Annotated in this window: 100 protein-coding genes, 4 tRNA genes and 1 pseudogene (2 of these 105 running past the window's edge); 35 read left to right on the top strand and 70 right to left on the bottom strand. The window is 66.1% G+C overall.

The window, feature by feature from the left end; genetic code table 11:
• The 6 genes from G154_RS10605 to G154_RS26410 all read left to right on the top strand — a co-directional run.
• A protein-coding gene (locus G154_RS10605; protein WP_019513987.1) for an endonuclease/exonuclease/phosphatase family protein crosses the window boundary here: on the top strand, positions 1 to 297 show its end. The gene continues 639 nt to the left of window position 1, outside the view; 297 of the gene's 936 nt are visible here — the last part of the coding sequence; its start codon lies beyond the left edge, outside the window; its stop codon occupies positions 295 to 297.
• Between the two features lie 564 nt (positions 298 to 861).
• Positions 862 to 1,272, top strand: a complete 411-nt coding sequence (locus G154_RS10600; RefSeq protein ID WP_036479476.1) for a hypothetical protein — start codon at positions 862 to 864, stop codon at positions 1,270 to 1,272.
• A gap of 122 nt (positions 1,273 to 1,394) precedes the next feature.
• Positions 1,395 to 3,203 carry a DUF4012 domain-containing protein gene (locus tag G154_RS10595; RefSeq protein ID WP_110806953.1) on the top strand — a complete coding sequence of 603 codons (1,809 nt, stop codon included), beginning with the start codon at positions 1,395 to 1,397 and terminating at the stop codon, positions 3,201 to 3,203.
• A 79-nt stretch (positions 3,204 to 3,282) separates the two neighbouring features.
• Positions 3,283 to 4,785, top strand: a complete 1,503-nt coding sequence (locus tag G154_RS10590; protein WP_023985314.1) for a polysaccharide biosynthesis tyrosine autokinase — start codon at positions 3,283 to 3,285, stop codon at positions 4,783 to 4,785.
• Positions 4,786 to 4,968: 183 nt separating this feature from the next.
• Complete coding sequence (locus tag G154_RS26415; protein WP_131701293.1) at positions 4,969 to 6,414, top strand: hypothetical protein; 1,446 nt, start codon at positions 4,969 to 4,971, stop codon at positions 6,412 to 6,414.
• 243 nt (positions 6,415 to 6,657) lie between these two features.
• A complete protein-coding gene (locus tag G154_RS26410; protein ID WP_131701292.1) occupies positions 6,658 to 7,311 on the top strand; it encodes a hypothetical protein in 654 nt (217 codons plus the stop codon).
• 84 nt (positions 7,312 to 7,395) lie between these two features.
• Here the strand turns inward: G154_RS26410 and G154_RS27385 are convergent, their stop codons facing one another.
• The 6 genes from G154_RS27385 to G154_RS10560 form a co-directional block, all read right to left on the bottom strand.
• A complete protein-coding gene (locus G154_RS27385; RefSeq protein ID WP_081649979.1) occupies positions 7,396 to 8,154 on the bottom strand; it encodes a glycosyltransferase family 2 protein in 759 nt (252 codons plus the stop codon).
• On the bottom strand, positions 8,151 to 9,257 hold the full coding sequence (locus G154_RS10580) for a hypothetical protein (RefSeq protein ID WP_131701291.1): 1,107 nt from the start codon (positions 9,255 to 9,257) through the stop codon (positions 8,151 to 8,153). Before G154_RS10580 ends, G154_RS27385 begins: the two co-directional genes overlap by 4 nt.
• A 251-nt stretch (positions 9,258 to 9,508) precedes the next feature.
• The gene (locus tag G154_RS25520; protein WP_081649978.1) at positions 9,509 to 11,776 is read right to left on the bottom strand and encodes a lipopolysaccharide biosynthesis protein; all 2,268 of its coding nucleotides are present in this window, start codon (positions 11,774 to 11,776) and stop codon (positions 9,509 to 9,511) included.
• A gap of 6 nt (positions 11,777 to 11,782) precedes the next feature.
• The gene (locus G154_RS10570; RefSeq protein WP_019513980.1) at positions 11,783 to 12,748 is read right to left on the bottom strand and encodes a glycosyltransferase family 2 protein; all 966 of its coding nucleotides are present in this window, start codon (positions 12,746 to 12,748) and stop codon (positions 11,783 to 11,785) included.
• Between the two features lie 182 nt (positions 12,749 to 12,930).
• Positions 12,931 to 13,881: a glycosyltransferase gene (locus G154_RS25970; protein ID WP_157884740.1), complete on the bottom strand. Its 951-nt coding sequence runs from the start codon at positions 13,879 to 13,881 to the stop codon at positions 12,931 to 12,933.
• A 293-nt stretch (positions 13,882 to 14,174) separates the two neighbouring features.
• Complete coding sequence (locus G154_RS10560) at positions 14,175 to 15,533, bottom strand: sugar transferase (protein ID WP_234713034.1); 1,359 nt, start codon at positions 15,531 to 15,533, stop codon at positions 14,175 to 14,177.
• Between the two features lie 1,086 nt (positions 15,534 to 16,619).
• Here G154_RS10560 and G154_RS25965 point away from each other — a divergent pair.
• Positions 16,620 to 17,120, top strand: a complete 501-nt coding sequence (locus tag G154_RS25965; RefSeq protein WP_312035661.1) for a hypothetical protein — start codon at positions 16,620 to 16,622, stop codon at positions 17,118 to 17,120.
• Positions 17,120 to 18,145 (top strand): endonuclease/exonuclease/phosphatase family protein, encoded by a 1,026-nt coding sequence (locus G154_RS10555; RefSeq protein WP_051154378.1) that lies wholly within the window; start codon positions 17,120 to 17,122, stop codon positions 18,143 to 18,145. The genes G154_RS25965 and G154_RS10555 overlap by 1 nt, the downstream gene beginning before the upstream one ends.
• Before the next feature lie 23 nt (positions 18,146 to 18,168).
• Here the strand turns inward: G154_RS10555 and G154_RS10550 are convergent, their stop codons facing one another.
• From G154_RS10550 to G154_RS10470, 17 genes are all read right to left on the bottom strand, one after another.
• A complete protein-coding gene (locus tag G154_RS10550) occupies positions 18,169 to 19,602 on the bottom strand; it encodes a bifunctional dTDP-4-dehydrorhamnose 3,5-epimerase family protein/NAD(P)-dependent oxidoreductase (RefSeq protein WP_019513975.1) in 1,434 nt (477 codons plus the stop codon).
• 11 nt (positions 19,603 to 19,613) lie between these two features.
• Positions 19,614 to 20,609: a dTDP-glucose 4,6-dehydratase gene (gene rfbB, locus G154_RS10545; protein ID WP_019513974.1), complete on the bottom strand. Its 996-nt coding sequence runs from the start codon at positions 20,607 to 20,609 to the stop codon at positions 19,614 to 19,616.
• 2 nt (positions 20,610 to 20,611) lie between these two features.
• A complete protein-coding gene (gene rfbA, locus G154_RS10540; RefSeq protein ID WP_019513973.1) occupies positions 20,612 to 21,481 on the bottom strand; it encodes a glucose-1-phosphate thymidylyltransferase RfbA in 870 nt (289 codons plus the stop codon).
• Between the two features lie 328 nt (positions 21,482 to 21,809).
• On the bottom strand, positions 21,810 to 22,526 hold the full coding sequence (gene rplA, locus G154_RS10535; protein ID WP_019513972.1) for a 50S ribosomal protein L1: 717 nt from the start codon (positions 22,524 to 22,526) through the stop codon (positions 21,810 to 21,812).
• A gap of 70 nt (positions 22,527 to 22,596) precedes the next feature.
• On the bottom strand, positions 22,597 to 23,025 hold the full coding sequence (gene rplK / locus G154_RS10530) for a 50S ribosomal protein L11 (protein WP_019513971.1): 429 nt from the start codon (positions 23,023 to 23,025) through the stop codon (positions 22,597 to 22,599).
• A gap of 51 nt (positions 23,026 to 23,076) precedes the next feature.
• Positions 23,077 to 23,742 carry a transcription termination/antitermination protein NusG gene (gene nusG, locus G154_RS10525; protein WP_237742505.1) on the bottom strand — a complete coding sequence of 222 codons (666 nt, stop codon included), beginning with the start codon at positions 23,740 to 23,742 and terminating at the stop codon, positions 23,077 to 23,079.
• A 125-nt stretch (positions 23,743 to 23,867) separates the two neighbouring features.
• Positions 23,868 to 24,326, bottom strand: coding sequence for a preprotein translocase subunit SecE (secE, locus tag G154_RS10520; RefSeq protein ID WP_019513969.1), 459 nt, complete (start codon positions 24,324 to 24,326; stop codon positions 23,868 to 23,870).
• Positions 24,327 to 24,395: 69 nt separating this feature from the next.
• Positions 24,396 to 24,468: transfer RNA gene (locus G154_RS10515), tRNA-Trp, on the bottom strand.
• A 143-nt stretch (positions 24,469 to 24,611) separates the two neighbouring features.
• Complete coding sequence (gene hadC, locus G154_RS10510) at positions 24,612 to 25,118, bottom strand: (3R)-hydroxyacyl-ACP dehydratase subunit HadC (protein WP_019513968.1); 507 nt, start codon at positions 25,116 to 25,118, stop codon at positions 24,612 to 24,614.
• Positions 25,119 to 25,121: 3 nt separating this feature from the next.
• Positions 25,122 to 25,550, bottom strand: coding sequence for a (3R)-hydroxyacyl-ACP dehydratase subunit HadB (gene hadB, locus G154_RS10505; RefSeq protein ID WP_019513967.1), 429 nt, complete (start codon positions 25,548 to 25,550; stop codon positions 25,122 to 25,124).
• The gene (hadA, locus tag G154_RS10500; RefSeq protein ID WP_019513966.1) at positions 25,537 to 26,013 is read right to left on the bottom strand and encodes a (3R)-hydroxyacyl-ACP dehydratase subunit HadA; all 477 of its coding nucleotides are present in this window, start codon (positions 26,011 to 26,013) and stop codon (positions 25,537 to 25,539) included. Before hadA ends, hadB begins: the two co-directional genes overlap by 14 nt.
• 9 nt (positions 26,014 to 26,022) lie before the next feature.
• On the bottom strand, positions 26,023 to 26,190 hold the full coding sequence (gene rpmG / locus G154_RS10495) for a 50S ribosomal protein L33 (RefSeq protein WP_023985310.1): 168 nt from the start codon (positions 26,188 to 26,190) through the stop codon (positions 26,023 to 26,025).
• Between the two features lie 27 nt (positions 26,191 to 26,217).
• Positions 26,218 to 26,291, bottom strand: a tRNA-Met gene (locus G154_RS10490).
• 40 nt (positions 26,292 to 26,331) lie between these two features.
• Positions 26,332 to 26,404 (bottom strand) — tRNA-Thr (locus G154_RS10485).
• 244 nt (positions 26,405 to 26,648) lie between these two features.
• Positions 26,649 to 27,494 carry a hypothetical protein gene (locus G154_RS10480; protein WP_019513964.1) on the bottom strand — a complete coding sequence of 282 codons (846 nt, stop codon included), beginning with the start codon at positions 27,492 to 27,494 and terminating at the stop codon, positions 26,649 to 26,651.
• Between the two features lie 198 nt (positions 27,495 to 27,692).
• Positions 27,693 to 28,829 carry a globin domain-containing protein gene (locus tag G154_RS10475; RefSeq protein WP_019513963.1) on the bottom strand — a complete coding sequence of 379 codons (1,137 nt, stop codon included), beginning with the start codon at positions 28,827 to 28,829 and terminating at the stop codon, positions 27,693 to 27,695.
• Entirely contained in the window at positions 28,826 to 29,281 is a 456-nt protein-coding gene (locus tag G154_RS10470) for an Rrf2 family transcriptional regulator (protein WP_019513962.1), read from the bottom strand. Before G154_RS10470 ends, G154_RS10475 begins: the two co-directional genes overlap by 4 nt.
• Before the next feature lie 129 nt (positions 29,282 to 29,410).
• Here G154_RS10470 and G154_RS10465 point away from each other — a divergent pair, with 129 nt between their 5' ends.
• The 5 genes from G154_RS10465 to G154_RS10445 all read left to right on the top strand — a co-directional run bounded on the left by G154_RS10465 (position 29,411) and on the right by G154_RS10445 (position 34,162).
• The gene (locus tag G154_RS10465) at positions 29,411 to 30,130 is read left to right on the top strand and encodes an MBL fold metallo-hydrolase (RefSeq protein ID WP_019513961.1); all 720 of its coding nucleotides are present in this window, start codon (positions 29,411 to 29,413) and stop codon (positions 30,128 to 30,130) included.
• 99 nt (positions 30,131 to 30,229) lie between these two features.
• Positions 30,230 to 31,420: a DUF4352 domain-containing protein gene (locus G154_RS27095; RefSeq protein ID WP_019513960.1), complete on the top strand. Its 1,191-nt coding sequence runs from the start codon at positions 30,230 to 30,232 to the stop codon at positions 31,418 to 31,420.
• Between the two features lie 196 nt (positions 31,421 to 31,616).
• On the top strand, positions 31,617 to 32,483 hold the full coding sequence (locus tag G154_RS10455) for a DUF2235 domain-containing protein (RefSeq protein WP_019513959.1): 867 nt from the start codon (positions 31,617 to 31,619) through the stop codon (positions 32,481 to 32,483).
• A gap of 84 nt (positions 32,484 to 32,567) precedes the next feature.
• A complete protein-coding gene (locus G154_RS10450) occupies positions 32,568 to 33,437 on the top strand; it encodes a hypothetical protein (protein WP_019513958.1) in 870 nt (289 codons plus the stop codon).
• 11 nt (positions 33,438 to 33,448) lie between these two features.
• Positions 33,449 to 34,162, top strand: a complete 714-nt coding sequence (locus tag G154_RS10445; RefSeq protein ID WP_019513957.1) for a crotonase/enoyl-CoA hydratase family protein — start codon at positions 33,449 to 33,451, stop codon at positions 34,160 to 34,162.
• On the opposite strand, the gene G154_RS10440 is transcribed toward G154_RS10445, so the two are convergent.
• A complete protein-coding gene (locus G154_RS10440) occupies positions 34,159 to 35,565 on the bottom strand; it encodes a PLP-dependent aminotransferase family protein (RefSeq protein ID WP_019513956.1) in 1,407 nt (468 codons plus the stop codon). The genes G154_RS10445 and G154_RS10440 overlap by 4 nt on opposite strands.
• Between G154_RS10440 and G154_RS10435 the strand changes: the two genes are divergently transcribed.
• Positions 35,540 to 36,520 (top strand): DMT family transporter, encoded by a 981-nt coding sequence (locus G154_RS10435; protein WP_312035657.1) that lies wholly within the window; start codon positions 35,540 to 35,542, stop codon positions 36,518 to 36,520. The genes G154_RS10440 and G154_RS10435 overlap by 26 nt on opposite strands.
• On the opposite strand, the gene G154_RS10430 is transcribed toward G154_RS10435, so the two are convergent.
• Positions 36,498 to 36,815, bottom strand: a complete 318-nt coding sequence (locus G154_RS10430) for a hypothetical protein (RefSeq protein WP_165589061.1) — start codon at positions 36,813 to 36,815, stop codon at positions 36,498 to 36,500. The genes G154_RS10435 and G154_RS10430 overlap by 23 nt on opposite strands.
• Positions 36,816 to 36,947: 132 nt before the next feature.
• Here G154_RS10430 and recC point away from each other — a divergent pair, with 132 nt between their 5' ends.
• From recC to recD, 3 genes are read left to right on the top strand one after another with little or no spacing between them, the layout of a single operon-like run.
• The gene (recC, locus tag G154_RS10425) at positions 36,948 to 40,124 is read left to right on the top strand and encodes an exodeoxyribonuclease V subunit gamma (protein WP_019513953.1); all 3,177 of its coding nucleotides are present in this window, start codon (positions 36,948 to 36,950) and stop codon (positions 40,122 to 40,124) included.
• Complete coding sequence (gene recB / locus G154_RS10420) at positions 40,121 to 43,360, top strand: exodeoxyribonuclease V subunit beta (protein WP_019513952.1); 3,240 nt, start codon at positions 40,121 to 40,123, stop codon at positions 43,358 to 43,360. Before recC ends, recB begins: the two co-directional genes overlap by 4 nt.
• The gene (recD, locus tag G154_RS10415) at positions 43,357 to 44,967 is read left to right on the top strand and encodes an exodeoxyribonuclease V subunit alpha (RefSeq protein ID WP_019513951.1); all 1,611 of its coding nucleotides are present in this window, start codon (positions 43,357 to 43,359) and stop codon (positions 44,965 to 44,967) included. Before recB ends, recD begins: the two co-directional genes overlap by 4 nt.
• A 6-nt stretch (positions 44,968 to 44,973) precedes the next feature.
• Here the strand turns inward: recD and G154_RS26795 are convergent, their stop codons facing one another.
• The 5 genes from G154_RS26795 to G154_RS10395 form a co-directional block, all read right to left on the bottom strand.
• Positions 44,974 to 45,123, bottom strand: coding sequence for a hypothetical protein (locus G154_RS26795; protein WP_019513950.1), 150 nt, complete (start codon positions 45,121 to 45,123; stop codon positions 44,974 to 44,976).
• Between the two features lie 303 nt (positions 45,124 to 45,426).
• On the bottom strand, positions 45,427 to 46,902 hold the full coding sequence (locus G154_RS10410; RefSeq protein ID WP_023985307.1) for a glycoside hydrolase family 130 protein: 1,476 nt from the start codon (positions 46,900 to 46,902) through the stop codon (positions 45,427 to 45,429).
• Positions 46,899 to 47,912: a hypothetical protein gene (locus G154_RS10405; protein ID WP_019513948.1), complete on the bottom strand. Its 1,014-nt coding sequence runs from the start codon at positions 47,910 to 47,912 to the stop codon at positions 46,899 to 46,901. The genes G154_RS10410 and G154_RS10405 overlap by 4 nt, the downstream gene beginning before the upstream one ends.
• Positions 47,903 to 49,051 (bottom strand): glycosyltransferase, encoded by a 1,149-nt coding sequence (locus G154_RS10400; RefSeq protein WP_237742504.1) that lies wholly within the window; start codon positions 49,049 to 49,051, stop codon positions 47,903 to 47,905. Before G154_RS10400 ends, G154_RS10405 begins: the two co-directional genes overlap by 10 nt.
• A gap of 180 nt (positions 49,052 to 49,231) precedes the next feature.
• Positions 49,232 to 49,987, bottom strand: coding sequence for a GAF and ANTAR domain-containing protein (locus G154_RS10395; protein WP_031601330.1), 756 nt, complete (start codon positions 49,985 to 49,987; stop codon positions 49,232 to 49,234).
• A gap of 291 nt (positions 49,988 to 50,278) precedes the next feature.
• Between G154_RS10395 and G154_RS26405 the strand changes: the two genes are divergently transcribed.
• Positions 50,279 to 50,452: a hypothetical protein gene (locus tag G154_RS26405; RefSeq protein ID WP_155944845.1), complete on the top strand. Its 174-nt coding sequence runs from the start codon at positions 50,279 to 50,281 to the stop codon at positions 50,450 to 50,452.
• A 33-nt stretch (positions 50,453 to 50,485) separates the two neighbouring features.
• Here the strand turns inward: G154_RS26405 and G154_RS10385 are convergent, their stop codons facing one another.
• A complete protein-coding gene (locus G154_RS10385) occupies positions 50,486 to 51,610 on the bottom strand; it encodes an acyl-CoA desaturase (protein ID WP_019513944.1) in 1,125 nt (374 codons plus the stop codon).
• 123 nt (positions 51,611 to 51,733) lie between these two features.
• On the opposite strand from G154_RS10385, the gene G154_RS10380 reads away from it, so the two are divergent.
• Positions 51,734 to 52,582, top strand: coding sequence for an NYN domain-containing protein (locus tag G154_RS10380; protein ID WP_019513943.1), 849 nt, complete (start codon positions 51,734 to 51,736; stop codon positions 52,580 to 52,582).
• 3 nt (positions 52,583 to 52,585) lie between these two features.
• On the opposite strand, the gene G154_RS10375 is transcribed toward G154_RS10380, so the two are convergent.
• The 3 genes from G154_RS10375 to G154_RS10365 all read right to left on the bottom strand — a co-directional run bounded on the left by G154_RS10375 (position 52,586) and on the right by G154_RS10365 (position 56,341).
• Positions 52,586 to 52,777 (bottom strand): hypothetical protein, encoded by a 192-nt coding sequence (locus tag G154_RS10375; RefSeq protein WP_019513942.1) that lies wholly within the window; start codon positions 52,775 to 52,777, stop codon positions 52,586 to 52,588.
• A 286-nt stretch (positions 52,778 to 53,063) separates the two neighbouring features.
• Positions 53,064 to 54,821 carry a bifunctional serine/threonine-protein kinase/transporter substrate-binding domain-containing protein gene (locus G154_RS10370; protein ID WP_019513940.1) on the bottom strand — a complete coding sequence of 586 codons (1,758 nt, stop codon included), beginning with the start codon at positions 54,819 to 54,821 and terminating at the stop codon, positions 53,064 to 53,066.
• A 98-nt stretch (positions 54,822 to 54,919) separates the two neighbouring features.
• The gene (locus G154_RS10365) at positions 54,920 to 56,341 is read right to left on the bottom strand and encodes a DUF4407 domain-containing protein (RefSeq protein ID WP_019513939.1); all 1,422 of its coding nucleotides are present in this window, start codon (positions 56,339 to 56,341) and stop codon (positions 54,920 to 54,922) included.
• Between the two features lie 139 nt (positions 56,342 to 56,480).
• On the opposite strand from G154_RS10365, the gene G154_RS10360 reads away from it, so the two are divergent.
• The 4 genes from G154_RS10360 (at position 56,481) to G154_RS10345 (ending at position 62,512) form a co-directional block, all read left to right on the top strand.
• Complete coding sequence (locus G154_RS10360) at positions 56,481 to 58,844, top strand: lysylphosphatidylglycerol synthase transmembrane domain-containing protein (RefSeq protein WP_019513938.1); 2,364 nt, start codon at positions 56,481 to 56,483, stop codon at positions 58,842 to 58,844.
• Between the two features lie 71 nt (positions 58,845 to 58,915).
• A complete protein-coding gene (locus tag G154_RS10355) occupies positions 58,916 to 59,389 on the top strand; it encodes a TspO/MBR family protein (RefSeq protein WP_019513937.1) in 474 nt (157 codons plus the stop codon).
• 1 nt (position 59,390) lies between these two features.
• Complete coding sequence (locus G154_RS10350; RefSeq protein ID WP_019513936.1) at positions 59,391 to 60,506, top strand: diguanylate cyclase; 1,116 nt, start codon at positions 59,391 to 59,393, stop codon at positions 60,504 to 60,506.
• A 38-nt stretch (positions 60,507 to 60,544) separates the two neighbouring features.
• Positions 60,545 to 62,512, top strand: coding sequence for an acyltransferase family protein (locus tag G154_RS10345; protein WP_019513935.1), 1,968 nt, complete (start codon positions 60,545 to 60,547; stop codon positions 62,510 to 62,512).
• Positions 62,513 to 62,521: 9 nt separating this feature from the next.
• On the opposite strand, the gene G154_RS10340 is transcribed toward G154_RS10345, so the two are convergent.
• Positions 62,522 to 62,899, bottom strand: a complete 378-nt coding sequence (locus G154_RS10340) for an RNA polymerase-binding protein RbpA (protein WP_019513934.1) — start codon at positions 62,897 to 62,899, stop codon at positions 62,522 to 62,524.
• Positions 62,900 to 63,257: 358 nt separating this feature from the next.
• Here G154_RS10340 and G154_RS10335 point away from each other — a divergent pair, with 358 nt between their 5' ends.
• On the top strand, positions 63,258 to 64,025 hold the full coding sequence (locus G154_RS10335) for a cutinase family protein (RefSeq protein ID WP_019513933.1): 768 nt from the start codon (positions 63,258 to 63,260) through the stop codon (positions 64,023 to 64,025).
• Between the two features lie 53 nt (positions 64,026 to 64,078).
• Here G154_RS10335 and G154_RS10330 read toward each other — a convergent pair whose 3' ends face one another.
• The gene (locus G154_RS10330) at positions 64,079 to 65,419 is read right to left on the bottom strand and encodes a PE-PPE domain-containing protein (protein ID WP_131701290.1); all 1,341 of its coding nucleotides are present in this window, start codon (positions 65,417 to 65,419) and stop codon (positions 64,079 to 64,081) included.
• Positions 65,420 to 65,919: 500 nt separating this feature from the next.
• Positions 65,920 to 66,002 (bottom strand) — tRNA-Tyr (locus G154_RS10325).
• Between the two features lie 71 nt (positions 66,003 to 66,073).
• Here G154_RS10325 and G154_RS10320 point away from each other — a divergent pair.
• Together G154_RS10320 and G154_RS10315 are read left to right on the top strand one after the other, a co-directional pair.
• The gene (locus G154_RS10320) at positions 66,074 to 66,565 is read left to right on the top strand and encodes a YajQ family cyclic di-GMP-binding protein (RefSeq protein ID WP_019513931.1); all 492 of its coding nucleotides are present in this window, start codon (positions 66,074 to 66,076) and stop codon (positions 66,563 to 66,565) included.
• Between the two features lie 66 nt (positions 66,566 to 66,631).
• Positions 66,632 to 67,657: an NAD(P)H-dependent glycerol-3-phosphate dehydrogenase gene (locus tag G154_RS10315; protein WP_019513930.1), complete on the top strand. Its 1,026-nt coding sequence runs from the start codon at positions 66,632 to 66,634 to the stop codon at positions 67,655 to 67,657.
• A 78-nt stretch (positions 67,658 to 67,735) separates the two neighbouring features.
• Here G154_RS10315 and G154_RS10310 read toward each other — a convergent pair whose 3' ends face one another.
• Positions 67,736 to 68,275, bottom strand: a complete 540-nt coding sequence (locus G154_RS10310; RefSeq protein ID WP_019513929.1) for a hypothetical protein — start codon at positions 68,273 to 68,275, stop codon at positions 67,736 to 67,738.
• A 117-nt stretch (positions 68,276 to 68,392) separates the two neighbouring features.
• On the opposite strand from G154_RS10310, the gene G154_RS10305 reads away from it, so the two are divergent.
• Entirely contained in the window at positions 68,393 to 69,253 is an 861-nt protein-coding gene (locus G154_RS10305) for a type IV toxin-antitoxin system AbiEi family antitoxin domain-containing protein (RefSeq protein WP_019513928.1), read from the top strand.
• A 41-nt stretch (positions 69,254 to 69,294) separates the two neighbouring features.
• On the opposite strand, the gene htpX is transcribed toward G154_RS10305, so the two are convergent.
• Together htpX and grcC1 are read right to left on the bottom strand one after the other, a co-directional pair.
• On the bottom strand, positions 69,295 to 70,161 hold the full coding sequence (htpX, locus tag G154_RS10300; RefSeq protein WP_019513927.1) for a zinc metalloprotease HtpX: 867 nt from the start codon (positions 70,159 to 70,161) through the stop codon (positions 69,295 to 69,297).
• 66 nt (positions 70,162 to 70,227) lie between these two features.
• Positions 70,228 to 71,235, bottom strand: coding sequence for a nonaprenyl/(2E,6E)-farnesyl/geranylgeranyl diphosphat synthase (gene grcC1 / locus G154_RS10295; protein ID WP_023985302.1), 1,008 nt, complete (start codon positions 71,233 to 71,235; stop codon positions 70,228 to 70,230).
• 20 nt (positions 71,236 to 71,255) lie between these two features.
• Here grcC1 and menJ point away from each other — a divergent pair, with 20 nt between their 5' ends.
• Complete coding sequence (gene menJ, locus G154_RS10290; RefSeq protein ID WP_031601327.1) at positions 71,256 to 72,476, top strand: menaquinone reductase; 1,221 nt, start codon at positions 71,256 to 71,258, stop codon at positions 72,474 to 72,476.
• On the opposite strand, the gene G154_RS10285 is transcribed toward menJ, so the two are convergent.
• The 4 genes from G154_RS10285 to G154_RS10270 all read right to left on the bottom strand — a co-directional run bounded on the left by G154_RS10285 (position 72,469) and on the right by G154_RS10270 (position 75,830).
• Positions 72,469 to 73,686: a TetR/AcrR family transcriptional regulator gene (locus tag G154_RS10285; protein ID WP_023985301.1), complete on the bottom strand. Its 1,218-nt coding sequence runs from the start codon at positions 73,684 to 73,686 to the stop codon at positions 72,469 to 72,471. The two genes, menJ and G154_RS10285, sit on opposite strands and share 8 nt — an antisense overlap.
• 150 nt (positions 73,687 to 73,836) lie before the next feature.
• Positions 73,837 to 74,118 carry a pyrimidine/purine nucleoside phosphorylase gene (locus tag G154_RS10280; protein ID WP_019513923.1) on the bottom strand — a complete coding sequence of 94 codons (282 nt, stop codon included), beginning with the start codon at positions 74,116 to 74,118 and terminating at the stop codon, positions 73,837 to 73,839.
• Positions 74,119 to 74,154: 36 nt separating this feature from the next.
• Positions 74,155 to 75,033, bottom strand: coding sequence for a dihydrodipicolinate synthase family protein (locus G154_RS10275; protein WP_019513922.1), 879 nt, complete (start codon positions 75,031 to 75,033; stop codon positions 74,155 to 74,157).
• 11 nt (positions 75,034 to 75,044) lie between these two features.
• Positions 75,045 to 75,830 carry an aldolase gene (locus G154_RS10270; RefSeq protein ID WP_019513921.1) on the bottom strand — a complete coding sequence of 262 codons (786 nt, stop codon included), beginning with the start codon at positions 75,828 to 75,830 and terminating at the stop codon, positions 75,045 to 75,047.
• Positions 75,831 to 75,911: 81 nt separating this feature from the next.
• On the opposite strand from G154_RS10270, the gene G154_RS10265 reads away from it, so the two are divergent.
• Both G154_RS10265 and G154_RS10260 read left to right on the top strand, forming a co-directional pair.
• Complete coding sequence (locus G154_RS10265) at positions 75,912 to 76,439, top strand: helix-turn-helix domain-containing protein (protein WP_023985299.1); 528 nt, start codon at positions 75,912 to 75,914, stop codon at positions 76,437 to 76,439.
• Between the two features lie 87 nt (positions 76,440 to 76,526).
• The gene (locus G154_RS10260; RefSeq protein WP_019513919.1) at positions 76,527 to 77,387 is read left to right on the top strand and encodes a lysophospholipid acyltransferase family protein; all 861 of its coding nucleotides are present in this window, start codon (positions 76,527 to 76,529) and stop codon (positions 77,385 to 77,387) included.
• A gap of 4 nt (positions 77,388 to 77,391) precedes the next feature.
• Here G154_RS10260 and G154_RS10255 read toward each other — a convergent pair whose 3' ends face one another.
• From G154_RS10255 to G154_RS10245, 3 genes are all read right to left on the bottom strand, one after another.
• The gene (locus G154_RS10255) at positions 77,392 to 78,135 is read right to left on the bottom strand and encodes an SDR family oxidoreductase (protein ID WP_019513918.1); all 744 of its coding nucleotides are present in this window, start codon (positions 78,133 to 78,135) and stop codon (positions 77,392 to 77,394) included.
• A gap of 76 nt (positions 78,136 to 78,211) precedes the next feature.
• Complete coding sequence (locus tag G154_RS10250; RefSeq protein WP_019513917.1) at positions 78,212 to 79,168, bottom strand: GTP-binding protein; 957 nt, start codon at positions 79,166 to 79,168, stop codon at positions 78,212 to 78,214.
• 1 nt (position 79,169) lies between these two features.
• The gene (locus G154_RS10245; RefSeq protein ID WP_019513916.1) at positions 79,170 to 79,856 is read right to left on the bottom strand and encodes a demethylmenaquinone methyltransferase; all 687 of its coding nucleotides are present in this window, start codon (positions 79,854 to 79,856) and stop codon (positions 79,170 to 79,172) included.
• A 160-nt stretch (positions 79,857 to 80,016) separates the two neighbouring features.
• Between G154_RS10245 and G154_RS10240 the strand changes: the two genes are divergently transcribed.
• Positions 80,017 to 80,841: an SDR family oxidoreductase gene (locus G154_RS10240; protein WP_019513915.1), complete on the top strand. Its 825-nt coding sequence runs from the start codon at positions 80,017 to 80,019 to the stop codon at positions 80,839 to 80,841.
• Between the two features lie 13 nt (positions 80,842 to 80,854).
• Here G154_RS10240 and G154_RS26790 read toward each other — a convergent pair whose 3' ends face one another.
• Positions 80,855 to 81,889 carry a sensor domain-containing protein gene (locus G154_RS26790; protein ID WP_019513914.1) on the bottom strand — a complete coding sequence of 345 codons (1,035 nt, stop codon included), beginning with the start codon at positions 81,887 to 81,889 and terminating at the stop codon, positions 80,855 to 80,857.
• 275 nt (positions 81,890 to 82,164) lie between these two features.
• On the opposite strand from G154_RS26790, the gene G154_RS10230 reads away from it, so the two are divergent.
• Both G154_RS10230 and G154_RS10225 read left to right on the top strand, forming a co-directional pair.
• Positions 82,165 to 83,319 (top strand): DUF4878 domain-containing protein, encoded by a 1,155-nt coding sequence (locus tag G154_RS10230; RefSeq protein ID WP_019513913.1) that lies wholly within the window; start codon positions 82,165 to 82,167, stop codon positions 83,317 to 83,319.
• Between the two features lie 37 nt (positions 83,320 to 83,356).
• The gene (locus tag G154_RS10225) at positions 83,357 to 84,358 is read left to right on the top strand and encodes a hypothetical protein (RefSeq protein ID WP_019513912.1); all 1,002 of its coding nucleotides are present in this window, start codon (positions 83,357 to 83,359) and stop codon (positions 84,356 to 84,358) included.
• An 8-nt stretch (positions 84,359 to 84,366) separates the two neighbouring features.
• On the opposite strand, the gene G154_RS10220 is transcribed toward G154_RS10225, so the two are convergent.
• The 15 genes and pseudogenes from G154_RS10220 to G154_RS10150 form a co-directional block, all read right to left on the bottom strand.
• Positions 84,367 to 85,368, bottom strand: a complete 1,002-nt coding sequence (locus G154_RS10220) for a sensor domain-containing protein (protein WP_019513911.1) — start codon at positions 85,366 to 85,368, stop codon at positions 84,367 to 84,369.
• Positions 85,369 to 85,382: 14 nt separating this feature from the next.
• Positions 85,383 to 86,396, bottom strand: coding sequence for a sensor domain-containing protein (locus G154_RS25515; RefSeq protein WP_051154377.1), 1,014 nt, complete (start codon positions 86,394 to 86,396; stop codon positions 85,383 to 85,385).
• Positions 86,397 to 86,398: 2 nt separating this feature from the next.
• Entirely contained in the window at positions 86,399 to 87,421 is a 1,023-nt protein-coding gene (locus tag G154_RS26785; RefSeq protein ID WP_019513909.1) for a sensor domain-containing protein, read from the bottom strand.
• Positions 87,422 to 87,461: 40 nt separating this feature from the next.
• On the bottom strand, positions 87,462 to 88,616 hold the full coding sequence (locus G154_RS10205) for a hypothetical protein (protein ID WP_019513908.1): 1,155 nt from the start codon (positions 88,614 to 88,616) through the stop codon (positions 87,462 to 87,464).
• Positions 88,613 to 89,542 (bottom strand): hypothetical protein, encoded by a 930-nt coding sequence (locus G154_RS10200; RefSeq protein ID WP_023985298.1) that lies wholly within the window; start codon positions 89,540 to 89,542, stop codon positions 88,613 to 88,615. Before G154_RS10200 ends, G154_RS10205 begins: the two co-directional genes overlap by 4 nt.
• A complete protein-coding gene (locus G154_RS10195) occupies positions 89,542 to 92,064 on the bottom strand; it encodes a hypothetical protein (RefSeq protein ID WP_019513906.1) in 2,523 nt (840 codons plus the stop codon). The genes G154_RS10200 and G154_RS10195 overlap by 1 nt, the downstream gene beginning before the upstream one ends.
• Positions 92,061 to 94,118: a hypothetical protein gene (locus G154_RS10190; RefSeq protein ID WP_019513905.1), complete on the bottom strand. Its 2,058-nt coding sequence runs from the start codon at positions 94,116 to 94,118 to the stop codon at positions 92,061 to 92,063. The genes G154_RS10195 and G154_RS10190 overlap by 4 nt, the downstream gene beginning before the upstream one ends.
• Before the next feature lie 2 nt (positions 94,119 to 94,120).
• A complete protein-coding gene (locus tag G154_RS10185; RefSeq protein WP_023985297.1) occupies positions 94,121 to 96,781 on the bottom strand; it encodes a hypothetical protein in 2,661 nt (886 codons plus the stop codon).
• 14 nt (positions 96,782 to 96,795) lie between these two features.
• Positions 96,796 to 100,344 carry a tubulin-like doman-containing protein gene (locus tag G154_RS10180; protein WP_019513903.1) on the bottom strand — a complete coding sequence of 1,183 codons (3,549 nt, stop codon included), beginning with the start codon at positions 100,342 to 100,344 and terminating at the stop codon, positions 96,796 to 96,798.
• A gap of 8 nt (positions 100,345 to 100,352) precedes the next feature.
• Positions 100,353 to 103,214, bottom strand: a complete 2,862-nt coding sequence (locus G154_RS10175) for a hypothetical protein (protein ID WP_019513902.1) — start codon at positions 103,212 to 103,214, stop codon at positions 100,353 to 100,355.
• 23 nt (positions 103,215 to 103,237) lie between these two features.
• Entirely contained in the window at positions 103,238 to 103,816 is a 579-nt protein-coding gene (locus tag G154_RS25510; RefSeq protein WP_023985295.1) for a hypothetical protein, read from the bottom strand.
• A 36-nt stretch (positions 103,817 to 103,852) separates the two neighbouring features.
• Positions 103,853 to 104,545, bottom strand: coding sequence for a DUF4190 domain-containing protein (locus G154_RS26390; RefSeq protein WP_019513901.1), 693 nt, complete (start codon positions 104,543 to 104,545; stop codon positions 103,853 to 103,855).
• A 406-nt stretch (positions 104,546 to 104,951) separates the two neighbouring features.
• Positions 104,952 to 105,128 (bottom strand): annotated as a pseudogene (locus tag G154_RS27380) (DUF4190 domain-containing protein); the annotation flags it as partial.
• 194 nt (positions 105,129 to 105,322) lie between these two features.
• Positions 105,323 to 105,460: a hypothetical protein gene (locus tag G154_RS26780; RefSeq protein WP_019513899.1), complete on the bottom strand. Its 138-nt coding sequence runs from the start codon at positions 105,458 to 105,460 to the stop codon at positions 105,323 to 105,325.
• Positions 105,461 to 105,668: 208 nt separating this feature from the next.
• On the bottom strand, positions 105,669 to 106,796 hold the full coding sequence (locus tag G154_RS10150) for a glycosyltransferase family 1 protein (protein ID WP_023985294.1): 1,128 nt from the start codon (positions 106,794 to 106,796) through the stop codon (positions 105,669 to 105,671).
• Between the two features lie 96 nt (positions 106,797 to 106,892).
• On the opposite strand from G154_RS10150, the gene G154_RS10145 reads away from it, so the two are divergent.
• Complete coding sequence (locus G154_RS10145) at positions 106,893 to 107,555, top strand: thioredoxin domain-containing protein (protein WP_031601324.1); 663 nt, start codon at positions 106,893 to 106,895, stop codon at positions 107,553 to 107,555.
• Here the strand turns inward: G154_RS10145 and G154_RS10140 are convergent.
• From G154_RS10140 to G154_RS10120, 5 genes are read right to left on the bottom strand one after another with little or no spacing between them, the layout of a single operon-like run.
• Complete coding sequence (locus G154_RS10140) at positions 107,513 to 108,049, bottom strand: DUF3592 domain-containing protein (protein WP_045546430.1); 537 nt, start codon at positions 108,047 to 108,049, stop codon at positions 107,513 to 107,515. The two genes, G154_RS10145 and G154_RS10140, sit on opposite strands and share 43 nt — an antisense overlap.
• A gap of 35 nt (positions 108,050 to 108,084) precedes the next feature.
• Positions 108,085 to 109,743, bottom strand: coding sequence for a 2-succinyl-5-enolpyruvyl-6-hydroxy-3-cyclohexene-1-carboxylic-acid synthase (menD, locus tag G154_RS10135; protein ID WP_019513895.1), 1,659 nt, complete (start codon positions 109,741 to 109,743; stop codon positions 108,085 to 108,087).
• 9 nt (positions 109,744 to 109,752) lie between these two features.
• Positions 109,753 to 110,541: an alpha/beta fold hydrolase gene (locus tag G154_RS10130; protein ID WP_019513894.1), complete on the bottom strand. Its 789-nt coding sequence runs from the start codon at positions 110,539 to 110,541 to the stop codon at positions 109,753 to 109,755.
• 10 nt (positions 110,542 to 110,551) lie between these two features.
• Entirely contained in the window at positions 110,552 to 111,265 is a 714-nt protein-coding gene (locus G154_RS10125; protein ID WP_019513893.1) for a DJ-1/PfpI family protein, read from the bottom strand.
• Positions 111,266 to 111,274: 9 nt separating this feature from the next.
• The gene (locus G154_RS10120; RefSeq protein ID WP_019513892.1) at positions 111,275 to 112,237 is read right to left on the bottom strand and encodes a GlxA family transcriptional regulator; all 963 of its coding nucleotides are present in this window, start codon (positions 112,235 to 112,237) and stop codon (positions 111,275 to 111,277) included.
• Positions 112,238 to 112,327: 90 nt separating this feature from the next.
• Between G154_RS10120 and G154_RS10115 the strand changes: the two genes are divergently transcribed.
• The gene (locus G154_RS10115; RefSeq protein ID WP_019513891.1) at positions 112,328 to 112,666 is read left to right on the top strand and encodes a type II toxin-antitoxin system HicB family antitoxin; all 339 of its coding nucleotides are present in this window, start codon (positions 112,328 to 112,330) and stop codon (positions 112,664 to 112,666) included.
• Between the two features lie 43 nt (positions 112,667 to 112,709).
• Here G154_RS10115 and G154_RS10110 read toward each other — a convergent pair whose 3' ends face one another.
• Together G154_RS10110 and G154_RS10105 are read right to left on the bottom strand one after the other, a co-directional pair.
• Positions 112,710 to 113,705, bottom strand: a complete 996-nt coding sequence (locus G154_RS10110) for an o-succinylbenzoate synthase (RefSeq protein ID WP_045546370.1) — start codon at positions 113,703 to 113,705, stop codon at positions 112,710 to 112,712.
• A 36-nt stretch (positions 113,706 to 113,741) separates the two neighbouring features.
• Positions 113,742 to 115,343, bottom strand: the 3' portion of a protein-coding gene (locus G154_RS10105; RefSeq protein WP_019513889.1) for an amidohydrolase. The gene runs 21 nt beyond the window's last position; 1,602 of the gene's 1,623 nt are visible here — the last part of the coding sequence; its start codon lies off the right edge, out of view; the stop codon is at positions 113,742 to 113,744.

Genomic DNA, 115,343 nt, shown 5'->3' with positions numbered 1-115,343 from the left:
ACGTTGCGCGAGCTGCCGGCGACCGGACCGGTGATCGCCGGGGGCGATCTCAACGCCACCCCCGATGTCGTGGAGTTCCGTCGCCTATTGGGTAGTGGCGGTTACCGCAGCGGTGCCGCCCAGGCCGGCGCCGGGCGGATACGTACCTATCCCAACCATCTACGCCGTTACGGCATCCCACCGATGTTGGCGCTCGACCATGTGCTGACCCGCAAGGCGACCGTGACTGCGATTCGGGCGGTCGCCGTGGCGGGTTCGGACCACCGCGCGGTGGCCGCAACCGTGGTCGTGGACTGAGATCTCGGCCGAATCACGCCGCGGCATCGGCACGCTTACGGGGGCCCGTCGGCACGGTCGGCCGCAACAATTGGGGTTCTGAGCGAACGGCCGGGGGCCTCCGCGGCCGAACGGCGTGTCCCGGCCTTTAATGAACAGCAACGTCAATATCCAGACGGCCCCGCTACCACTCGACGACAAGCTGCAGAAACGGCTACTGCGGACCCAAATTTCGGTCCGACAGCGATCACGGCACCGCGAGTCCCCGTACTGGACAAATCAGCTGACCTGCTGCCGCAACACGACGTGTGGTTGCAATCACAGCTAACTCGAAGGCCACCGTACGCGTGCTCCCGGCTGGCAAACTTTTCGAGGGGGAATATTCGACTCGGATCGAACTCGCCGGACGGCCACCGGCGACGGTTGCGTATGCAATTTTTGCCGCCGATCGGTTACATCCGCATGAACCCTGTAAACAGTTGCCAGCCGCGACAATGTAGCGGTGCAACCTGCGAAAACGTGTTGACAGGACGTTCCCAGTCTGACATGCTTTCCGCAACTCAAAGGCCCATCCAAGGGGGAGAAATGTCAGCAGTTTCACGCAAGGTGAGCATGGGCCTGGCGGCCGGCGCACTCGCTGCCGCAGCAACGCTCACACCGGTCACGGTCGCACATGCCGCGCCCTCGCCGCCCAGTGTGATCCGTCGGCCTGCTCCGGCGTGCGTTCCGGCCGCGGCTGCATTGCCCACCCCGGAGCAGGCCATCCGCGGAATCTTCCAGAACAACCTCTGGTGGTTCGGTACCGCCAACCCCACTCCCCCGCCGAGCTCGCCGGTCTTCACCTTCCAGCCGCTGAGCCTGGTGCCCGGATTCCTCCAGCCGCTCTACGGCTGGTTCACCCAGAACCTCAACCTTGAGGCCTGCGTCTTCGGCGCATCGCTGCGGGTGGGGCCCTACGGCACCACGACCTTCTCCGTCGGGCGTGGTTGCGCCTGACTTTGAGCTCTGCCCAGAAGCTGGTCTCATCGGCGCGGATCCACTCAGTGGGTCCGCGCCGATCTATGTAGAAAGCGCGCTGAGTGCCCAAGGTTGACTCCGTCGATGGTGACGACAATGAAATGTCAGGGAAAGAACACCGCGGAAGGCTTGGGGACGCGCGCTCCCAGCTGAGACGACACCGCCGAGCCGTCATCATCGGCGGACTGGTGGCCTTCGCCATCGTGGTCGCTTTCGCGGGATGGCTGGCCAAGAGCGGGCTGGACGCCAAGTCTGCACTGGAGCAGGCCCGCAGCAATGCTCAGCAAGCCAAAGACGCGCTGCAGCAGGGCGATTCCGAGGCGGCATCCCGTTTCGTCGACCATGCCCAGTACCACGCGCAGGCCGCCAGCGACGCGACGCATTCCCTGCCCTGGACGGTCACCTCGGCCATCCCGTGGGTGGGTAGCCCGTTCCGCACCGGCCAGCAGATCTCCGATGTGGTTCTGGGCCTGGCCAACGACGTACTCAAGCCCGCGGCACAGGCCGGCACGGCGCTGTCGCCCGATCGCCTGGTGGACGGTAGCCGGGTGGACGTCGCGCTGCTGCGCTCGGAGGAGCCGAATCTGACCTCCCTGGCGGAGGCGGCAACCCGGCTGAACAGCGAGGCGCAGGCCATTTCGGATCCCCGATATGTGTCGACGTTGTCGGACGCACGCACACAGTTGCAGGAGCAGACGGCTCAGATCACCGGGCTTCTGGAGAACACGGCGCTGGCCTCACGGCTGGTCCCACCGATGATGGGAGCGGACGGCCCGCGTTCCTATTTCATGGCCTTTCAGACCAACGCCGAGGCGCGCGGCACCGGCGGGCTGTTGGGCGGCTTCGGGGTTCTGCGATTCGACAATGGTGTTGCCACCGTCGACACGCTCGGCGCCAACACCGCGCTGGACAAACCTTTCACACCCATCGACCTGGGTGCCGAGTTCAACCAAAACTACGGATACGCCAACCCTTTCAGCGACTTCCGCAACAGCAATTTGAGCCCACACTTCCCGTACGCGGCCCAGATCTGGAAATCGATGTGGGCGCAGCAGACCGGCATGAACGTGGACGGGGTCATCGCCCTCGATCCGTTCGCACTCAGTTACATCCTCGGCGCGGTGGGACCGGTGACCATGCCTGACGGTGAACAGGTGACCAAAGACAACGTCGTCGAGTTGACCGAGTCGACCGCCTACGCTCGTTTTCCCACCGACCAGGCGGCGCGAAAGCAGTATCTTCAGGACATTGCCAGTGAAGTTGTCAAAAAGGTGACAAGCGCCAGCGGTTCACCCAGAGTGCTACTTGAAGCGCTCGGGAAAGCTGCCAACGAAGGCCGCATTGCGGTGTGGAGTGCGGTTCCCGCCGAACAGGAATTGCTGGAGCAGACTCCTCTGGCACATATCGTCCCGGACGATGACGCACCGTACGCCGCAGTGGTGTTGAACAATCTCGGCGGAAACAAGATGGACTACTACTTGGAACGCGAGATCGAGTACGTCGCCGACAGGTGTGACGGAGACACCCGAAACTCCACCGTGACGATTCGACTGAAGAACGCTGCACCATCAGGTCCCCTTCCTGATTACGTCGCAAGCGCCGGCGGGTTGAACCCCGACTTGCCTGTCAAATTGCCCAATGGGTCAATGGCTACCTCCGTAAAGCTATTAGCCACCAATGGCGCAAAATTGCAGAGCGGACTAGCCAACGGCGAACGCACCCAGGTATTCGTGGGCACCGAACGCGGCCACCCCACCTTTGAAGTGCAGGTGCTGATACCGCCTGGCCAATCCGGTGAGCTCACTTTTCGACTGTCAGAGCCGACCGTCGCCGGCACGCCGAGAGTTCCGATTCAGCCCCTAGTCGACGGGGTGGCGCCCGTAGTATCGGTTCCCGAATGCTCGAAGTAGGTCCACATCGCGTGCTCCCAGTCATTGATATGCAGGGAACTGCACGCCCCCTTAGGGACACAGCAGTGGAGGGAAGCCGTTGAACCTTCAGGATGTCATCAAACTACTGCGAACTCGATGGCTAACCGTGTGTGTGGCAACTGGCATCGGTCTGATGGGGGCAGTCGTCTACACGCTGCTCACCACGCCCCTATATCAGGCGTCGACAAGGCTGTTCGTATCCACAACTGGCGGTGAGACTCTCGCTGAGAGTTATCAGGGCAATAGAGTCTCGCAAGACCGCGTTGCGTCATACGCCGAGCTACTCATGGGTCGATCACTTGCTCAGCGAACCATTGACAAACTTGGCCTCCCGATGAGCGCCGAAGAGCTACAGGCGCATGTCAAAGCGACTGCCAAACTCAATACCGTGCTTATTAACGTGGACGTTCTCGATGAGTCGCCGGTTGAAGCGCGTGATATTGCGAACGCCTTGTCAGACGAATTTGTAAACTTGGTGCGGGAGCTCGAGACACCGGAGGACGGAACCAGCCCGAGTTCACGGGTCGTCGTAGAGCAGCGTGCTTCGATACCCGATGACCCGGTAGTTCCGAAGACTTCACGCAACATCCTTCTTGGCCTTCTCGCAGGCTTAGCAGCGGGAATCGGACTGGCCATATTGCGCGATGTACTAGACAACACCGTGAAGGATCGGCAAGCTCTCGACGCAGTCACGGGCACTGGCCTAGTCGGCAGCATCCCGATGGACAAAGAACGCAAGGACAAGCCTGCTATCGCTTTCGATACGGATAACTCTCTGATTGCGGAGGCTTTCAGAAAGATCCGTACTAATCTGCACTTTTTGGCGGTCGATAACCCGCCTCGCGTCATCCTCATCACGAGTTCAGTACCAAGCGAGGGTAAATCGACAACCGCGATCAACATTGCACTCGCCTTGGCCGAAGCCGATCACAACGTGGTGCTGGTAGACGGCGATATGCGCCGACCGACACTACATAAGTATCTGAACCTGATCGGCCAGGTTGGCTTCAGCACAATTTTAAGTGGACGGGCGACGCTTTCTGAGTCACTTCAAAAGTCGCAGTTTCCCGGCCTGACGGTTCTGACATCGGGGGAAATCCCGCCTAACCCAAGCGAACTTCTCGGGTCCCAGGCCGCCAAAAGTCTGCTTTCCGAGCTCCGCTCACAATTCGACTATGTAATCGTTGACACGACTCCCCTCCTCGCCGTCACAGACGCAGCCATCTTGGCGGCCGAGGCTGACGGGGTACTTGTCATCGCTAGGTACGGGCGGACTAAGCGTGATCAGCTTGCGCACGCGGTGGAAAGCCTCCGTGACGTCGGCGCAACCGTGTTGGGCGCAGTGTTCACACTCACGCCATCTCGCGGCGGATCGTACTACCACTATGACTACAAAGAGGGGTCCAGCCCGCGCGGGTTCAAAGGGCGCAGGCGCGCAACGAAGAAGTCCACTCCCTCCGCGCCGCCTGCAGGAACCAAGCGTTCGACTCAGTCGATGGTGGCACCTTCAACCTCCTCCAGCGACCTCCTGCGATCAGACAGGACCGGGAATCCTGATTGAGCATTGGGTGGATTGCTCAGCACGGCCCATCCGACATGGCACTTGGTGCAACACGTCTATCCCAGACGTGAGCCATTGCGGTCACTGGGTCTTTGGGCTTCAGCCACGGTGACCACAAGCCATGAGTTGCAACTCAACCTGAAATTCTAAAAGATCATGATCCGCACACGCTGGAGATAGCTAGTGACAGTCGATGGCCAGGAAGGCCGCGCCCTCGACGTACCAACCATGTCTCGACGCATGCTTCTCAAAGCATCCGGGGCGGGTGCGCTGCTTTTGGCTACAGCTCCGCCCGTTTCAGCATGCGATTCTGCGAGCGGCAGCGGACCCGTCCTCCTCAATGGTCGACGACTAGATGCGTCACTGACCCTCAAGGCAGCAGAGATCGCAAACCTCTGCGCGGGCGAGAACCTTGCCTTTCTTCAATCCAAATACGATACGAAGTCCGAGCTGATCACCGATTTTGGACCGTTCGATGAATGGCACATTCGCAAACCGTGCACGATAGCGTTCGGTATAGCGGCTCTGATCAAACTGGACGTGTATGACGAATCCACCGCCGGGGTCCCGCGGTCCAACGCGGTAACTCAGGTCACGCGTCTCATCAAGTCCTTGACGGCCAAACACGTATCGCAGCACCCAGACGGATGGGGTGGACGGCCCGGACCGTGGTCGTATGACGCGTCGCACAACGATTGGCAAGGTGCACTGTGGTGCCATTTTGTGTCTCACGGCGCTTGGCTTGTTTGGAAAGAGTTCTCGGCGGCTGAGCGGGCGTCCATTGTGAAAATGGTTGTGTACGAAGCCGATCGATTCCTCACTTTCACTGTTCCGTACTGGCGCGATCGCACGGGGAACACACACTACGAAGGGGACACAAAGGCGGAGGAGTCCGCGTGGAATGCGTCCATGCTCGCTACGGCCCTGATAATGCTTCCTGACCATCAGCACGCAGCAGGTTGGATGGCCAAGTTCGTGGAGCTTTCAACGTCTGTCGGCTCCGTTCCGGCTGATACAGCTAGTGCAGACAGAATCCACGGAGAAATAGTAGGCGAAATCGTCAGTGGTTCAAATCTGACGGGTGACGGCATCGTTGTCAATCATGGGTACCCGAATCCACGCTATTCCGCAGCACTAGCCCAGAACTGGTTGAACGGAGTCCTATTCGCACACGAAGATTATCCAATTCCGGCCTGCACACTTCGCCAAGGCGATCTTATATATCGCGCGATGGCAGATTTCAAATTCGCCGCACCCCCGTGGCAATCACCCGGAGGCAGCTATTACGTGACTGACTCGCCGAGAATTTACTATCCTGCGAATCCTGAAAACTACGGACAGCAGATGGCGCCGTTCGCGGCTATGGATTCGCTCGCCCATATCCTACGTCTCGACACAACGTCCTCGGTGCCTGCAGCCACATGGGCGGGCCTGCATGTGGAAGAGTTCCATCGCCAGACGTCATCTTCAATTACGTTTCGATCGGAATGGGCGCTTTACCATGCAGTCTGGTTACTGCTAGCTGCATTTTCGCGACCCGAAGTCATGAAAGTAACGACAGCCTCCATCACATCTTTATCGGAAGCACTCAGATCAAGAAGTTGCAACGGAACCGCAGGGCAGGGTTAACCCCTACCCTGAACAATCGGACAACGCTTTGGTAGCCGAGATTTATATCTGAAAGCCATCCCGCCAATTGAATCGTGTGCTGAGGCTGTTCACGGCCGCGACTCTTTTAAACATGATGTACCATAATGGTTTAGACAACAGCGAGGGTCGGATCTTCTTGCCCCTGCAAAAATTCTGTCGGGAATGACAGCCCTTCCAAGAAGTGGAGAGCGGGCAGTGACGAAATCGGGTTCGCATCGGTCCATGCTCAGCAAAATCAAGCTGCGACTTCGACAAAGGCTGGCTGGGCCCATTCCGTTCAAAAACTCCGCCGAGTACTGGGAGAACCGCTACCGCGAGGGTGGCAACTCGGGCGCTGGATCTTACAACCGCTTAGCCGAGTTCAAGGCAGAAGTAGTCAACGATTTTGTAAAGAGAAATAATGTGCGTAGCGTCGTCGAGCTCGGAGTCGGCGACGGTGCCCAGCTTCGCCTCGCAGACTACCCGCTGTATACGGGTTTTGACGTTTCGAAATCGGTGGTTGCCAAAACGCGCGCACTCTTCGCTCAAGATTCGTCTGTCCGAATCTTGCATATCTCTGAACTAACCGATCGGACGAAGGCCGATTTGTCTTTGTCTCTTGATGTCATCTACCATCTGGTAGAAGATAATGTGTTCGATCTCTACATGGAGCAATTGTTCGATATATCCACCAAGTTCGTTATCATTTACGCGAGTAACAGCGATTCAGAATGGCCAGATCCGCATGTGAGGCATCGCAAGTTCACGCGCTGGGTTGAACAACGACGTCCTGACTATAAACTAATTGATACAATCAAAAACCGTTATCCGCATTCCGACATTGATCCCGACAATACTAGTTTTTCAGATTTTTATATTTTCGCGAAGTCGATTTAGCAACACGCTGCGGCGTATTTCACCATCGCCGTCCAGAGCAGATTCTCACGCAACAGATGAAACCAATCCGGAATAATGGGTTGATCAAATTCTTCTCAGGCTGAACGTTCGGAGCCTCGCCGCGATCCAGAATTTGGCAAACCAGAGCGGTCTGCGCGAGAGTACCCGTCGGTGTTTTTTGGTGATTAGCTTCAGAGCTGCATACAACTTTCGCTCCGATCCGGCTGTGATGCTGTCGCTCTGTATATATTGTGTCACAAGCACTTCGGGCACGTGAATAAAAGTGGCTTTGTCGATGAGGCTCAACCATAGATCCCAATCCTGGAGACGCTGAAGTCTCACATCGAAACTATTTGATCTGAGCAAGGTGCTGTCGACAAGGCAGGATTGCGTCGAAATGCAGTTCGCCCTTAGTAGCTGTGCTCGCACATTGTCAATTTTCTCGGGAAAGTCAATTCTTGACTTACCTGATGCGTCTATCGTCGTCATCGAACAGAACGCTATTACCCCAGGCTTCGTGTGACACTCTAAAAGGGTCGCAATGAATCGTGGATTCCATTCGTCATCGCTATCCTGAAACGCCAACAGCGAGCCTGATGCGTAAGCGATCCCACGATTGCGGGCTGACGGTGCACCACCCCGTGCTTGCCTCAGAAGAACTATCCGTGGATCCTGTCGCGAGAGGCGAATTACCATTTCTGAGCTACCGTCGTCCGATCCGTCATCTACCACAATAACTTCGTGCACAGGGACCGTCTGGTTGAGAACACTGGCAATCGCCCTCCCAAGTACATGCACTCTGTTGTATGTCGGTATCACGACACTTACTCTGGGATTACTCATCCAGTCGCCTTCTGCACAGTGCTCGATTTCAAGGAATTAACGTGGCGGCTTGATTCTGCGATCTGCGCTTCGTAGGCTGCTGCCAGTGGCATGGCTAGAAGTGGAATGAAAATAAAAGCTTGCGGACCGATCGTAAAGGCCCGGAGCGGATCTTCGATAACTGACAGCCCGGTTACGGTAAGCAAGAATATCAACGGCAGACGATCAACTTCGAATAACTTCGAAGCAGCACGAAGATAGAAGATCCAGAGGATCGCCACTGCTACGAGTGCAGCCATCCCTCCAATCGTTACAATGGTTACAAACACGTTGTGTCCAGTTCCGGCGATGGCTCCGACTGCGTATGTAACGGGACTCGCTTCACGAAAGATCATCGCACCGCCGCCGAACAGCATCGTCGTGACGTCGTCGAACGCAAAACGTAGTGCGCATTGCCAAATCCAAGCACGGTTCGTGAAGGCAGTCGGATCAGTGAATACGAAGGGCACTACGACCACCAGGAACCCAGCGAGTACCGTGGCCAATCTACCGATGGTCAGCGCTTGACGCATCCGCGAACCGGACATGACTAGTACGGCAATAACAACGACACTAATAAGGATGGATGTCCGGGCAGATGTCCAAACTAGTGCTGCTAGAACAAACGCGACGCTAGTCCACCGCCAATACCGGCTCTTGATTGTCACCATGAGGATCGGAATGCCAAGTGCCAGTGCAAGTCCAAGTTGATTCGAAGTCGGAAACAGGCCGTTAAGAAGGAGCCCACCAAACAGCGCCTTCTCATTGGCGACCATGCGGGTCGGATCAGATAGAAATAAGCCCGACTGTGAGGCCCCGAGTACCAAACTTGATAGCGCAGTAACGATAATCAGCACCCGCAATGTGCGGTATACAACGCGGGAACTGTTCCAATTCAACGCAAATGCGATCGCCACCACGGGGTACAGCAAAAGCTCATTATTACGCCCTCCCTGGACCACATAGGCACCCGATAACGCAGCCCACGGAGCAAGCAGGACAAGTATCGGCCCGAGGTAGTTGCGCCGGGCCGAGGCGAGGCCGCTCAAGATTAGCGCGACCGACAGTGCTCCGATGCAGCCCACGATGACTTTGTAGACCGTGGCAGCGGGCGCCGACCGTACCGCGCTCTGCCCAAAGACCACATTTTGTCGTCCGATGTATAGAAGGTCGAGAAGTTGAGGGACCCAAGCCCAGGCCCACAGTGCCACCACCAGCGCACAAACCGACGCTTGAATTATTGGAGCTGGTTGCAAAGCGGCGGGGACTGCACCGGGCTGTCCACCCGCGGATCGGTTGCTCTGCCGCTGCACTGAGACGGAGCTTTGTAGCGCGCTCATTTTGACGCCTCCTCGTCGGCAGTTACAGGGCCGTATGCGATCTGATCTATCTGTCGTAGTCCGTAAAGAGCAGCGATCGCCGCATCATTGGCTCCCGCAAGGTTGATCGCCATCAGCGCGTTTTCCTGGGTTCCGGGGGTGATCCAGAACCCTCTGGGCACATTGGCTATCTGACGCACGGAGATCCGATTTGTCAGCGCGACCCAGTGCAGCCACACATCGTCGGCACTTGGACAGAACGAGCGAAACTTCAGCCCCGCATCGCGGAGCGCAACGACCATGGCCGGTGGATACAGCACTCCGGACACCCCGGTCGCGAATACTGAAGGATGCGCGCAGGTTGTTCGTACCGAAGTCCACTTCGAGTATGCCCGAATAGAGTTTCGTTCGGTCTCGATACGATGCGCTCGGTGGCACACGATCTCCCCGGGGCTCACTCGAGAGGCCTCCACCAGCCGGGCTAACCACCACCTCGGGTACACGATGTCGTCGTCTGCAGTTGCAAACGACTTCGCCTCGGCACCTCGACTGGATATGTACGGAAAGTACTTCGTGTGAGGGCCTAGATTCTGAGTCAGTTCTACTTCGAGACCGCGCTGCTGCTGGCGACGAACGTTGGGCGGCAAGTCCGAAAACCATGATGGGTCATCGATCCACAGAATGATTCGGGATGGCTTGCATGTGCCACGTCCTATCGACTCGATAGTCCGGTTGACTCGGCCGATCCGGCGCCCATAACTAGTGAGTGTCACTACGGGAGCGTCCATTTCGCCGATAAGTGGCGATGTGGCCCATCTACTCCGCATCGACATGACAGCTGAGGCGATCGGTGAGGTGAGGGTGAAGAGTCGGCGCCGAATCTTGTATGGCACATCTTCGGCACCACCCCGTAAATCGGTGAAGATGTTGTAGCGATAGAGGCCTTGGCTGATCTTGCCCAATATAGGAAACAACCTTGAGGCGGTTCGGAACAAGGACAGCACATCGGTCGTGCGGATCGCGTAGAACTGCAGGAACGGCGTCTTCGTGAGTCGGCACCAGATAGCTATACAGACGTTTGACGATACGAGATTTCCAATCAGCGTGGCGTATGCCGCGCCGACGGCCCCCCACCTAGGTGCGAGAAGCACAAGGGCGGCAATGGCGGTCACCGCCGCGATTGCTAGCGACAAGCTACGCATGCCTGGTCGGCCGATTGCGGCAAGGCCGGCGCCTGCGAGGGAACCGGGCGTACCTACTGTCACCGCCAGAAGCAACAGCGCGGTTACGACGACAGCTCCCTCAAACTGGTCACCGAAGACAGTCGGAATCGCGTACGGCGCCGCTAGCGTGAATGCGCCAGCGATCAGTCCAGTCGCCAGAAAGGACAGCCGCGCCGACGCGACCACTCGCGCGTAGTCGAGTTCTGCGGACTGATCGGTAAAAGTTACATCCCGAATTGCAGAGTTCACGATCAGCGGCACCTCGCTGATTGCGACAGCGACCGCATACACACCGAGTGCAGTGGGGCCGGCTAAAGGAATCAGCAACACCTGATCGATGCGCATCAACACAATGCCGGCGAGCGACCCAACCCAGACTCGCAGCGCGTAGCTGCCTGCGGATCGGATTGGAACCGGTTCACGTACAAGTCGCTTGGCATGTACAGATCTTGGAAAGAGGTAGGCGAGGCCGCCCGCAAGTGGACCAAAGACGATAAGTGCAACAGCTTCAGTTGCGCCGAGGCTGCCTATAGCGAATAAGGCGATCGATCCGAACAAGCGAACCGCGCTACCGATTACGCGTTCCGCTGCGACGTGTAGCCATAATCCGCTGCCTGCCGCGAAGCCGCGCACCAGGCCGAGCAAGAGTGCGGGAACTATTGATAGGGCAGCGAACTGAATCAATCTCGCTGCGGACTCGCTACCCCCACCGAGCCATAACGAAAGCTCTCTCACTAGAAGCCACGCGAGAAAGCCCGACACGACCGACACCGCCACGAACGTCCACACTTGTCGTGGCGTGCGAAAAGCTCTCCGAGCAACGAAATGCGTAACTGTCTCCGGAAGTCCGATGGCCATTACTGCGACTGCAAGAATGGCCACGGACTGCGCGGCCGCGACGTCGCCGCGTGCATCTACACCTAAACTTCGAGCCAGAATCGGGGCTGTCACAAGTGCGGCAGCAGGCGGGAAGGCGCTGCCGACGATGGTTATAAATACCGATCGCGAGAAGGTTCTCGTACGGCCACGCGCAGGAGTTGCGGAGTTTCTGAGTGGAGACACTTCGGCTCAGATTCTCATCAACTGATAGATCCTGCGGTCCACTGTTTCCTTCAATATTCTGTGGCGAAGGCACACGAAGACCCGGCGCAACTTACTACTTCCGCCCAATGCTGCGAAGGCCGATAGTTGGCGGCGGGACTGTTCCGGAAATCGGGAGCCGTGGGCTGCCAATAGCAGTACGGCTTGCGCTATCGACGCTTTGGCGTCACTCCGGTCACCATGGACCAACTTCGCCCAGGCGAAAGCAATCCCCGTACGGTGAACACTGCCTGCTGCGTTTCGTGCGTGCTGCCGATAGAGCACCAACTGGTCTGGCACGAACGCGAGAGCACCAAGCCCCGCGGCGAGAAGTGACAACCACCAGTCATGCATTCGCGCGTCCTCGAGATCTCCACGGAAGCGTCGAAACTCACGAACCAGAGCCTGATTCACGAGCATCGAGCAGCCCGGTATCGCGTTCTCTACAAGAAGGGATCCGAACGAGATCCTATCTGGACGAGCGTTCGTCTGACGAAAGAACGACGGGGCCTGCAGCCGAAGATCCTCATCCACGACACGCAGGTCAGAAAACACAGCGCACGGCGCGCCGGGATCTAGCTGCCGTTCGAGCTTCGCACAGGCTGCGACCAACTCCTCGAGTTTGGTCTCCATCCACACGTCGTCTTGATCGCAGAATGCGACATAAGGAACTGACGGTGCCTCACGTAGAAGTCTGAAGAAATTGCCCTTGGCGGAGCGCGGGCCCGAACCTTTCAAGATCGCAACACGGTCCGCATGTCGCACCCTAAAGTCCTCTAGCAACTGAGGCGTCGCATCTGTCGACCCGTCGTCGCTTATCAGCATGCTCCAGCTGGTGTACGTCTGTCTTTCGACAGACGTCAGTTGCTCTGGCAGATACCGATCACCGTTAAACGTAGCCAGCAGGATCAGTACCTGCGGGCGCTGATCGTCCTCGTTCTGGGCATCGCTCAAGTGTTCACCGCCAATGCCAATCGAGAGATGGCACGCACCAAAGGTTCACAATCGACGAACAAGCTGAACGGCACAGCGTGACTATCCACTGGCCCAACGCCGAACCGAGTGCGGTATTGGTCGCCGGCAGGCCTCGACTCGACGTACCTGCTCGCAGCCGCATGCGTCTCCACCGTGAGAAATCAAACCGAGTCCACCCGACGACCGGTTGCAATTACGGGAGACGAATCTACCGGTGTGCGGATACCGTCCACAATCCCGCGCACAAAAGCTCGAAGCTTCGACATTCTGTCGCCTTCGAAGAGGAGGGTCAACGCAATCACCTGGGGAATTTGCGCTATGCCTTCATTTGATAGACCGATTACCCGCCAATACTTTTTCGAATAAAGTACTCGATTCCTGGCCTTGTAATAGCAGCGCATAGACGTATGGTTGAACGAATAGAATCGCTCCAAATACCATCGCCCGTCCAGCGACTTTCGTGGGGTAACGAGCCACGTTCGCCGAGCCTCGCCGTGTTCATGAACAAGATAGGTTCCGTTTACCCTGACGATAGGGTATCCGGCTTGCAGTAAGCGCATATTGAAGTCGTAATCGACGAGATCGATGAAGAACTTCTCGTCAAATGAGCCCACCTCATCAAAGACACGGGTATTCACCAACGCTCCAGAAGTTATTGCACCTTTGCTTGCAGCTCTCCGAAATAGCTGAAACGGCGGCAGATCCAACTTAAGGTATTCATCGAGCTTCATCTTGTTGCGATCGATGATGTATGGGGTTACAAGAGGTCTGGACTGATCTGCATTCGCCCGCAACTTCTCTACCATATCCGCTGCGCAAACGCTGTCCTGATCCAGCGTGAGCACCCATGAGCATCCGTGAGCAGAGGCCGTATCCACGATTCCATTCAATGCGGCTGCTATACCGATGTTCCGCGGCGACCGGATCACATCCGCATTGCCAAATTCCCGAGCGACATCGCACACATCATCGACGTTTGCAGACGCATTGTCGAAGATAATGATCTTTTCAACTTGAACGCTGACGGCCTGTACATTCTCACGCAACCGTTCGATATCGGGGTTGAATGTCACGATACCTGCGAGGACGGTCTCATCCTTTGGCGGTTCCACCTCTATTGAAATCCTTTCGTCTCCCGAGCCGGAAAAGCTTCGCGCTCAATCTGGCCACAACGGAGTCCAGTCGCACACACAGACGGACCAACATGACACATAGACGAAAAGCGGACTGCGTTTCTAAGATGCCTCTCGCCTCGGTTAAGGCCAGACAGGCAGCCTTCTCTCAAGATCAGCGGCACGTTATCGGAGCCTGCGAAGCAATGTCGATGGCAAATGCCGATGAAAGTCCGTCGGGTGACAGCTGTTGTGCGTAGCTCTATTGAGACTCCAAACGCCGCTGAATCGCATTATCTTTCACGGTAGAGGACCACCGCTCGGAACGTTCGAATGATGATCTTTATATCCAACCAGAGGGACCAATTTTCGATGTAGAAGTTGTCATATCGGCAACGGTCGGCGATCGACGTGTCACCCTTCAGACCGCTGACCTGCGCGAAGCCGGTGAGTCCGACCTGAACTCGATGGCGGTGCGCGTAGCGATCGAACTGCGTGGAGAACTGCTCGACGAAGTGCGGCCGCTCAGGACGGGGACCCACAACAGTCATGTCGCCCCGCATTATGTTCCATAGCTGCGGCAGTTCGTCAATCGAGGTGCGTCGCAGAAATTTACCTACCCTGCCGACTCTGGTATCGGACGCGACATTCCATTGTGTCTGTGCCTCGACCTCATTGGCGGGCCGCATCGATCTGAACTTCAAAAGCTGAAACTGTCGCCCGTCGCGACCCACTCTGGTCTGCCGAAACAGTACCCCGGGCCCACCCTCCAGCCGAACAGCAGCGGCGGCCAAGATAAGGACGGGCGAGAGCAGAAGGAGCGCCGCCCCGGAAGAGAGGATATCGAACGCGCGCTTCACGATACGCGCTGGTCCTCGCAGATTCGGATTGCGAATCCGCATGATCGGGATAGAGCCGATATGGTCGGCGGTTCCTGTCAACGTATGAAAATGGTGGAGGCGAGGTACAACAAGCAACTCCGCTGTTAGTCCCACCTTCGACCGCACCGCTTCGATCAAAGCACGCTCATCGAAGTCACCGTCGGCGACAAGAATGGTGTCAGCTCCGCTGGTGATCATCGCGATGTCCAAATCGTCGAGGCGACCCATACGTGGGATCACCCCGGCCGCCGGCGAGTCGGCACAATCATCGACGTATCCAACAGGCGCGAGGCCGTAGTCACGGTGCTCGGACAGTGTGCGCGCCAGTTCAGCCGCAGTCGGACCGCCGCCAATGAGAACCGTTGGGTGTCGCACAATTCCAGAACGCCTCGCGAATGCGACCAGGCGAGTAGTAACGACACGTCCTACAACGACGAGAGCTACAGCTTGACAAGCGGTTTCGAGAAAGATCAGCACCTGCGGCTTGGCGTGGAGATGCAATACCACGGTCGCAACAGCCGCCACTGTTGCAAGCAGTCGAGTGACGATCGTCGGGAGTTCATCCAGGACGCTGAGATGAAGAGGTGCAACATATCTTGCTCCGCCTGAAAGCAGAAGAGTGCCCAGTACTGCCATCGTAAGAACCGTCAGCGGCTGGGGCGGACGCCACATCAGTGGAGCGATCAGCATCAGGAAATCGACGACCGGTACCACCATCCACGCACGAACACGCTGGAAGTAGCGCCGCTGCGGCCGTTCAGTCTCACTCAAGAGACTGTTGTTCGAAGCGCAAACGCTGCTCGCTACGGGGAGAGGTCCTGCCACGAGTTGGTTTGCGACAGCCTCAGCGCGACTAATAGTGATATCCGATGCCAAGACGGTCGTCTTCGGCGAGCCTTGCGGCGCCTTCTTGTCACGATGCCGAGCGGCCCTCGAGGGATCTACTACGGTCATGCCCCCACACCTGTCAGACTTGCCGCGTATTTTACGACGTCGTCAGTGGGCAAATAGCGTTCAATCTGCCCGATTGAGCGCCATCTCGTGTCGCGCCTGGACCGAGTGGCCCGAATACCTTCGTCGCACATCACGCCGACGACCCCCTGTCGCTGCCTGTCACGTATTTGCCGATCCCCCGCAAGCGGCTTGAGACTACCGCAGTTTGCACCTCACTGTGCATCGACGCCATCGACACCGGCCAAATATCCATTGAGCAGGATGTTAGTGCTGATTGGAGGTCTTGCACAGCCACTTTCCGGATTTTTCCAGGAGTTAACGCAAGGAAAGTCGCCGATGGCGCCCTTTGTGAGCTGAACCGCAGATCAGAGGCAGTTTTCGGCATTGCTCATCCTTCTACAAGTTCCCGGAGGTTGCACAAGCCTCAATATGGCACTTGCGTACGACAAGCCACCTCTTCAATATTTGCTAGAGCAACGAGTCGATCCGGTCGGCGCCCGGCCGAGCTTCAGGACGATTGTCAGTTGCGTAAATTGGGTTACCCGCGAAAACAAGGAGCAGGAGCCCGCAAGTCTGGTACTCAGCAAATTTTTCGTTCACGCACACCCGGCGTGAAAGCCGGGTTGACACGCTGCCTCATGACACTGCATTCACAAGGCAGGACAGGCGCGCGAAAGTTCCGCAGCAAGTACGTTGAGGAGCTATTCACCCCGACAAGCGCGACACCACGCGGAACGAGCCGATGATTTGCCACTTTTGCGCGATCGTGCGCGTTCCAGACAGCGGTGGCGCGTAGGCGTGTCCACCCCCGATACTGAGGTGCGATCTCGTCCGAGATCGGAAGTCCGCGAGCGCACTTCGCCGCCACCGCCCTCAAGGAGCACTACCCTGCACATCCTCTTCGTGTGTACTGGCAATATCTGCCGGTCACCTACCGCGGAGCGCCTAATTAGCGCCCAAGCAATGAAGACCGGCGTGACCGGTCTCCGTGCGTCTAGCGCGGGTACCCGTGCGGTCATCGGACACCCCATTCAAAGGGATGCCGAGCGCGTGCTCATGACACTCGGTGGCGACCCCGCGCACTTTGCTGCTACACAGCTCACCGGTAAAATTGCAACTAGAGCGGACCTTATTCTGACCATGACCAGAACCCATAGGAATGCCGTACTCGAGGTAGCTCCACAGCGTCTCCAACGGACCTTCACCCTGCTCGAAGCAGCACGGTTGGTTACCGAGCAAAATGCACGCACCATTGCAGACCTCGCTAATCTTCGGCCGCATCTCGATGCTAACGACAATGTTGATATCGCCGACCCCATCGGCCACAGTCCAGAAGTGTTCGCCGCCATCGGAAACCAGATCGCCGCGGCGCTGCCACCGATACTAGAACTTTGCCGCCTTTAATGGCTTTGCGAGCCAGAGACCGCCGACGCGGACCGGCATGGTCTCGACCGGGATCGCTGACCACTGCTTTCGCCGTGCTGGCGCTCGCCTACGCCGTTACCGCGGTGCTCATCAGACCACTGCCTCTGTCGAACCTGCCGGCACTCCTTGCGGTGGTCAGCCTCCCCTATGTACCACTGGGAGTTCTGGCCGCAGTGCTGCTGTTGCTGCTGCGCCGCCGCGCACTTCTTGCTCTGGCGGCATCTGCCATCCTGGCCGTCACCCTCGCCGTGCAGCTTCCGTGGTACTTCGGCGGACACACAGCCGACACCGACCAGGATTTGTCCATTCGCGTACTGTCGTCGAACCTGCGCTACGGACAGGCCGATCCGGCCTTCTTCGTCGAATTGGCCAATACCAGTGCAGATGTCATCACGGTCGCGGAATTGACAGCCGAAGCCGTCGAGCGATTCAACCAGGCCGGTCTTGGCCGGACTTTTCCGTACTCGTCGCTGATTCCGCGGCCAGGGGCGGGCGGGATCGGACTGTGGAGCCGGTACCCGATCACGGGGCTGCCCGACACACAGCGCGAAGGCAACTTGGTGGCCGCACGCCTGCGTGTACCGGGCGTGAGTGTCGAGCCCACTCTCGTCAGCGTCCACCTGATGTCTCCCATCGCGGGCGACGAGAACACCTTCGCCGACTGGAATCGCAAGATCACCGCCGCCAGGTCCGAGTTCGCCGCTTACGCCGAGGCCGCGGGTCCGGCCGCGGTCATCATCGCCGGCGACTTCAACAGCACCGTGGACATGCGTCAGTTCCGCGATCTGCTCGACGTCGGATACCAGGAGGCGGTCCGCCAGACCGGCGCCGGCTTCGGCCCGACGTACTCTCCGCACGCGCGCATCCCGCCCCTGATCACGATCGACCATGTGCTGACCCGCAACTCCACGGCGATGTCCATCCACACCGTCGACATGCCCGGTTCCGACCACCGGGCGCTCTTGGCCACCGTCGCGTTGCCGGTGAACCCAGACAACCCCTGACACCGCGGGCGCCCTCCCGGCCGCTATCTGGGCGCCATACCGTTCTGGAGTCCCTGCACGTACTCCGCCAGTCTCTTCCGGACATCCTGGGCCACGTAGCCCTGGCTCTCGATCGCGGTGAGATCGAGCACGCTGTTACGCGGTCGCGGCGCCACCGGCGCATTCGACGATGCGAAATAAATGTCGGTGCTGACCGCACCAACCCGTGCAGGATCGTGCCCAGCCATCTCGAAAACCTGCCGAGCAATGTCTGCCCATGTCATTGCCGGCCCGGCGCCGGTCACGTTGTAGGTCCCGAAGGGCGCCTTGTTGTCCACGAGATGACGAATCGCGCGGGCGATCTCATCGGTGAACGTCAGGCGTCCATGCTGGTCATCTACCACCGATGGGTCGATGCCGCGTTCTGCCAGCGACATCATGGTGCGGACGAAGTTGTTCCCGTCGCCGATCACCCACGACGTCCGCACCACGTAGTGCTGCGGGACGGTCGCCACCAGCTGATCGCCCGCTGCTTTGGTCTGTCCGTACACGCCGAGCGGACAGATCGGGTCATCTTCGCGGTAGGCCCGCTCACATTCCCCATCGAACACGTAATCACTCGATATGTGCACCAGCGTGATCCGATGCTCGGCCGCTACTGCTGCAAGCTGACGTACACCGGTGACGTTGGCGGCCCACGCCGCCGCTCGCCCCTCCGTTGTCTCCGCCGCATCCACCGCCGTGAAGGCGGCGGCGTTGATGATCGTGTCGAACTCGCTCCACGTGCGTGCTGTCTCGATATCGGTTACGCCGAGGTCGATCTCGGAGCGCTCGGCGAACTCGACGTGACGGGCACCCGCGTAAGCCCCGCGGAGCGCTCGACCCACCTGACCAGCTGCTCCCAGCACGAGTGTCTTTCGCGGAGTCACCGGACGGACGTCGCTGAGGGCCGGATGGTTGCGGTCCTTCTCGGACAATTCGGCGTTCGCCAATGGGATCGGCCACGCGATCGCCAACGTGGGATCAGCGAGATGGACAGCCGCGTATCGGGCATCTGGACGCCAGTGAGCGTTGACCAGGTAGATGTACGCGGTTCCGTCTTCGAGCGTTTGAAAGGCGTTGCCCACCCCGCGCGGGACGTACACCGCTCGCGAGGGGTCGATCTCGGCGGTGTGCACGGCACCGAAGGTAGGTCCCTCACGCAGGTCCACCCAGGCACCGAAGATCCGGCCGGTGGCCACCGATATCAACTTGTCCCAGGGTTCGGCATGAATACCGCGGGTGGTGCCAGCGGCCTCGTTGAAGGACACATTGTTCTGCACCGGGCCGAAATCCGGCAGCCCGGCTGCCACCATTTTCCCGCGCTGCCAGTTCTCCTTGAACCAGCCGCGATTATCGCCGTGTACCGGCAGGTCCCAGACGATCAAACCTGGGATCTGAGTGGTCTTGGCGCACAGTTCTTTTCCGTACTTCGCCACAGCTACAGGCCCTACTGTCCGAGGGTCGCGTAGAACGACTCGGTACCGTCTTTCGCGGCTTCCCACCACAATTTGTTGTCGCGGTACCACTCGATCGTGGCGGCCAGTCCAAGCTCGAAATCGCCGTAGCGTGGCGTCCATCCGAGCTCTTGGCGTAGCTTCGTCGAATCGATGGCGTAGCGCAGGTCGTGGCCCGCCCGATCGGTGACATGGTCGTAAGCATCGGTGGGCTGGCCCATCAGGGACAGGACGAGTTCGACAACGTCCTTGTTCGTCCGCTCACCGTCGGCACCGACCAGGTAGGTCTCGCCGATGCGACCGCGCTCCAGGATCGTCAGGACCGCCGACGAGTGGTCATCGGCGTGGATCCAATCTCGTACGTTCTGACCCGCGCCGTACAGCTTCGGACGTCTTCCGCTGAGGACGTTGGTGATCTGGCGTGGAATGAACTTCTCCACATGCTGATACGGGCCGTAGTTGTTGGAACAGTTCGAAATGGTCGCCGCGACACCGAAGGACCGCACCCAGGCCCGTACCAGCAGATCACTGCCGGCCTTCGTCGAGGAGTACGGCGAGGACGGGTTGTACGCCGTGTGTTCGGTGAACCTGGCCGGGTCATCCAACTCAAGGTCGCCGTACACCTCGTCGGTGGAGATGTGATGGAACCGCGTCCCATGCTTGCGCGCGGCCTCCAGCAGCGTGAACGTGCCCACCAGGTTGGTGTGCAGGAACGGGCCCGGATCATGCAGGGAGTTGTCGTTGTGTGACTCGGCGGCGTAGTGCACGACGGCATCTACTGCGCCCATCAGCTGGTCGACAAGAACCTCATCCGCGATATCCCCGTGGACGAATTCCATTCGTCCGCCCGGCAATTCGGCCAGTGATGCGCGATTCCCCGCATAGGTGAGCTTGTCCAGGACCGTGACGTTGTAGTCGGTGTTGGCGATGACGTATCGGACGAAGTTGGAACCGATGAACCCCGCGCCGCCGGTGACGAGTAGTCGCACGACTATCGACCCCTGCTCAACAACTCCAAGAGGTACTGCCCGTACCCCGACTTGACCAGCTTCTCAGCGCGCACCCTTAGATCATCGTCGGACAAATAGCCTTGTCGCCAGCCGACTTCCTCCGGGGATCCGATCTTGAGGCCGGTACGCCGCTCCATGGTGCGGACGAAGTCGGCAGCATCGGTCATCGCGTCGAAAGTGCCTGTGTCCAGCCACGCTGTCCCACGCGGCAGCACCTCGGCGCACAGCCGGCCTGCCTTCAGATAGGCGAGATTCACGTCCGTTATCTCGTACTCACCGCGGTCGCTCGGCGTCAAACCCCCTGCGATATCAACGACTTCGTTGTCATAGAAATAGAGACCAGTCACCGCATAATTGCTTTTTGGGTGTGCCGGCTTCTCCTCCAGTGACACCGCCAATCCGTTCCCGTCGAATTCGATCACACCGAAAGCCCCGGGGTCGGAAACCCAGTACGCAAAGATCGCTGCGCCGTCGATATCCGAGAAGCGCGACAGTTGGGCACCCAGACCGGGGCCGTAGAGCAGGTTGTCACCCAGCACCAACGCCACCTTCTCGCTGCCGATGAAATCGGCTCCGATGGTGAAGGCCTGGGCTAGCCCATCCGGCGAGGGTTGCTGCGCATAGCTGATGGAAACTCCGAACTGAGAGCCATCGCCCAGCAGGCGATGGAACTGGTCGGCGTCATGGGGGGTAGTGATCACCAGGATGTCTCGGATGCCCGCCAACATCAACGTCGTGAGCGGGTAGTACACCATGGGTTTGTCGTAGACCGGGACCAGCTGCTTGGAGACCCCAACCGTGATCGGGTGCAGGCGGGTGCCGGATCCACCGGCCAGAATGATTCCCCTCACGGGCACATGGTGACACAGTCAGGCGGAATCCACCGGGAAGTGCTTACCTGTTCAACGTCCTACCCTGCGCACCCAACCCAGGAACGCGCCCAGCACCCCCGGGCGCCGGAAACCGGTGCACTCCCCCGGCGGGCACATCGCGCACTCGGCGCCGGGACGATAGTGCTCGTGCGCGGCACGCTCGTGCCCACACCGACAGATTCCGCCAGTCACCGGGCCGATCCTAAGCGCTAGAGCACCGATGCCCGGTCACCGCCGTCATCCGACGCGCAGCAAAATGCCCCCGCACCGAAGTGCGGGGGCATTCAGCTCAACTGGGGAAGCGGGCTCAGGCCTGCTCGTCCGCGGTGAAGTTGCGGGTGACCGCGGGATCCACGGGGATGCCGGGGCCGGTCGTGGTCGAGACGGTGACCTTCTTCAGGTAGCGACCCTTCGACGACGACGGCTTGGCACGCAGCACCTCGTCGAGGGCGGCGCCGTAGTTCTCGGCCAGCTTTTCGGCGTCGAACGACGCCTTGCCGATCACGAAGTGCAGGTTGGCCTGCTTGTCGACGCGGAAGTTGATCTTGCCGCCCTTGATGTCGGTGACGGCCTTGGCCACATCGGCAGTCACGGTGCCCGTCTTCGGGTTCGGCATCAGGCCACGGGGGCCCAGCACGCGGGCGATACGCCCGACCTTGGCCATCTGGTCAGGGGTCGCGATGGCCGCGTCGAAGTCCAGGAAACCGCCCTGGATCTTCTCGATCAGGTCATCGCTGCCGACGATATCGGCGCCGGCAGCGGTAGCCTGCTCGGCCTTCTCACCCACGGCGAACACCGCGACGCGCGCGGTCTTACCGGTCCCGTGCGGCAGGTTGACGGTGCCGCGCACCATCTGGTCTGCCTTGCGCGGATCGACGCCCAGCCGGATGGCCACCTCGACGGTCGCGTCCTGCTTCTTCGACGACGTGTCCTTGGCCAGGCGGGCCGCCTGCAACGGGGTGTAGAGATTGTCGCGGTCCACCTTCTCGGCGGCCTCGCGATAGGCCTTACTGCTCTTGCTCATTGATGTCTCCAGTTCAGAGGGTGTGGTTGCCGGGCCGAAGCGGGCCCTCCCACGAAATGCTTGGTACTAGTTACTCGACGGTGATGCCCATGGAGCGGGCGGTGCCTGCGATGATCTTCGCCGCGGCGTCGATGTCGTTGGCGTTGAGGTCTTCCTTCTTGGTCTCGGCGATCTCGCGCACCTGATCCCAGGTCACCTTGGCGACCTTGGTGGTGTGCGGGGTGCCGGAGCCCTTCTGCACGCCTGCAGCCTTGAGCAGCAGCTTGGCAGCGGGCGGGGTCTTCAGGGCGAACGTGAAGGTGCGGTCCTCGTAGACGGTGATCTCCACGGGGATGACGTTCCCGCGCTGCGACTCGGTCGCGGCGTTGTACGCCTTGCAGAACTCCATGATGTTGACGCCGTGCTGACCGAGCGCCGGACCCACCGGCGGAGCAGGGTTGGCCTGCCCGGCCTGGATCTGGAGCTTGATCAGCCCGGAAACCTTCTTCTTCGGGGCCATGCTCTGGTTTTTCCTTCTCTCTTGGGCCCAGCCGATATCCGGGCCCGAAAACTAAATCTTGGCGACCTGGGTGAACGTCAGCTCGACCGGCGTCTCGCGGCCGAAGATCGACACCAGCACCTTGAGCTTCTGCTGCTCGGCGTTGACCTCGCTGATCGAGGCCGGCAGCGTCGCGAACGGGCCGTCCATCACGGTCACCGACTCGCCGACCTCGAAGTCGACCAGAATCTCCGGACGCTCCAGCGTCGCCTCGCTCGATGCGGCGGCAGCGGCCTTGGTGGAGGCCGGCTTCTTGGCCGCGGCAGGCGGCAGCAGGAACTTCACCACGTCATCGAGCGTCAGCGGCGACGGCTTGGACGTCGCACCCACGAAGCCGGTGACGCCGGGGGTGTTACGCACCGCGCTCCACGACTCGTCGGTCAGGTCCATCCGGACCAGGATGTAACCGGGCAGCACCTTGCGATTGACCTGCTTGCGCTGGCCGTTCTTGATCTCGGTGACCTCTTCGGTGGGCACCTCGACCTGGAAGATGTAGTCACCGACGTCGAGGTTTTGCACGCGGGTCTCGAGGTTGGCCTTCACCTTGTTCTCGTAACCGGCGTACGAGTGGATGACGTACCAGTTGCCGGGACGCGTCCGCAGATCCTTCTTCAGGGCGGTCGCCGGATCCTCGTCCTCGGCAGCAGCCTCGGCCGCGGGAGCCTCGGTCTCGGTGATCTCCTCGGCAGCTGCCGCTTCATCGATCACGTCGACGATGGCTTCACCCTCGGGGGTGTCGGCGTCGAAATTTTCGTCGCCGTCGAAGCTAGTCACGCTTGTCAGTCCTCTCTCAAACTTCCGGGTCAGCCGAAGATGATTCCCACGAGCCGCACGAGCCCGAGATCAGCCAATCCGATCAGCGTCACCATGAACGCCAGGAACACCAGGACCACTGTCGTGTAGGTGACCATCTGTTTACGGTTCGGCCAGATGACCTTCCGCAGTTCGGTGATGACCTGCTTCAGGTAGTTCCAGACGAAGACGAACGGGTTGACCCGCGAGCCTTCTTTCTTCGCAGCCTTGGGCGCCTTGGTGCGCTTGGCCGCCTTCTCGTCCGAGTCGGTGCCTGCGTCACTCGCGTCGACGGTCTCCGTGTCGGCAGTGGTGTCGGCATCGTCATCGATAACACCGACGGCCGCGCGACGCGTCCGCTTTCCGGTCGGGCGCAGCGGTCGGGCTGCTGCGGCGGGCTGGCCGGCCGTCTCGCCGCCCTCGGGCGCCTCGTCTGCCGAAGGCCCCAGTGCCGGCTTGTCGTCGCTCACCGCATGCCTTTCGTCTGGTTACGTGTGGTCACCTTCTAAGTGTCCACACTTGTCGAGTATTCAGTTGAGCAGGGGCGACAGGACTTGAACCTGCAACCTGCGGTTTTGGAGACCGCTGCTCTGCCAATTGAGCTACGCCCCTCTGTTCAGGGCCTCACACAGTTGCGCGCTCTCCGATCGGCCGATTGACGAACCGACGGACAGCGCGCTGTAGTGGGAAAACCCCGAGGACCGAGTGTACATCGGTCCAAGTACTACTTACTAATCCCCTCGTCCATGCGCGCTCTACCCGGCCGCGGTCCGCAGCACCTGACCGGACTCACGGTCGTAGCGCACCGACACCGAGTTGTCGCCCTCGTGACCCATCAACGTGGTGTGCGCCTCCATGACCACGACGCCGTTCTCGTCGCGAAGGATATTGCGCGTCACGACGATATCGGCATTGAACCGATTCTCGACGGACATGATCTCCAGCTCGGCGTTCAGGTGATCGCCCACCCGGATCGGCTGGTGGTACACGAACCGCTGGTCGACCTGGATGATCTGCATGGTCTCCATGCCGACGTCGACGTTGCGGAAGAAGTCCTGCTGCACCAGGTTGGCCAGGATCGAGACGAACGTCGGGCCTGCGACGATGCTGTCGTGACCCAACTCCGCGGCCGCCTCTTCGTGCAGCGATGCCGGATGCTCCGACTTCACGGCCTTGGCGAACATCTTGACCTGCTCGCGACCCACGATGAAGACCTCGGGGTACTTGTAGACGATCCCGCGGATGTCTGCTTTGAGCGCCATGAATCAGGCCAACTTCGCGGTGGCGATGGCGCGGCCGAAGATCTTCTTCCCGCCGGTCGTCGCGGACAGCGCGATGGTCACGGACTTGGCATCGGCGTCCACCGACTTCACCCGGCCGTTGAACACCAGCTCGGCGCCGACACCGTCATTGGGGACGGGGACCACCGCGGTGAACCGGACGTTGTACTCGGTGACCGCGGCCGGGTCGCCCACCCATTCGGTGACGTAGCCGCCCCCGAGGCCCATGGTCAGCATGCCGTGGGCAATGGCGGTGTCCAGACCGACCTGCTTGGCGATCTCGTCGTCCCAGTGGATCGGGTTCAGGTCGCCGGACACGCCGGCGTAGTTGACCAGATCCTGACGGGTCAGCGGAATCACCTTCTCCGGAAGGGTGTCTCCCACGCTGACCGAACTGAATTCACGCAGTGCCATCTGAAAAGCCCTCTTCTCCGTCGCCCGAACGCCCCGCAAGGGTCGTCAAGGCCTCCTGGACAACCTCACCCTTGTCGTTGGTGATGATGTTCTTGGTGACGATGATGTCGGTGCCGTGCGCCTGACGCACCGAATCGACGTACACATCGCAGTGCAGCCGGTCTCCTGCGCGGATCGGCCGGACAAATGTGAACGCCTGGTCCACCTGAACGATCTGGGCGTCGTGGATACCGATGTTGGCGTGCTCGAAGAACGCGATCTGGGCGGTGTACCCGAAGGTGCTGATGAAGGTCAGCGGCGCCGGCAGGGCCGAGTGGCCCAGCTCGGCGGCGACAGCTTCGTCCTGGAAGTACGCGGCGTCGTTCTTGACCGCTACGGCGTACTCGCGCACCTTTTCGCGCCCAACCTCATACGCGTCGGGATAGCGATAGTGCATCCCGACGATATCGGTCGACAGAGCCACGACGAACGGTCAGCGGGACTCTTTGTGCGGCTGGTGGTGACCGCAGTTCGGGCAGAACTTCTTGATCTCCAGCCGATCGGGGTCGTTCCGACGGTTCTTCTTGGTGATGTAGTTACGGTGCTTGCACACCTCGCAGGCCAAAGTGATCTTCGGCCGTACGTCGGTACTCGACGCCACGTCTCTTGCCTCTCGTTGTTCTGCCTGTAGCGGTGGGGAGGCTCGATCTCCCGACCTCACGATTATGAGTCGTGCGCTCTAACCAGCTGAGCTACACCGCCCCGATCGACGCAGGCGGAGCTCCGCCAGGCGCGTCCACCGAGCCCCCTAACGGAATCGAACCGTTGACCTTTTCCTTACCATGGAAACGCTCTGCCGACTGAGCTAAGGGGGCCTTGCACTACCTCTGGCCGTAGGGCCTTAAAGAGGGTACATTCTCGCCGTTCCCGCTACCAAAACGGCTGGTCTGAGGCCGGTTTTCTGCTGTTCACGAGGGTCCGGCCGCGCGCTTCGTACCTGGTTTCAGCCGCGAACGATGCCTGGGCCTTTCGGCTGAAACCAGGTAGGCGATCCGGCCTTGTGCGCTACCTGTGCTCAGTTTCGCGGCGCAGTCGGGCCATCTCGCTGAAACCAAGCACTCAGGCCGCCCGCCATCCGCGCCCGTACAACGCCGCAGCGACACGTCCGACCACATCGGCCAGGCTGTCCTCGGCGATCACTCGGATCACCACCCACCCACGAGCCTCCAGCGCCCGGTTGACCTTCTGATCCCTGACGTAGGTCGCCCGATCGGTCTGGTGATGACGGCCGTCGTACTGGACGGCGACCCGCAGGTGCTCCCAGCCCATGTCGACCCTTGCCACGATCCGCCCCTGGCCGTCGACGACCGGGATTTGAGTCCGATCGGGTGGCATGCCCGCATCGGTCAGCGCGAGGCGCAGCCGTGTCTCCTGCGGCGATTCCGCACCGGCGTCCACCAGTGCCAGAGCCGTCTTGAGCCGACGGATGTCGGTGGCGCGTGGATGGCGCACGAGCAGCGGCGCGACATCGTCGACGGTCACCCCGCCGGCCGTCAGCAGCGCGTCGATCCGGGCGACGGCGTCGTTGCGCGGCAGATGCCTACCGAGATCGAAGATCGTCCGGGCCGCGGTGGTGACACTGACGTCGGCAATCGTCATCACCTCACAGGCCGGCAACGACTCGTTGCGGACGATCAGACCATTCGGCGGATGGGTGTTGCGCCACAACAACTCGATGGGGACGTCATCGTCGACCCATCTCGCGTGATGGAGCGCCGACGCCGCGACGCCCGCGATGACACCCCGGCGCCCCGACCACAGGAAGGCGGCGCGGGCCCGGTCCCGGACCGACGGTTCGGGCGGACCGTAGATGTTCGGCAGGATGCGGCGATACCGCGTGCGCAGCTGGTGGCGCGTCACCCGGCCGGCAGCCAATGCCTCGCTGCCGATGAAGACCCCGCCCATGCCCCGATGCTGGCACCGCGAACAACGCGACAACACCCCCGATGCCGAGGGCTGTGGATAAGCGACCTGGCTTCAGTCTGACGCGGGCTACTGGTCGAGCCGCTGCGCTCAGGTAGGAATTTCGACGCCAACGCATACCTGGGTTCAGTCTGATCGGCCCATCCGGTGATCAGACTGAACCCACGTCGACCCGGACTACTACGACAGCAGCCAGTCGTTCGGGCTGAACAGCTCGCTGTGCACCCGGGTGACCCCGCGCGCCAGCAGCTGATCACGTACCGCGCGGACGAAACCGTCGTTACCGCACAGGTAGACCTCGGCGTCCTCGGGCAGCTGCACACCGTCCAGTGACATCAGGTCCTCGTACCAGAGCTGCAGCGTGGCGTTGGGCAGCGCGTCGACCAACTCGCGCTGGCGTTCCCGCAGCGGGTGGGTCTGGGCACTGCGATCGGCGTGCAACACCTGCACGTGGGCATCGGCGGGCAGCGCCTCCAGGATGCCGATCATCGGGGTGATGCCGATCCCGGCGGAGATGAGCACCAGCGGCACACCGGGTGTGGGCGCGGGCAGGTCGCCGAAGGGCACCGTCACATCCAGCAGATCGCCGACGCGCAGGTTGTCGCGGATCCACTCCGACACCTCACCGGCGGGCTTGACCGCGAAGGTCAGCTGCCCGTCGCCCGGCTTGTTCACCAGGCTGTACTGACGCAGCTGGCGAGCCCCGTCGGGCAGTGTCACGCCGACCGAAACATATTGTCCGGCGCCGAAATCCAGATCGGAGGCGACGCTGACCAGCACCGCGCCCGAGGGGTCGTCGACTCGGGCGGTCACCTGGGCGCGTCGGTAGACGTCGCCGGCGGGCACCCCGGCCTGCTCGTACAGGCCGCGCTCCATGTCGATCAGGGTGTTCGCCATGATCCAGTAGACGCGGTCCCAGGCCTCGGCCACTTCGGCGGTGACGGTCTCGGCGCCCAGTACCTCCACGATCGCGGCGAACAGGTGCTCGTGCACGATCGGGTACTGATCGGCCGTCACGCCCAGCGACGCGTGCTTGTGCCCGATCCGCGAGAGCAGCTCGGCGGGATGCGGCAGGTTCGGATCGACCAGATGGGTCGCAAACGTCGCGATCGACGCGGCCAGCGCCCGCTGCTGTGCGCCCTGGGCCTGATTACCCCGGTTGAACAGGTTGCGCAGCAGCGCCGGGTGTGCGGCGAAGAGCCGCTTGTAGAAGGAGGTGGTGATGGCGTCGATATGGGCGCCCACCAATGGCAGCGTGGCCTTGATCATCTCGGCATGCGCGGGCTGCAGTTCCTCGGGTGCAACGACGACGGTCATGGGGTGTTCCTTCCTGCAATTTCCAACGGGAGTGTCACGACCGGCAACAGGCCGCTGCCGGTCAGGTCTTCGAGGGTGTGGTTGTCCAGTTCGCGGTAGAAGGCCTCTTTGGCCTCGGCCAGCACCCGGCGCAATCGGCAGCCGGCGATCAGCGGACACGGCCGGTCCCCGGCGCAGTCGATCACCTCGGCATCGCCTTCCAGGCGGCGAACCAGCCAGCCCAGTGACACCGTGCGCCCGTCCTCGGTGAGCGAAAGCCCGCCCACGCGACCACGTTTGGCGTTGACCATGCCGAGGTCGACCAGCCGGGCGACGGCTTTGGCGACGTGATGCTCGGAGGCGTCGGCGCCGGTGGCGATCGAGCGGGTGGTGATACGGCGTTCGGCGGCGTCCCCCGCGGCCAGCAGCATCATCGTGCGCAGACCCAGGTCGGTGAACCGGGTGAGTTGCATGGCGCTGACGCTACAAATCCTGCATCAGAAATACCAGATAACGGGGCAGTGGCTTTAAACACGCGCTGACGTGCGGTTTTTAGACCTGCGGTTTCGAACGTTCCCGTGCCTACCCATAAGGTGTTGCGCATGGCTTCCGACGCTGATCGCCTGTACTTCCGCCAGCTGTTGTCGGGTCGCGACTTCGCGGCCGGCGACCCGATAGCCCAACAGATGCGCAACTTCGCCTATCTGATCGGTGACCGTGAGACCGGTGACGCCGTCCTGGTGGATCCGGCGTACTCGGCGGGCGAGCTGGTCGACGCTCTGGAGGCCGACGGCATGCGACTGTCCGGCGTGCTGGTCAGCCACCACCACCCCGACCACGTCGGCGGCACCATGATGGGCTTCACGCTGGCCGGCGTCGCCGAGCTGCTGGAGCGGGTCAGCGTCCCGGTACACGTCAACTCCCTTGAGGCCGAATGGGTTTCCAACGTCACCGGCATCGCGATGAGCGAGCTGACCGGCCACCAGCACGGCGACAAGGTCAGCGTGGGCGGTATCGACATCGAACTGCTGCACACCCCCGGACACACGCCGGGCAGCCAGTGTTTCCTGCTCGACGGCCGACTGGTCGCCGGCGACACCCTGTTCCTGGAGGGCTGCGGGCGCACCGACTTCCCCGGCGGCAACGTCGACGATATGTTCGCAAGCCTGCAGAAGCTGTCGACGCTGTCCGGCGATCCGACCGTGTTCCCCGGCCACTGGTATTCCGCCGAGCCGAGCGCCCCTCTGTCGGACGTGAAGCGCTCCAACTACGTCTACCGCGCCAGCAATCTGGACCAGTGGCGCATGCTGATGGGCGGCTGACCAGGTCCGCTGACCGGCGATAATTTCGCGACCGTTTGCTGGCTGGACTATTGTGCGAGGTCACAGCGCTCCCGGGCGCGCGTTAGGGAGGAACCCCGCATGACGACACCGCCGACCGCGGCCGGCTGGTACCCGGATCCCGACGGTTCCGGAGGTCAACGTTACTGGGACGGCACGGAGTGGACCGCCCAGCGCCCCGAGGGACCCGAGTTCACCGAAGAGACGTCGGCCTGGCCCGCCGAGCTGCCGCCATGGCCCGAAGACGTGATGGCGATGCCGTCCTGGGAGGACGCCGGCAAGGGTGAGCCGCCCGTCATCGCCGCCGATCCGGAACCCGACGCCGAGCCCGAGACCGCTGAGCCCGAGACCGCTGAGACCGAGACCGCTGAGCCCGCCGCCGAGTCCGGGCCGGCGGACACCGATGAGCAGGACCGCCCGGCCGCCGCAGAGCACCCGGCAGAACCCGAAGCAGAGCCGGTCTCCGACGCACCAGCCGAGGTGACGGAGCCCGTCGAGCCGCCGAGCGAGCCGCCAGCCGACCACTGGCCACAGCCGGACCTCACCATTCCGACCGTGACGCCCACGACTCCCGCGTTCGACCAGAACACCGCGGTGGTGCCGACCCTGCCGCCACCGCCCGCGGAGCCGGCCCAGCCGTTGGCCTTCGGGGGCGTCGGCGATATTGCGGCCAAACCCGCGCCCAAGAGCCCGCTCAAGGCCTACCTGCTGGGCGTCGCGGCATTGCTGATCGTGTTGGTCGGCGTGCTCGTCTGGGCCTTCGCGTTCGCCGATCCGGGCTCCGGATCCCCCGCCGCCACCGGTACGAATGGGACCGTGGTGACCGATGGGGCCACTGCGCCCGCAGTTCCCACGACGGATTCCGACGACGCCAGTGCCGCACCCGCCCCGGCCGAAGGGTCGGTCGTCGACGGTGACGTGACGATCACGCAGAACGGGGTCGACACCGTCCCGACGGTCTCTGCGGTCGACAACGAATTCCTCACCAAGACGGCAACCGGAAAGTTCGTCCTGGTCAAGCTGACGTTCCTCAACAACGGCCAGTCCCCCGCGACGTTCCTGTCCGACCAGCAGGTATTGACCGCGGGTGGGCAGCCGTACTCGCCCGATACCGAGGCGACCTTCTACCTCAACGGGATCTCGGCGGTGCTGTATCCGGGCGAGCCGGTACAGGTGACCGTCGCCTACGACATCCCCGCCGACAGCAACCCGGAGTTCATCCAGGTCTCCGGTGACCTAGGCAGCGCCGGCGGACGGATTGCGTTGAACTGACCGAAATAGCTCGGTCGACTGCCGGCCGTGCGTTTTCCGGCCATCTTCCGACGAATTCCGTCGCATATGGTGGTTTAGACACCGAAATTCGTCGACAGAGCTATCGCCATGGGCGAGATTCCGCCTTGGTTGCGTCCCGCGAGCTTGGCAGAATGATTCGCCAGGATTCGAATCAAGTGCATACCGGGGGGTTGCCGTGACGAATATCGTGCTGTGCTTCGACCAAGCGGGGGAAACCAACGCCGCGGCGGTGTTCCGCCGCGTCGATCCCGCCGACCAGATCAGCTGGCACCGGCACACCAGCCGACGCGCCGAGCAGGCCCGCCAGGCGGTGGCGGCGGCATACGACTTCCTCACCGAACACTGGCATCCCGGCGACCCGGTCTACGTCTTCGGGGCCGGCAGCGGCGCGGCATGCGCACAGGCTTTGGCGCGGCTGCTGGGCACCATCGGCGTACTCGACGGCGAGCTGCGCGACTACATGTTGTCGACCTACGCCCTGCCCCGCACCGAACGCTCGGCACAGGAATGGCACCGAGTCACCGAGGTGGCCGCCGGGCTGGCCGACCACGACGATATCGCGGTGCCGGTGCGCTTCCTCGGGTTGTGGGACAGCGCACCCATCCGTGGGGCGGGCGGGCCGATGGCCGTCGTCGAGGGCCGCCACGCCCTTGCCATCGACGGTGGACCGTCATTGCAACGCGTCGACGGCGTGGACGAGGTGTGGTTCCGCGGAACCCACCGGGACATCGTCGACGGCGCCCTGACCCTGGAGTGGATGCTCGACGGGGCCGCACGGGCCGGTCTGCGACTGGACACCGCCCCGTCGGCGCACGCCGAGGCCGAGAGTTCGGCGCTGACGCTGGCGCTGCGCAGGCTCCCCGAGGCCGCCGCGGTGCATGCCAGCGTGCAGATGCACCTGCACAACCACCCGCGGTACTGGCGACGCCTGCCCGCTCGGGTCCAATGGCACGATCTCGACTGGCTCGACCGTGGCGAGCGCCTGCTGGCCGCCGAACGCACCGCACCGACACCGACCATGGCGCTGGCCACCGCCTCCTAGAACGCGTCCTAGCAACGCCACGCACCGCATCGTGTGCGATCATCAGCGAAGTTCTCTATTCGCTTTCGATGACACGAGGTCACGGTGGACTGGTTCGAAGATCGGTGGGTCGACCTTTCCGGCCTCGGCTCGACGGGATGGTTGGCGATCGCGGCGTGGACAGGGTTGGCCCTCGCGCTCGCGGCGCTGATCTTCACCGCCCGCACATTGAAGCGAAACCGCCAGCTCAGAAGCGATGAAATACGCCCGCACGTGTCCGTGTTCATCCAACCTCACCCGACCGACTGGCATGTCATCGAGCTGGTGGTGCGTAACTTCGGGCAGACCGCGGCGCAGGACATCCGACTCGAGTTCGCCACCCCGCTGACCGTCGGGCGTTACGAGGACGGCTATCCCGACCGGTTGCCCGAGATCGCCGAATTGGCACTACCCAGCGAACTCTCCCTGTTGGCGCCCGGGCAGGAGTGGCGAACGGTGTGGGACTCGGCGATCAGCCGCGCAGAATTCGGCGAACAGATCGGCTCCCGGTTCGAAGGCACCGTCCGATACCGGGCCGACACCCGCAACTTCGAATCCGCCGTCGTCCTGGACTGGGCGACACTGCAACCGGTGCAGCGCCTCGAACTGCTCACCACCCACGACCTGGCCAAGCGGGAGAAGCAGAAGCTGGAGCTGCTGCGCAGCGTGCTCACCTACTTCCACTACGCGTCCAAGGAGACCCGGCCCGAGGTGTACCGGGCGGAGATCGAGCGGATGAACCAGGCGGTGCGCGAGACCCAGGACCGCTGGCGCACCCGGCAGAGCGACGAAACCACCCAACTCGACTTCCCGTGGAACAACGGCTCCTCCAACAACCGCGGCTCATCGAACAACGGCGGCCCGACCGCACAGCAGCAGCCCACCGGGCGGCATCACTCCAGCCCCGCCATCGGAATTCGCGAGCACGCTCCGTAACATCCGGACCTATGACCGCCACCTATGCCGTGCACGAAGCCGTCGCCACCATCACCCTGGACGACGGCAAGGTCAATGCGCTCTCACCGGCGATGCAGGCCGCCATCAACACCGCGTTCGATCAGGCGGCCGCCGATGTCGCCGCCGGAACCGTCAAGGCCGTGGTGCTGGCGGGTAACGGGCGGGTGTTCAGCGCCGGTTTCGAACTCAGCGTTTTCGCCTCCGGCGATGCCGACGCCGGGTACGGCATGCTGCGCGGCGGATTCGAACTGGCGTTGCGGGTGCTGACCTTCCCGGCCCCGGTGGTGATGGCCTCGACCGGGCCCGCGATCGCCATGGGATCGTTCCTGATGCTGACCGGCGACCACCGGGTCGGATCGGTGAAGTCGCGCTTCCAGGCCAACGAGGTGGCCATCGGCATGGTCATCCCCCAGGCCGCCCTGGAGATCATGCGGATGCGGCTGACTCCGCCGGCCTATTCGCGGGCGGTATCGGTGGCCGCGGTGTTCGCCGGCGACGCGGCGATCGACGCCGGCTGGGCCGACGAGATCGTCGAGCACGAGGCCGTGCTGGGTCGCGCCCAGGAGATCGGCGCCGAGTACGCCGCCACCCTGAACCTGAAGGCCCACCTGGCCAGCAAGGTCAAGGCCCGCCAGATCGGGATCGACGCGATCCAGGCCGGTATCGACGGGCTGGCCGAGGAGTACAAGAAGTCGGTCAGCTAGCGCTGCGCGGCCAGTGATTCGGCGAGGATGACGGCGGCGTCGTCGTAGGCCGCCGGGTCCGGGCCCGCGAAGTTCAGGCGCAGGTAGCGCCCGGTCGGCTCGGCCGGAAACCATTGGTCCCCACCGGCGATGACCAGACCTCGCGATTCGGTGTCTTTGACGAACCGATCGAGGTCGACCCCGTCGGGCAGTCGCACCCAGAGGTTCAGCCCGCCGGGCGGTACCGCCGAGATCGTCGCGTCGGGGACGTGGGTGGTGACCGCGTCGACGAGCAGATCACGTCGGGCGCGCAGCATCTTGCGCAGCGCGCGGCGGTGCGTCTGCCACCCCGGCTGGGTGACGATATCGAAGGCGGCCGCCTGCAGCAGCCCACTGACATACATCGATTGCGCTTGTAGCTCGCCGAGCAGGCGGGTGTGCAGCGGGCCACGCGCGATGACCGCGGCAACCCGGATGCCCGGCGAGATGCTCTTGGTCAGGGACCGTAGGTAGACCACGTGGCCGCTGTCATCTCGGGCCGCCAACGCGGTCGCGTCGGTGTCGATCCCGAAATCGTGCGCCCAGTCATCCTCGATAAGGAAGGCGCGGTGCCGTCGGACGATTTCCAGAACATCCGATCCGGTCGACGGATTCCACTGTGCACCAGTCGGATTCGCGTAGTTCGGTTGCGCATAGAAAGCACGGGCCCCGGTCTCGGCGAAGGCCCGTTCCAAGGCATCCAGATCGGGGCCCTGCGGCCCGGCGGGGACCGGAACCAATGTCACGCCGACCTGCCGCGCGGCGATGATCGCACCCCAGTAGGTCGGTGACTCGATCAGCAGTGCGCCGCCTGGCCCGGCGATGCTGCGGAACAGCGCGCCGAGTCCGAGCTGGCTGCCGGGAAGCACGATCACGTCGCGCATGGCCGGGGCGGTGAGATGGGCGGGCGTCTGCGACGCGAGCTCGGCGGCGAACCAGGTGCGCAGACTCGCCATGCCTTCGGGTTCGGGTCGCCCCAGGGCCGCGTCGCTGCGCGCTGCCCGCGTGAGCGCCGTGCGGACGAGCCGTTCGGGCAACAGCTCGCGATCGGGGTATCCCGAGTGCAGCGCGATCGCGCCGGCGCGAGCCGAACGCAGTGCCGCCGGTGTCTGGGCGGCGGTGGTACCCGATCGCAGAACGCCGGTCTGCCACGAGTAATCGCGCGGTCCGACGGATCGGGCCGCGCTGACGAAAGCGCCGACGCCCGGTCGGGTCTCGACGAGCCCACGTGCGGCCAGCGATCGCAGTGCCGACTGGACGGTGACCGGGCTAGCCCCGTACCGGGCGGTCAGCTGCCGCGTCGACGGCAGACGCTCACCTGGGGAAGCCGAGGCCACCCACCGTTGGAGTTCCCGCTCGATGCGCGCACTGCTACTGTCGACCATGAAGGATCAGAGTAGCGCTACTGCGCCTCGCCCCTCCCCGCTATCGCACTCGCGTACGGGACTCGCCTGGGGATGTGCCGGTGTCCTGGCGTTCTCGTTGACCGTCCCGCTGACCCGCATCGCGGTCGCGGCGGGCCACCTGTCGGCGCTTTTCGTCGGTAGCGCACGTGCGGTCGTCGCCGCCGCGATCGCGGCGCTGGCATTGCTGGTCACCCGCTCGCACCGGCCCACCGGAGGCCAGTGGATCAGCGTCGGCATCGTCGCGGCGGGCGCCGTGCTGGGTTTTCCCGTCCTGACGTCATTCGCGCTCACACAGACCCACGCGAGCCATGGCGCGGTCGTCATCGCACTGCTGCCCGCGACCACGGCCGTCGTCTCCGTGCTGCGCACCGGGGAACGCCCGGCCGTGACGTTCTGGTGCGCCGCCGTAGCCGGGGCAATCGCCGCCGTCGCCTTCGCGGCCGTGCATGCGGGCGGCGTGGGACGTCTGCAACCGGCCGACGGGCTGCTGTTCGCGGCCGTGCTGGTCTGTGCCATCGCCTATGCCGAGGGCGGCGTGCTGGCCAGGAGCCTCGGCGCGTGGCAGACGATCTCATGGGCGCTGGTGGCCGCCGCCCCGATCATGGCGGCCCTCGCGTCGTACGCGATGGTGTCGCAACCGCCCGCGGGCACGCTGACCGAGTGGGCGAGCTTTGCCTACCTGTGCGTGGTGAGCATGTTCCTCGGCTTCGTCGCCTGGTACCGCGGCCTCGCGATCGGTCCGCTGGCACAGGTCAGCCAGATCCAACTGGCACAGCCGATCCTGAGCATCGGGTGGGCCGCGTTACTGCTGCACGAGCCCATCACCGCGGCCACGGTCATCGGCGGCACCGCGGTCATCGCATGCGCGCTGCTGGCGGTCCGCTCCCGGGTGCGCCGGCCCGCCCTACCTACTAGCAGTCGCCGCGCTTGTTGACCGCGATCGCGGTCCACGTCTTGGCGCTGAGGGTCTTGCCTGCCGCCGGCTGCTGCTTGCAGACATCCCACATGCTCGGAGCCCGGATGGTCCAGCTCTCCACGTAAGCGTTGATGACCTCCAGCTGCGGACCGCCGGCATCCTTGACCGTCGTGTCGTACAGCGTCTGCGCATCGGCCAGGCTCAGCCCCCGCAAGTTGGGCATCGTCCATGCCGTCGCAGCCGAAGCTGTCGGGGCGCCCGCCACCGACAGCGCAAGGACCGCAGCTCCGCTGACTGCAAGTGTCCTGATCAACGCCAACTCCCTCTGTCGTCGTGCCGTGGCACGCGTCGTCGTCCCCGGCAGCCTAGACCGACCGCGCGGGTGTTTTCCCGACCTTCACCTGTCATGTCCTGCTTTGTGCCCAGCCCGTTACGCTTGGCGGCGATGGCCTTGCACCTGCACCGTGCCGAGCGCACCGATGTGCTCGCCGATGGCCTGGCAGCGATGCTCGCCGAGCCGATGGCCGATCCGTTCGCCACCGAACTGGTGCTGGTGCCCGCCAAGGGTGTCGAGCGCTGGCTCGGTCAGCGGCTGGCCAATCGGCTCGGGGTGTGCGCGGGCATCGAGTTCCGCAATCCACGCTCCCTGCTGGCCGAACTGACCGGCATCGACGCAGGCGATCCGTGGGCCCCCGATGCCATGGTGTGGCCGCTGCTGGCGGTGATCGACGACTGCCTGGACGAGCCCTGGTGTAGGACGCTGGCCAACCACCTCGGCCATTTCGCCGACGGCGAGGAACGCGAGCTGCGGCTGGGCCGCCGCTACGCGGTCGCGCGTCGGCTGGCCGGGTTGTTCTCCTCTTACGCACGCCAACGCCCCGGCCTGTTGATCGACTGGGGTGACATGCCCGCCGATCTGGCCTGGCAGCGCCCACTGTGGGAGCGGCTGATCGCGCGCATCGACGCCGACCCGCCGCATATCGCACACTGCGACGCGGTCGAGAAGTTGCGCACCGCGCCGAGCGCGCTGCCGCCGCGATTGTCGCTCTTCGGGCACACCCGCATCCCGGCCACCGAGATCGAATTACTGCAGGCGGTCTCCGCGCAGCACGACCTGCACCTGTGGCTGCCCCATCCCAGCGACCCGTTGTGGCGGGCATTGGCCGGCCGGCGAGGCAGCATCCCGCGCCGCGAGGACACCGACCATCGCACCGTCGGACATCCGCTGCTGGCCACCCTCGGCCGTGACCTCCGTGAGCTGCAACGCGGCCTGCCCGTCCCGGACACCGACGAATACCTGCCCGCGACAAGCTATCCCGACACCATGTTGGGCTGGCTGCAGTCCGATATCGCCGCCGACGCGGTGCGCCCGGCGGGCCGGCGGCACGTGCGCGCGGACCGCTCCGTCCAGGTCCACGCCTGCCACGGCGCGGCCCGCCAGGTCGACGTCCTGCGTGAGGTCCTGCTGGGTCTGCTCGCCGACGACCCCACCCTGGAGCCACGCGACATCCTGGTGATGTGCCCGGACATCGAGACCTACGCCCCGCTGATCACCGCCGGATTCGGCCTCGGTGACGTCGTGCACGACGCGCACCCGGCCCACCGGTTGCGCGTCCGCCTCGCCGACCGCGCGCTGGTGCAGACCAACCCGCTACTGAGCGTGGCCGGTCAACTTCTCACGCTCGCCGGTGGACGCGCCCAGGCCAGCGAGGTGCTGAACCTCGCCGGTGCGGCACCGGTGCGGATGCGCTTCGGTTTCACCGATGACGATCTGGACACCATCACCGCCTGGGTGCGGGAGGCGAACATCCGCTGGGGTTTCGACCAGCACCACCGCCGGCCCTACGGGGTCGAATACCTGCACAACACATGGCGATTCGGGCTGGATCGCATTCTGGCCGGTGTCGCGATGTCGGATGACTCGCACGCCTGGCTGGGCACCACACTGCCGTTGGACGATGTCAGCAGCAACCGGGTCGAGCTCGCCGGGCGATTCGCCGACTTCGTCGAACGGCTCACCGACGCGGTGCGCGCCATGACGGGCAGCCGGCCGTTGGACGCTTGGCTGCAGACCCTCACCGAGGCGATCGAATCCCTGGCCCTCACCGAGGAGGACTGGCCGGCGGCCCAGGTGCACCGCGAGTTCGCCGGTATCGCGGAGAACGCGGCAGGTTCCACGGTTGCATTGCGGCTCAGTGATATTCGAGCGCTCCTCGACCGCAACCTGGCCGGCCGCCCCACCCGCGCAAACTTCCGGACGGGCACGCTCACGGTGTGCACCATGGTGCCGATGCGTTCGGTTCCGCATCGGGTGGTGTGCCTGGTCGGACTCGACGACGGCGTGTTCCCCCGCCGGGGCGTCGTCGACGGTGACGACATCCTGGCCCGCGACCCGCACACCGGCGAACGCGACACCCGCTCCGAAGACCGACAGCTCCTGCTGGACGCGATAGGCGCGGCCACCGAGACCCTGGTGATCACCTACACCGGCGCCAACGAGTACACCGGGCAGCCCCGCCCGCCCGCGGTTCCGATCGCCGAACTGCTCGACGCCGTGCGCGGCACCGCCGAATCGGCCGAGCACCCCGACACCGCGGTGCCCCGCCACCCCTTGCAGCCCTTCGATATCGAGAACGTCCGGCCGGGCCGCCTGATCCCGGACCGGCCGTTCAGCTTCGATCGCACGGTCCTCGACACCGCCGAGGCGATGGCCGGCCGGCGCAGCGCGCAGCCGAGTTTCGTGTCCGGTCCACTGCCCGACACGGCCACCGGCGACGTGTCGCTGGCCGATCTGATCGCCTTCTTCAAGAATCCGGTGAAGGGGTTCTTCCGCGCCCTGGACTACACGCTGCCCTGGGATGTCGACGGCGTCTCCGATGTCATGCCGGTCGAGATCGACGCCCTTGCGGAGTGGACGGTCGGTGACCGCATGCTGGGCGACATCATGCGCGGTATGACACCCCAGGATGCCCAGCAGGCCGAATGGCGCCGGGGCACACTGCCGCCCGGCAAGCTCGGCTGGCGGCGCGCCATCGCACTACGCGATCAGGCCGCCTTGCTGGCCGCCGAGGCGCTGCGCTACCGCGGCGGCGACGGTCAGGCCTTCGACGTCGACATCGACCTGGGGACGGGCCGACGCCTCACCGGCACGGTACCGCTGGTCTTCGGCGACCGCCTGGTCAGCGTCACCTACTCCAAGCTCGGCGGGCAACACCTGCTGGCGGCCTGGATTCCGTTGCTGGCCTTGACCGCTGCGCGCGGCGCACACTGGTCGGCGGTCTGCATCGGACGCCCACCGCGCGGCGTGCAACCCCGGGTCACGGGTTTGGGCGCACCGCAGGACGCCACGGATCTGCTGCGCGATCTGGTGTCGATGTACGACGAGGGCCGGCGTCGCCCGCTCCCGCTGCCCATCAAGACCAGCCATGCCTGGGCCGAGGCCCGCCACGTCGGCGATGATCCGCACCAGCCCGCCTCCTACCGGTGGCGCAACGAGCGCGACGACCCGGCCATCGAACGGGTCTGGGGCCGCGATGCGGCGCTGGAGGATCTCGACGGTTTGCCCGAGTACGCAGCCCGGCTGTGGCCACCGCTGCTGGATGCCGAGGAGGCGGCGCGGTGAAGACTTTCGACCTGACCGGGCCGCTGCCTGCGCCGGGCAGCACCACGGTGCTGGAGGCCAGTGCGGGTACCGGAAAGACGTTCGCGCTCGCCGGTCTGGTCACCAGGATGGTCGCCGAGGATCGGGCCGGGTTGGACCAGATGCTGCTGATCACCTTCGGCCGCGCCGCCAGCCAGGAACTGCGCGAACGGGTACGCGGCCAGATCGTCGAAGCCATCGCGGCGTTCGAGGATCCGGGCCTGGCCACCAATGATCTGCTGCGGCATCTGATCGCCGACGATCGCCACGCCCGGCATCAGCGACTGCGCGATGCCCTCGCCGGTTTCGACGCGGCGACCATCGCGACCACCCACCAGTTCTGCAGCATCGTGCTGAGATCGCTCGGCGTGGCCGGCGACAGCGACAGCGGTCTGACCCTGGTGGAGAACCTCGACGAGCTGGTGTCCGAGATCGTCGACGATCACTACCTGGCCCGGTTCGGCCAGGACGGCGACCACCCCGCGCTGACCTATCGCGACGCCCGGCAACTGGCCAAACAGGTGGTCCGCAACCCCGCCGCGGAACTGCGGCCGTCCGATCCCGATCCCGATTCCGGCACCGCCGTCGCGCTGGCGTTCGCCAGGGACGTGTTGGCCGAGTTGGAGATCCGTAAGCGGCGCAACGGAATTCTGGGTTACGACGATCTGTTGACCCGGTTGGCCGATGCGCTGGACGACCCGGATTCCGCGGCCAGGGTGCAGATGCCGCAGCGCTGGCCGGTGGTGATGGTCGACGAGTTCCAGGACACCGACCCGGTGCAGTGGCAGGTCCTGGAGCGGGCCTTCGCCGGGCAGTCCACCCTGGTGCTCATCGGCGACCCGAAGCAGGCCATCTACGGTTTCCGCGGCGGCGATATCGACACCTACCTGCGTGCCGCGCAGACCGCGGGCGACAAGCAGACCCTGGGCACCAACTGGCGCAGCGATGCCGATCTGGTCGAGCGGTTGCAGGTGGTGCTCAGCGGCGCCCAGCTCGGCGGTCCCGAGATCGTCGTGCACGATGTCGAGGCCCACCACCGGGGCACCCGGCTGGCCGGCGCCCCGCGCGACGACCCGTTCCGGTTGCGGGTGGTCTCACGCACCGGGAGCGGTACCCGCACCATCTCGATGGACCGGTTGCGCACCCATATCGGTGACGATCTGGCCGCCGATATCGGTGCGTTGTTGAACAGCGGGGCCACCTTCGACGGGCGGCGGCTGCAGGCGCGCGATATCGCGGTGATCGTCGAAACCCATCGGGACGCGCGGGCCTGTGATGCGGCGCTGGCCAAGGCCGGGATCCCGGCGGTCTACACCGGGGACTCGAACGTGTTCGCCTCCCGCGCCGCACACGATTGGCTGTGCCTGCTGGAGGCGTTCGACCAACCGCACCGCTCCGGGTTGGTGCGGGCCGCGGCGGCGACGCTGTTCTTCCGCGAGACCGCCGAAACCCTTGCCGCCGGCGGCGATACGTTGACCGATCGGGTGGCCGAGGAGTTGCGCAGCTGGGCCGGGCACGCCCGCGAGCGCGGGGTCGCCGCGGTGTTCGAGGCGGCCCAGCTGGCCGGGATGGGCACGCAGGTGTTGTCCTGGCAGGGTGGCGAGCGGTTGATGACCGACCTGGCGCATGTGACGCAGCTGCTGCAGGAGACTGCACACCGGGAGGGTTACGGCCTTCCCGCGCTACGGGATTGGTTGCGCACCCAGACCGGTGAGGACGGCGGGGCCACCGAACGCAACCGGCGCCTGGACAGTGATGCCGCGGCGGTGCAGATCATGACGGTGTGGGTGTCCAAGGGGTTGCAATACCCGGTGGTTTATCTGCCGTTTGCCTTCAATCGCTATGCACCCGAACCGAACCCGGTGCTCTACCACGACGGGGAGATCCGCTGCCTGCATGTCGGCGAGGCCGGTCCTGACGTCCTGCGCGCGGGCAAGGCCGAGGTCGCAGCCAACGACAGCCGGCTGACCTATGTGGCGATGACGCGCGCCTGCTCCCAGGTGGTGGCCTGGTGGGCGCCGTCATGGGATGAACGCAACGGCGGGCTCTCCCGGTTGCTGCGCGGACGCCGGCCCGGGCAGGCGCAGGTGCCTGCCGTGTGCTCGCCGGACCGGCTCTCCGATGCCGATGCCAGGGCGAGGTTGCAGGAGTGGGCCGATGCCGGTGGACCCGTGTTGGAGGATTCGGTGATCGAAGCCGTCCCGCCGCCCGCTCGGGTCGACGCACCGGGCGACCTCGACATCCGGCGTTTTCACCGACCCATCGACCTGTCGTGGCGACGCACGTCCTACTCGGGTCTGTTGCGTGCTGCCGAGGAGGCGCCGGTATCCAGCGAGCCCGAGATCGCCGAACTCGACGACGAGGTGGCCGATATGGCCCTGGTGGCGCCGGCCACCGGCGCGGACGTCCCGTCCCCGATGGCGCAGCTGCCCGTCGGCGCGGCATTCGGATCGCTGGTGCACGCCGTCCTGGAGACCGCCGACCCGCACGCAGGTGACCTGGCGGCCGAGTTGCTCGGCCATATCGAACGCCACAGCCCGCAGTGGCCGGTGACGGTGCCCGCTGCCGACCTGGCGGCGGCGCTGGTCCCGCTGCACGATACCGATCTGGGTCCGCTGGCCCCCGGTGTCACGCTGCGTCAGATCGGATTGGCGGATCGGCTGCGCGAGTTGGACTTCGAGATTCCGCTGGCCGGGGGTGACGGCACCGTCGGCGGGTTCGCGCGGCTGACCGACCTGGCCGCGCTGCTGGCCACGTATCTGCCCGCGGGTGATCCGATGCGTCGCTACGTCGACCGGCTGTCCTCGGGATCGCTGGGTGCCCAGCCGTTGCACGGGTATCTGTCCGGGTCCATCGACGCGGTGCTGCGTATCGACGGGCGTTATCTTGTGGTGGATTACAAGACGAACTGGCTAGGCGTGGGCGACGAGCAGCTGACCGCGGCCGACTACGGGCCCGAGCGCCTTGCCGAGGCGATGCTTCATTCGGATTATCCGCTGCAGGCCCTGCTGTACAGCGTTGTGCTGCACCGCTACCTGTCCTGGCGGCTACCGGGTTACGACCCCGATACCCACCTGGGCGGCGTGCTGTATCTGTTCGTGCGCGGCATGTGCGGACCGCACACCCCGGTGACCGACGGCAACCCGGCCGGTGTGTTCAGCTGGAAACCGCCCGCGACGCTCGTCGTCGCCATCGCCGAGTTGCTGAGGGGACCGTGACCATCGAATTCGAGGCCGCGGATATACATGTGGCACAACGGCTGACCGCCCTGGCCGGGGAGACCTCGGCCGAGGTGATGCTGGCGGTACGACTGGCGGTGCGTGCGCTGCGCGGCGGCTCGGTATGCGTGGATCTGCGAGCCGCCGCCGCGGAAGCCGGCCTGGTGGCCGAGGAGTGGTTGGCCGCCGTCGCGGCCAGCCCGTTGGCCGCGGACCCGCCCGTGTTGCGGCTGCTCGGGGACCTGCTCTACCTCGATAGGTACTGGCTGGAGGAGGAACAGGTCTGCGCCGATGTGCTGGCGCTGGTGTCCACCCGGCCGGCCGGTGAGCTTCCGGATGTGTTGCGGCTGTTCCCCGACGCGTGGGCCGAGCAGCGCGCCGCGGCCCAGCGGGCGCTGACCCAGGGGCTGACGGTCCTGACCGGTGGGCCGGGCACCGGCAAGACCACCACGGTGGCCAGGCTGTTGGCGCTGCTGGCCGAACAGGCCGCGTTGGCCGGTCGGCCTGCCCCGCGGATCGCGTTGGCCGCGCCGACCGGCAAGGCGGCGGCCCGGTTACAAGAGGCGGTCGCCGAACAGATCGGGCACCTCGACCCGCAGGATCGCACCCGCCTGCAGGGACTGACGGCGACCACCCTGCACCGGCTGCTCGGCGCCCGGCCCGACACCTCGTCGCGGTTTCGCCATCACCGCGGAAACCGGTTGCCGCACGACGTGATCGTGGTCGATGAGACGTCGATGGTGTCGCTGACCATGATGGCCCGGCTGTTGGAGGCGGTGCGGCCACAGACCAGGCTGCTGCTCGTCGGCGATCCCGATCAGCTGGCCTCGGTGGAGGCCGGCGCGGTGCTGGCCGATCTGGTCGACGGCTTGGGCACCGACCGAGTGGCCGCGCTGAGCACCTCACACCGGTTCGGGGCGCAGATCGGGACGCTGGCCGACGCGGTGCGCACCGGGGACGCCGATGCCGCGCTGGACGTGCTGACTGCCGGCGGAGATCATATCGAGTGGTCGATATCGGCCGATGGGCTGCAGGATGTGCTGTCAGCGCAGGCGCTTCGGCTCCGCGAGGCGTGTGTCCTGGGAGATATCGACACCGCCCAGGCCACCCTGGAAGAGCATCGGCTGCTGTGCGCGCACCGGCACGGGCCGGTGGGGGTGACGCACTGGAACCGGCAGGTGCAGCGCTGGTTGACCGAGGCGACCGGTGATCCATTGTGGTCGACGTGGTACGCCGGGCGGCCGATCCTGGTGACCGCCAACGACTATGGGCTCAAGCTCTACAACGGGGACACCGGGGTGACGGTGGCCTCGCCCGCCGGGCTGCGGGTGGCCGTCGGTGGCCAGACGTTCAAGCCGGGGAGGCTGTCCGAGGCGGAGACCATGTACGCCATGACGATTCACAAGGCCCAGGGCAGCCAGGCCGACGAGGTGACGGTACTGCTCCCCGCCGAGGATTCGCGACTGTTGACCAGGGAGTTGTTCTACACCGCGGTCACCCGGGCCAGGCACCGGGTGCGGGTGGTGGGCTCGGAAGCCGAGGTGCGCGCAGCGATCTCCCGCCAGGCCATCCGGGCGACGGGCCTGGGGCTGCGGTTGCGCCGGTAGGCGGTCTCAGACGGTCCGCGCAGCGAAGGCTGCGCTGGAGATGATGCCGATGGCCAGTGCCGCGGTGCCGTAGCCAAGGATGGCGGCGGCCACGACAGCGCCGACAGCGCCGGCACCGAGCAGAACCATGATGACTGCCAGGAGAACACCACTCATGTCGACCTCTTTCTTATGACTGCAATCACAATGTAGTCCACCTGGTGTGTTGAATCACAGTCATTCGGGTATCGATTCGGGGGTAGCTGATCCGTACGCGCACACCGAAACTGGCAGGTGCCGACACGATCCCGTGCGAGATTTTCCTTAGCTCGTCGTAACACCATCGCTCAGCTGGCCTAGTAAGGCGACCTAACTTTTACACCCGAGCTGATGGTGCTTCGCCCAGACGAACCGAGAGATGACGCAGCTTTCGGCTTGCCCATCGGATACACCCGATCGGCGGACACCACGGCACCGTCGTCAGCCGACAAGCGCCGCCAACAGCCGCGGCAGCGGGACGGAGGCGAACCCAATCGCGGCATCACCGATCCCGTATGGCAGCACCAGGGTGTCCGCATGTAGCAGAGCTCCGCACGAGTACACGACGTTCGGCACATAGCCGTCCTGCTCGCCGATCCCCGGGCTCAACAGTGGCGACCGCAGCCGGCCGATCATCTGCGTGGGGTCCTCCAGCCGCAGCAAAATCGCACCGATCCGGTAAGTGCGCATGGGCCCGACACCGTGTGTGAGCACCAGCCACCCCGCCGAGGTCTCCAACGGAGGGCCACAGTTTCCCAGCTGCAGAATCTCCCAGGGCTCCGACGGTCGTTGCAGGGGCGTCGCCGTCGTCCACACCGAGAGATCGTCGCTGACCGCGACGGAGTTCGACTCCCGGTCCGATCTCGACAGCGCGACGAACCGGCCCGCGATCCGACGCGGGAAGAGTGCCATGCCCTTGTTGGCGGCCGCGTCACCGACCATCGGTGTCGAAACAAAGGACCGGAAGTCCGTCGTGGTCAACAATTGCTGGCTGATCCGCGCACCATCGTAAGCGGTGTAACTGGCGTGATAGGCCACCGATCCGTCGTCCTCGACGAAGCGAACGAATCGCGCGTCCTCCATGCCGACTGATTCGGCGTCGGTGGCCGGCCACAGCACCCGTTCGGAAAGCTCTGTGGCGGAGGCGAACTCGACGGCGTATGCCCTGTCAGCTATCGCGCGCATCGACGCGATGGTCTCGTCCGAGTGGGCGCGTGTCGCTCGGTGTCGGTGTAACCGTTCCAACTGCTCATCGAGCGCGGCTCGGGTGAACCGCGCGTCGAGACCCTGTAGGACGTAGTCGGTCGCCTCATCGACGTGCCCGTCATGGAGTTCGCTTCTGAACAAGGCCGCCTCGAGCATTGTGGGCATCACCGTGCCGGATGTCGCTACCTGAGCTGTGTCGTCGACGGTCACCTCACCCATGCCGTCGATGAAGCCGGTGCGGAAGCCGACGGACGAGCGGTGCCCCTCGCCGATGCCGCGCACACTCATGACGAAGCGCAGGCAACCCGCGGGCACTTCCGACTGGTCGGGGTGCGCAACCATGCTCGGGTTACAGAGTGCGGCACCCTCGATGCTGATCTCGTTGGTGAAAGTCGCTCCCATCAACAGCATTCGATCCTCACTGAGCTCAATCCCCGGATCGAGTCGGTCGGCGAGTTCATGGGCATGCCGACCGAAGGTGACGATGAGATCGCGATGACGGCCGTCGAAGCGCGCCAACACGTCGTCGAGAGTGGCCCGAACCTGCGCGTCGTCCAGTGCCAGGATCCGCTCCAACACATTCCCGGCCCGGGAGTCATGGTCCTCGAACCCCTCGCGGCCCGGTATGAACAGTCTGGTGATCACTCGTGACGGATCCGCTGCCAACCGTTGCGTGCCTTTGGACGCCACGACGTGCTCCGCTGCGGTCACCGAGAGACACCGGCACGCCGGCGCGCCTGCTGAAAGGTCGACAACAACGCCAGGGTCGACTCCGCACCCTGATTGAGGTTCACGGCGTCAGCGTGCAGGCCGTCATATCCTCCACCGGTCTGGGGATCCCACATCAACAGACCGGCGTCATTGTCCCCCTGGAACCATGCGGCAGCCGCCCGCAGCGTATCCGGCCAGATCGCCCCGGCATCAAGTTCGGCGGCACGAACGCAGGCATCCGCCAGTGCGGACACCTCGATCGGCTGCTGGTCGAACCCGGGCCGCAGCTCACCCCGTGACCAACCGTGTGCGGGGGTGGGTGACAGATGCCCGCCGCAGGTCTCACGTTCGATCAGCCAACCCAGCATGTCCAGGCCGCGCCGACGAAGACCGCCGTCGCCGAGGACATCGCCGGCGGCGATCATCGCCTCCGCCAGCACCGCGTTCGCATAACTCAAGCGTGGCTCCGGCCAGGGCCAGCACGGGTCACCGGTCGGCGCCGGCAAACCAACGACATAATCTTCGATCAACGCTCTGGCAGCGGCATTTCCGGGTTCCACACTGAGCAACTCGGCCGCACCCAATACCGCGAAGGCCATCGCCCGGGGCCACGCCGAACGACCGTGCGCGGCGCGTTCGAACTGAACCGTCGACCGGCGACGGATCGATGCGTCGGAACTGTGAGCGGCCGCCACCCCGAGGCCCCACAGGCAGCGACCCCAGCTGTCCTTCTCCGCAAACGTATCGGTCCAACGGCCCTTGTGGTCCATACGATTACGGCAACCTCCTGTTACGGACACCGCACCGTCGAGGAATCGCAGCGCGTGCGCGGACAGATCCCTGGTGGCGTCCCCGCCCTCCGGCGCACGGCTGGTGACCACGAGGACTCGTGCCATGTCGTCCGTGCAATAGCCGTGCTCGCGCCGGGGTATCGGACCGCAGCAGTGCTCGAAGGTGCCGTGGTGATCGGAGATCGCCAGTAGATGATCGAAGCGAGGTATCAGATCCACCGCGCGTGACCGATCTTTCGAGCCAGAATTTGATGTGCCACATCTTTATACGCCGCCGAGATCACTGACCACGCCATGCCGGGTGCCATCCGACGAGCCTCGGCCGACATCGCCCCCGCCGCCCTCGGGTCGCTCAGAACAGTTCTCAGCGCCGCCGTCATCGCTGCTGGGTCGTCGTGCTCGACCACGATGCCTGCGCCGCTGCGCAGCAGTTCGACAGCGTGCGGGAACGCTGTCGCCACGATCGGTCGACCACAGGCGATGGCATCGACCAGCACCCCGGAGGTGACCTGTTCGGTGGAGTCATAGGGCAACACCACCACCGCCGAGGACTGCGCCAATGCTGTCAGCGACGCCACATCGCGATAACTGGCGTCGAAGGACACCGATCTCGCCACCCCCAGACGTTCGGCCTGCGCAGCACGCGCCTGCCGGTATGCCTCACCTTCGGCGGCGAGCACCTTCGGATGTGTTCGGCCCGCGATCAGATAGCGCGGATTGCTCGGGAGTTGCTGCAACGAAGCCATCGCATCGATGACGCGCTCGACCCCCTTGCCAGGTCCGAGCAGACCCCAGGTCAGCAACGTCGGTTGCTGGGCCCGCTTGATGTGAGTGGTTCGTGGCAGCCGCACTCCGTGCGGGATGGTGGTGATCTTGCGCCGTTCGACATCGAAGTGCGTCCGCAACCGAATCGCGGCGGCATCGGACATCACGACAACTTTGTCAGCCATTGCCACAACCGATTCGAGTACTGCGCGCTGGTTTCGAGTGGGTGTGGACGGCACTGTGTGGGCAACCACGATGGCAGGCACGGTCAATGCACCGAGAATGTCCAGCACCTCATCACCATCGGGGCCCCCGAAGATGCCGTACTCGTGTTGGATCAACGCGATATCGGCCTCACTGAGCATTTCCGCACACGCCGCAACCGAAGCCACCGACCCGTTGACCAACTCACCCACCACTCGGCCCGCGTCGTGCCGGGAGCCATCGGCGACACGGACGACGTGGACATCAGAACCGCTGGCCGACAATCCATCGGCCAGCGCAGCACTGAAATTCGCCAGGCCGCACGGTGTCGGTGGGTACGTGCTGAGAATGCTGAAACTTGGGGCTGGCGGTCCGGCCGGTTCGAGCACCGAAGCAAATGACAGCGGGGAATGGGGAAAAGCGTTCACGTCGATCCAGACAGTTCGAAGCGCGATATGTCCGGCGCAAGCGATTGCTCGGTGACGTCGACGGCGGACAGTCGACTCATCCCGGACTGGCTGGGTTCCCAACTACTCCCACGCTACACCCCCACCGCCCTGACGACCGGCTCAATGGCGGTTCCGGACCCGACGCACGGCTTCTTCGACTACTCGCTCGGCGACATCGGACAGTTTGCGTTGTTCCGACTGGCTCAGATCTCGCAGTTGATCGAATGCCTCGCCCGCAGTCCTGCCGGTTCGCGATCGGATGATGCCGATGGCCTGGTCGATGATCGGCCTGGTCGACAACGCGGCACGCAGCTGACCGGCCAGTGCACGGGCATCCGACAGAACGCGGGCGTTGTGCACGGCGACTGCGGCCGGGGCACTGAACAACTTCGCGATACCGGCAGCGGAATCGTCGAAAACACCTTTACCCCTGGCATAAACGCATAGCGCACCGACCATCCGATCGGACACGGTCAACGGCATGGCCAGGGCGCTGTGCACACCTGCCCGCCCTGCGCGCGGACCGAAATGCGGCCATAACCGTTCTCCGCCCAGTGAATTCGACCAGACCGAGCGCCGACCGTCCATCGCGGTGACTCCCGGCCCTTCCCACAGGGTCCGGTACTGCAGGGCATCGAGCTCGGCGACGAACGACGCGCTGGATGCTGACGCCACGACCCTGGCATCCGGGGGGCCGACCATGGCCAAGCCGGCACCCTCGGCTCCCGGTACCGCGCGCACTGCCGCCGCCGATACTTCCGAGAGCACCTGCTGCAGACTGAGCGTGTCCGCCACCAGACCCGCCAAGCGGACCAAACCGGCCTGCAGATCCGCAGTCGCGGCATCGTCGTCATCGCCCACGCGAAGGCCCGTCATCACCGACGCCCCCGCTGGATGTCGCGTGCACCAGCCGGTCGGGGTGTCTGTCGACCTCGCGTCGACCCTGCGCGACCCCCGAGGCGTGTAGCGTGGGCAGCACTGGAGTAACGCACGCAGCGATTGCTCGCCGCGTCGCCACCACGCGGTCGCGTCAGAATTTCCGATACCAAGATCGGTTGTACGTGCACATCTGTGCTCCAGAATCCGGCGAATGTCGAGATCATCTCGATCTCATGGCCGTCACACCGAACACTCCGCCGTTCCGGCGGTACCGAAAGGAACTCCAGCATGAGCATCCGTGAATCCATCGCACGAACGATCAAGAGTGTGTCCGCCGCTTCAAAGACCGGAGTCGGCCGCCTGACCGGTGATCGCCGCCTTCGGGACGAAGGCCACATCGAAAAGGGAAAGGACACCGTCGAGCGGACAGCGGACAGGGTTACCGAGCATTTCAAGGTGTGATTCGCTGATACCGTTGCACTGCAGGCATATTCATCACCGCGTGTGTGCACGGACATCGTCGGAACCGGATGGTCGGAACACGGCCCGGAAACCGCCGTCCGGGAGTGCGAGGCGCAAGGTGGTGCGAACCGTTTGCAGGTACTGCCGGGGTAGCGACCCGGTGACATAGTCCAGGTCGTACTTCTCACACAGCGCACGGACCCTGTGACTGATCTGCTCGTATCGGTTGCTCGGCAAATCAGGAAACAGGTGATGCTCGATCTGGTAGCACAGATTTCCACTTGAGAAGGCAAGCAATGGGCCCGCCGTGAAGTCGGCGGCTCCGAGCATCTGGCGCAGATACCACTGCCCTCTGCTCTCGTCGTCCAGCGACTCCGGTGTGAACTGCTGGACGCCGTCCGGGAAGTGCCCGCAGAAGATCACCACATAGGCCCACAGATTCCGTAGCAGGTTGGCGGTGATGTTGGCGGCCAGTGTCCGCCGCCAGCGGTGCAGGCTCAGTCCGGGCCACACCAGGTAGTCCTTGGTGATCTGACGTCCAGCCTTGGTCAGCATCGTCCGCGTGACTGCCTGCCTGTCGACCTCGGAGAGGGCACGGTCTCGCTCGGCATGCAGGCCATGCCGAGCGATACCCCACTCGAAGACGACTGCCAACAACAAGTTCCGCAACGGCTGGAACAGGTGCTCACGCTTCCAAGGCTGGTCCCGGGTCACCCGAAGCACACCGAAACCCAGATCGTCGTCCACGCCGAGCACGTTGCTGAAGACGTGGTGGCGGTAATTGTGCGAGTAACGCCACTGCCGGGACGAACCGGCCATGTCCCATTCCCACGTGGTCGAGTGGACCTCGGGATCGTTCATCCAATCCCATTGGCCGTGCCCCACGTTGTGCCCGATCTCCATGTTTTCAACGGATTTGGCATATGCCAGTGAGACTGTCCCGACCAGCCAGCCGACCCTGGATCGACTGGCTGCGATCACCAATCGCGACGCGATATCCAGTGTGCGCTGAAACCTGATGACCCGATAGATGTACGCGGCGTCGCGTGCACCCAGGGACTCCTCGATGTCCTGGCGAATCAGATCCAGCTCGGATCCGATGGCCTCGATGTCCTCATTCGTCAAGTTCGCGTATGCCGCAATATCGGAAACTGCCATGTCGATCCCGGTCCGTCGTTGGTACGGCGGCAGGGTCGGGGCCACCTCGTGAGCGTTGGTCTCAGCCTATGCCCCACGGCAGGTCTGTGCCATGCCGACATCCGGATGGGTCAGACTGGAGTCATGACCGAAACCGCCGCAACCCGTGTCGCGGTCTACCTCGACTTCGACAACATCGTGATTTCCAGGTACGACCAAGTCAATGGGCGCAACTCATTCCAGCGGGACAAAGCAAAGGGGCTCACCGATGACGCCTTGGCGCGCGCGACGGTCGATGTCGGCGCGATTCTTGATTTCGCATCGTCCTTCGGCACGCTCGTCCTCACCAGGGCGTATGCCGACTGGTCGGCAGACGTCAATGCCGGCTACCGTGAGCAGCTGGTCGGACGCGCGGTCGACCTGGTGCAATTGTTCCCCGCAGCCGCCTACGGCAAGAACGGTGCCGACATCCGATTGGCCGTCGACGCCGTCGAGGACATGTTCCGGCTTCCCGACCTGACCCATGTCGTCATCGTCGCCGGCGACTCGGACTACATCGCGCTGGCCCAGCGCTGTAAACGTCTGGGCCGCTATGTCGTCGGTATCGGTGTCGCCGGGTCGTCGAGCAAGGCACTGGCCTCGGCCTGCGATGAGTTCGTCGTCTACGACGCACTGCCCGGGGTGCCGGTTTTCGAGCCCAGCGACCAACCCAAGAAAGCGACCCGACGCACCAAGCGATCCGACGAGCCCGATCCCCAGCTGTTGGCATCTGCACTGCTCACTCGCGCGCTGCATATCGGCACGGAGAAGGATGACGTCGAATGGCTGCACAACTCGGCGGTCAAAGCGCAGATGAAACGGATGGACCCGTCTTTCAACGAAAAGTCGTTGGGCTTCAAGTCCTTCAGCGATTTCCTCCGCTCGCGCACCGACCTGGTCGAACTGGACGAGAGCTCGACGACGAGGTTGGTGCGGCTGCGCCAGGCCGACTGACGATCAGCGCGCCAGGTGGCCACCCTCGGAGTCCCATCGCGATTCGGCCGCCGAGGAGTCGCTGCGTGATCGATCGACACCGGCGGCATCGGTGTCGAGGGCTCTGGCCGTAGCTGTCCGCGGGCTGGTGTGCGCCGACAACGGACCCGTGTCTGCGTGATCACCGATAGCGCGCGGTTCGGAGATGTGCGTCATGTGCGTTCTTCCCTGCGGCCGACGCGAAAATCGCGAAAGCGCAACCAAACTCACTCGGCCACATTCCCAGTCAACGCTGATCGCCCGTGCTTGTCAACGTGTATGGTCGAGAAAGCGGGACCATCCAGGCCCTCTCGTCAGAAGGGCCATCATGGCCGACAAGTCTCCACGTCAGAGCATGACCAAAAAGTCTGGCAAATCGCTCAAGGAGAAACGCGCAGCCAAGCGTGCCGGTGCCGCCACCCACACGACCGAGGATGTGCTGCACCCCAAGAAGCGGTGAGTTTCAGCGCGCCGCCCCGTTGATCACCGGATCGGTGATCATGCCGCGCTCCACACCCCACATGGTCGCGATGGTCCGGTACTCACCGGTCCCGATCAGATGCGTGACGGCCTGTAGCAGCGGCCGGGCCAGTTCCGATCCCTTGGCCACCGGCCACCCGTAGGGGGCGGAGTCGAACACCTCGCCGGCCGGCACCAAGGCGCCGCCGCTGAGTTTGATGGCGAAACCCGTGACCGGCGAATCCGCGCTCATCGCATCGATGTCACCGGCGATCAGCGCTGCGGTCACATCGTCCTGCCTGCCGAAGACCACCTTCTCGATCGGGGCCAGCCCGGCGGCCACACATTCGTCGCTCTTGGCCGGGATCTCGACCGTCTCCTGAATTACGCTGTGGGCCACTCCCACTCGCAACCCGCATGCGGCGGTCGGATCCACCGACGATCCCGCCCGCTGCGCCCACAACGTGCCCGCCTGGAAATAGGTGACGAAATCGACCAGCTTCTGCCGGGCCACCGTGTCGGTCACCGAGGACATCCCGACATCGACCGCTCCGGCCTGCACCGCGGGGATGATGTCGTCGAACTCGCTCTCGCGGTACTCGGTGGTCAGACCCATCGTCCGCGCGACGGCATCCAGCAGATCCACGTCGAACCCGACGATCTCACCGTCGGAATTGGTGAATTCATTTGGCGCATATGGCACATTCACACCGACAACCAGGGTGCCTGCGGCCCGCACGTCGGCGGGAACCGCGGCGGCGATCGCGGGCACCGCGCCCTCGGGCCACTGTCCGGCGTCACGGGTTTCCTGCCACTTCCACACCCCGACCACACCGGCACCGACGAGCACCAGCACCCCGGCCAGCACCAGCGCCCGGCGCGGAGGCCGGCGCGACTGCGGTGCCCGCCGCCGGGCCGTGTGTCGACCCGATCCGGTGATACGCACCGGTGCCCGCAGCGCACGCGTCGCCGCGGCCGCCAGCTCGGCACCGGTCTGATACCGCTTCTCCGGTTTCTTGGCCATGCCCGTGGCGATCACCTCGTCGAACGGGGCCAGCCGGGGATTCGTTTCCGACGGTTTCGGCGTGGGCGACACCATGTGCCCGGCGATCTGCTGCTCCAGGCTGTCGGCCGGATACGGCCTGGCACCGGTGAGACATTCGTAGAGCACACAGGTCAGCGCGTAGGTGTCCGCGCGGGCGTCGGCATACCCGCCGTCGAACCGTTCGGGCGCCATGTAGGCCAGCGTCCCCAACGTGCTGCCTGCCGTCGTCATACCGGTCTCCCCCGCGGTGCGGGCCAGACCGAAATCGATGAGGTAGGCGAAATTCGCCTTGGTCAACAGGATGTTGGACGGCTTGATATCGCGGTGGATCAGACCCTGCTGATGGGCGGCATCCAACGCCGAGGCGATCTGTTCGACCACCTGTACCGCGAACGTCGGATCCAACGGCTTGCCGGTCTCGGACAACAGCTCTCCGAGCGTGCGTCCCTCGATCAGGCGCATGTCCAGGTACAGCCGGCCGTCGATCTCACCGAAACCGTGGATCGGCACCACATGCGGATCGTTGACGCCGGCGGCGGCCTGCGATTCGCGGCGGAACCGTTGCTGGAACACCTTGTCCTGGGCCATCTGCGGCGGCAGCACCTTCAACGCCACCACGCGATCGGTCTTGGTGTCGTAGGCCCGGTACACCTCGCCCATACCGCCCCGGCCGATCAGCCCCCGCAGCTGATAGTGGCCGAACGGCGTCGAGTCCACCTGTTTTCCTCTCGGCGCAGGCCTGCGGGCCTCGTGCTGTCGATCGAAGTTACATCACAGGTGGCAAAAATGTCATGACGAGACGTCATGACGTGACGTTATCCGGGCGGCAGTTGCCGCGGACCCGCATCCGAGGTCAGCTCCGCAGGCCCGTCGGATTCGCCGAGAATCAGCGTGCGCCGTGACTCGATGTGCGGCCCGTTCGCATCCACCCATTCCCGGTCCGAAGTGACCTGGCGCGGCTGCTCGGCATCCTCGGGATCGGCGTCCGACTCGACGGTCACCCGATGCGTGCGCCGCAGCGTGAAGTGGAACTCCTCGGTCTCGGTGAACACCTGGCGCAGCGGCTTGCCCACCGTCCGCGCGACGTTCCTGGAAACGTTGTCGACAGCCCCGGCCACGATCGGCGGGACGAACGGCATGATCAGCCGCGCCGCGGCGTTGGTGACCTCACCGATGACGGGCATCCCGCGCTGCGGCTCGAGCTCGGCGGAGCGCTGTACCGGCGCGGGCAGCTCGGCGTGGTCCACTCGCTCGGCCACCACCACCTCGGGCACCTCAGGCACCTCGGGCTCGACCCCGCACGCCTGCGCCACCCGGCGGCGCTGCCGCTCGGCGTCGATCTCGTTCTGCGCCGCGATCGCCATCCGCGCGCTGTTCAGCTCCTGCTCGGCCCACATCTGATCAACCTGGGCGCGCACCTGCGCCCGATTCACCGCGATCGCCGTGTCGGCCGCCGTATCGGCCTCGACCGCCGACGTGCCACGCCACCGCTTCAGCCACAGCGGCAACACCGTCAGCAGCACGAAGAAGGCGACCACCAGCAGCCGCAAGATCAAGGAACCCGGATGGTCGAGGACATAGGTGTTCATCGCCTGCCAGCGCACGCCGAGCCCACCGGTCAGGGTGTCCTGGCGCGCCTGCGCCAGCGCCTGCTCCCTGATGCGCACCTCATCGTCCAACACCGGCGCGCGGCCATCCCGGTCGGCGACCGCGGCGTCGAGGCGGCGCTGGGCGTCGTCGAGGAACGCGTCGGCGGTGCGGGCTTCCGGACCGCTACCCGGCACCCCCGTGATACGGATCTGCGGGCAGGCCGCGGACGGATTGACCTCGCAGCGAGCCACGATCAGCGCCTCGTCGCGATTGCGGTTGGCCTGGGCAACGGCGTCGTCCAGACCGGTCCGCTCGGCACGCGCCTGATCCAGTGCCGCCGTTGCCGTGGCCGCAGCCGGGGAATCCCGCGCGGTCAGCACCTCGTCGATCTGTCCGCTGAACACCGCCACCGCCGCGAGCTCACCGAGCAGCAGACCCGCCGCCACAGCGACCGCCATCCGAGCCCCGAAAGCCGTGACCGCGCCCTGTGTCACAGCCCACACCACGGCCCAGAACACGGCGCCGAACATCACAGCCGCCGCGATCACCGCGGTCGGCGGCCAGGTCGTCGAACCGGCCAGCGCCAGCCCGCTCACCAGCGCGGCCACCGCGCCGATCAGCGGCTCGCCGATTTTCTCGCCACGCATAGAGGCCCCCACAGTCTCTTTCTCGGTGCTGTGCGCCAGGCGGAAAAGCCACGCCGGCTGCGAATGACCGGAATTCTCTCACAACGCGGTGCGTCCCGCCTCGCGCACCGATCCGCCCGCCCCGGTTACGTTTGTCCCCGTGCGAGTCGACGGTCGGGACATCAGCGTCACCGGCAGCTTGCTGCAACCGCTCACCCGGCGCACCAACGAGATCCTGCGGGTGGTGCTGTCGGCGGTGTTCCTTGCCGTCGTCATCACCAGCTCACTGATCACCCGTAACGACTGGGTGGCCCTGGAACGGTCCATCTCCGAGATCATCGGCGTGCTGACCCCTACCCAATCCAACCTGGTCTATCTGGCCTACGGGGTGGCCATCCTGGCGCTGCCGTTCGTCATCCTGGTGCAGCTGATCATCGGCAGGCACTGGCGGCTGCTGGCCGCCTACGGCGCCGCGGGCCTGATCGCCGTGCTGGCCCTGTCGATCACCGGCCGCGGAATCGCGGCGCCGCAGTGGCATTTCGACCTCGGCGACCGGCTCGACACCCAGCTCTCGCAGTTCCTCGACGATCCGCGCTGGGTCGCATTGCTGGCCGCGGTGCTGACGGTGTCCGGGCCATGGCTGTCCCGCCGGCTGCGCCGGTACTGGTGGGCGCTGCTGCTGGCCTTCGTGCCGATCCACCTGTTCGTCAGCGCCGTCGTGCCCGCCCGCACCCTGCTCGGGCTGGCCGTCGGCTGGTTCGTCGGCGCCTTGGTGGTCTGGGTGGTGGGCACTCCCGCGCTGGAGGTCCCGCTCGACGGCGCCGTGCGCGCGCTGGCCCGCCGCGGTTTCGTCGTATCCGCCCTGGCCGTCATCCGGGCGCCCAGCGAGGGCGCGCTGGTGCTGGCGGCCACCGGTCCCGACAGCACCGCCGTGGTCGAGCTGTACGGACCCAACCAGCGCAGCGGCGGTGCGCTGAGCCAGCTGTGGCGAAAGTTCCGGCTGCGCAGCGACGAAACCGCCCCGCTGCACGCCTCGATGCGGCGCACCATCGAACACCGCGCGCTGATGGCCATCGCGATCGACACCCTTGGTCGGTCCAACATCTCCTCGGTATCGGTCGGCGCGCTCGACCGCGGCTGGACGCTGTACGCCCGCAAACCCGCGCGCGGTGTCCCGCTGAGCGCCGAGGCCGCGCCCGTGACCGCCGTGTGGGAAGCGCTGCGGGTGCTCCACGACAACCAGATCTCGCACGGCGATCTGTGCTGCGGCGAGATCACCGTGCACGACGGACTGGTGCAGTTCGGCGGGTTCGTCAACGCCGAATACGGCGCCACCGACTCCCAGCTGCAATCCGATATCGCCCAGCTGCTGGTGACCACCTCGGCGATGTACGACCCGGAGTCCGCGGTCGCCGCGGCCATCGAAACCCTCGGCCGCGACACCGTGCTGACCGCGTCGCGCCGGCTCACCAAGACCGCCGTGCCCGCCCGCATCCGGGATTCGGTGGATGACCCCAAGGCCGTCATCGAGGCGGCGCGTGCACAGGTCCAGCACCAGACCGGGGCCGACAAGATCCGCACCGAGACCATCACCCGGTTCACCCGCATCCAGCTCATCCAGCTGGTGCTGCTGGTGGCACTGGTCTACGTGGCCTACCCCTTCATCAGCACGGTGCCCGCGTTCTTCGACGAGCTCGGCAACGCCAACTGGTGGTGGGCACTGGTCGGGCTCGGGGTGTCGGCGCTGCGCTATCTGGGTGCGGCCGGCGCGTTGTGGGCGTGCGCCGACGGGCTGGTGTCCTACCGCCACCTGGCCATCATGCAGGTGGCCAACACCTTCGCCGCCACCACGACGCCCGCCGGTGTCGGCGGTCTGGCACTGAGCACCCGGGTGCTGCAGAAGGGCGGACTGTCCACCATGCGCGCCACCGCGGCGGTCGCGCTGCAACAGAGCGTGCAGGTGCTGGTGCACGTGGTGCTGCTGGTCCTTTTCACCACCATCGCCGGGGCGTCGGCGAACCTCTCGCATTTCGTGCCGAGCGCGACCGTGCTCTATCTGGTCGCCGGTGTCGCCCTCGGGCTGGTCGGGGTGTTCCTGTCGGTGCCCAAGCTGCGGGGCTGGTTGGCCTCGTCGCTGGCGCCCAAGGTGCAGGAGGTCAAGACCGATCTCTGGGAGCTGTCCAAGGAACCCAAACGCCTCGCCCTGATCGTGCTGGGCGCCGCGGGGACCACGCTGGGGTCGGCGCTGGCGCTGTGGGCCAGCATCGAGGCCTTCGGTGGTGACACCTCGTTCGTCACGGTGACCGTCGTGACGATGATCGGCGGCACGCTCGCCTCCGCCGCCCCCACCCCCGGCGGTGTCGGCGCGGTGGAAGCCGCCCTCATCGGTGGTCTGGCCGCCTTCGGTGTCCCGGCCGCCGTCGCGGTGCCCGCGGTCCTGCTCTACCGGGTGCTGACGTGCTGGCTGCCGGTGTTCGTGGGCTGGCCGGTGATGCGCTGGCTGACCCGAAAGGACATGATCTGACGGTTTCACCCGCTCGCCGGGTGGATACTGGACAGGGACACGCACGTACCCCCACAAGCCTGGAGCGTCCCTTGCAGATTCGCACGCTTGCACCGACCGCACTCGCCGTCGCCGCCACGGCGGTGGTGGGCAGCCTGGCCAGCAAACCGGCCGTCGAATCCGATTGGTACGCAAAGCTTAAGAAGCCGCCCTACCAGCCGCCCGGAGCGGCCTTCCCGGTCGCGTGGACCTCGCTCTATACCGATATCGCCGTGGTCTCGTCCCAGACGCTCGACGAAGCGCCGCCCGAGGTGCGCCGCGGATACATCCGGGCCCTGGTGCTGAACCTGATCCTCAACGGCGGCTGGTCCTGGTTGTTCTTCAACCGGCGCAAGCTGGGCGCATCGGCGATCGCCGCCGGGGCCCTTGCCGTCAGCAGCGCCGACCTGACCCGCCGTGCCGTGGCCGTCCGGGGCGCCAAGGCCGCGTCGCTGGGCCTCTATCCGCTGTGGTGCACCTTCGCCACCGCCTTATCCACCCATATCTGGGTGCTCAACCGAAGCTGACTTGCCGCGCCGTTCCACGGTCTGGCGCCTCGCCGGTGCGCCGCACTACTCCGATCAGTTCCGGCTGTGGTGGAACGACGACGTCGACCACCACTTCCTGCTGAACTTCCTGCGGGCACGCGGCTTCCTGACATCGCTGCGCGTGGTCATCGCCGTGGTCGGAGCGCTCATGGCTGTGGCGATGTTCGCGTTGCTGGCGACCGATATCGCAGAGCCGGCAGGCCCGATGCGGATTCTGGTCACCGCGATCACCGTCTTCGCCGTGGCATGGCCGTTCTACTGGCTGTTCGGACCGTGGCCGAACCCGCGGATGTCGATCGCGTTGTTCCTGTTCATCGACCTCGCGATCGCAGTCGCGGGATTCGCCCACCGCGACCCGCTCGCCGGCCTGACCGCGACGCCTGTCTTCGCGGTAACCGGCATCTACATCCTGTTCTTCCACGGCGCCCGCGCCATGGTTGCGCATCTGCTGATCGTCGTCGTGGCGATTGCCGCGCTGGCGGCTCGGCTGGCGGTCTCGGACTATCCCGACGCGATGCCCCTGACCGTCGGCAAGACCGCGGTGGCCGTGCTGGTGACGGTGTTCATCCTGCCGTTCGCTCAGTTCGCGTTCTGGCTGATCCGCAACAGCTCGGTGGAATCGCTCATCGACCCGCTGACCACGCTGGCCAATCGACGCGGGCTGCTCACCCACATGTCCCGACTGGTCGGCACTGGCGCAGATCTGGGCACGCTGTGCGTGTTCGTCATCGACATCGACAAGTTCAAGAACGTCAACGACCGGCACGGCCACGCCGTCGGCGACGACATCCTGGTGCAGACCGCCGAACAGGTGCGCCGGGTGCTCGGCCCATCCGCGCTGGCCGCCCGCACCGGCGGCGAGGAGTTCGTCGTCGTCGACGCCATGCCCGCCGAGCGGGCGGTCGAGGTCGGCTCGCAACTACGGGCGGCGATCGGTGCGGTGGGCCCGCCCGGGGTGACGGTGAGCATCGGCGCGGCGTGCGGTCCGGTCCAGGGCATCGAGTGCTTCCAAGGGCTGCTGCAGAACGCCGATAACGCGATGTACCGAGCCAAGCGTGACGGCGGCGACCGGGTGTCCATCGCCGACCCCACGTAGCCATCTCCTCGACTTGGCCCCGTTATGCTCGGGGCGCCTTGCAGACGACACAGCCCACCCCCATTCCCGTTGCACCCGTCGGGCGGCATGTCCGCCACGACCTCGACGCGCTGACGGTCATCGCGGTGACCCTGGTCGTCATCGGGCACCTGTGGCTGGGCCGGGTGTCCGGCGGCGTGGACGTCCTGCTGGTGCTGGTGGGTTACTTCTTCGGCTCGCGCATCCTCGGCTGCCAGGGATCGGTGTGGGTCGAGGCGTGGCGCTGGACCCGCCGGCTGGTCCCCGCACTGGTGCTGATGCTGGCCGTCTCGGCCGTCCTCACGGTGCTGGTGCAGCCGCAGACCCGCTGGGAGTCCTTCGCCGAGCAGACGCTGCCCAGCCTGGGCTTCTATCAGAACTGGCTGCTGGCCACGACCGCGGGCGACTACTTCCAGGCCGGCCAGACCGTCACCCCGCTGCAGCACCTGTGGGCGCTGTCGGTGGCGGGCCAGGTGATGCTGGCGCTGGTCGCGGCGGCCTGGTTGATCCGCCGGCGCGGACCGCTGCTCGCTGTCGTCGCGTTGGCCGCCGCCGCGTCCCTGGCGTGGGCGGTGGTGCAGACTGCCAGTGACCAGACCGTCGCCTACTACAGCACGCTGACCCGCGCCTGGGAGCTGCTCGCCGGGGTGCTCGCCGCGGCAGTTGTCGGGCGGTGGACCTGGCCGTCGTGGCTGCGGCAGGCGGCCGTGGCGATCGGTGTCGTCGCGATCATCGTGTCCGGGGTGCTGGTCGACGGCGTCGTCGACTACCCCGGACCGTGGGCGCTGGTGCCGGTGTCGGCGACGGTGCTCGTGGTCATCAGCGGACCGTCGGGCCCGTCATCGGTCGGCGTCATCACCTGCTCCTACGCCATGTACCTGTGGCACTGGCCGATGCTGATCTTCTGGTTGGCCCACACCAACGACGACACCGTCGGCATCGGTGAGGCGGCCGCGATCCTGGGTGCTGCGGCGCTGGCCTCGTGGCTGACCTGGCTGTCGGTGCGGGCCGGGACGAGCGCCTGGCGCACGGTGCTCGCCGGTGCCACCACCGCGGTTCTGGTGGTCGCCCTCGCCGCCGCCGCGGTGGGCTGGCGTGAGCACGTCGAACAGATCCGGGCCAGCGGCACCGAGCTCGCGACGCTCCCGCTGCGCGACTACCCCGGCGCACTGGCCCTCGGCGACGGTCGGCGAGTGGCCAAGCTGCCGATGCGCCCGACCGGGCTGGAAGCTCCCGATGACGTTCCGCCGTCCACCCTCGACCAATGCCTCGCCGACTTCGGCGGCGAGGAGGTGGTCAGTTGTGTCTACGGTGACCCGAAAGCCACCCGCACCATCGCGCTGGCCGGCGGCTCGCATTCCGAGCATTGGCTGACCGCGCTGCATGCACTGGGCCGACAGCACGGTTTCAAGGTGACCACCTATCTGAAGATGGGGTGCCCGCTGACCACGGCCGAGGTCCCGATCATCGCCGGGCCCTTCACGCCGTACCCGTCGTGCCGCACCTGGTCGGACAACGCGCTTGCCCAGATCGTGGCGGAGCGTCCCGATTACGTGTTCTTCACCACCACCCGGCCGATCCTCGACGGGGACGGCGACTACGTGCCGGACTACTACCTGGGTGTGTGGGACGAGCTGTCCGACAACGGTATCGGCATGCTGGGTATCCGGGACACCCCGTGGATGCTGCGCGACGGTCGGTTCTTCTCCCCCGTCGACTGCCTGGCCTCCGGTGAGGACGCCGACACCTGCGGGGTGCCGCGCACCGAGGCGCTCGCCGACCGTAATCCGACGCTGGATCATGCCCAGGACTACCCGCTGTTGCAGGTGCTGGACCTCTCCGATGTGGTGTGCCGACCGGACATCTGCCGGGCCGCGGAGGGCAATGTGCTGATCTACCACGACGCGCATCACCTCTCGGCGACCTACGTCCGCACCATGGCCGACGAGCTGGGCCGACAATTGGCCGCCGCGACCGGCTGGTGGTGAGCGCGCGGATCAGTCACGGTCGGCGGGACGCGAATGCGCCCGCGGGCCGTCGCCGCCGCGTCGGCGCGCACCGATGATGGCCAACCGCTCGGCCAACAGTTCGTCGAGTTCCTCGATGGTTCGACGCTCGCGCAGCATGTCCCACGGAGTGCGAACATGCTTGCCCTTCTTCGGTTCCTCGGCTACTCCGTTGAGCAGGCTTCCCTCCATGCCGTTGCGGCACTGCCAGCGGCCGGGTGCCTCAGCGCCGTCGGCGAAGGGTACGTCGAATTCGGCGCCGTCCGCGGTGCGGTAGCGGGCGATCTGCCGCGGCTGTGGCGGGATGTTGCGGTCGGTCTCGTAGCTGATGGTCCCGAGCCGGCTGCCCTTCAACCGATGGTGCGCCATCGTCACACATCGCTGACGCGTCGGAGGGGTGCGGAAAAAGTGGGGTACACGGCGGGCTCTCTTCGCGAGGCGTGGTGAAGCTTAGGAGTGAACCGCAACGCCCCTTGGCGCTTGCTCGCCTTCATGCCCGCGTGAACGGAGGTCCACCTCGACCGTACTCCGACACAGAGGCCGGGGCGTCGAAGTCGCCATTTCGCCCAGCATCCAACCCCGGCAGCCGGCGCGCTGATTCCGCGCGCTCAGGTGAGATGGATCACTTGACAGCCGTGGAATCCTGCCCGCCGTTCGAGGCTTGTAGCAGGTAACTGCCACCACTACTCGCAGCGATGGCACATCGGATTCCAGAACGGGGAAACTCATGAGCACATCGCCACAGACCTGGGCGGCGCGGGCCGCACGCTCGGCGCTGTTCGCCGCCCTGGCCGTCTTCGCCGTCGTGGCGGGACTGTTCGCTGGTCCCGCCGCCACCGCGAAGGCCGCCGCCGACTCCTGCGCGGATGTCGCAGTGGTGTTCGCACGAGGCACCTTCGAGGCCCCCGGCGTCGGCGCGACCGGTCAGGCGTTCGTCGACGCGTTGAACGCGCGGCTGCCCGGCCAGTCGGTCAGCGTGTACGGCGTCAACTACCCGGCATCGCTGGACTTCGGTCGGGCCGTCGACGGTATCGCCGACGCCACCAACCACATTCAGCAGATCGCCGCCGACTGCCCCGACACCAAGATCGTGCTGGGCGGGTACTCGCAGGGCGCCGCGGTGGCGGGCTACAGCACCAGCAGCAGCGTGCCCGCCGGGTACACCCTGCCCGCCGGACTGGCCGGGCCGATGCCCGCCGATATCGCCTCGCATGTGTCCGCGGTCGTGCTGTTCGGGACCCCCGACAACTGGTTCCTGAGCCTGGCCGATCGCAGCGCTCCCCCGATCGCCATCGGCGACCTGTACGCCGGGAAGAGCCTGCAGCTGTGCGCCGCCGGCGATCCGGTCTGCTTCCCCGGCGGGTGGGACCGCGCCGCACACAGCTCCTACAAGAGCAACGGAATGGCAAACCAGGCAGCCGATTTCGTGGTAGGACGCCTCGGCGCCGCAGCCCCGTCGGCGACCATGGTGCAGGCGGCCGCGCAGGTCGGCTGATCCCGAGACCATGGAGGCCCCCTCCGGCGAGGGGGCCTCCATGGTGTTGGTGGCTACTCGGGATCGGCGCCGTCGTCGTCTCGGGAGGTCGGCGCCGCGGTATCGGCGGGCTCGGACGGCTCGGGACCCGGATCGGTTTCGGCGACCTCGGGCCCGGGCTCGGGAGTCGTCGACGCGTCCGGATCATCGACAGAATCGGTGAATTCCGCACGCTCGAATGTGCGTTCTTCGGAATCTGATTCGTCGTCATCGGACGCTACGGCCAGGGCCTGCTGTTGGGGTTTCGAGGTGATGCCGTTGAGCTCGGCGTCCCGATCCTCCATCGCGTCGATGATCTCCGTAGTCGTGTCCGGCGCGGTGACCACGGGCGGCGCGCTCGGCGGTTCCGGCGTCGGCGCCGTCCCGGCAAGAATCTCGCCCGCCCGTGCGAAGCCGGCAGCGATGTTCTGCAGGTGGGCGAAAGCCTGCTGCGGCGAGGGCAGGAACTGGATTCGGCCGGTCTCGTACATGCCGGTGCTCTCCACCATCGGCTGCAGGATCGCCTGCAGGGCGTCGATGAACTGGGTCGGCACACCGAGCAGCTTGAGCGGCATCAGCAGCGGCATCACCGGGCTGTGCACCCGCACCGTGACGACGTTTCCGTCGACGGTGACCACGTTCTCGGGATCCTCGAAGTCGAAATCCTGGAGCCGGGAGTGCTCGAAGACGAACCCGGCGGCCAGTTGGATCCAGCTCATCGGGTTGAACAGATACCGCGGGAAGTACGCGATGGGGTCGTATTCGCGGTTGACGCGCAGATAGGTTCCGTCGGGCAAGGCGATGGCGCCACCCAACACATCGGACCCGAAGGTGGGCTCGTCGGGGCCATAGCGGGCGAAGATGCCGGTGCCCGGGCTGTTGGAGTCGCCGTAGAAGACGCCGAACACGCTCGACATGTCATAACCGGTGGCGGCCAGCCGGTTCAGCGCCTCGGCGGCGACACGGCCACCGAACGATCCGGTGTTGATGGCGCTGACGGTGGTCGCCGGGTCACGGGCCGCCAGCAGTTCGGTGAGCCAGGTTGCCCCGGCGTCGACGGATGCGGCGGTGACGCTGCCGGGATAGCGGACCGGGTCGTTGAGGACGGTGACGTCCTGGATGCGGCGCCAGACGCCGCCGTCCTGGGTGTCCAGGGCGCCGGCCGGGAACTGCACACCGGCGCCGGGCACGGCGAACAGCGCCAGCGCGGCCAGCTCGACGGCATCGGCGGACAACATGCGGTGCTGCTGGACCACCGGTATCGCGGGGGCGGCCGGCACGGTGTGGTCGACGACTCCGCCGGCGAGCAGGAGGGCCACCGCGGGTACCGCGACGGCGACACGACGGCACCTACTGATTCGACGGTGCTTGTTCACCCCGGACTCCTTCACAGCAGATCCCCCGTCGGCGCACCACCAGTTGCTGAAACTGCACCCACAGGTGCGTCTTTCGCGGCGACACCGATCCCCTACGGCGGATAGTAGGCCCCCAGCGCACATCCGCGCAGCCCGTGTTCGCGGCACGAAATTTGCTGAAATCGCGTGTTCACGTTCGCCACCGGGACTGCGCGCTTCGCGGACGTCAGCGCACCGAGCGGTAGCTCGGCCGCGGGCGGCGGGCAGTTGTCGGCAACACGCCGTCGGCTCCGTCGGCCCAGGATCACGCCCGGTCGCGACGCCGCCAGCGACCCGGGGCGCCACGCCACTCGGTCTGTTCATGCGTTACCCACCGCGCTGTATCGCCGCCGGCGGTGCAGCCGCTGTGAGGTTGCTGAAATCGACCACGCATCGTGACAGGCGTCCAGAGATTCAGCCGATCGACGGACGGCTGCCCCCACAAACACGTCAGGCCCCCTAGAAAGGGGGCCTGATCAGTGTGGCAGGTACAGGATTCGAACCTGTGTAGGCGTTAGCCGACGGATTTACAGTCCGCTCCCATTGGCCGCTCGGGCAACCTGCCGGATTTGGTGCGAGTAGCAGACTACAACGAGGATGTACTGAAGACGAAAACGGCACCATGAGGAGGGTCCAATGGCGGATTCAAGCTTCGACGTCGTCAGCAAGGCTGATCGCCAGGAGGTCGACAACGCGCTCAACCAGGCGGCCAAGGAGTTGGCCACCCGGTTCGACTTCCGCGGCACGGACACGACCATCGAGTGGCAGGGCGAGGAGGGCATCATCTTGACCTCCTCCACCGAGGAGCGCGTGAAGGCCGCGGTCGACGTGTTCAAGGAGAAGCTGGTCCGCCGCGACATCTCGATGAAGGCCTTCGATGCGGGCGACCCGCAGCCCTCGGGAAAGACCTACAAGGTCATCGGCAGCATCAAGCAGGGCATCGACAGCGAGAACGCCAAGAAGATCACCAAGCTGATCCGCGACGAGGGCCCCAAGGGCGTCAAGGCCCAGATCCAGGGCGAAGAGATCCGGGTCAGCTCGAAGAAGCGGGACGATCTGCAGGCCGTGCAGGCGCTGCTGCGCGGGGCCGACCTTCCGGTGGCGCTGCAGTTCGTCAACTACCGGTAGCGCTTCGGCCCCCGGGAGTTGGGCAAGTCGGGCTCACCGGCACCGTCGCGGCAATACCCTGACCGGATGGCACCTGCACAACGCGAACCGAACGTCGTCGTCCTCGGCGGCGGCTCCTGGGGAACCACCGTCGCCTCCATCTGCGCTCGGCGCGGACCCACTCTGCAATGGGTGCGCTCCGAGGAGACCGCCAAGGACATCAACGAGAATCACCGCAACTCGCGGTACCTGGGCGACGAGTGCGTGCTGCCGGACGGACTGCAGGCGACCACCGACTTCTCCGAGGCCGCCCAGCGCGCCGACGTCATCGTGATGGGCGTGCCCTCGCACGGCTTCCGCGGTGTGCTCATCGAGCTGGCGCGCGAGCTACGCCCGTGGGTGCCGGTGGTGTCGTTGGTGAAAGGCCTTGAGCAGGGCACCAACATGCGGATGAGCCAGATCGTCGACGAGGTGCTGCCCGGGCATCCGGCGGGAATCCTGGCCGGGCCCAACATCGCCCGCGAGGTCGCCGAGGGTTATGCCGCCGCGGCCGTGCTGGCGATGCCCGATCAGCACCTGGCCGCGAACCTGGCCGGGTTGTTCCGGACCCGGCGCTTCCGCACCTACACGACCGATGATGTCGTCGGCGTCGAGATGGCGGGCGCGCTCAAGAACGTCTACGCCATCGCCGTCGGCATGGGCTACTCGCTGGGCATCGGGGAGAACACCCGCGCCATGGTGATGGCCCGCGCGGTCTCCGAGATGTCCAAGCTGGGCGTCGCGATGGGCGGACACCGGGACACCTTCGGCGGGCTGGCCGGGATGGGCGATCTGATCGTCACCTGCACCTCGCTACGCAGCCGCAATCGGCATGTGGGTGAGCAGCTGGGGTCGGGGAAGACCGTCGAGGAGATCATCGCGTCGATGAATCAGGTCGCCGAGGGCGTCAAGGCCGCCTCGGTCATCATGGAGTTCGCCGAGAAGTACGACCTGAGCATGCCGATCGCCCGCGAGGTCGACGGTGTCATCAATCACGGGCACACGGTCGAGGACGCGTATCGCGGACTGATGGTGGAGAACCCTGGCCACGAGGTGCACGGCTCCGGGTTCTGAGCGCACCAGCCCAGGAGCTACCTCAGTTCAGTGTCGAGACGTCTCGCACCGAATGGCTGAAACCGGGTAGGAGCCGGGTCAGTTGAAGTAGGGGTTGCGTCCCTCGGGCCGGTCCAGCAGCGGATTGGTCGGGTTGACGATCCAGCTGCCGCCCGGGCTGATCACGAATCCGGACTGGTCGAACGAGTTCTGGCATGTGACCATCGCACCATCGGTGCCGCAGGTGACGTGCTGGAAGCTGATGCGCGAGTTCGCGGGCAACGGCAGCGCCGGCTTGTCGCCGACATAGACCGGGTTGGCCGCGACGGCGAATCCCGGGGCGCCGATCTGCGCGCCGGTGACGACGTTGGCGCCGCCCGGGGCACCAGGAAAGGGTGGTCCGCTACAGCCGTAGCTGCCATTGGCCCGGCTCATGACGCAGGTGATGCCCGCGCCGGCGGTGAAGGCGTACATGCTGCCGTCGTTGACCGCGTACTCCGAGGGCTTCACGAACGCGTAGCCGCCGATATCGGGCGCCGGTGGCGGGGGCGGCGGCGGAGGGGGTTCGGCTCCCGCGATGGCGGGGGCACCCAGCGCAGCCATGGCTGCCACGGCACACAGCACACCTCGGGTACGCATGCGCCACACCCTATCCCCTCGTGCGATTTCGGTGAGGATTCAGGCGCTTACCGCACGGATCCTCACCGAAATCGCAAAGAGTGGAACCGGACAAGGCGACGCTGCGTCGAATCAAGCATGCTGAACGACCACCTGCGTTGCAATGACGGCGTCATCACGCTGGCACAGGCGCGCTCGTTGGGCCTGAGTCCGGACGCGGTGCGGCGGCGGGTGCGCGCTGGATTGTGGCGCCGATGTGCACCAGGGGTGTACTTCGCAGACGACCGTCCCTTCGGCGATGCAGCACGTATCCGGGCCGCGGTCTGGTCCTATGGGCCCGCCGCATGCGCGAGCGGACTGGCCGCCGCATGGTGGCACGGGCTCACCCGCTTCCCGCCCAAGATCGTGGAAGTGACGTTGGCGCGCAACGGATACGGCCGCGCCAGGCCAGGATGCCGCCCCCGACGTCGTGATCTCGATTCTCGCGACGTCGTCGGCCTGCGCGGTCTTCGCGTCACCACGCTGCCGTTGACGGCCGTCGAAGCAGCCACCCGCCGCTCCGGCGGGCCGAAGATCATGGACTCGGCGTTGCAGGCGAGCGCCACCCTGCCCGAGCTATGGCAGACACACATGCGGAACAAGGGTCGATATGGGTCACCCGCCGCACGGCGACTACTGCGCGCGGCGGAAAGCGGCGCCCAATCCGAGGCCGAACGGCTGATGATCACTCTGCTCGTGGAGCACCGCATCACCGGATGGGTGGCCAACCATCAGGTCGGCCCGTACAAGGTTGACGTCGCTTTTCCAGGTCTCATGGTGGCCATCGAGGTGGACGGCTGGGCTTTTCACAGCGACCCGGACAAGTTCGTGAAAGACCGTCGCCGGCAGAACTACCTCGTCCTGAACGGATGGACAGTGATCAGGTTCACCTGGCTGGACCTTGTCGAGTATCCGAATCGGGTCATCTCAGTCACCCGCGCTGCGATTTCGGTGAGATAACGTGCGCAGACCGCACGTATCCTCACCGAAATCGCAAGTCCTCAGCGGCCGGCCATCTGCTCCAGCCGGCGGATGCGGTCCTCGATCGGCGGGTGGGTGGAGAACATCTTGCCGATCTTCTCCCCCGCCCGGAACGGGTTGGCGATCATCAGGTGCGCCTGATCGGCCAGTTGCGGCTCGGGCGGCAGCGGGGCGGCCTGCACGCCGTAGGCGATCTTGCGCAGGGCGCTGGCCAAGGCCAGCGGATCACCGGTCAACTCAGCGCCGGACTGGTCGGCCTGGTACTCCCTCGACCGTGACACCGCGAGCTTGACTACCGTCGCCGCGATCGGACCGAGCATCGAAACCAGCAGCATCGCAAAGGGATTCGCGCCGCCCTCGCGGTTACCGCCGAACATCGAGGCGAACACCGCGATATTGGCCAGCGCGGTGATGACCGATGCCATCGCTCCCGCCACACATGAGATCAGGATGTCGCGGTTGTAGACGTGGGACAGCTCATGGCCGAGCACCGCGCGCAGTTCGCGCTCGTCGAGGATGCCAAGGATGCCGGTGGTGCAGCACACCGCGGCATTGCGCGGGTTGCGACCGGTGGCGAATGCGTTGGGCGCTGCGGTATCGCTGATGTAGAGCCGCGGCATCGGCTGGCGCGCAACGGTCGCGAGCTCCCGCACGATCCGGTACATCGCCGGGGCCTGCATCTCGTTGACGGGCTGGGCGTGCATGGCCCGCAGCGCCATCTTGTCGCTGTTGAAGTAGACGTAGGCGTTCATGCCGACGGCGAAGAGCACCGCCAGCATGAGGATCGACTGGTTCTGAAACAGCGCACCGATGAAGACGATCAGCGCGGACATGCCGACCAGCAGCACGAACGTCTTCAATCGATTGGCATGGGGATGCCAGGTCATCAGCTTTTCTCCTCCGAGAGTCTTCGCTGATTCAACGGCCGACGACCGCTTCAGGTTCCGAGTGACTCAGCCGTGCCGGTTGACGGTGTAGTCGACCAGTGTGGCCAGGGCGTCGCGACCGGGTCCGGCGGGCAGGTTGGTCAGCTCGTCGCGGGCCCGCCCGGCGTACTCGCGCACCTTCTCCTTGGCCTTGCCCATGCCCGGGGAGCGCCGCAGCAGGGTCAGAGCCTCGGCGACCTCGGCATCGTCGGTCAGCGGCGCGGCCAGCAGCACCCGCAGCCGGTCGGCGTCGGCGCCGTCTTCACGAAGGGCGTAGAGCACCGGCAGGGTGTGCACACCCTCACGCAGGTCGGTCCCAGGCAGCTTGCCGGATTCATCCGGGTCACTGTCGATGTCGATGATGTCGTCGGAGATCTGGAACACCGTGCCGACGATGCCGCCGAGCCGCGACAGCCGCTCGATCTGCTCGGTGTCGGCACCGGAGAACGTCGCCCCGAACCGGCCGGACGCCTCGATCAGGCAGGCGGTCTTCTCGTAGACCACCTTGAGGTAGTGCTCGATCTCGTCGGTCCCCTCGGCGGCCCCGCGGGTCTCCCGCATCTGACCGGTGACCAGCTGGGCGAAGGTATCGGCGATCACCCGCACGGCGTCCGGGCCGAGTCGGGATACCAACCGGGAGGCGGTGGCGAACAGGTAGTCACCGGCCAGGATGGCGATGTTGTTGCCCCAGCGGGCGTTGGCACTGTCGGCGCCGCGCCGCACCTGGGCCTCGTCCATCACGTCGTCGTGATAGAGCGTGGCCAGGTGCACCAGCTCGATGACGGCCCCGGCGATGATGACCTCGGGATCCTCCGGCCGCGGCCCCAGCGAGCCCGCGAGCACGGTGAACAGCGGGCGGAAGCGCTTGCCGCCGGCTTGGAAGAGATGCTGGACGGCCTCGGCCATCAGCACGTCGGCCTTGCCCAGCTCGGTAGACATCAGATCCTCGACGCGTTCCACGCCGTCACGCACCCGCGTCGCGAAATCGGGGTCCCCGAAATCCACGCCCGCCACCACGCTCGCCGGTGTCCTCATTGTTCCAACATACTGGGAGGGTGCCGAGTCCAGCAGATGTGGTTGTTGTAGGCGCCGGGCCCGCGGGCTCGGCCGCCGCCGCCTGGGCGGCCCGGGCCGGTCGCGACGTCCTGGTGATCGACTCGGCGCAGTTCCCCCGCGACAAGGCCTGCGGGGACGGACTGACCCCGCGCGCCGTCGCCGAACTGCGTCAGCTGGGCCTCGGCGAGTGGTTGAGCGGCCGGATCGCCCACCACGGGCTGCGGATGTCGGGTTTCGGTGCCGATGTCGAGGTGCGCTGGCCCGGGCCGTCGTTCCCGGCGACCAGTAGCGCGGTGCCGCGCACCGAGTTGGACGACCGGATCAGGATGGTCGCCGCCGACGAGGGCGCCAAGATGATGCTCGGCGTCAAAGCCGTTGACGTCCGTCACGATCCGTCCGGGCGGGTATCGGAGCTGTTGCTCGACGACGGCTCGGAGATCCGGGTGGGTGAATTGATCGTCGCCGACGGCGCCCGATCGACGCTGGGCCGGACGTTGGGCCGGGAATGGCATCGCGAGACGGTGTACGGCACCGCCATTCGCGCGTACCTCGCCACCCCGCGCTCGGATGAGCCGTGGATCACCTCGCATCTGGAGCTGCGGTCCCCGCAGGGTGAGGTGCTGCCCGGGTACGGCTGGATCTTCCCGCTGGGCAACGGCGAGGTGAACATCGGCGTCGGCGCCCTGGCGACGGCCAAGCGTCCCGCCGATGCCGCACTGCGGCCGCTGCTGGCCTATTACGCCGGTCTGCGCCGCGACGAGTGGGGTTTCGAGGGCGAACCCCGGGCCGGCCTGTCGGCCCTGCTGCCGATGGGGGGCGCGGTCAGCGGGGTGGCCGGGCCGAACTGGATGTTGATCGGTGACGCCGCGGCATGCGTGAACCCGCTCAACGGCGAAGGCATCGACTACGGCCTGGAGACCGGACGGCTGGCCGCCGAACTGCTGGGTTCCGGCGACCTCGGTGCGGCCTGGCCGGCGGTGCTCACCGAGCACTACGCCCGCGGATTCTCCGCCGCGCGCCGGCTGGCGCTGCTGTTGACGTTGCCGAAATTCCTGCCCGCCGCCGGACCGGTGGCCATGCGTTCGCATTTCCTGATGAAGGTCGCGGTACGGATGATGGGCAATCTGGTGACCGAGGAGGACACGGACTGGATCGCGCGGGCGTGGCGCTCGGCGGGGCTGGCGTCGCGGCGGTTCGACCAGCGCGCACCGTTCAGCTGAGCGACCGCGACGGTCGGCCCAGCAGCGTCAGTTCCATCAGCAGCCGGACACCGGCCCGCGAATGCGCGGTGTCCTCATGGTGTACCAGCCGACCCAGGTCGACCACCAGGCCGAACGCGGCGTGCACGGCGAAACGTGCTTGGGCGTGGCTGAATTCGGTTCGGACCTCGGACAGCAGGCGCGCCCACTCGTCGACGGTGGCGCGTTGGATGTTGCGCAGCACCATGCGGTCAGCCTCGGGAACGTTGGTGCGCTCGGTGTAATACACATAGGCCAATTCGGGATCACCGAAGGAACGGTCGACGTAACGGCGCACCAGTTCGGCCAGCGCTCGTTCCGGATCCCGTTGCACGGCAAGGACACTGGAGATGTCCCCGGACACCCTGTCGGCGCTGCGCCGATAGGACGCGGCCAGGATGTCACCCTTGCTCGGGAAGAACCGATAGATGCCCGAGGGTTGCATGCCCGCGGCCGCGGCGATGTCCTCCACACTGGTTTCCCGAAAACCCTTGCGGTGGAACAGCAGCAGCGATTCGTGCAACAGGATCTCGTACTTGCCGCCGACGGCGGCACCGCTGCGCAGCGGCCGGACCGGCTCGCCGGATTCGGCGGGGGCGGGCAGCTCCGCCCACAGCACCGCCGATGCCAGGCCCGCCATCAGGGTGCGCAACTCGCCGATCGGCAGCGCGGCACGGTGGTCGGTGATGCTGCCGATCACGCTGATGGCCGCCGAGGACAGCGTCCAGCGTTCCCGCGAGGTGAGCTGCGGGCGCAGCTGCTTCAACGGTTGTTGCAGGCGTCGGTTGACCAGCTCGATCTGCCCGTTCAGGACGGCCTGGTCGTCATCGTTGAGATACCGGCCCTCCCAGCGGTACAGGCCTCCGGAGCTACGGTTGGCGATGACGATGTCGACCAGGGCGCCCACCAGGTCGTCGAGTTGGATCGCCGGATCGGCATCCGGATCGATGATCTCGGTACCGTCCACCAGCTGCTGTCCCAACGCGACCACCGCCTCGCGGAACAGCTCGTACTTGCCCGGCGAGTGCCGGTACAACGCGGCCGCGGAGATGCCGACCCGCGATGCGATGTCCTCCATGCTGACCGCGTGGTATCCGAGCGCGCTGAACGCGTCCGCGGAGGCCTTCACGATCTGCGCCCTGCGGTCGGGAGCACGCCTACCAGCCGGCACCGGGCGGCCGACTGTTGACATGTACCCACGGTAACGCATACATCGAAAATGCGAGGTTGTGACTAATGAGGATTCACATCATCGGAGCGTTTTCGATATGTCATCAGCGTAAATCCACCAGTTGCGCTGTACGGCCGACAGAAGCGCGATTCACATCGGGACGGGTTCTCCTCAGCGGTACTGGCAGAGGTAGGCGGTCTCGACCTCGACCCGCACCCCGAACTTGCTGTCCGCGGGCACGGTGAATTGTGTTCCCGCCGAGAAGGTTTCCCACTCGTCTGCGCCGGGCAACCGCACCGTCAGGGCCCCGCTGATCACATGCATGATCTCCAACTGGGAGGTCCCGAACTCGTACTCCCCGACCGCCATCACACCGACGGTTGCCGGCCCATCGGCGGGGCTGAAGGCGATCGAGGCGACGGCACCGTCGAAGTACTCGTTGACTTTGAACATGCGCGCAGACTAGCGACCCGCTTCACCGTTGGTGGATCACACCCCGGCGAGCATCGCCCGCAGCTCAGCGCGCCCGGAGGCATCCAGCGGCAGCAGCGGTGCCCGCGGATCGCCGACATTGCTGCCGAGCAGCTCGAGGCCGGCCTTTACCGTGGTGGGCAGACCCCCGGCGACGATGAACCGCAGCAGCGGCGCGAGATCGTCATAGATCCGCCGGGCGCGATCGACATCACCGGCGCGCACCGCGTCGTAGAGGTCCAGGCAGGGCTGCGGCCGCAGGTTGGGCGCCGCGGTGCACCAACCCGTGGCCCCCTCGGTGAGGGCGTCGAGCACCAGCGGGTTGCTGCCGTTGTAGAAGGGCAGTTCGCCACCGGAGAGCTCCTTGATGCGTCGCATCCGCATCAGGTCACCGGTGGACTCCTTGACCATCGTGACGTTGTCGATCTCGTTGAACATCCGCACCAGCAGCTCGGGGCTCATGTCGATGCCGCTGGTCGCGGGGTTGTTGTAGACCATGATCGGCAGGTCGACGGCGGCCGCCACGGCGGCGTAGTGCGCGATGATCTCGCGTTCGGTGAGCTTCCAGTAGGACACCGGCAGGATCATCAGCGCATCGGCGCCGGCAGCTTGCGCGTAGCGCGCGCGACGGACGGTGTTGGCCGTGGTCAGGTCCGAGGCACCGACGATGACCGGGACACGACCGGCGACAGCACCCACGGTGACGTCGATGACGGTGTCGAACTCGTCCTCGGTCAGGTAGGCGGATTCCCCGGTGCTGCCGGTCGGCGCGATGGCATGAGCGCCGGTGTTGACCAGTTGATCGACGAGCGCGGTGAGCGCGGCGGCGTCGACACCGGATCCGTCGGCGGTGAACGGGGTGATGGGGTAGGCGATGATGCCGTGGATGTTCGTCATGGTGGGACCTTTCAGGCGGTGAGGGTATCGGGGTGGTTGGCCAGCGCGCGGCGCGCGTAGTAGGCGAAGTTGGCCAGGCTGCGCTTGGGGGTCAGGGTCCAGTCATGGGCTTCGCGCGCCAGCCGATCGGGCAGTGCGGCAATGGTTCCCGCGGCCATGGCGGCCAGTTGGAGCTTGGCGCCGCGTTCGATGAGCATGGCCAGCGAGCAGGCCTCTTCGATGCTGGCACCCGCGACGACGTGCCCGTGGTGGGCCAGCAGGATGGCCTTCTTGTCCCCCAGTGCGGCAGAGATGATCTCGCCCTCCTCGTTGCCGACCGGCACGCCCGGCCAGTCCGGCAGGAATGCGCAGTCGTCGTAGAGCGGCGCGATGTCCATCTGCGACACCACCAGCGGCACTTCGAGCATCGACAGCGCCGCGACATGGAACGGGTGGGTGTGCACGATGCACCCGACGTCGGGGCGGGCTCGGTAGATCCAGGAGTGGAAACGGTTGGCCGGGTTGGCCATTCCGTCACCGTCGAGAACGTTGAGGTCCTCGTCGACCAGCAGCAGATTGCCCGCGGTGATCTCGTCGAAGCCGAGGCCGAGGCGTTGGGTGTAGTAGGTGCCCGGCTCGTCGGCGCGGGCGGTGATCTGACCGGCCAGCCCGGAGTCGTGACCGGCGTCGAACAACGCGCGGCAGGTCAGAGCGACCTTCTCGCGGGCGCTCAGTCCGGTATCGGCGATGTTTCGACCGAGGCCGTCGAGCGCACGCCTCATCAGATCTGACTTGGAATCCTGCAGGGTGCTCGTCATGGAATGATCTCCTCTCGTGATGACACGTTGAGGACTGTAGGACACTTTGTGTCATATCGTCAATGCGGTAATCTCTGATTCGTGAGTGGCTTGTTACGTGCCGTGCGCCAGCAGCGGGGCATGACGCTGGACGAGGTGTCCGCGGCGACCGGTCTGACCAAGAGCTATCTGTCCAAGGTCGAACGCGGCCAGAGCGTGCCGTCGATCGCCGCCGCCCTGAAGATCTCCCGTGCACTCGATGTCGATGTGGCACAGCTTTTTTCCGATGATCCTGAGGTGTCGTCACTGACCGTCGAACGGGCGGCCGACCGCGGCGCCGAACGCCACCACGCGGTGGCCGCCGGGATGCTGGGCAAGGCCATGTCACCGTTCGTCGTCCGCCCCGGCCGCCAGTTCACCGCACACCCCCATCCCTGCCACCCCGGCCAGGAGTTCGTCTTCGTGCACGCCGGCGCCGTCGAGCTGAATCTCGACGGAACGGTGGTAGCGCTGCAGACCGGGGACTGCGCATACTTCGACGCCTCGGTCTCGCACAAGCTGCGCCAGGTCGGCGACGTCGGCGCCGAGGTCGTGGTCGTGGCCTACAGCGCACCGGGACGGCGGGGATAGCACAGGATCGACCGAATCGACGGACACCACCAACCCGATACGGCAGCATCGACAGACCCGATCAGCCATCCGAGGGAGCAGACCGCCATGTCCACGTCGGACGCACCGGACCGGACCGATTCCGACGACCTCGCCGACGCCTTGCTCGACGCCATCGAGGGCAGCGTCTCCGACGCCGCACCGGAGCTGTTGCGCACCACGATGGCGGCGTTCCGCAAGCTGGGCATCGAGTTCGTCCGCAAGTACAACCGGCTGGAAATCGACACCGCCGAGCACAGTTTCGACGACCCGGTGCTGTTCGTCGCCAACCACGGCTTCGGCGGGATCTTCGACCTGAACGTCTTCGCGACCAGTGCCGCATTGGAGCAGCTGCACCTCGATCGCGATGTGACCATCCTGACCCATCAGCTCGCCTGGACCCTCGGCGTCGGTCGTTTCATCGAACCCATCGGTGCCCGGCCCGCCAGCGTCGAATCCGCGCAGGATGCCTTCGGCCGCGGCGAGCATGTCGCGGTGTACCCCGGCGGCGATATCGACTCCGCCAAGTCCTGGGAGGACCGCAACCGGATCATGTTCGGCGGGCGCACCGGTTTCGCCCGCCTTGCCATCGACAACGGGGTGCCCATCGTCCCGATCGTGACCGCAGGAGCAGGCGAGTCACTGTTCGTCATCTCCAGCGGCGAGCGCCTGGCCCGGGCCACCCGCCTCGACAAGCTGTTGCGTCTGAAGTCCGCGCCGATCAGCGTCTCGTTGCCGTGGGGACTCAACATCGGTGTTGTCGGGCTGCTGCCCTACCTGCCGCTGCCCACCAAGCTGCAGACCCGGGTGCTGCCCGTGATGCCGGCCGAATCCGGTGAGGAGCCTGCGGAGTATGCGGGGCGGGTCGAATCGGCCATGCAGACCGCGCTGACCGAGATGACCGAGGGTCGCACGCCGCTGCTGGGCTGACGCGTCAGTGCCGCGCCAGCCAGTCGGCCAACCGCGTGGCGCACAGGTCGGCCCCGACACCGGTGACCAACGTGGTCTCGTCGACGGGAATGCCGTGATAGGTCGCCGCCGGGTCATCGACGACCGGCAACTCGCGTCCCTGCCGCCGCAGCACGGCCCGGGCCATCTCTCCGAACGACATCTTCTGTGGCCCACCGACCTCACGCACCCCGTCGGCCGGTGTGCCGGTGGCGATCCCGGCAAGGACGGCGGTCACCTCGGCGGAATCGACGGTCTGGATCGCGGCGATCGGCGCGCGCACCTCGCCGTCGCGGATCATCGATTCGGTGATGGGCTCGGCCAATTCGTGGAACTGCGTCGCCCGCAGCACCGTCCACGGCACCCCCGAGCCCGCGGCGGCATGTTCCTGGGCCAGCTTGCCGCGCAGATACCCGGCGTCGCGGGCCATGACGTCGGCGCCGACGATCGACAGGACGACATAGTGCCCGGCCGAGGACGTGCCGACGGCGGCGGCCAGGTTCGAGGAGGTCTGCTCGAAGAACTGCTGCGCCGGGTCCTCGGGTGTCGGTGCGTTGATGACGTCGACCACCACATCGGCGCCTGTCAGGGCGTCGGCGAGACCGTCACCGGTGAGCAGGTCCACACCGGTCGCCCGGGACGCGGGGACGACATCGTGGCCGCGGCCACTCAGCATCGGCACGAGCCGGCGTCCGATCAGACCGGTGGCACCGACGACGGTGATCCTCATATTCGACGTGTTCACACACCCAGGCTGGCAGCGCCGCAGGTCGTGGGCGTCCCGGAAAACCCGTAGTCCCAGGGGCTCACACGATGTACTTGCCCAGCCCCAGCATCGCGTTGTCGTCGGCAGGCTCACGCGTGCAGTCGGCCAGGCCCGCCTGGAGTGCGGCGACGTCCATCCCGGTGCCGATGAGCACCAACTCGGTGCCGCGGCCGCGCGACCTGTGGAACCGCAGCGAGCTGCCGACCAGCTGTACCAGGAACCGGCCGTTGGGTCCGAAATCGACGAAACCCTTTGCCCGGTAGAGCCCTTGGGGGCGGCCTTGGAGGAACTGCAGGAAGTGTCGCGGGTTGACCGTGTCGCCGGTGCAGAACTGCATGCTCTGGTACTCGGGGTGGTGATGATCGTGGTGGTCGTCGTGATCGTGCAGGAGTTCGTCGAAGGACAACTGCGCCGGCGGTTTCCGCGCTACCGGCGGGTCGATCAGCAGCTCGGGGTCGATGCGCGCGAAATCGGTGGGCAGCACCGGCACCCGTGGGTTGAGCTCGCGGATCCTGGCGGCCACGACGTCATCGTCGGGCGCCTCGCTGATCTTGTTGAGCACCACCAGATCCGCCACCGCGACACCATGGCCCAGATCGGCGGGTTGGACGGCGTCGACCACCAGCACCAACCCGGCGTAGTGGAAGCGATCGTCCTCGGCGGTGGCGATGGTGCGCGCCAGCACCTGCGGCTCCGCGACACCGCTGGCCTCGACCACGATCAGGTCCAGCGCTGGCCGCACGGCCGCCAGCTTGCCGAGCATCTCGGCGGCCTCCGACGCGTCCACCGCACAACAGATGCAGCCGTTGGACAGCGAGGCCATCGCGTCGACCTGGCCGGCGACCAGCATCGCGTCGATGTTCACCGCGCCGAAGTCGTTGACCAGCGCGCCGATTCGCACCCCGCGGCTGTTGCGCAGCAGATGGTTGAGCAGGGTGGTCTTTCCGGCGCCGAGGAAACCGGCGATCGCCAGGACGGGAACGCTCACGGCGTGCATCTCACGGCTTGACGGCGGCGTGCAGCGCGACGATCCCTCCGGTGAGGTTGCGCCAGCGCACCGAATCCCACCCGGCCTCGCGGATGCGGGCGGCCAATTCGGCCTGTGTCGGCCAGGCGCGAATCGACTCGGCCAGATAGACATAGGCCTCGGGATTGCTCGAGACCGCCGTGGCCATGCCCGGCAGCGCCCGCATCAGGTACTCCTTGTACACGGTGGAGAACAGCGCATTGGTCGGCGTGGAGAACTCGCACACCACCAGCCGGCCACCCGGGCGGGTCACCCGGGCCATCTCGCGCAGTCCGGCCACATGGTCGACGACGTTGCGCAGACCGAAGCTGATGGTCACCGCGTCGAAGGAATCATCGGCGAACGGCAGCCGGGTGGCGTCGGCGCCCACCTTGGGCACCGGACGCGATGCCCCGGCCGACAGCATGCCGACCGAGAAGTCCGCCGCCACACACCACGCGCCCGAACTCGCCAGCTCGACCGTCGACACCGCCGTCCCGGCAGCCAGGTCGAGCACCTTGTCCCCCGGCCCGATCCCCAGCGCCGCGCGGGTCTGACGCCGCCAGAACCGGTCCTGGCCCAGCGACATCACCGTATTGGTGATGTCGTAGCGGCGGGCCACGGCGTCGAACATCGACGCCACCTCATGCGGATTCTTCTCCAACGACGCCCTGCTCACCAGATCAAAACTACCTGTGAGTCTCGGGGTTCCCGGAATGGGCCGCGTCTGGTGACGTTGAACCTTGGCGTGAGCAGACGGCTGTTCCCCTGGTTTCGGCCTGTAATGGGGGTACACGCGTCTGCTGGCGGGAAGAACACTCCCCGAGAAAGGCATCTACATGGCTGAGAAGGTCTGGTTCATCACCGGCGCATCCCGCGGCTTCGGCCGCGAGTGGACGATCGCCGCCCTCGAACGCGGGGACAGGGTCGCCGCGACGGCGCGCGATACCGCAACCCTGGACGACCTGGTGGTCCGCTACGGCGCCGCGCTGCTGCCGCTGCAGCTCGACGTGACCGACCGGGCCGCCGATTTCGCCGCGGTCCAGCGTGCCCACGAGCATTTCGGCCGGCTCGACATCATCGTCAACAACGCCGGGTACGGGCAGTTCGGCTTCATCGAGGAGCTCACCGAAGCCGAGGCGCGCGACCAGATCGAGACGAACCTGTTCGGTGCGCTGTGGGTCACCCAGGCCGCTCTGCCGTTCCTGCGGGCCCAGCACAGCGGGCACATCCTGCAGGTGTCCTCGATCGGCGGCATCACGGCATTTCAGAACGTCGGCATCTATCACGCGTCCAAGTGGGCGCTGGAGGGCTTCTCGCAGTCGCTGGCCCAAGAGGTGGCCGGCTTCGGCATCCACGTCACGCTGATCGAGCCGGGCGGGTTCGATACCGATTGGGCCGGCTCCTCGGCCAAACGGGCCACCCCGCTGCCGGACTACGCCGAGGCCCACCAGCAGGCCGCCGACGCCCGCGCCAAGCGCACCGCGAAATCGGGCGACCCGCAGGCCTCGGCCGCCGCCGTGCTCAAGATCGTCGACGCCGAGCAGCCGCCGCTGCGGGTGTTCCTCGGTGAGTTGCCGTTGCAACTGGCCGAGGCCGACTACGCCCAGCGCCTGGCTACCTGGCGGGAGTGGCAACCGGTCTCGGTCGAAGCGCAGGGCTGATTCGCCAGGGCTCTCAGCCCGGGATCTTGGACAGGATCTTTCTGACGACCTCGACGGCCAAACCGGGCTTGTGGTCGCCACCGCCAGCTTGCACGTCAACGAGCACATTGTTCTTCACCGCGATGGCCCGCTGATAGGGCAGGTTGTCCAGCGTGGAATGGGACACCAGCTCGACCACACCGTCACCGGCGTCCCGGGGCGCCCCGAGCGTGATGGGACCGGTTGCCCGGTCCTGCATCATGTGCCACAACAGCGTGGTGCCGGCGCAACGGGTCCATATCCCGCGGTAGTAGTCGAGCATGCCGGTCGCGGTGGCGGCATCGGTGTAGTTGGACACCGACTGGCCGATCGACAGAAGAGTCTCCGCGTTGCTCGGCGCGGTGCCGTGGAAGCCGAGATGACCACTGGCTCCGTATGCCACGCTGGTCGAGGCCAGAAATGAGGGCACGCACTCGAGCGGCTCATAGACCGATTCCGATGTCGGCGGCATTTGTGGGTGGGTCAGCGTCTCGATATTGGCCAGACCGTTGTCGCCGGTGAGCGCGCGCGCCTCGGCGTCGGTGAGTAGCAACCCGGGCAGGGCCGCCGCGTCGACCAGTGGCGCCGGCGGGGGTGTGGTCGTGGTGGGTACCGGAGATACCGACGACGATGCCGGTGCCGGTGCCGCCACCGTCGGTGATCCGACCGCGGGGTCGGTGGAATCAGCACCGGTCACCGTCCAGACGACGATCGCGGCCACTGTGGCGACGATGACGGTGTAGGACAGCGCGAGCCCGATCACCGCGCGGGTGTGTCCACGTTGCCCGGTGCGCCCGATCTGCGCCAATCCCAGATGCCCGAGCACCGCGCCGGCCGGCGCGAACACGAAGGCGAAGATGACCGACAGCGTCGCCAGCGTGTTGACCTTGGGATCCGAACCCGACGGCGGCGGCGGTACCCCGACGTATCCGCCGGTGTTCGTCGGGCCCGGAACGCCGAACGGGTCGGCGCCGAACGGATCACCGTCGGCCGGGCCGCCAGGCCACGCTCCGAACCCGCCGCCGCTCATCGCGTATCCCCCCGCCACACCATTTCTCGGCACCACAACCGCGCACGGCATTCGTGCTTTCACACATTACTGCGCAGTGCCATGGCCGATGAGCACCAATTTCGCGGTGTGCCGGCAGGTCACCCCGTCGAGCATGACACTGCGGGGTCAAGCGGTATGGTTGCCCGCAAGCAGCACGTGCGAGGGGGACGAGTGAGGCGCCGTGACAAGGGAATAGCCGGATCGATCGGCACAGTTCGGCCGGGAAGCCCGACCCGCCTCGGGTGGAGCGCGCAATGAACGAATCACCGCGCGACGACCTCCCCTACGATCCATTCGCCGAACCGCCGCCGTCACAGGTTCCCGATGAACCTGCGCAGACCGGGCCGACGCCCACATCCGGGTACGAGACCACCCAGGCCGGACCGCCGGTCTCGCCCTCCTACATGCCCCCGCCCGTCTTCAGCGCCCAGCACATTCCGCCACACCAACCGCCACCGAAGCGGCACAAGAAAACACTGGTGGTGCTTGCGGGCGGCGCCGCCGTCTTGGTGGCGATCCTTGTTGTCGTCATCGTCGTGGTCAGCCGAGGTGGATCGGCGCTGACCGGTGGTGGCAGCCCGCAGGAGGCGGCCAAGGCGTATCTGGAAGCGCTGGCAAGCGGGGATGCGGAGGCCGCGTTGTCGCTCGGACTGAACGCGCCCGCGACGACCGATCTGCTGACCGACGATGTTCTGCGCCAACAGATCGAGAAAGCCCCGATCACCGCCATCTCGGTTCCCGACGGCACCGCACCGATGGGTGATTTCGCCATGGTGCCGGTATCGGCGAAGTTCGGTGATGAGGTCTCCAGCGCCAGCCTTACGATGCGTAAGGCCAACGGCGAGTGGAAGGTTCAGAATTCGGCCGTCAAGATCGACTTCAGTGCCGTGCTCGGGATCAACAAGAGCTTGGCCGACCTGACAATCTTCGGCACACCGGCCACCGGCCCGGTGTACGTGTTCCCCGGCTGGGTGGACTATGGCAGCAGCAATGCCAATCTCTCCTACAAGGGCCCCACCCTGCTGCTGAATCAGCTCGACAGCTTTCTGCTCTTCAACTCGGTGACGCCGACGTTGAGCCCGTCTGCCACCGACGCGATCAACACCAGGCTGCTCGATGATCTCGCGAAGTGCACGGCATCGAGACTGTTCGCGCCGCCCGGATGTCCGTTGAAGGTCAGTCCTGCCGGGCTCGTCGACGGCACCGCCCAGTGGGGCCCGTTGACCGACCTCGGCAATATCAAGCAAATGTTCAACCCGTACAACATGACCGTGTCCATTGTCGGGACCATCGTCTCCAACTTCACCGCCTCCACGCCGGGCGGCGCCCCGTCAACAGGCAAGATCACCGGGGTGATCAGCGGCTCTGCCGATCTCAGCACGGACCCACCGACGGTGACATACCGATGAGTGCCCGACACCGACCTCGCATCCGGAAGGGGAAGCCGTGACGTACCCGCCATCGTGGAACCAGGGCCAGGGTAGCGGCGGTGCCGGCGATCCGTGGCAGGGCGGGCAGTCACCGTTCGGGGCCGGTGATCCGTTCGGTCAGGGCCACCCCAATGCCGGTGGCGCACAGCCCTGGCCGGCCTTCGGCGCTCCGCCACCCAACGCCCCACCACCGAACGGCAAACCGCCCAGCGACAACGTGCAGTGGGTCATCGCCGGCATCGCCGCCGTCCTGGTGATCGCTCTGGTCGTCGGCGGGTTGCTGTGGAAGAACCGCGCCGGTGAGACGACCGAACAGGCCGCTCCGGCAACCACATCCAGTGCGGTTCCGACGACCGCACCGAGCACGACACCCTCGTCGGCCGTGCCAACGCCCACCGCTGCGCCGGCGCCGCCTCCACCGTGCAACGGACGAACCGCCTCCCCCGGTCCCAACACCCCGGCCGGATGGCAGTCTGTCCTGAGCCCCCGCGGGCTGGTCTACGACGTGCCGCCCGATTGGGAGGTGCTGTCCTGCACGACTCTGGTCGGTTGGGAGAAGCCGTGTCCGGAGTCCCAGAACAATCCGTTCGGCTCATGTCCGATCAGGACCATGAGTGGAGCGGCCGAACTGTCCAACCCCAAGTGCCCGAAGAGCTCGATTGGCCTGTCCGGGGTTCCGGGTGCCAAGAACACGACCGATATCCGCGAGGCGGTGCGGCTCGAGACCACATCGGTCGCCGATATCTACACCTCGGACAGCGGCGTGGTGCCCAAGGTGGAACTCGGTGCGCCTCGCGACTTCTCGATTTCCGGCAAGCCGGCCGTCGAGGTCGTCGCCACCGTGACCGGAGTCGCCGCCGACAACTGCACCGCCCCGAATGCGTTGCACGTCATGATCGGAACGACGGTTCCCGGCCAAGAGGGGTCGGTGATGTTCGTGCTGTCGATGGAGTACCAGGGTGCTGCCGACACCGCCACCGTCGACAAGATGGTGTCGTCGCTACGCCTGGCGGGCTGATTCCCACATCACGGCGTGATCCGATCCAGCATCGCGCGCACGAGTTTCATCGGTCTGTCCCCGGCGTTCGGGCCGGAGATGGTGTTGTCCACCAACACGTTCTCCTTGACCGCCAACACCCGTTCATAGCTGATGGGTATCACCATCGGCGACATCGAATTGGACTGCGTCCAGATCCCGTTGCCCATGTCCTTGACCTCGCCGAAGGTCAGCTCGGTGACGAACCCGTTCGGCAGTGTCCATTTCATGGTCTTGCCGACGCACCCGCGCCATTTCGCCAGGTAGGCGTCGAGCGCTCGACGGGCCGCTTGGTTGTCATCGAACCGCGCCACCGCCTGACCCACCTGGAATCCGATCTGGCTGTTCACCGAATCAGACCCGTAGAAATTGCGCCATTCGGTGCCCTCATAGGCGCCGGGGGTGCCTGCGACGAAGGACGGGAAACAGGAGTCGTCGTCGAACGTTCCGATCGGTTCACCGTTGTTGGACGGCATCTCGACCTTGTCGGAGGTGGCATAGGGGGTCAGGCCCGGATCACCCATGAGGGTGCGAAGATCCAGCAGCGGAACGAGGATTTCAGGGAGCTTCGCGGCATCGACCACCGGTGCCGGTGGGGCCGTGGATGACGGCGCGGACGGGGACACCGACGGGTTCGATGTCGACGCCGGCGGCGCAGCGGTCGGGGTCGAGGCGTCGTTTCCGCCGGCAGCCCAGACGACCAGCCCGACCACCACGGCCAGGATCACGAGATAGGACAGGGTGATGCCGATCAGTGCTCGCTCCCGGCCTCGCTGGCCGGTACGGCCGACCTGCGCCAGACCGAGGTGGCCCAGGATGGCACCGGCAGGGGCGAAGACGAATGCGAAGATGACCGACAGGGTGGCCAGGGTGTTCACCTCTGCCGAGATCGGGCGCACCACGACCGGCGGGGGCGCTCCGGCGGACGCCGGACCCGTCGGTTGGTCCACGGGCGCGTCGAATGGGTTGTGGCCGAAACCGTCCTGGGACATCGCGATTCACCCTCTCAATTCGGGACTCGGTCGAGCATGGCCTGCATCACCCGCGTCGGGGTGTCGGCGAGACCCAACCCGATGAAGATGCTGTCCACCACCACGTTGTTCTTCACGGCGAGGTAGTGGCTGAACTCTCCACCGGGAGTTCCCCCCTCGACCTTGGTGTCCACTTTCACCATGTCATTGCCGATCTCCACCGGCATTCCATAGGTGAGGGAGAGGCCGTCTGCGGTGGGAGTCGTGGGTATCGTCATCGTCGACTTGCCGGCACATCCGCGCAGATACCCGACATAGGCGGTGAAGGCCTGTTGCGCGGCCGCGGCATCGGGAAACACGGCCGCACCCTGCCCGATCAGCAGCCCCGTCGACCGGTCACCGATATCGGTTCCGGTGAACTGCAGCGGGACATGCCCGCCATAGGCCATCGGCGTGCCCTTGAAATGCGATCCCGCGCATGACGTGTCCTCGAAGCCTCCGCGGTCGGGTTGCAGGCCCAACCCGCTCGTCGTCCAGATCGGCGCAAGGGCAGGCCGGGTCAGCAGCGCGCGCAGATCGTCGACGTTGAGCAGAATCCCCTGTAGCGCTGTCGGTTCGAGGGTGGGTCGGGGCTTCGGCGTCGGTGCGGGCACATCCGTCGTGCGCGGTGGCGGTGCCGCAACCGATGTGGTCGACGGGTCAGCGGCGAAGGCCGGGGTCGGCGACTCGTTTCCGCCGGCTGCCCACACCACCAATCCGACGATGACGGTGGTCATGACGACATACGAGAGCGTGATCCCGGACAGTGCCCGCTCCCGCCCGCGCTGCCCGGTGCGGGCGACCTGTGCCAATCCCAGGTGGCCGAGGATCGCCCCGGCCGGCGCGAACACGAACGCAAAGACCATCGACAGGGTCGCCAGGGTGTTGACCTCGCCGCGGTCGGGCACCGGGCCAGGTGACGGTGGCGGCGGCGCCGTCACGGGTCCGCCGCCGAACGGGTCGCCCCCGGTCGGAGCGTCGAATGGGTTGCCGGGGTATCCCTGTGTCACGGCTACCCCGACTCTCTGGCCGCGACACGCTCGAGCATCGTATCGGTGACGCGGTTGGGCGTATCACCCAACTGGCGGCCCGTGAAGGTGTTGTCCACCAGGACATTCGCCCTGACCGCAACGATGTGGACGAGATCGATGAACCTCGCGTCAGCCGGCGGGATAGACCGCACCATGATGAGGTCGGGGCCCAATACCGTGGGCTCGCCGTAGGTGAAGGTCCACGGCGGTACATCCGATCGGATCCAGGTGGTCGTTTGTCCGACGCATCGGCGCCAGAGCGCCAGATAGTCGCCGAACGCCTTCTGCGCGGCTGCCGCATCCCCATAGAGCGCCGCCCCCTGCCGCACCACCTGAGCCAGTTTCGGGCTACCTAACACCTGGTTCCCGATATCCGTGCCGACATACGCGGCCGGCTCATTCCCTCGATAGCCCTCAGCTGTACCGCGCAGGTGCGATCCGATACATGACATGTCCGTGTACGTGCCGATCTCGGGCCGCGGTTCGACCAGCGCATCGGTGGAGAACCACAGCGTCAGATCGGGGTCCGCGACCAGCGTCTGCAGTTCCGGCAGCGGTATCAGGATCTCGGGGAGCAACGCGCGATCCACCCGCGGACCCGCGGGCGGTAGTGGCGCTGCCGCGGGAACCGGCAGCGCGGGGGTGGGATCGCTCGACGCCACCTGCGTCTGGGGCGTGCCGCCGCGGACCATCCACAGGACCAGACCCGCAGTCGCGCAGACGATCACGACATAGGAGAGCACCAGTCCGACCATTGCCAGTGCGCGGCCGCGCTGCGCAGTGCGCCCGATCTGAGCGAGGCCCAGGTGGCCGAGGATCGCGCCGACGGGCGCGAAGACGAAGGCGAAGACCACCGACAGCACCGCCAGCGGGTTGGTGCCACCGCCATGGGGCGGCGACGCATACGGATCTCTACCGGCCGGCGGCGTCGCCACCGGCGCGGCGAACGGATCACCGAACGGCGCCCCGCCGAACGGGTCGCCACCGAATCCCCCCTGTGTCAACTCTGTTCCCCCATCCGCTCTGTCCGTCGCCGACCGACGCTCACAAGATTCCGAAGCTCGACGTGACCCATCGCACCGGATCCGCGCAACGGAAGGGCGCAATACCGCGCGCATGTAACCGCTGGCCGCTGGGCGGTTGCCCGAGCGCCGACACCACGAAATACCGTCGCTCCAGCTGTCGTTGGTTGGAGGGGTTCTCCACGGCCGCCACCAGCGCACCGGCATTCAGCCTGATCAGCAGGCTTCGCACCTCTTCGTGCAGGAGCCTGCCGTCGAGTTCGTTGTAGACCGGGTCGTCGGAGGTGTCACGCAGGTACGCCGCACCCGAATTCGACATGATCATGCTCCATTCGGAGCCCTCGACATTGCGCAGCACCCGCAAGGCGTCGAACTTCGACAGGATCACCGCGAGCTTGGGCTGGCCCTGCCCGATGGCCATCGAGAGGTTGTTCAGCACCCCGCGTGGATCACCACCGCTGACGCCTTGTGGCAACAGATCCTGCAACTGATCTCGAATCGCGGTGACCCGCAGGGGATCGAACATGAAGAACACGGCGTCCGCCCTGCCGAAGAAGTGGAATGGTGGCGCGTGTAGATCGCCGGATTCCATGTCCTCACCGGCCACGTCGCGCAACACCAGATAGCGCTGAACACCGCCCCAGGCGCCTATCGAGAACACCAACGGCTCACGCTGGGCGGAGGATTGGGTGAGGACCGCAGGTGTGGGCGGGATCAGTCCACGCTGTTCGAACAGTGGCTTCTCATAGGTGCTCGCATACGCGTGCGCGGTGGCTCGGGTCGCCGGATCCATCGAGTAGCCGAGTCGCTCCAGGAGCAGTTGCAGCTGTTTGACCAACACCGCGATGTAGAGGCTCTTCCCGGTGGCGCGGGCACCCGCCATCGCGATGCAGACCGCGTGCCCGGACCGCCAGTTGGGCGGCAGTTCGAAGTGGCACAGGGGGCAGATTTCGACGACGGGCCCCTTGAGGGTGTGTTCGGCCTCCGCGGCCGATGCCGCGGGGCCGTTGTAGCCCGGTGGCCGCTGCCAGGCGAACAGCGGCCCGATCTCGGTGTGCGTGCCCGAGAACGCGGTGCCGGCATCATCGTAGAATCGCTGACCGCCCACCCTGGGGCTCAGGGTCCACACGTAGTTGTTCGGATCGACGACGGCGAAGCAACGCGGGCACTTGTTCATGTCAGCGCGCGCACCAACTGAGTGGTGATCTGGTCGAGAGTGTGCGGGTGAGCGAGTAGCGCGGCCGCCGGGCCCTGCCCCTGCGGGGGCGACGACAGCCGCGCGGTGGTGCCGTCCAGCCGTGGGTCATCGGACAGCAGAAAGATCGGAAATTGTTGTTGCACGGCCACACTGGCAGTATCGGTGCAGACCACCGTGCGTCCGTCCGGCGACAGCTGGGACCAGCGCACGCCCGCCGTCCAGCGCGGCGCCAGGGCAGCAACGGTGTTCGCCAGCCCCGCCGCACCCTCCGCGGCCGCGCTGACCGCGGTGATCTGCGAACCCGCCAGCACCACCGACACGTCGTTGCATCCGACCGCGGCCGCCACCCCCACGATGACATCGGTGGCTGCGGCGACGCTGCCGTCGGCGAACCATGAGCTCATCGACGCCGAGGTATCCAGGGCGACGATCAACGCACCGTCCTGTTGAGCGGGCGCCCGGCCGATGACCTTGCGTGCCGAACTGCGTGCAGCCGCGCCCAACGGACTCAACGGGGTGTCGGCCACGGCACTGACGCCGACCTCGATCGTGTTGCCCGATGGTGTCAGCACGGCGAACACGACACCGGAATCACCGCTGACATCGACCGGGTCGAAGAGCACCTGGACCGGATCGACATCCCCGGAGTTCTCATGCGCGATGGCCAGATGGATGACGCTGCCCGCGTCGAAGCGTTCACCGCCGAGCGGACGCACCGCGATGTGCACCGGTCCGGTGAGACGTGGCAGAACGGCGTGGTGGGCGCTGCTGCGCACCACCGGCTGCTCGGCTCCGGCGCGCACATCCAGTTCCGCGCTCGACACCGCACCGGTGATCGACACCGCCAGGGCATCGGCCGGAATACGCACCCGCTGGTTACTGGCTCCGACTACGTAGATCGGCATCAGTGACCTCCCCTGATCCGCTCAACCTGCGATATTTGTCCTGGTCGTCCCTGGGCAAGCAACTTGTGCACCATCTTCCGATATCGACGCGGCGTCTGATCGGCGCCGAGTCCGGCCATCCGGGTCATCAACGACACCGTGGCATCGACATCCTCTTCGGAGAATCGCCGCCCGGCGACCAGCTGATCGGCCACACGCGCGACGAGTACGCTCACCCCAACGCTCGCGGCATCGGCTGAATCCTCGTCGGTGGCAACGGGCAGCAGTGCCGCCGCGAGCACCGCGGCCGGATCGACCACCGCGCGGTCAACCAACTCCAGAATCTGCCAGACCGCTGCATCGGCGGTGCGCGCGTCGGCCGCAATCGTATTCGCTTGCAACGGAAAAGGGATGCGTCTGATGTCGGCCAGCAAGGAAAGGGTGAGGACGCGCACACCGGCATCCGGGTGTACCCCGCCCAGGCCGACGTCCGTCATCGCCTCTTCCCATGATCGGCTGTAGACGCCCTGCCGCTCGTGCAAAAGACCGTCCTGAACCCACTCGGCGGTCTCGATACCGCGCAGTGCCGCACATGCGACGGCCACCGGGTCGGGGCTGGTATCCATCACCGACGCAGCCAGTTCGGACATCCCCGATGAATCCGGGGCACCCAGCAGAGTCGGTAGCGCGGCCCGCGCGCTCAGCGGTGCACCATGCGACGCGATGAGCAGATCCGTCGGATGCCAGATCGCATCACCGGCCACCTCGTCGAAAAGCGTTGCCTGCCTTAGCTTGCACCACCACAGATGCGCGAACCGATCGGCATCGTCATGCGCACCCTGGCTTTCGGCACAGGCGCCACGGACGGCAGTCCGCGTCCAGACCGAATCCCAGGGTTTCGCGGTGGCCACCGCGCGGGGGTCCGGCACACCCACACCCTCTGCCAGCCAAGCAAGTACTTCGATATCCGGCAGCGTCCGCCGGTCTGCGGTGACGGTCGCCTCGGCCAGTATTCGCGCCGCAAGCGCGAGCCTGACCTCGTGGCCGACCCGATGTCCGACTCGTCGGGCCACTTCCGGGCCCCTGCCCGGATCGGTGAGCGCTTTGTGCACGACCGGTTGGGATATCACCTGTGCCGCAACGTCGTCATCGACCCCGGACCGCAGCAAGAGATCCGCCAGTCGGATGAGCACCTCTGGATCCGACTCGCCGCCCGCACCCACCGCCGCGCCGATCGCCGAGGCGACAGCGTCCGGCAGGTCGCGGTCGTCGTAGCGGCGCGGGCTCACCGGTACCGGCGTCTGCTGCCGCAGCCAGGCGTGGTCGGCGATCGCACGTTCGAGGTAGATCGCATCGGCATAATCGGCTGCCTGCCCGTCGTTGACCCGCTCGACAGCCCGCCAGGCCTCCTCGGTGGTGAACCCCACCAGCTCGGCCATCGCATCCGAGATCCGCTGCCCCAACGGCGATCCACTCGGCATCTCGGACGGGCAGTGCGCTGTGATCACGATCGTGGCCTCGGCACGCGCGTCGGCGAAGTCGTCTCGGTGCAGAACGGACATCGCCATCGGCCACGCCGGGTGCAGATCGCGGTCACCGGCCACCTCGGCGTAGCGGTCGATGTCCGCCAGCACCACGCGCGCCGAGGCGGGATCGGTCAGCACCACCTGCGCCATCGCCGACCACGGCGTGACCTCGATGATCTGTCCGGACGCCGTGCGGTGCGGTTCACCGTCGAGTTCTCCCAGCGAGAGCATCGACGCCTCGTCGATGATCACGACCTGCGGGGGCAGCGACGCGAGGTCGCCGCGGGGCACGGCGGTCAGATGGTGCCCGGTGTGCACGTCGGGTGATACCTCGTCGGAGCGATCGAACGTCGAGAAGCTCAGTCGCGCTGCGGTACCCGCCGACATCAGGAAGCTGGTCAGACCGATCCATTGGGCCGCGCTCTCCGGCGAGTCCACACCCAGCACCACCGGCGGTCCACCCTGCAGTGCCGCCGCAGTGGCGTCCAACAGGCCGCACAGCGTCCCCAGCCGCCAGGTGCTGGTGTCCATCACGAAATCGACCGCGCTGTCCGCGGTGACCACGCCGCCGGGCACCGGCTGATCCGACGGCAGCATCGCGCGGGCCACCTCGGGAGCACCGTAGGGGCGAACCCAATCCGGGGATCGCCACAGTTGAATCGGTCGGACATGAATCGATCGGACAGCGGTGCGCTCGGCGGGGATGCGGTCGAGAAGCACGTGGGCGAACACGTTTCCGGGCCGTCCGGTGGCATCGGAGCCGGCGGGCACGGTGTGCCAGAAGGCCGCGCCGACGGACACCGGGCGGTACGCCAGCCGACGGGGTCCCCGTTCACAGTCCTGGGGTGTCGGGTAGGTGGGCAGCGGCTCCACGGCGCGGAACACGGTGCGTACACCGGCGACCAGTTCGTCGATCTCCTGCGGTGTCAGGTCACCGGAGGTCTGCTTCACCTGCCAACCGCCTGCCGTACCGGCGACGTCGAAGCAGGTGTAGGTCAACTGCCCGTATCGATTCACGGCGTCACCTGCGACAGGTACAGCGTCTCGACGGGCGGATCGAGCAACGCGATGGTGCGCAACCGGTCCGGCGAGTGGGTGTTGACGAACAACCGGATCCAGCCACGTCGACCGCGCAGGTTCGCCGCCCACAGCTCCCCGGCCCCGTGGGTGGTCAGCTGCGACCAGCGCAGCTCTTTCGACGGCTGCTCCCGAAGCCTCCCGTTGGCATCCAGTGGTGCAGCGTCGATGGCCTCACCGTCATTGGCCGACAGCGGAATTCGCTCCCGATTGTGCACCAGCACGAAGGCGGGCGAACCCGGCACGTCGACTTCGGCGCGCATGGCGACATGTGCGTACGCGGGCCAGCCGTCCGGGTCGTGACCGAGCCGAACCGCGTACTGCAACCGCAGCAGACCGGCGTATTCCAGACTGCAGACCGCGCCCGTGACACGCCGCCCACCGGAGAACGCCACCGGCGACAGATGCACCGAGCAGCCGGCGATCGGTAATTCTCTTGCGGTGAGCTGCATCCCGCCGTAGCGGTCGTAATCCTCCCGGGAGATCTCCTTGGATTGTCCGCTCAGCCCGTTACGCGCGTCATACCCCTTGGGCGCGATGTGCATTTCCACCGCGGCCGCGCCATTGGGCCAGTCGAAGGTCAGAACCTGCTTGTTGCAGTACTCGGCCAATTCGACATCGCGGATGCCTGCGGTGCGCACCGAGGACAGTGACCGCCCCACCAGCGCCCGGCCGGCCAGCAGCGTCACCGGGGTCAGATATGCCCGGCTCCATCCCTGCGGCCAGGTGACCCCGGCCATCACTCCTGCCGAAGGGCCTGCGGTGTCCGGGATGAGCGCACTGGGCTGGGTGAGCCGCATCTCGGGGGTCAAACCCACCTGCTCGAGCGCCACTTCGGGGATCTCGGTGTCCTCGGCGCCTGCCTGCGGGCCGTTCTGCGACCGATAGATGACCACCCTGCCCGCCGGGGGCGCGGTCCAGCGCAGGTCCACCGATTCACCATCGGGATTGTTGGCGATCGTCAAGTCCTCGACGGCGGTCAGTACCGCGGAGATCTCGACATCGGCCTCGACGCTCTCCGACAGTCGCAGCACGCCGTCGACCGGTGCGGCCGCGCGCACGACATAGCGGAACCGCTCACCCCGGGCCGCCTCGGCGTCGACGAAACCATCCAGGTTGTCCCGGTCGGCGAGAATGCGATGCTGCAAACCGACCCGATCGACCTCGCCGATCGGCACCCGCGACACGTACACCACGCGCACCGAGTTCGTCACGGACCACTGCCCGATGACCCGGCCGTTGTCCTCCCGCAACGAGAAGTCCTGGACCGGACTGACCAGCACGGTCTCGGCGTGTTTGATCGGCTGGGCCGCAAGGGCATCCGCGCGCGTCGTACCGACGTTGACCCATACCTGGTAGTACCTCAGCGCACCGACGGGAGGCCGGTCGTCGGTGCCGGAGGTGGCCGTGGTGACGGTCAACAGATCAGCCCGGTCGGGTGAGTACGGGCGGGTGTCCTCCCCGCTGACGAGACGGTAGATCAGCACCGTGTCGGGGCGTTCCGGTTGATGGGGCGGCCAACTCAACTCCAGCGCAGCAGGTTTCCCTGCCGCATCCCGTCGGCGCCGTGGTGTGATGGTCAGCGGCTCTGGGTGCTGGTCACCGAAGGTGAACTCGGCGAAGTCGGATGCATGGATCAGTGCCTCGTCCTGGCCGCCGACCTGCGCGGAAACGGCCGCGTCTCCAACCGGGGGCGTGCTGTCGGCGTGATGGCGACCTCGCTCACCACCGGTGGTGGGCGGACTGGCCTGAGCAGGAGTGCCCAACCCGTCCAGAAGTCGCGCCAGTTCCTCGGCGTGCTCGGCGGCCGAGCCCGGGAGCATCGCCCGGATCTGTTCGACGTCGGTACCACCGAAGCGCAGCACCTGACGCAGATGGGCCTCCTTGAGGCTGGTCCGCGACACCTTGCCGGCGTCGACGAGCTGTTGACGCCACGCCATCAACTCCGACAGCCGGGCATCATCGGCCTCTGCGGCGTGCTGGGGACCCGTCATCGTCAGAACACCATGTCCCCGCCGGGCGGCCGCTGCGCACCGGTGTCGGTGTCGGTGTCGGTGACAGGCGCGGCAATACCCGACGGTTGTTCCACCGACATCCCGAAGATCGCGAAATCGTACGGCGGCAACCCGTCGCTGGCCTGCACCACCGACACCCGGTAGCCCAATCCACCGGGAACCAGGGCCGGTTGATCCACCGCGACGGCGGTCCGCCCGGCGGTGGTGGCCGCATGGGTGAACACGGTCGGGTCGAAAGGAGCCGCGGCGCCGGGCCGGTGATCGACCATGCCGGCACCGAATTCGGCCGCCGACACCCGTCGGTTCAGGGTGGGAACCAGCACGCTTCCCGTCAGCATGTCCGCGATCGCACTGTCCTCGACGAACATCTGCTCCACCCGTGCCCACAACGCCTCGCCGCCCGCCGGCCGTACCCGGCCGCCGGCCACCGCGACCGACCACTGGTCCAGACCGGACCCGGTGCCGATACCCGGCATCCGGAACAGCGCGTCCGGATCCTCGCGCAGTTTGGCCGCCGCGCCACCGACCATCTCCTGCCAGGGCTGGGTAAGCCAGCCCAGGGCGTAGAGCCGACGTTGGATCGCGTGGATGGCATCATCGGCCTGCTCACCGCTGGGGTCTGCCACCCCGAGCTGGGTGCACCGCGGCACACCGTCGGCGAGCTGGCCGGCCGCCGGCCGGCGCGGTGGCGGCGCCCCGAACGGTGCCCGCAACATCACGCCGAGCACCCGGCACCACGAGAGCAATTGGCCGTAGGCGGTGGACAAACGGCTGACGTCCTGTAGCGCGGCCTGCAGGTTGGCCTGCATCGTCTGCAGTTGATTCAACTGTGTCTGGCGAAGATTCATCTCCGCGAAGAGATCGCGCTGGGCGAACAGGAACAGGGCAAGCGATACCAACAGATAGAGCACCAGCATGACGCCGCCGGTGATGAGCGCGAACTTCCATCGCACGGCCGAGAAACCGGCCATTGCGACGAGCACGACCAGCACACCGAAGGTCCCGAAGGTCAACGTCTTGAGGATCGTGCCGATGGCCTGCTGCCGCGCGCGCAGTTGCTCGTCCACCGATACCGCGGTGGCGGCGCGTTGGATCTGGTCGCTGAGCTGGGCAACCTCGGCGCGGGCCCGATTCATGAAATCGACGAGGATGTTGGACACTTGGGCGGCATAACTGCGCGACGTGTGCGCCTGCCAGCGTTCCAGTTCGGTTCCCGCCGTACGGGCTTCGACGCCCGCGGCCGGATCCGAGTAGGCGCCCCGGAGCCGCTCGGACAGGGTGGCGGCGCCGATCACATCGGCACCCTCCACGGTGCCGAGCTGCACGACGGCCGCCAGCGAGGTGGAGATCGCCGAGAAGTTCTCCGCCGGGCCTGGCACGACGTCGGCGGCATTGGCCAGCACCCCGATGCCCGAGCCGACCTGGATGGGGTTCAGTCCATCGACGCGGCGGCCACCATCGGCCAGCGTGAACGCCCCGTTGACGAAGTCCGACCACAACGAACTGAGATCGTGATGGGCGAGCTGCCCGGGCTGACCTGCCCCGATCTGGCTGCTCAGGCTCTCCGCGCTGCGACCGAGGGTCTGCCAATCGGCCAGCTCGGAGCCGGTGACCACTTCGAACGCCGACTCGCGGCCACCGAACACGGTGCCCTGCACCGTCGATGCCACCGCCGAGGTGAGCGACCCGGTGACCGCCGACCACCAGGCGCCGGGGGCACTGCGCAACGCCGCGCCCATGAAGCGCAGGAACATCGTCACCGCGGACCAGATGGAGATCGCCTGCGCCCCGGCATCGGCGGTGGCGACCCGCGGACCGCGCAGCACATCACGGTGCTTGGTCCACAGCGCCCGCGCCATCGACTGGGTCGCAGCGGGCACGTCGGAGACATACATCACCGGAATCTGCCCACCATGAGGCAAGGGCAGTCGACCGGCAGGGTCGAAGAGTTGGCCGCGCAGCTTCTCCTCGACCTCGCTGCTGTCGAGCCTGCGGTAGAAGGCGCGCACCGCGCGCACGGTCTGCCCGGGCAGGATCTCCAGATTGTCGAACGGCGTCTGGCCCACTCCCGCCCACAGCCCGGTCACCCCGGCGACCACCGGGGCGACATGTCGTGCCACATCCAGCGGCTCGGGCAATCCGCCCCAGGGCACCGCGCCCAATCCGGGCGCGGTGGAATCCTCAGGTGCCACCAACAGGTTGTGCCAGCCCTCCAGGATCACCGTGGGATCCGGGGCGACGACCGTTCCGTCCCCGGGCGTCAACAGCAGGCGCAACAACCCGACCTTGGCACCCATCGAGGAACTGCGGGCAACCTGCTCCACCGCCTGCTCGGCGCTCAGCGACACCCGCTCCGCGGCCGGGGCATCGATGGGCACCAGGACCGTCACCCGAATCCGCTCGTATCGTTCACCTGTCAACACCTGTTGCAGCACAACGGGTTCAGCACGACCGTTGCGCACCATCGTCGCCGGCGTCGACGCACCGCCGGCATCGTCGGCATCCACCCAGACGAACGGGGCGAGCAGCCCGACGGCGGAGTAGTCGGCCAGTACCGACACCACGTCCTCGGCGCGTCGCCGAGGCACCACCAGCACGGTCAACGAACGGGCGGTGCCGGGATGGGCCGTCGGATTTGCCATGGGATGTGCCATCGTCAGAACGTCCCGCCCTCCGGTATGACCACCGAACTTCCGTCGTCGTAACCTCCGGGCGCCGCCCCCATCTCGCCGGCGGCCAAGGCTGCGGCCTCACGCTGCACCAGGGTGATCAGCACGCTGGTCGCCCAGTACACATCCGGTGCCAGGTCCCGGAAGATCGGTGTCTTGGAGGCGGCGGCGCGGGTCGCGACCGTGGTGAATGCCCCGCCCTCGACCGCGCCGGGCATCCCGGCCGGCAGGTACTGCGTCGCCACGTCGCGTACCGAGGTCAACCATTCCTCAGCGGCGGCGGCCCGCTCCTCGGCGGTGCCGGCGGCAGCGATCTTCGGATTGCGCGATGCCACCCCGGCGGCGGTCTCCCCGGAGCGCAGGAAGGTCCGCACCAGTTCTGCGGCAGAAAGTTCCACGATGCCGCTGGCCGGGTCCTGGGTATGGGAGTCGTAGAGTCCGCGCAGCACCGTGTACGGCCGTAGCGATGTCATCACCGGCGGCTCGTGCGACTGCGCGATCGCCAGCAAGATGCTCTCCAACACCGCGGGCAGCCAGTCATAGGACGCGGTGAAGGCCGACGGGGGCGTCAGCAAGGGGTTGGGGAAGTCCAGCCATCGGTTCTCGGCACCATCGAAGATCCGCACCGGCTTGTCGAACGGTGATGCGGGGATCTGGATGCGACCGATGAGCTGACCGAGGAACCACCCGGCCGTCATGGTGCGTCGTTCGTCATCGGTCATCGGCAGCGATGCCGACAGCGGCCGGGACCGGCGGAACCGCCAGAAGGTGCCGCGGCCCGGTCCGGCGGTTTGCGCCCACTGTTGCGCGGCCGGTTTGAGCACCGAATCGAAGGCCAACGGCGAGTAGTTCGGGTACGAGCCGAAGATGTCGATGTGCGTCACACTGTCCTCATCGGACAGTGACCTGTTGAAATTGTCCTTGGAGGCCTGGTCATTTCGCGGGTTGGCCCGCAACACCTCGGCCAACTCGTCGGCCACCGGCTGACCGGCGAACGGGATCTCGGAGAACTTGTAGCGGTACTCGGTCTGCTGGCCCGGATGGACTCGTTGCAACGCCTGGTCGTTGACGCTGGCCAACGGCCGGGCCAACGACAATGCCTCACCGAACTTCGTGGCGATATCCCGTCGGCGCACCGACAGTTCGGCTTCCGAAGCGCCGACGCCCTGCACGTAATCGCGCAGCGACACCTTGGTGAACTCCTCGAACGCCTCACCGGGACGGCCCACGTACAACCGGGCGCGCGCCAGCAATTCCGCGGGGCGGGTACCGATGTCGAACTGAGCCATGGACGGCACCCTGGGCCTGCCGTTCTCCGGATCCAAGCCCAGTGCACGGGTCACCCAGGAAGCGGTCCGCGTGATCAGGCCGCCCGGCGCCGACACCCCGCCGGTGGTCTGCCAACGTCCCGCGATCACCTGGGCGGTGGCGTCATCGATGGCCGAGCGCAGCGCCACCATCGCATTGGCACCCGCGACAGCCTTCGGCAGGTCCGCCTCGTACTGCACCTTGAACGCGCCGGAACTGATGAGCAGCACCTCGTTGTTGGCCTCGGCGAACCGCGGCGGCACCAGCTCGTCGGCATCCGAGGGCCAGGCGGCGTACTGATCGGTGGCCAACCGCGCAAGACCGACATCGGTCGGCGGGTCGGACTTGGCCTTCTCGAGCAGGATCATGGCCTGCCCCAACGACTCTCGCAGCGGCGCGAGTAGTTCGGTGCCCATCACCTGCATCACCTGCGACAGCCGCACCGCAGCGTCGGCGAAGAGCTGCCTGCGCACGTTGGCCCGGAACCCGTCCAGCGCGGTGCCCAATACCTGGTCAGCGTTGGTCATCTCGCCGCGTAGCGACCGTAGTGCGGCGTCGACCTGCGGCGGGACCGCCACGATATCGGGCGGCCCCATCGCACCGAGCTGTCCGACCGCCGGCGCCAGCACATCGTCGACGTGCCTACGGATTCGGTCGACCACCTCGCGCGCGTAGGGCAGGCCCAGCGAGGATGTGGCACGTCCCACGACCGCCTCGAGTTTGTCGGCGAACTCGCGGTGCCATTGGAAGGCCATCGCATACGCCGCCTCGGCGGTCGCGCGCTGCAGATCTGCCCGCCGGTTCTGGACGGCTTGCCGGAAGATCGGTACCCACTGCTCGGCACTCATCCCCGCGGGATTCGGTAGGTAGCCACGCAACTGGCGCTCCAGCAGCCCATTGACGGTCGCGTTGATCGCCTCGGCCGGGAATGCCTGCTGGCCGATCCACGGGCCGAGTACGCCGACGCGGCTCTGTTCGTCACCGGCGTCGGACGGCAGACCCAGTTCCCCGCAATGTGCCTGCCACTGGCTGGATACCAGTGAGTCGAGCTGTTCGAGACTGGACGCCGGATTGCCGGGTTGCATGTGACCGGTCAGCAGCTTGTCCACACAGCTGCGGGCCAAGCGCTGCGCGGCGTACTCACCGTAGCGGTCGCGACCCATACTGAGACTACTGAAACCGTAAGTGCCCCAGGGCAGTACATCCCAGGCGGAGATGCCCCACCCGAGCAGGTCGCGGTCTCCCGGCGGGGAGGCGGTGTTGCCGAGATCGTAGGCCACGAACTGATCGCTGGCCCGGCCACTCATCATTAGCCCCGCCAGCCCGCGCGCGAGCCCGCGGTACACGCCGAATTGGGAACCGTCACCGAACAAGGTGCGGTCGGCACCGATGTAGCGGCCCACCGGGAACACCCGCGCGAACGGGATCGGCTCACCTTCGCCGTGGTGCTGGCCGAGTGCGCGCAAGATCCGCACATCGTGCTCACGCGCCGCGCCGGCCTGACTGGCCACGATCTCGCCGAGCATCGCCAGCGCATTGGCGCGCACGCCGATGACCTGGCTCTGCGGCAGCGAGTCGAAGATGTCCGGGGTCACCATGAACACGCCCATGAGCTTCGGGTCCAGTCCGGTGACGAGCGTCAGCAGCCGGCATACGTCCAACGCCATCGATGCGCCGGCGCCACCGGCCATCGACGAGACCACCAACACCAGGGGCGGTTCGTTCGGATCGAAGCGCCCCATGCCGGGCACGCTGACCCGCTGCATCTCGGCGATGGTCTCGACCTTGAACAGCGTGTCCCAGGCGGCCTGCAGCCGGCCGTGGATGTCGTTGGCCTTGCTCAGCGTGATCATCCGACCGATAGCGCGGTACTGGCCGGCACCCGCCGAGATCGGGATGGATACCTCCTGGGGATTGCGGGGCGCCCAGGTCGCCACCGTGTCCAACGCGGACTCGGAGGTCAGCCGCTGGGACAGCGCACCATCCAGCACGGCGTAGCTACTGCCCTGCGGACCGCACCCGATATACGTGCCGCCCTGCGCGGGCACATTGGCCAGGCCCTCCGGACCGGATTCGGCCGCACTCGGCACGTCGATATGGACGAACTGCCAACCGGCCAACAGCTTGTCGATACCGGCGTTGTGCAACTCGGAGCGCAGCTGGTCCATCATGAACGCCAGCGTGGCGCCGCCGGATCCACCGCAGCCCACCACCAGGAATCGTCTCATCGGTTTCCTTACTCGAACGGGTCGAACGGATCGGGGTCGAAGCGTGGCGGGGCCGGTGGTCCGGCTCCCGGCGGTCCGGCCGGTGGAGGCGGCGGGGGCACCGGGCGAACGGCGTCGTCGGGATGCACAGGCCGCTGCGGCACCGGCGACTCCGCCGGCTGTCGCGGTTCGGCCGACTGCGCCGTGAACGGGTCCGATGCGGGAATCGATAAGCCGCCGTGCACGACCGGCGGGCCGCCGCCGAAGGGGTCCGCGGCCGGAGCCACGGCTTCTCCCCCGCCGCCGAACGGGGACGCCGATGCTCCCGGGTCATCGTGCACGGGTGCCAGACCGGCCTGTACGGCCCGCAACCGGAGGCCGTTGAGCAGCTCGCCGGCCCGCTGACCGATCTCGTCGAAAATCCGTTCCCGCGCCGGGATGTCGGTGCTGCCTGCCACCAACAGCAGAATTTCGGCAGCATTGGCCGGGCCGTGCGGGTCATGCAGCACGACCCACTTGTTGTGTACGGCCAGCGGCAACACCGCGCGCAGACCGCTGTCGTCGGTACCGGGCAGCTCCGAACCGGTGCTGATCAGGCCACCTGACTCGACCACCACTCGCCCGATACCGAACGGGCTTCGTCCGGTCTGCGCCACCAGGTTCACACCGAGCACCGACAATGACCGCGCCCCGCCGGCCAAACCGGGTACCGGATTGACCAGATCGGTATCCGCCATCGCGAACGGCCGGCCATCACGCCGCAGGGTGTCACCGTCGAACTCGACCTGAATCCGCTCGGCAAGCAGTGGGGTGTCGGGGATCTTGCTGACCCACCATTTCGACAGGTACAGCAGCGCCAGCGGAATCCCCGGACCGAGAAGTAACGCGGCGATGAGTACCAACACGAAGTTCGTCGTGTTCAACGGCTTGAGCAACGACGCGGTGAAGGGAACATCTACGACCTGCGAGTCGTCCGGATTCTCCAGTGCCGCAACGTGCAACGGGAGGGTGCCGTTGAGCCCGCCCTGCCCGTTGGCCTCGGTGCGCAAGGTCAGCTGCAGCGTGCCGGTCTCGCCATCGGCGACCTTCAGGCAGGTCTGCGCCGAGTTCGACGAGGAAGTGACGCTGACCGCGCCGATCCCGTCGGGTGAGGCGACGACCTCGGGCGCGTCCGAGTCGGCCACCCATGCGCACCCGGGACCGGTGATGTCCAACGACGACGTGACGCCGTTCGCCGTCTCACCGGTGCCGAAGTCGACCCGGGTACCCGGTGTCGGCAGACCCAGCTTGGGCAGGATCTGGATGGGCACCTCGACGTCCTGCGGCGACAGTTCGGTGCCGGGTGCCACCTGTACCCCCGCCGGATCCAGCGCGGGTGCGGTGGTGACGACAAGGGAAAGCTTCAGCGTCGCCGGTCCGGGGCTGACGGCGGTGAGGTCGACGTCGACCGGAGTGGCGATGGCCTCCTTGGGAACCGCCTGCAAGATCGGGATCGACTGCGCACCTGCGGGTTCCAATGAAGCGGACAAGACCGCGGCACCGGCGAGGTCGGTCGGGCGCAAGGTGGAGCCCTGCCCGTCGACGAGACCGAACGTCACGCCGTCGAGCACGCTTCCGCTGTGCCAGGCCAGGTTGTCCTTGTCGGCGAGCGCCGGGTAGATGTCGGTGGTGATGTGAATGCTCACCTTCGACACCGCATCGGGATGCTCACCGGTGGTGTCGACGTAGACGATCGCCCACTGACCCGACCAACCGGGCGCGCCGGCATTGCTCAGCGCGATGGTCTGGGCGGACTCCGATTGCCATTCGTAGCGCACCGGTATACCGGCGACCGTGACATCCGTCGGGCCGGGAACCTTCGGCAATTCCAGGGTTTCCCCGGACGGGGCCACCAAATACGGCACCACCCCCGGGACTCCACCGGAACCTAGGATGCTGACCGATTTGATGGACCGATCCAGCGTGAAGTTGTGCCGCGCTTCCGGGCACACCTGGATCCGGCACACCGGAGCGGTGTTGGTGACGCCGGGATCGGGGTTCAGCGCGTCGAACGCGAAGAGCATGTCGTCGATGTTGGACACCGAATAGAAGCTGCCGGGGATCGGCTCGGTGATCTGTCCACAGGACATTCCATTGAGCCCGTTTCCGGTACTGATCGCCGACATCACATCGAAATCGGCAGGCGACTGGGCCGCTCCCAGGCCGACTCCCAGCATGATGATGCTGCCCGACCGGACCTGATCTGCCACCCCACCGGGCCTGCAGATGGAGTCGATCGCCTGCTGCCGGGTTGCGTCCACACCGGCCTGGTCGTTCAACGTGACACCGTCGGCGTACGGCTTGGACGCGGAGCGCACGGTGTAGTCGATCTTGCCGTCGGAGAACCAGGCGATGGCCTGGCAGCGCGGTGCTCCGCCCGGGCCCGAACCGCGCTCGGCCAGCGCCTGGCGGGCTCCGGACAGCGCCAGCTGATAGTCGGTGTCGATACCATCGTCGGTACGAGCGATATCGGCGATCTGGTCACCCGCGCCGCCGGCCGACTGTTCGGTCAACCGGGTCCAGGACGGACCGGGCTTGTACGTGTCGGAGAAACCCGCTGCCGAAACCTGTAGGTCCGCACCGACCCGGTCGGCGTAGGTGCCGAGCGTGCCCAGCAGATAGCGAGCCGCTTTGAGGCGGGCATCCTCGGGATCGGTGGACTGCAGACTGCTCGACTGATCGAACAACAGCAGCAGGTCTCCGGTCTTCTGGGCGGCCAAGCACGCCCCGAACCGGTTGGCGCCGGCGTTCTGGTCCACCGCACGCGCGATTCCCGCGCCGACGAAGGCCAGTCCGGCCAGCAGCACGGCAGACAACACGGCCACCACGAACCTGCCGACGGCGTTGCCCATCAGTACTCTTCGATGATCTGGCATCAGAGCCTGCCCGCCCACATGGCAATCTGCCAGGCACTCACGGTGATACCGGCCAGGCAGGCGACGAGCACCACCCAGTAGATGTTGGAAATCCACCTGGGCGCGGAGTAGATCGACGCGGTGCGCCGTCGGGTGTCGACGCGGTTGTAGACGGCCACCGCTCCGATGGCGACCGGACCCGCCAGCAACCAACCGGTCAGGGCCGTCGCGATCCCGGCGCCGGCCAGCGCTCCGGTCGACGCGACGGCGCATCCGCAGACGGCCAACAGCAGCGCCACCACCATCCAGATCAACGGCGGCCCGCTCGTGGTCAACGCCGGCGCACCGAGGCCGCCCGCCGAACCGAAAGCATCAGCTATCCGGGTCGGACCGAATGTATCCGTCCCGGAGGGGTTTCCGAAGGTGTCGGTGGCAGAAGCAGGCGGGTTCGGGGTCGGCGCGGGTTGTCCGGCCCACGGGTCGAAACCACCGGGATGCCCACTGCTGGACGGTCCGGACGGTCCTGGCCCGGGTACCGGTCCACCCGGGCGGCCGGCGGGACCGAAATCGCTGAAGTCGAACGGATCAGTGGGTGCCACACGACCACCTGGAGCGATCGGGTACCGAGCCGACCATCAGTAGGGAGTCAGGCATACCGCCAGGCTCCGATCCGGGGGCGCGGCGACATAGCCAGTGGTGCAATCGGCGCTGGTCGCGACGCGTTGGGTGACGGTGAAGACACCCGGGCGCTTCTGGCAATCCACCATGTACAGATCGAGCGCATCCTCCCGCTCGGTGCTGCGTCGCTGAATTTCCACGCACGCGCCGATCGGCACCGTCCCGAGGTTGACCTTGAACCGTCGTTCCGGTGGCGCCGGCGCGACGGAGGTCACCACCGACGGCGCCACCGACTCGGCCTGGGTGGACGGCACGGTCACCGATGTGGGCGGCGCGACCACCGGAGCTTCGGGTTCGCTGTCGGACACCAGTGCCCACACCAGCAGGGCGACCAGCACCACGCACATCAGGTAACCGATCGCCAGCCCTGCCAGTGCGGCCCCACGACCGCGTTCGCCGGTGCGTCTGATCTGTGGCAGAGCCAGATGACCCAACACCACACCGACCGGAGGCAGCACCACACCAAAGATCGGCGACAAGACAGCAAGGGTGTTGATATCCGAGCGGCCCGGTGGCGGCGCCCCGTATCCGCCGGGCGCACCGTAACCGGGGCTGCCGTAGCCGGTGGTGCTGTTGATCAGCGGCGGCGGACCACCGAACGGGTCGCCGGACTGAGGTGCGCCGAAAGGGTCGCCGCCGGGATGGCTCACCGCGCACCCCGTCCATGGCCGATGGTCGACATCGTCATCCTTTGAAGTCCGAGATGCAGGCGAAGATCGTGTCCTCCGGATTCGAGATGACCAGCGTGGTTTTACACTGCCCACGCTGGGAGAACAGTCCGTCGACGCGAACCACCCCGTCGCGCACCTCGCACGCCGTGCGATAGATGTTGATGTTGGTGGTGGAGGGGTCGCCGGGAACGCGTTCGTACTGCTGGACCTCGACACAGTCGCCGACCGCCAATTCCCCCACCGCGACGGTCTGCCGGACCGGGGCCGGCGAGGTGACCACCGTGGTGCGCGGCGGTGGCGGAGTGGTCCATGTGGTGCCCGTCGCAGACATGGTCGTCGACGAAGTGGCGCCGGAGTCCTCGTCGCCGCTGACCAGCCAGACCACCAAGGCGATGACCGCTGCGACCAAAACGATGTAGGACAGTGTCAAGCCGATGATCGCTCGCTCACGGCCACGCTGGCTGCGACGACGAATCTGATTCAGGGCCAGGTGCCCGAGCACCGCGCCCGCCGGGGCGAACACGACCGCGAAGACGATCGACAGCGTCGCCAGTGTGTTGACCTCGCCGCGAGGCCCCGGAGGCGGAGCACCGAATCCGCTGCCTGGCGCGTCGAAAAACCCGGGCGACCCCGAATAGCCCTGCCCGCTGGCACCCGGCGGCGGGCCGCCAAACGAACCCGGCGGCGGACCGCCAAACGAACCCGACGCCGGACCGCCGAACGGGTCCGGCGAGCCGTTCGGATAGCCCCCGCCGGTCACGAGCGGATTCCGTTGTCGATCTCGTCGGGCATCGGTGTCCATGGCAGCACCGCACGCGGCGAGGCGTCATCGGAATCGCGGCGGCCATGACCACCTGCACGGCACGAGCCCGGTTCGACGAAACGGCCGATCACTCTCAATCCCCCCAACAGGCACGCGTGCAGACCACAAAAAGACCCAAACGAGCCTAACCGCCACTGGGGTAGCTGCGTGCAGAAGTTTTCGATCGCGACGAGCGTCCGGAAACTCCACACCGAAGTGCGCGTGTTGGGCCGCAGACACGCACGTTCGCCGGGAATGGAGGTGAGACCCCGGGGGCTGGCGAGTCGAGATCGGTGCGGCTCAGGCGGCGCGACTGCGCCGGGTCCCGATGACCTCTTCGTAATGTCCGAGCAGCTCATCGCAGACCGCGGGCCAGGTGCGGGTCAGCACGCTGCGTCGGGCCGCGGCCGAGTAGCGGGGCCGCTCGGCGATCAGATGGTCGACCGCATCGGTGAGCCGCGTCGCGAAATCGTCGACGTCGAGCAGCAGCCCGGTGTGCATCGGGACGACCAGGTCGCGCGGACCACCGGCATTCGGTGCCACCACCGGTAGCCCGGATGCCATGGCCTCTTGGACCGCCTGGCAGAACGTCTCGTGCTCGCCCGGGTGGACGAACACGTCCATGCTGGCGTAGGCGGCGGCCAACGCGGCTCCCCGCAACTCGCCGGTGAACACCGCCGTGGGCATCAGTGATTCGAGCTTGGCCCGGTCCACGCCGTCGCCGACGACGACCACCTGTAGATCGTCACGGGCGGCCAGCACCGCCAGCCGCTCGACATGTTTCTCCGGGGCCAGCCTGCCGACGAAACCGACCACCGGCTTACCCGCGGGCGACCAACGCCGACGCAGTGCGTCATCACGCGCCGACGGCACGAAGCCGCCGATGTCCACCCCGCGTCCCCACTTGTGCAACCGTGGGACACCATGGGCGGCAAGGTTTTCCATCGCCGAGGTGGACGGGGCCAGGGTTCGGTCGGCCTTGCTGTGCAGTCTGCGGGTCCACGCCCAGGATGCCCGCGACAACACGCCGACCCCATAGCTCTCGGCGAAGCCGGCGACATCGGTCTGGAACACCGCGACCGTCGGCACACCGAGATGGCGGGCCGCGTGCACGCCACCCCAGCCGAGCAACGCAGGAGAGGCCAGGTGGACGACATCGGGATCGAAGCCGCGCAGCACACCGACCATCCGCGGCCGCGGAACACCCAGCGGGAGCGAGGTGACCTTGGGGAACATGTGCGAGGGCACCCGATGTACCCGCACGCCGTCGTGCACCCGGTCCGCCGGCGGCTGCCCGCGCGGCGAATCCGGCGCGATGACCAGCACCTCGTGTCCGGTGCGGCGCAGATGCTCGATCACCCGAAGCACCGAGTTGGTGACGCCGTTGACATTCGGGAGGAAGGATTCGGCAACGATCGCAACGCGCACGACCTGACTGTGGCAGCAACGGTTGACCACACGGTTGCGTCCGGGCGTCCGGCATGCGAACACCACGTCAGCGGTACGGTGGTCGGCGTGCGTCGAATGATGGCCGTGCTCACCGGATTGACGCTGCTGGCCGGTGTGGGCTGCACCAAGCAGATCCAGGGCAGCGCCGAGGCCGACCCCGACGCGCCGCTGACCCAGGTGAGCGAGGACGGGTACGGCCTGACCGCCGGATTCGCCGACGCCCCGGTTCAGATCGAGATCTTCGCCGAGCCGCAATGCACGCACTGCGCGGACCTGCAGCGCGATGTCGGTGACGGGTTGGCCCACTACATCGGCCTCGGCCAGCTCGCCGTCACCTATCGCCCGATGACCTTTCTGGACACAGCCGATTTCGGCTACTCGGCCCGGGTCAGCAATGCGCTGTTCGTGGCGGCATCGAAGCGGAACTCCCCCGCGGTGGCATTCCAGGCATTCGTCGAGGCGTTGTGGGCAGATCAGGACCCCTCCGGCCGCGGACCCGACGATGACGAGATCGCCCAGAAGGCCGATGCCGCGGGACTACCCGGGGATGTGGTGGAGGGCATCGCCCGCGGCGAGACCGCCGTGGATGCCGTCGAGATGGATGCCGCGAACTACGACCTGCTGTATCTGGTCGACCCGATGTATACCGGCACCCCGACGGTGTACAACCTGGACACCGACGAGACCGTCGACATCTACGACGCGGACTGGCTCGACAAACTGATGTCCTCGGCCTGACCACCGGCCTGACCACCGGTCTGTTCGCCGACGGGCTCGTCGCCCTCGACGCGGCGCGCGACGACGGCGACGACCAACAACGCGGCCCCGGCGATCAACCAGCCCAGTACCGCGATCGAGGCGGCCGGGATGATGGCCAGCGCGGCGTTACGGTCCTGCACGCGCACCAGATCGGGGTCGCTGCGGTCGTATTCGACGTAGATCCGCATCCCGGGTTCCAGCTCGGAGGGATAGAGCACGCCGAGTTCGGGCCGATAGGTGACGCGGTCCGGCGTGACGAATTCGATCGTCGAGCGGCGCGGCCCCGCGTCGAGCACCTCGGCGGCGGCGACCCCCATATCGCTCTCGATGCGCCGGTCGTTCTCCCAGGCGCCCAGGACCAGCAGCACCGACTGGAACGTCACCACACAGGCCGCGATGACGATGCCGACCCGGACCCGGCGGATGACGCGCTGCCGGCGAGTTTCGGTGCCGTCACCGAACATTCGTGGCATCCGGCGCCACAACTCGGCGAGCGCCGCGCGGAACGTCACTGCAGGGCCGCCCGGATGGAGGCATGCAGCGCGCGCAGCGAGGTGCGGTCCGCCTTGACCTCCAACACCCGCATGCCTTCGATCGGTTCGGCCAGCGCCTCGGTCAGCGAATCGACGTCGACCTGCCGGTTGGGCACGTGATAGGCCTGGCACAGCGCCGCGATGTCGACATCGTGCGGGGTCCCGAACACGCGGGAGGAGACATCGGAGAACCGCGGATCGCCCTGCTCGAGCAGTTCGAAGATGCCGCCGCCGTTGTCGTTGGAGACCACGATGGTCAGGTTGCGCGGGACCGGTTCGGTCGGGCCGATCAGCAGCCCCGAGCTGTCGTGGACGAAAGTCAGGTCGCCCATCAGCGCCACGGTCTTCAACGGGGTGGTTCCGCTACCGCTGCGCTCGTGCGCCAGCGCCGCGCCGATGGCCGTGGAAATGGTGCCGTCGATCCCGGCGACACCCCGGTTGGAGCGCACCTTGACCCCGGGCTGGTTGAACCCGGCGAGCGCGATGTCGCGGACCGGATTGGAGGCGCCGAGCACCAGTTGGTCACCGTCGCGCAAGCCTGCGGTAACCGCCGCCGCGACATGCAGCCCGGTGGTGTGCGGATGCTGTGCCAGTTGGGCACGCACCGCTTCCAGTGTGCGGCGGTGCAGGTCGCCGGCGCGCTGCAACCACTGCGGGTCCGGTGTGCCGGTGGTGACCGCGCGGGTACCGGTGGCCTGTGAATTACCCGACACATCGGGCCAGCGCGGGCCGGTGGTGAGCGCGAACACCGGCACCGCCGGATCGGCCAACAGCGCCGACACGGTGCGGTGCAGGGTGGGCCTGCCCAGCATGATGACCTGGGCGGGCCGCAGCAGGGGCAGCGCCAACGGGTGCAGCGGGTTGGCCGCCGCGGGTGCCGTCGGTTCGGCGACGGTGGGCAGCCCCGCCAGGTTCGGGTGCACCCCGGCGCCGTGCCCGGCGATCACCACGGTGTCCGCACTCAGATCGATGTCCAGCGGCTGGTCGAAGGTGACCGGCGGGGTGTGGGTCCAGGAGCGGCGGTCGGGCCGGCCCTCGGGTGTCGGCGTGGCATCGTCGAGGTCGGGCACCAGCGGTTCACGCAGCGGAATGTCGAAGTGCACCGGTCCGGCGTTGGCGCTGCGAGAACCCTTGGCCGCCACCAGTACTCGGCAGGTCGCCGAGCGCCACTGGGCGTTCAGCGCGGCCATGTCGCCGGAATCTCCGCCCGGTCCCTCGGCGAGCCCGAGGCTGATGCTGGACCGTACCTGGGACCCGAAGTAACCGAGTTGCTCCATCGTCTGGTTGGCACCGGTCCCGAGCAGTTCATAGGGCCGGTTGGCGCTCAGCACGATCAGCGGCACGCGGGCATAGTTGGCCTCGACCACCGCCGGACCGAGATTGGCCACCGCGGTGCCCGAGGTCATCGCGATGGGCACGGGTGCCTGTCCCGAGATCGCCAGCCCGATCGCCAGGAAGCCCGCGGTGCGTTCGTCGATGCGCACATGCAGCCGGATCCGGCCCGCCCGGTCGGCATCGTGCAGCGCGAACGCCAGTGGAGCATTGCGTGATCCGGGGCACAGCACCACATCGCGGACACCGCCGCGGATCAATTCGTCGACGACGATGCGGGCCTGGATCGTCGAGGCGTTCACTCGAACAGCCTAAGTCTTGGCTTCGGCGAAGAATTCAAGGATCGCCTCGTTGACGGTCTCCGGATGCTCGATGAACCCGAGATGCCCGGCATCCGGGATCTCCAGGTACCGCCCGCCGGGAATGGCGTCGGCGACCTCGCGGCTCAGGTGGGGGGCCATCAGCACGTCATCGCCGAAACCGATCACCAGCACCGGCACCTTGATGTGCTGGTAGGCAGGCAGCCGGTTGACCTCGGGCGCGATGGCCAGCTGACTCTTCAGCCCCGGGGTGTACTTGGTGGGCCACATGGTGAACATCTCGGCCCAGTCCAGCACCGCCCGGTCGTCGTTGAGGGTCTTGGGCGAGAAGTTCTCCATCAGCCGGATCTTCGCGTCGTAGCTGGGCGGCAGGGTGATCCCGGCTCCGTGGAAGTCGCGCTCGGCCTTGTTGAAGAATTCGCGCGCCTTGTCGTGGCGGCCGCGGGTGGCCATCAGCACCGCCTGGCTGACCAGCTCGGGGCGCGAGACCATCAGCTCCTGGGCGATGAACGAACCCATCGAGACACCGACGACCCGCACGGGGCCGCCGACGACCTTGGTGATGAGGTTGGCGGTGTCGGCGACCACCTGTTCGGTGGTGAATCCGCTGGCGTTCTCGGTGGCGCCGACGCCGCGATTGTCGAAGGTGATGACGCGATAGCCGGCCCGTTGGAACGCCGGGACCTGATGTAGGTGCCAGGTGCGTCCGGCCCCGCCCCGGCCGGCGATGAAGAGCACCGGTTCGCCGGTGCCGCCCTTGTCGACATATGCCAGATTCATTTGCTCGAGCCTACTTGCGGCTGCGAGCTCTCCTGATTGCGTGATCCCAGAGCAGGCCCACGGTCGCCTTCAGCGCAGGTGGGCTGGCCAGTTCGCGAGCCATCAGCGCGGTGGCCGCGGCCTTGGTGGCAGTCGAGGCCTTGGACATGTGCCCGGAGTCGAACGGCGGCTGCGGGTCGTACTCCATGGACAGCTGGATGGCCCTGGCCTTGGCTTCTCCGCCGATCTCACCGGCCAGCCACAGTCCGAGGTCGATACCGGCCGACACTCCGGCACACGTCACGATGCGCTCATCGGACCGGACGATGCGCTCATCGCCCACCGGCGTCACGCCGAATGCGCGCAACGACTGCACGGCGGCCCAGTGCGAGGTGGCCCGTTTGCCGTCCAGCAGGCCGGCGGCGGCCAGCAGCACCGAGCCCGAGCACACCGAGGAGGTCCAGGTGGTGCTCTGGTGGGTGCGGCGCAGCCAGTCCAGGACCCGCTCGTCGCGGGCGTGCTCCATCGTGGTGAATCCGCCGGGGACGAGCACGATGTCCGGGCCGGGCGTCTCGTCGAACGAATGGGTGGCACCGATGACGAGGACGCCGGAATCGGCGACGACGGGTCCCGGTTCATGCCAGACGAAGCGCACCTCGGCGTCGGGCAGCCAGCGCAGCACCTCGTACGGACCGATGAAGTCCAGGGCGGTGAATCCGGGGTAGAGCACGATGGCGATCTGCATGTTTGCCTCCTAGGCGAATGACTTGCGGTACTGGTCGGGTGAAATGCCAAGGCGTCGAACGAAATTGCGGCGCAGGGTTTCGGCGCTGCCGAAGCCGCACCGGTCGGCGATGACCGTGACGGTGTCATCGGTTTCCTCGAGTTGGCGGCGGGCGGCCTCGGTGCGGATGCGTTCGACATAGCTGCCCGGCGCCTCCCCCACCTCCTCGGTGAACACCCTGGTGAAGTGTCGCGGGCTCATCGCCGCGCGCCGCGCGAGTTCGCCGATGCTGAGCACGGCGCCGGGTTCGGCCTCGATGAACTCCTGCACCTCGCGGATCGGTTGGCGTTTGGCCCGCGGCGCCCACACCGGTGCCGCGAACTGGGTCTGCCCGCCGGGGCGACGCAGGTAGAGCACCAGCCAGCGGGCCACCGTCTGCGCGACATCGGTGCCGAGATCGTCCTCGACAAGATGCAGGGCCAGGTCGATGCCCGCGGTGACACCGGCGGCGGTCCACACCTGCTCCGAGCTCCTGACGAAGATGGGTTCGGGGTCGACGGTCACGCCGGGGTACTGGTCGGCCAGGTGGCCGGCGGCAGCCCAGTGGGTGGTGGCCCGGCATCCGTCGAGCAGGCCCGCCTCGGCCGCGAGGAAGGCCCCCGAGCACACCGTGACGACCCGGCGTGCGGTCTCGGCCACGGCGCGGATCCACTGCACCGTCGCGGCGTCCTTGCGCACCGTCTCGGTGCCGAACCCTCCCGGCACGATCAACGTGTCGATGGCGGCGGTCTCGGGCAGCGCCGCCGCGCCGAATTCCAAGCCCGTCATGGTGCGGACCGGCGATCCGTCCAGCGACACCAACCGCACGTCGTAGCGGTCCGGGCGACCCATCGAGACCAACTGCAGGTTGGCGCCGGTGAACACGTCGAACGGGCCGGCGATGTCCAATGCCTGCACACCGTCGAACCCGAGGATCACCACCGATCGCGTCACGCCCTCATCGTCACCGGCCCGACCCCGCGTCGTCTACGCCACGCATCCCACAGATCAGGACATGTCGGATGCCGGGACCATGCTGCCGGCATGACCGAATACACGTACCGGGCGATGTGGTCGCCCGCCACGGGGTCCTGTGTCGGGACCTGTCTGGAGTCCCCGGGACTGCGGCAACACGGGGAGACGGCGGGCGAAGCCATCGCGGCGATCGAGAAGATCGTCAGAGAGGACGTCGCGGCCGCAACGGCCGACGGCTGGATCGCACCGGAGTCGCTCACCGACCGCGAATACAGCGGGCGGTTCGTGCTGCGCATCTCGCCGGAACTGCACGCCCTGCTCGCCGTCGAGGCGACCGAACAAAGGGTGTCGCTGAATCAGTGGGTGGTACAGAAGCTGTTCGGCCGCAACGATTCCCGAGGGTTCTGACCCGATGATGGGTCTGCAGACGGTCGGTCACAGCGTCGGCCGGTCACAGCAGCGCGTGACAGCGCCGCACCCGCTCGATCCACCACTGCCGTCGCTCCGGCGGTGCCGCCAGGGCGGTCAGCCGCGCGCGGTCCGGGACCACGGGACCGACCGGAAGACGGCCGTCGACCGGTGCCACCGGATCCACGATGTCCTCGACGAACAATCCCCCGGTTCCCAGCCCGCACGCATACGGCAGCTCCGGAAGGCACCCGGCGGCCAGCAGCCCGCGGGACATGCCCACCGCGCTGTCCAGTGCACTGGACACCACCACCGGGATGCCGATGCGCGCGGCGATCACCAGCAGCCGCTGCACACCACCCAGCGGCGCCACCTTGACCACTGCGATATCGGCGGCGCCGAGCGCCACGACCCGGAACGGGTCGACGACCTTACGGATCGACTCATCGGCCGCGACCGGGGTGTCGATCTGGCGGCGCACCTCGGCCAGCTCCTCGACCGTGGCGCACGGTTGCTCGAGGTACTCGAGCTCGCCGAGGGCGGCTGCCGCGGCCACCGCCTCGGCGACACTCCATCCGCCGTTGGCGTCGACGCGCACGGTGGGCACCAGTGCCCGCACCGCCTCGACCCTGGCGACATCATCGGCCAGGCACTGTCCGGGTTCGGCGACCTTCACCTTGGCCGTCCGGGCACCGGGGAATCGCGCCAGCACCTCGGGCACCTGTTCCGGGGGCACTGCAGGCACGGTGGCATTGACGGGAATGCGGTCACGATGCGGGACGGGTGCGGGTCGGTAGGCGGCCTCGACGGCCGAGGACAGCCAGTGCGCGGCCTCGGTCGGCTCGTACTCGGTGAAGGCGCCGAACTCGCCCCAGCCGGCCGGCCCTTCGATCAGTGCGACCTCGCGGACGGTGATGCCGCGAAACCGGACCCGCATCGGTAGCGAGACGACGTGCAGGCGCTCCAGCAGGTCATCCAGCGGCGGGCACTCAAACGATGACGCGATCGCGTTCCTCCCAGGTGAAAGCAGGGCACTCATGCTAGCGGCGGACTCTCGGACCGGGCACGTGCGGGCTCACGCGGGCTTCGGGTGAACCTGCCTACCCGCCAGATAGGTGGCCCTGACCTCCAGATCGGCCACCGCCTCCGGGTCGACCGTTCGTGGATCTGCCGACAGCACAACGAGATCGGCGTACTTGCCGACCTCGATGGAGCCGATCCGCTCATCGTCGAACAGCTGATAAGCGGCATCGAGGGTCTGGGCGCGGATGGCCTGTTCGACGGTCAGGCACTCCTGCGGGCCGAGCACCCGTCCGCTCGGGGCCGTGCGTGTCACGGCAACGCTGATATTGCGCAGCGGCTCCTCGGGGGTGACGGGCGGGTCGTTGTGCAGGGAGATGCGCATACCGGTGGCCACCGCCGAACCGCATGGCATCCACCGCTCGCCGTGCTCGGGACCGAAGAGCCCGTCGACGATGACATCGCCCCAGTAGTGCAGCTGGTCGACGAACAGGCTGCAGGTCACCCCCAGGGCATGTGCGCGCGTCAGTTGCGCGTCGGTGATGGCCCCGACATGTTCCAGGCGCAGGCGGTGATCATCGCGCGGATGGGCGCGCAGGGCCTCCTCATAGACATCCAGGATGGTGTCGACCCCGTGGTCACCCTGCACATGACAGGCCATCTGCCAGCCCTGCGGGTAGAACGTCCCGACGATCTCGGCCAGCTGCTCGCGGGTGTAGTTCGCATGCCCGCACGAGCCCGGGACGACACCGATGGTGCGGGTGGCCTCGGTGTCCAGGTACGGAAAGCTCAGATCGATGTTGCCGATCCACGGTGACCCGTCCACCCAGATCTTGATACCGACCTGACGCACCAGATCGTCACCGTCGAACGGCTGGGCATCGGTGTGCAGATCGGCCGTCGACATCTCATAGGTCCGCAGCCGGACCGTCAGCTGGTCGTGCATTGCCGCCAGCACGGGCCGGAACATCGGGTCGAAGGCCATCTCCGAACAGGTCGTCAGGCCCGCCCGGTTCAGCCGATCGCACTCGGCCAGCAGCATCGCCGGGTAGTCGGCCGCCGCGATGGCCCCGCCGATCAGCGGGAACACCGCGGCGGATTCCTCGGCCGTGCCGTCGAGCTCGCCGTCGGCGTCGCGGCCGTAACGGGCCCCCTTGGGATCGGGTGTGTCCCTGGTGATCCCGACCATGCGGGCCGCCGCGCTGTTGAAGAACGCCTTGTGGCCCGAGTTGTGCATGATCACCAGCGGGGTACGGGCAACACTGTCCAGCCACTGCAGCGTCGGATCGGGTAAACCCTTCTGCAACAAAGCATCCCAGCCGTTCAGGTATGCGCCATCGGCACCGCGGCGGGCGACCTCGGCATGTACGGCGGCCACCACCTCCTCGGCGGTGGGCAGCGTCACCGGCCGGATGTCGACCATCCGCTCGGACAACGCCACCGCCTCCATCAACGGATGGCCGTGCGCCTCGATGAAACCGGGTAACACGCACCCGTCGCCGACCGACAGCACGGTGGTATCGGGCCCGATCCAGGTCTGCAATTCGTCCTCGGCGAGGTCGACGGCGGCGATCCGACCCCCGACGACGGCCAGGTTGCGCGCCTGCGGGCGGGCATCGTCGACGGTGAGGATGGTGCCGGTGATGACCAGATCGGC

Origin of the sequence: Mycobacterium sp. VKM Ac-1816D, assembly GCF_000416385.1 — a bacterium.
In the GTDB taxonomy this organism is placed as follows: Bacteria; Actinomycetota; Actinomycetes; order Mycobacteriales; family Mycobacteriaceae; genus Mycobacterium; species Mycobacterium neoaurum_A.
This window is presented reverse-complemented; position numbering and strand designations above follow the sequence as displayed.

Excerpts from the sequence above, each read along its gene's own strand:
- G154_RS10600 (WP_036479476.1), top strand. The coding sequence starts at position 862 with ATGTCAGCAGTTTCACGCAAGGTGAGCATGGGCCTGGCGGCCGGCGCA.
- G154_RS10595 (WP_110806953.1), top strand. The coding sequence starts at position 1,395 with ATGTCAGGGAAAGAACACCGCGGAAGGCTTGGGGACGCGCGCTCCCAG.
- G154_RS26410 (WP_131701292.1), top strand. The coding sequence starts at position 6,658 with ATGCTCAGCAAAATCAAGCTGCGACTTCGACAAAGGCTGGCTGGGCCC.
- G154_RS27385 (WP_081649979.1), bottom strand. The coding sequence starts at position 8,154 with ATGAGTAATCCCAGAGTAAGTGTCGTGATACCGACATACAACAGAGTG.
- G154_RS10555 (WP_051154378.1), top strand. The coding sequence starts at position 17,120 with ATGGCTTTGCGAGCCAGAGACCGCCGACGCGGACCGGCATGGTCTCGA.
- rplA (WP_019513972.1), bottom strand. The coding sequence starts at position 22,526 with ATGAGCAAGAGCAGTAAGGCCTATCGCGAGGCCGCCGAGAAGGTGGAC.
- rplK (WP_019513971.1), bottom strand. The coding sequence starts at position 23,025 with ATGGCCCCGAAGAAGAAGGTTTCCGGGCTGATCAAGCTCCAGATCCAG.
- hadC (WP_019513968.1), bottom strand. The coding sequence starts at position 25,118 with ATGGCGCTCAAAGCAGACATCCGCGGGATCGTCTACAAGTACCCCGAG.
- hadB (WP_019513967.1), bottom strand. The coding sequence starts at position 25,550 with ATGGCACTGCGTGAATTCAGTTCGGTCAGCGTGGGAGACACCCTTCCG.
- G154_RS10480 (WP_019513964.1), bottom strand. The coding sequence starts at position 27,494 with ATGGGCGGGGTCTTCATCGGCAGCGAGGCATTGGCTGCCGGCCGGGTG.
- G154_RS10475 (WP_019513963.1), bottom strand. The coding sequence starts at position 28,829 with ATGACCGTCGTCGTTGCACCCGAGGAACTGCAGCCCGCGCATGCCGAG.
- G154_RS10470 (WP_019513962.1), bottom strand. The coding sequence starts at position 29,281 with ATGCAACTCACCCGGTTCACCGACCTGGGTCTGCGCACGATGATGCTG.
- G154_RS10465 (WP_019513961.1), top strand. The coding sequence starts at position 29,411 with ATGGCTTCCGACGCTGATCGCCTGTACTTCCGCCAGCTGTTGTCGGGT.
- G154_RS27095 (WP_019513960.1), top strand. The coding sequence starts at position 30,230 with ATGACGACACCGCCGACCGCGGCCGGCTGGTACCCGGATCCCGACGGT.
- G154_RS10445 (WP_019513957.1), top strand. The coding sequence starts at position 33,449 with ATGACCGCCACCTATGCCGTGCACGAAGCCGTCGCCACCATCACCCTG.
- G154_RS10435 (WP_312035657.1), top strand. The coding sequence starts at position 35,540 with ATGCGCGCACTGCTACTGTCGACCATGAAGGATCAGAGTAGCGCTACT.
- G154_RS10440 (WP_019513956.1), bottom strand. The coding sequence starts at position 35,565 with ATGGTCGACAGTAGCAGTGCGCGCATCGAGCGGGAACTCCAACGGTGG.
- recC (WP_019513953.1), top strand. The coding sequence starts at position 36,948 with ATGGCCTTGCACCTGCACCGTGCCGAGCGCACCGATGTGCTCGCCGAT.
- G154_RS26795 (WP_019513950.1), bottom strand. The coding sequence starts at position 45,123 with ATGAGTGGTGTTCTCCTGGCAGTCATCATGGTTCTGCTCGGTGCCGGC.
- G154_RS10395 (WP_031601330.1), bottom strand. The coding sequence starts at position 49,987 with ATGACGGGCCTTCGCGTGGGCGATGACGACGATGCCGCGACTGCGGAT.
- G154_RS26405 (WP_155944845.1), top strand. The coding sequence starts at position 50,279 with ATGAGCATCCGTGAATCCATCGCACGAACGATCAAGAGTGTGTCCGCC.
- G154_RS10385 (WP_019513944.1), bottom strand. The coding sequence starts at position 51,610 with ATGGCAGTTTCCGATATTGCGGCATACGCGAACTTGACGAATGAGGAC.
- G154_RS10380 (WP_019513943.1), top strand. The coding sequence starts at position 51,734 with ATGACCGAAACCGCCGCAACCCGTGTCGCGGTCTACCTCGACTTCGAC.
- G154_RS10375 (WP_019513942.1), bottom strand. The coding sequence starts at position 52,777 with ATGACGCACATCTCCGAACCGCGCGCTATCGGTGATCACGCAGACACG.
- G154_RS10365 (WP_019513939.1), bottom strand. The coding sequence starts at position 56,341 with ATGCGTGGCGAGAAAATCGGCGAGCCGCTGATCGGCGCGGTGGCCGCG.
- G154_RS10340 (WP_019513934.1), bottom strand. The coding sequence starts at position 62,899 with ATGGCGCACCATCGGTTGAAGGGCAGCCGGCTCGGGACCATCAGCTAC.
- G154_RS10335 (WP_019513933.1), top strand. The coding sequence starts at position 63,258 with ATGAGCACATCGCCACAGACCTGGGCGGCGCGGGCCGCACGCTCGGCG.
- G154_RS10320 (WP_019513931.1), top strand. The coding sequence starts at position 66,074 with ATGGCGGATTCAAGCTTCGACGTCGTCAGCAAGGCTGATCGCCAGGAG.
- G154_RS10315 (WP_019513930.1), top strand. The coding sequence starts at position 66,632 with ATGGCACCTGCACAACGCGAACCGAACGTCGTCGTCCTCGGCGGCGGC.
- G154_RS10310 (WP_019513929.1), bottom strand. The coding sequence starts at position 68,275 with ATGCGTACCCGAGGTGTGCTGTGTGCCGTGGCAGCCATGGCTGCGCTG.
- G154_RS10305 (WP_019513928.1), top strand. The coding sequence starts at position 68,393 with ATGCTGAACGACCACCTGCGTTGCAATGACGGCGTCATCACGCTGGCA.
- htpX (WP_019513927.1), bottom strand. The coding sequence starts at position 70,161 with ATGACCTGGCATCCCCATGCCAATCGATTGAAGACGTTCGTGCTGCTG.
- grcC1 (WP_023985302.1), bottom strand. The coding sequence starts at position 71,235 with ATGAGGACACCGGCGAGCGTGGTGGCGGGCGTGGATTTCGGGGACCCC.
- G154_RS10285 (WP_023985301.1), bottom strand. The coding sequence starts at position 73,686 with ATGTCAACAGTCGGCCGCCCGGTGCCGGCTGGTAGGCGTGCTCCCGAC.
- G154_RS10280 (WP_019513923.1), bottom strand. The coding sequence starts at position 74,118 with ATGTTCAAAGTCAACGAGTACTTCGACGGTGCCGTCGCCTCGATCGCC.
- G154_RS10275 (WP_019513922.1), bottom strand. The coding sequence starts at position 75,033 with ATGACGAACATCCACGGCATCATCGCCTACCCCATCACCCCGTTCACC.
- G154_RS10270 (WP_019513921.1), bottom strand. The coding sequence starts at position 75,830 with ATGACGAGCACCCTGCAGGATTCCAAGTCAGATCTGATGAGGCGTGCG.
- G154_RS10260 (WP_019513919.1), top strand. The coding sequence starts at position 76,527 with ATGTCCACGTCGGACGCACCGGACCGGACCGATTCCGACGACCTCGCC.
- G154_RS10255 (WP_019513918.1), bottom strand. The coding sequence starts at position 78,135 with ATGAGGATCACCGTCGTCGGTGCCACCGGTCTGATCGGACGCCGGCTC.
- G154_RS10250 (WP_019513917.1), bottom strand. The coding sequence starts at position 79,168 with ATGCACGCCGTGAGCGTTCCCGTCCTGGCGATCGCCGGTTTCCTCGGC.
- G154_RS10240 (WP_019513915.1), top strand. The coding sequence starts at position 80,017 with ATGGCTGAGAAGGTCTGGTTCATCACCGGCGCATCCCGCGGCTTCGGC.
- G154_RS26790 (WP_019513914.1), bottom strand. The coding sequence starts at position 81,889 with ATGAGCGGCGGCGGGTTCGGAGCGTGGCCTGGCGGCCCGGCCGACGGT.
- G154_RS10230 (WP_019513913.1), top strand. The coding sequence starts at position 82,165 with ATGAACGAATCACCGCGCGACGACCTCCCCTACGATCCATTCGCCGAA.
- G154_RS10220 (WP_019513911.1), bottom strand. The coding sequence starts at position 85,368 with ATGTCCCAGGACGGTTTCGGCCACAACCCATTCGACGCGCCCGTGGAC.
- G154_RS10205 (WP_019513908.1), bottom strand. The coding sequence starts at position 88,616 with ATGAACAAGTGCCCGCGTTGCTTCGCCGTCGTCGATCCGAACAACTAC.
- G154_RS10200 (WP_023985298.1), bottom strand. The coding sequence starts at position 89,542 with ATGCCGATCTACGTAGTCGGAGCCAGTAACCAGCGGGTGCGTATTCCG.
- G154_RS10190 (WP_019513905.1), bottom strand. The coding sequence starts at position 94,118 with ATGACGGGTCCCCAGCACGCCGCAGAGGCCGATGATGCCCGGCTGTCG.
- G154_RS10185 (WP_023985297.1), bottom strand. The coding sequence starts at position 96,781 with ATGGCAAATCCGACGGCCCATCCCGGCACCGCCCGTTCGTTGACCGTG.
- G154_RS10180 (WP_019513903.1), bottom strand. The coding sequence starts at position 100,344 with ATGAGACGATTCCTGGTGGTGGGCTGCGGTGGATCCGGCGGCGCCACG.
- G154_RS10175 (WP_019513902.1), bottom strand. The coding sequence starts at position 103,214 with ATGGGCAACGCCGTCGGCAGGTTCGTGGTGGCCGTGTTGTCTGCCGTG.
- G154_RS10145 (WP_031601324.1), top strand. The coding sequence starts at position 106,893 with ATGATGGCCGTGCTCACCGGATTGACGCTGCTGGCCGGTGTGGGCTGC.
- G154_RS10140 (WP_045546430.1), bottom strand. The coding sequence starts at position 108,049 with ATGCCACGAATGTTCGGTGACGGCACCGAAACTCGCCGGCAGCGCGTC.
- G154_RS10130 (WP_019513894.1), bottom strand. The coding sequence starts at position 110,541 with ATGAATCTGGCATATGTCGACAAGGGCGGCACCGGCGAACCGGTGCTC.
- G154_RS10125 (WP_019513893.1), bottom strand. The coding sequence starts at position 111,265 with ATGCAGATCGCCATCGTGCTCTACCCCGGATTCACCGCCCTGGACTTC.
- G154_RS10115 (WP_019513891.1), top strand. The coding sequence starts at position 112,328 with ATGACCGAATACACGTACCGGGCGATGTGGTCGCCCGCCACGGGGTCC.
- G154_RS10110 (WP_045546370.1), bottom strand. The coding sequence starts at position 113,705 with ATGAGTGCCCTGCTTTCACCTGGGAGGAACGCGATCGCGTCATCGTTT.